93 protein-coding genes (1 of these 93 running past the window's edge) are annotated in these 115,343 nt (G+C 41.8%); 42 read left to right on the top strand and 51 right to left on the bottom strand.

The annotated features are described in order from the left end of the window. Nucleotides 1-840: 840 nt before the first annotated feature. On the top strand, nucleotides 841-2,214 hold the full coding sequence (locus tag BW976_RS12970) for a methyltransferase RsmF C-terminal domain-like protein (RefSeq protein ID WP_076373736.1): 1,374 nt from the start codon (nucleotides 841-843) through the stop codon (nucleotides 2,212-2,214). Nucleotides 2,215-2,321: 107 nt separating this feature from the next. Here BW976_RS12970 and BW976_RS12975 read toward each other — a convergent pair whose 3' ends face one another. The 3 genes from BW976_RS12975 to BW976_RS12985 form a co-directional block, all read right to left on the bottom strand. Further along, nucleotides 2,322-2,687 carry a CoA-binding protein gene (locus BW976_RS12975; protein WP_076373737.1) on the bottom strand — a complete coding sequence of 122 codons (366 nt, stop codon included), beginning with the start codon at nucleotides 2,685-2,687 and terminating at the stop codon, nucleotides 2,322-2,324. Nucleotides 2,688-2,769: 82 nt separating this feature from the next. After that, complete coding sequence (locus BW976_RS12980) at nucleotides 2,770-3,255, bottom strand: DinB family protein (protein ID WP_076373738.1); 486 nt, start codon at nucleotides 3,253-3,255, stop codon at nucleotides 2,770-2,772. Then, nucleotides 3,252-4,802 carry an NAD(P)/FAD-dependent oxidoreductase gene (locus BW976_RS12985; protein WP_076373739.1) on the bottom strand — a complete coding sequence of 517 codons (1,551 nt, stop codon included), beginning with the start codon at nucleotides 4,800-4,802 and terminating at the stop codon, nucleotides 3,252-3,254. The genes BW976_RS12980 and BW976_RS12985 overlap by 4 nt, the downstream gene beginning before the upstream one ends. A 391-nt stretch (nucleotides 4,803-5,193) precedes the next feature. Here BW976_RS12985 and BW976_RS12990 point away from each other — a divergent pair, with 391 nt between their 5' ends. The 6 genes from BW976_RS12990 (at nucleotide 5,194) to BW976_RS13015 (ending at nucleotide 9,282) form a co-directional block, all read left to right on the top strand. After that, nucleotides 5,194-5,763, top strand: a complete 570-nt coding sequence (locus BW976_RS12990; RefSeq protein ID WP_076373989.1) for an RNA polymerase sigma factor — start codon at nucleotides 5,194-5,196, stop codon at nucleotides 5,761-5,763. Between the two features lie 551 nt (nucleotides 5,764-6,314). Continuing rightward, the gene (locus tag BW976_RS12995; protein ID WP_076373740.1) at nucleotides 6,315-6,893 is read left to right on the top strand and encodes a LemA family protein; all 579 of its coding nucleotides are present in this window, start codon (nucleotides 6,315-6,317) and stop codon (nucleotides 6,891-6,893) included. Between the two features lie 123 nt (nucleotides 6,894-7,016). Then, nucleotides 7,017-7,451 carry a TPM domain-containing protein gene (locus tag BW976_RS13000; RefSeq protein WP_076373741.1) on the top strand — a complete coding sequence of 145 codons (435 nt, stop codon included), beginning with the start codon at nucleotides 7,017-7,019 and terminating at the stop codon, nucleotides 7,449-7,451. Between the two features lie 11 nt (nucleotides 7,452-7,462). Next, the gene (locus tag BW976_RS13005; protein WP_076373742.1) at nucleotides 7,463-8,266 is read left to right on the top strand and encodes a TPM domain-containing protein; all 804 of its coding nucleotides are present in this window, start codon (nucleotides 7,463-7,465) and stop codon (nucleotides 8,264-8,266) included. Between the two features lie 67 nt (nucleotides 8,267-8,333). Beyond that, a complete protein-coding gene (locus BW976_RS13010; RefSeq protein WP_076373743.1) occupies nucleotides 8,334-8,738 on the top strand; it encodes a hypothetical protein in 405 nt (134 codons plus the stop codon). Further along, the gene (locus BW976_RS13015; protein WP_076373744.1) at nucleotides 8,731-9,282 is read left to right on the top strand and encodes an NUDIX hydrolase; all 552 of its coding nucleotides are present in this window, start codon (nucleotides 8,731-8,733) and stop codon (nucleotides 9,280-9,282) included. Before BW976_RS13010 ends, BW976_RS13015 begins: the two co-directional genes overlap by 8 nt. A gap of 87 nt (nucleotides 9,283-9,369) precedes the next feature. Here the strand turns inward: BW976_RS13015 and BW976_RS13020 are convergent, their stop codons facing one another. Together BW976_RS13020 and folP are read right to left on the bottom strand one after the other, a co-directional pair. Beyond that, the gene (locus BW976_RS13020; RefSeq protein WP_076373745.1) at nucleotides 9,370-9,825 is read right to left on the bottom strand and encodes a nuclear transport factor 2 family protein; all 456 of its coding nucleotides are present in this window, start codon (nucleotides 9,823-9,825) and stop codon (nucleotides 9,370-9,372) included. Between the two features lie 317 nt (nucleotides 9,826-10,142). Further along, a complete protein-coding gene (gene folP, locus BW976_RS13025) occupies nucleotides 10,143-11,009 on the bottom strand; it encodes a dihydropteroate synthase (protein WP_076373746.1) in 867 nt (288 codons plus the stop codon). A 156-nt stretch (nucleotides 11,010-11,165) separates the two neighbouring features. On the opposite strand from folP, the gene BW976_RS13030 reads away from it, so the two are divergent. The 4 genes from BW976_RS13030 (at nucleotide 11,166) to BW976_RS13045 (ending at nucleotide 14,492) form a co-directional block, all read left to right on the top strand. Beyond that, nucleotides 11,166-11,645 carry a DUF1599 domain-containing protein gene (locus BW976_RS13030; protein ID WP_076373990.1) on the top strand — a complete coding sequence of 160 codons (480 nt, stop codon included), beginning with the start codon at nucleotides 11,166-11,168 and terminating at the stop codon, nucleotides 11,643-11,645. Nucleotides 11,646-11,765: 120 nt separating this feature from the next. After that, nucleotides 11,766-12,917, top strand: a complete 1,152-nt coding sequence (locus tag BW976_RS13035; RefSeq protein WP_076373747.1) for a BT_3928 family protein — start codon at nucleotides 11,766-11,768, stop codon at nucleotides 12,915-12,917. Nucleotides 12,918-12,919: 2 nt separating this feature from the next. Further along, on the top strand, nucleotides 12,920-13,978 hold the full coding sequence (locus BW976_RS13040) for an ABC transporter permease (protein ID WP_076373748.1): 1,059 nt from the start codon (nucleotides 12,920-12,922) through the stop codon (nucleotides 13,976-13,978). Nucleotides 13,979-13,985: 7 nt separating this feature from the next. Beyond that, nucleotides 13,986-14,492 (top strand): shikimate kinase, encoded by a 507-nt coding sequence (locus BW976_RS13045; RefSeq protein WP_076373749.1) that lies wholly within the window; start codon nucleotides 13,986-13,988, stop codon nucleotides 14,490-14,492. Nucleotides 14,493-14,498: 6 nt separating this feature from the next. On the opposite strand, the gene BW976_RS13050 is transcribed toward BW976_RS13045, so the two are convergent. The 12 genes from BW976_RS13050 to BW976_RS13105 all read right to left on the bottom strand — a co-directional run bounded on the left by BW976_RS13050 (nucleotide 14,499) and on the right by BW976_RS13105 (nucleotide 29,927). Beyond that, nucleotides 14,499-15,008, bottom strand: coding sequence for a phosphoribosyltransferase family protein (locus BW976_RS13050; RefSeq protein ID WP_076373750.1), 510 nt, complete (start codon nucleotides 15,006-15,008; stop codon nucleotides 14,499-14,501). Nucleotides 15,009-15,073: 65 nt separating this feature from the next. Continuing rightward, the gene (locus BW976_RS13055; RefSeq protein ID WP_076373751.1) at nucleotides 15,074-15,469 is read right to left on the bottom strand and encodes a hypothetical protein; all 396 of its coding nucleotides are present in this window, start codon (nucleotides 15,467-15,469) and stop codon (nucleotides 15,074-15,076) included. Nucleotides 15,470-15,596: 127 nt separating this feature from the next. Then, the gene (rlmD, locus tag BW976_RS13060) at nucleotides 15,597-17,006 is read right to left on the bottom strand and encodes a 23S rRNA (uracil(1939)-C(5))-methyltransferase RlmD (RefSeq protein WP_076373752.1); all 1,410 of its coding nucleotides are present in this window, start codon (nucleotides 17,004-17,006) and stop codon (nucleotides 15,597-15,599) included. A gap of 556 nt (nucleotides 17,007-17,562) precedes the next feature. Next, nucleotides 17,563-18,915, bottom strand: a complete 1,353-nt coding sequence (creD, locus tag BW976_RS13065) for a cell envelope integrity protein CreD (RefSeq protein WP_084192182.1) — start codon at nucleotides 18,913-18,915, stop codon at nucleotides 17,563-17,565. Between the two features lie 275 nt (nucleotides 18,916-19,190). Continuing rightward, nucleotides 19,191-19,847, bottom strand: coding sequence for a DUF4276 family protein (locus tag BW976_RS13070; protein ID WP_076373753.1), 657 nt, complete (start codon nucleotides 19,845-19,847; stop codon nucleotides 19,191-19,193). A gap of 7 nt (nucleotides 19,848-19,854) precedes the next feature. Then, entirely contained in the window at nucleotides 19,855-20,922 is a 1,068-nt protein-coding gene (locus BW976_RS13075; RefSeq protein ID WP_076373754.1) for an AAA family ATPase, read from the bottom strand. Nucleotides 20,923-21,014: 92 nt separating this feature from the next. After that, nucleotides 21,015-21,596, bottom strand: a complete 582-nt coding sequence (locus BW976_RS13080; RefSeq protein ID WP_076373755.1) for a TetR/AcrR family transcriptional regulator — start codon at nucleotides 21,594-21,596, stop codon at nucleotides 21,015-21,017. 3 nt (nucleotides 21,597-21,599) lie between these two features. Then, entirely contained in the window at nucleotides 21,600-22,007 is a 408-nt protein-coding gene (locus tag BW976_RS13085; protein WP_076373756.1) for a Rieske (2Fe-2S) protein, read from the bottom strand. Next, a complete protein-coding gene (gene pheS, locus BW976_RS13090; RefSeq protein ID WP_076373757.1) occupies nucleotides 22,004-23,038 on the bottom strand; it encodes a phenylalanine--tRNA ligase subunit alpha in 1,035 nt (344 codons plus the stop codon). Before pheS ends, BW976_RS13085 begins: the two co-directional genes overlap by 4 nt. Before the next feature lie 309 nt (nucleotides 23,039-23,347). Further along, a complete protein-coding gene (locus BW976_RS13095; RefSeq protein WP_076373758.1) occupies nucleotides 23,348-25,912 on the bottom strand; it encodes a cytochrome c-type biogenesis protein in 2,565 nt (854 codons plus the stop codon). 465 nt (nucleotides 25,913-26,377) lie between these two features. After that, nucleotides 26,378-27,760 carry a GDSL-type esterase/lipase family protein gene (locus tag BW976_RS13100; protein ID WP_076373759.1) on the bottom strand — a complete coding sequence of 461 codons (1,383 nt, stop codon included), beginning with the start codon at nucleotides 27,758-27,760 and terminating at the stop codon, nucleotides 26,378-26,380. 7 nt (nucleotides 27,761-27,767) lie between these two features. Next, nucleotides 27,768-29,927: a DUF5703 domain-containing protein gene (locus tag BW976_RS13105; protein WP_139332293.1), complete on the bottom strand. Its 2,160-nt coding sequence runs from the start codon at nucleotides 29,925-29,927 to the stop codon at nucleotides 27,768-27,770. 502 nt (nucleotides 29,928-30,429) lie between these two features. Between BW976_RS13105 and BW976_RS13110 the strand changes: the two genes are divergently transcribed. The 3 genes from BW976_RS13110 (at nucleotide 30,430) to BW976_RS13125 (ending at nucleotide 32,785) form a co-directional block, all read left to right on the top strand. Further along, on the top strand, nucleotides 30,430-31,311 hold the full coding sequence (locus tag BW976_RS13110; protein ID WP_076373761.1) for an oxidoreductase: 882 nt from the start codon (nucleotides 30,430-30,432) through the stop codon (nucleotides 31,309-31,311). A gap of 78 nt (nucleotides 31,312-31,389) precedes the next feature. Beyond that, the gene (locus BW976_RS13115; protein WP_076373762.1) at nucleotides 31,390-32,196 is read left to right on the top strand and encodes a helix-turn-helix domain-containing protein; all 807 of its coding nucleotides are present in this window, start codon (nucleotides 31,390-31,392) and stop codon (nucleotides 32,194-32,196) included. 178 nt (nucleotides 32,197-32,374) lie between these two features. Then, complete coding sequence (locus tag BW976_RS13125) at nucleotides 32,375-32,785, top strand: nuclear transport factor 2 family protein (protein ID WP_076373764.1); 411 nt, start codon at nucleotides 32,375-32,377, stop codon at nucleotides 32,783-32,785. An 8-nt stretch (nucleotides 32,786-32,793) separates the two neighbouring features. On the opposite strand, the gene BW976_RS13130 is transcribed toward BW976_RS13125, so the two are convergent. Together BW976_RS13130 and BW976_RS29385 are read right to left on the bottom strand one after the other, a co-directional pair. Then, the gene (locus BW976_RS13130; protein ID WP_076373765.1) at nucleotides 32,794-33,069 is read right to left on the bottom strand and encodes a hypothetical protein; all 276 of its coding nucleotides are present in this window, start codon (nucleotides 33,067-33,069) and stop codon (nucleotides 32,794-32,796) included. Nucleotides 33,070-33,087: 18 nt separating this feature from the next. After that, a complete protein-coding gene (locus BW976_RS29385) occupies nucleotides 33,088-33,258 on the bottom strand; it encodes a hypothetical protein (RefSeq protein ID WP_175614102.1) in 171 nt (56 codons plus the stop codon). A 151-nt stretch (nucleotides 33,259-33,409) separates the two neighbouring features. On the opposite strand from BW976_RS29385, the gene BW976_RS13135 reads away from it, so the two are divergent. After that, nucleotides 33,410-34,810 (top strand): serine hydrolase, encoded by a 1,401-nt coding sequence (locus BW976_RS13135; protein ID WP_076373766.1) that lies wholly within the window; start codon nucleotides 33,410-33,412, stop codon nucleotides 34,808-34,810. Here the strand turns inward: BW976_RS13135 and BW976_RS13140 are convergent. Continuing rightward, entirely contained in the window at nucleotides 34,799-35,488 is a 690-nt protein-coding gene (locus tag BW976_RS13140) for an ArsR/SmtB family transcription factor (protein WP_076373767.1), read from the bottom strand. The genes BW976_RS13135 and BW976_RS13140 overlap by 12 nt on opposite strands. Before the next feature lie 10 nt (nucleotides 35,489-35,498). Further along, nucleotides 35,499-35,969 (bottom strand): DinB family protein, encoded by a 471-nt coding sequence (locus BW976_RS13145; protein WP_076373768.1) that lies wholly within the window; start codon nucleotides 35,967-35,969, stop codon nucleotides 35,499-35,501. Between the two features lie 417 nt (nucleotides 35,970-36,386). On the opposite strand from BW976_RS13145, the gene BW976_RS13155 reads away from it, so the two are divergent. Both BW976_RS13155 and BW976_RS13160 read left to right on the top strand, forming a co-directional pair. After that, nucleotides 36,387-37,280, top strand: a complete 894-nt coding sequence (locus BW976_RS13155; RefSeq protein ID WP_076373770.1) for a helix-turn-helix domain-containing protein — start codon at nucleotides 36,387-36,389, stop codon at nucleotides 37,278-37,280. A 68-nt stretch (nucleotides 37,281-37,348) separates the two neighbouring features. Further along, nucleotides 37,349-37,759 carry an ester cyclase gene (locus BW976_RS13160; protein WP_076373771.1) on the top strand — a complete coding sequence of 137 codons (411 nt, stop codon included), beginning with the start codon at nucleotides 37,349-37,351 and terminating at the stop codon, nucleotides 37,757-37,759. 166 nt (nucleotides 37,760-37,925) lie between these two features. Here BW976_RS13160 and BW976_RS13165 read toward each other — a convergent pair whose 3' ends face one another. The 8 genes from BW976_RS13165 to treA form a co-directional block, all read right to left on the bottom strand. Continuing rightward, the gene (locus tag BW976_RS13165; RefSeq protein WP_076373772.1) at nucleotides 37,926-38,411 is read right to left on the bottom strand and encodes a peptide deformylase; all 486 of its coding nucleotides are present in this window, start codon (nucleotides 38,409-38,411) and stop codon (nucleotides 37,926-37,928) included. A 1-nt stretch (nucleotide 38,412) separates the two neighbouring features. After that, nucleotides 38,413-39,585, bottom strand: a complete 1,173-nt coding sequence (locus BW976_RS13170; RefSeq protein ID WP_076373773.1) for a glycoside hydrolase family 130 protein — start codon at nucleotides 39,583-39,585, stop codon at nucleotides 38,413-38,415. 166 nt (nucleotides 39,586-39,751) lie between these two features. Then, complete coding sequence (locus BW976_RS13175; RefSeq protein ID WP_076373992.1) at nucleotides 39,752-41,785, bottom strand: kojibiose hydrolase; 2,034 nt, start codon at nucleotides 41,783-41,785, stop codon at nucleotides 39,752-39,754. Nucleotides 41,786-41,852: 67 nt separating this feature from the next. Next, a complete protein-coding gene (locus tag BW976_RS13180; protein ID WP_076373774.1) occupies nucleotides 41,853-42,782 on the bottom strand; it encodes a GyrI-like domain-containing protein in 930 nt (309 codons plus the stop codon). Between the two features lie 107 nt (nucleotides 42,783-42,889). After that, on the bottom strand, nucleotides 42,890-44,416 hold the full coding sequence (locus tag BW976_RS13185) for a RagB/SusD family nutrient uptake outer membrane protein (RefSeq protein WP_076373775.1): 1,527 nt from the start codon (nucleotides 44,414-44,416) through the stop codon (nucleotides 42,890-42,892). A 29-nt stretch (nucleotides 44,417-44,445) separates the two neighbouring features. Further along, entirely contained in the window at nucleotides 44,446-47,439 is a 2,994-nt protein-coding gene (locus BW976_RS13190) for a SusC/RagA family TonB-linked outer membrane protein (protein ID WP_076373776.1), read from the bottom strand. Between the two features lie 604 nt (nucleotides 47,440-48,043). Continuing rightward, a complete protein-coding gene (locus BW976_RS13195) occupies nucleotides 48,044-49,669 on the bottom strand; it encodes a DUF6377 domain-containing protein (protein WP_076373777.1) in 1,626 nt (541 codons plus the stop codon). Between the two features lie 114 nt (nucleotides 49,670-49,783). Further along, nucleotides 49,784-51,349, bottom strand: a complete 1,566-nt coding sequence (gene treA / locus BW976_RS13200; RefSeq protein WP_076373778.1) for an alpha,alpha-trehalase TreA — start codon at nucleotides 51,347-51,349, stop codon at nucleotides 49,784-49,786. A gap of 233 nt (nucleotides 51,350-51,582) precedes the next feature. Here treA and BW976_RS13205 point away from each other — a divergent pair, with 233 nt between their 5' ends. Next, complete coding sequence (locus tag BW976_RS13205) at nucleotides 51,583-51,801, top strand: hypothetical protein (RefSeq protein WP_076373779.1); 219 nt, start codon at nucleotides 51,583-51,585, stop codon at nucleotides 51,799-51,801. Between the two features lie 234 nt (nucleotides 51,802-52,035). On the opposite strand, the gene BW976_RS13210 is transcribed toward BW976_RS13205, so the two are convergent. The 5 genes from BW976_RS13210 to BW976_RS13230 all read right to left on the bottom strand — a co-directional run bounded on the left by BW976_RS13210 (nucleotide 52,036) and on the right by BW976_RS13230 (nucleotide 61,128). Further along, on the bottom strand, nucleotides 52,036-52,509 hold the full coding sequence (locus BW976_RS13210; protein ID WP_076373780.1) for a carboxymuconolactone decarboxylase family protein: 474 nt from the start codon (nucleotides 52,507-52,509) through the stop codon (nucleotides 52,036-52,038). A 109-nt stretch (nucleotides 52,510-52,618) separates the two neighbouring features. Beyond that, nucleotides 52,619-54,649, bottom strand: coding sequence for a PAS domain S-box protein (locus BW976_RS13215; protein WP_076373781.1), 2,031 nt, complete (start codon nucleotides 54,647-54,649; stop codon nucleotides 52,619-52,621). A gap of 212 nt (nucleotides 54,650-54,861) precedes the next feature. Further along, nucleotides 54,862-56,388 (bottom strand): RagB/SusD family nutrient uptake outer membrane protein, encoded by a 1,527-nt coding sequence (locus tag BW976_RS13220; protein ID WP_076373782.1) that lies wholly within the window; start codon nucleotides 56,386-56,388, stop codon nucleotides 54,862-54,864. Nucleotides 56,389-56,398: 10 nt separating this feature from the next. Continuing rightward, nucleotides 56,399-59,752, bottom strand: a complete 3,354-nt coding sequence (locus tag BW976_RS13225) for a TonB-dependent receptor (protein ID WP_084192195.1) — start codon at nucleotides 59,750-59,752, stop codon at nucleotides 56,399-56,401. Between the two features lie 206 nt (nucleotides 59,753-59,958). Beyond that, the gene (locus tag BW976_RS13230) at nucleotides 59,959-61,128 is read right to left on the bottom strand and encodes a FecR family protein (RefSeq protein WP_076373783.1); all 1,170 of its coding nucleotides are present in this window, start codon (nucleotides 61,126-61,128) and stop codon (nucleotides 59,959-59,961) included. Nucleotides 61,129-61,267: 139 nt separating this feature from the next. On the opposite strand from BW976_RS13230, the gene BW976_RS13235 reads away from it, so the two are divergent. The 15 genes from BW976_RS13235 to BW976_RS13305 all read left to right on the top strand — a co-directional run bounded on the left by BW976_RS13235 (nucleotide 61,268) and on the right by BW976_RS13305 (nucleotide 83,080). After that, on the top strand, nucleotides 61,268-61,849 hold the full coding sequence (locus BW976_RS13235) for an RNA polymerase sigma factor (RefSeq protein WP_076373784.1): 582 nt from the start codon (nucleotides 61,268-61,270) through the stop codon (nucleotides 61,847-61,849). A gap of 391 nt (nucleotides 61,850-62,240) precedes the next feature. Next, nucleotides 62,241-63,245, top strand: a complete 1,005-nt coding sequence (locus tag BW976_RS13240) for a YncE family protein (protein ID WP_076373994.1) — start codon at nucleotides 62,241-62,243, stop codon at nucleotides 63,243-63,245. A gap of 130 nt (nucleotides 63,246-63,375) precedes the next feature. Further along, a complete protein-coding gene (locus tag BW976_RS13245) occupies nucleotides 63,376-64,053 on the top strand; it encodes a response regulator transcription factor (RefSeq protein ID WP_076373995.1) in 678 nt (225 codons plus the stop codon). Next, the gene (locus BW976_RS13250) at nucleotides 64,050-65,309 is read left to right on the top strand and encodes a sensor histidine kinase (RefSeq protein WP_076373785.1); all 1,260 of its coding nucleotides are present in this window, start codon (nucleotides 64,050-64,052) and stop codon (nucleotides 65,307-65,309) included. The genes BW976_RS13245 and BW976_RS13250 overlap by 4 nt, the downstream gene beginning before the upstream one ends. 146 nt (nucleotides 65,310-65,455) lie before the next feature. Further along, nucleotides 65,456-66,691: a TolC family protein gene (locus BW976_RS13255; protein ID WP_076373786.1), complete on the top strand. Its 1,236-nt coding sequence runs from the start codon at nucleotides 65,456-65,458 to the stop codon at nucleotides 66,689-66,691. 1 nt (nucleotide 66,692) lies between these two features. After that, nucleotides 66,693-67,637, top strand: a complete 945-nt coding sequence (locus tag BW976_RS13260; RefSeq protein WP_076373787.1) for an efflux RND transporter periplasmic adaptor subunit — start codon at nucleotides 66,693-66,695, stop codon at nucleotides 67,635-67,637. Beyond that, entirely contained in the window at nucleotides 67,634-70,690 is a 3,057-nt protein-coding gene (locus tag BW976_RS13265; RefSeq protein ID WP_076373788.1) for an efflux RND transporter permease subunit, read from the top strand. Before BW976_RS13260 ends, BW976_RS13265 begins: the two co-directional genes overlap by 4 nt. A gap of 248 nt (nucleotides 70,691-70,938) precedes the next feature. Then, complete coding sequence (locus BW976_RS13270; RefSeq protein ID WP_076373789.1) at nucleotides 70,939-71,619, top strand: response regulator transcription factor; 681 nt, start codon at nucleotides 70,939-70,941, stop codon at nucleotides 71,617-71,619. After that, the gene (locus BW976_RS13275) at nucleotides 71,616-72,983 is read left to right on the top strand and encodes a HAMP domain-containing sensor histidine kinase (protein ID WP_076373790.1); all 1,368 of its coding nucleotides are present in this window, start codon (nucleotides 71,616-71,618) and stop codon (nucleotides 72,981-72,983) included. The genes BW976_RS13270 and BW976_RS13275 overlap by 4 nt, the downstream gene beginning before the upstream one ends. 387 nt (nucleotides 72,984-73,370) lie before the next feature. Continuing rightward, a complete protein-coding gene (locus tag BW976_RS13280; RefSeq protein ID WP_076373791.1) occupies nucleotides 73,371-74,078 on the top strand; it encodes an MgtC/SapB family protein in 708 nt (235 codons plus the stop codon). An 8-nt stretch (nucleotides 74,079-74,086) separates the two neighbouring features. Continuing rightward, nucleotides 74,087-74,632, top strand: a complete 546-nt coding sequence (locus BW976_RS13285; protein ID WP_076373792.1) for a hypothetical protein — start codon at nucleotides 74,087-74,089, stop codon at nucleotides 74,630-74,632. Between the two features lie 10 nt (nucleotides 74,633-74,642). Further along, nucleotides 74,643-77,354, top strand: coding sequence for a magnesium-translocating P-type ATPase (gene mgtA / locus BW976_RS13290; protein WP_084192184.1), 2,712 nt, complete (start codon nucleotides 74,643-74,645; stop codon nucleotides 77,352-77,354). A gap of 94 nt (nucleotides 77,355-77,448) precedes the next feature. Next, nucleotides 77,449-78,570 carry an efflux RND transporter periplasmic adaptor subunit gene (locus BW976_RS13295; RefSeq protein ID WP_084192185.1) on the top strand — a complete coding sequence of 374 codons (1,122 nt, stop codon included), beginning with the start codon at nucleotides 77,449-77,451 and terminating at the stop codon, nucleotides 78,568-78,570. A 106-nt stretch (nucleotides 78,571-78,676) separates the two neighbouring features. After that, nucleotides 78,677-81,778 carry an efflux RND transporter permease subunit gene (locus BW976_RS13300; protein ID WP_076373997.1) on the top strand — a complete coding sequence of 1,034 codons (3,102 nt, stop codon included), beginning with the start codon at nucleotides 78,677-78,679 and terminating at the stop codon, nucleotides 81,776-81,778. A 12-nt stretch (nucleotides 81,779-81,790) separates the two neighbouring features. Then, nucleotides 81,791-83,080: a TolC family protein gene (locus tag BW976_RS13305; protein WP_076373794.1), complete on the top strand. Its 1,290-nt coding sequence runs from the start codon at nucleotides 81,791-81,793 to the stop codon at nucleotides 83,078-83,080. Nucleotides 83,081-83,873: 793 nt separating this feature from the next. On the opposite strand, the gene BW976_RS13310 is transcribed toward BW976_RS13305, so the two are convergent. The 3 genes from BW976_RS13310 to BW976_RS30040 all read right to left on the bottom strand — a co-directional run bounded on the left by BW976_RS13310 (nucleotide 83,874) and on the right by BW976_RS30040 (nucleotide 85,710). Continuing rightward, on the bottom strand, nucleotides 83,874-84,416 hold the full coding sequence (locus BW976_RS13310; RefSeq protein ID WP_139332294.1) for a hypothetical protein: 543 nt from the start codon (nucleotides 84,414-84,416) through the stop codon (nucleotides 83,874-83,876). A gap of 145 nt (nucleotides 84,417-84,561) precedes the next feature. Further along, nucleotides 84,562-85,149 (bottom strand): hypothetical protein, encoded by a 588-nt coding sequence (locus BW976_RS13315; protein WP_076373796.1) that lies wholly within the window; start codon nucleotides 85,147-85,149, stop codon nucleotides 84,562-84,564. A 210-nt stretch (nucleotides 85,150-85,359) separates the two neighbouring features. Further along, nucleotides 85,360-85,710: a potassium-transporting ATPase subunit KdpA gene (locus BW976_RS30040; protein WP_394333017.1), complete on the bottom strand. Its 351-nt coding sequence runs from the start codon at nucleotides 85,708-85,710 to the stop codon at nucleotides 85,360-85,362. A gap of 95 nt (nucleotides 85,711-85,805) precedes the next feature. Between BW976_RS30040 and BW976_RS13325 the strand changes: the two genes are divergently transcribed. Both BW976_RS13325 and BW976_RS13330 read left to right on the top strand, forming a co-directional pair. Next, nucleotides 85,806-86,768: a hypothetical protein gene (locus tag BW976_RS13325; protein WP_076373798.1), complete on the top strand. Its 963-nt coding sequence runs from the start codon at nucleotides 85,806-85,808 to the stop codon at nucleotides 86,766-86,768. Nucleotides 86,769-86,800: 32 nt separating this feature from the next. Further along, the gene (locus BW976_RS13330; RefSeq protein ID WP_076373799.1) at nucleotides 86,801-87,364 is read left to right on the top strand and encodes a hypothetical protein; all 564 of its coding nucleotides are present in this window, start codon (nucleotides 86,801-86,803) and stop codon (nucleotides 87,362-87,364) included. Nucleotides 87,365-87,444: 80 nt separating this feature from the next. Here the strand turns inward: BW976_RS13330 and BW976_RS13335 are convergent, their stop codons facing one another. Then, nucleotides 87,445-88,110 carry a class I SAM-dependent methyltransferase gene (locus BW976_RS13335; RefSeq protein WP_076373800.1) on the bottom strand — a complete coding sequence of 222 codons (666 nt, stop codon included), beginning with the start codon at nucleotides 88,108-88,110 and terminating at the stop codon, nucleotides 87,445-87,447. Nucleotides 88,111-88,381: 271 nt separating this feature from the next. Between BW976_RS13335 and BW976_RS13340 the strand changes: the two genes are divergently transcribed. Next, the gene (locus BW976_RS13340; protein WP_175614103.1) at nucleotides 88,382-89,374 is read left to right on the top strand and encodes a helix-turn-helix domain-containing protein; all 993 of its coding nucleotides are present in this window, start codon (nucleotides 88,382-88,384) and stop codon (nucleotides 89,372-89,374) included. 290 nt (nucleotides 89,375-89,664) lie between these two features. Beyond that, nucleotides 89,665-89,991 carry a hypothetical protein gene (locus BW976_RS13345; protein ID WP_076373802.1) on the top strand — a complete coding sequence of 109 codons (327 nt, stop codon included), beginning with the start codon at nucleotides 89,665-89,667 and terminating at the stop codon, nucleotides 89,989-89,991. Between the two features lie 666 nt (nucleotides 89,992-90,657). On the opposite strand, the gene BW976_RS13350 is transcribed toward BW976_RS13345, so the two are convergent. From BW976_RS13350 to BW976_RS13360, 3 genes are read right to left on the bottom strand one after another with little or no spacing between them, the layout of a single operon-like run. Next, nucleotides 90,658-91,974 (bottom strand): HlyD family secretion protein, encoded by a 1,317-nt coding sequence (locus BW976_RS13350; RefSeq protein ID WP_076373803.1) that lies wholly within the window; start codon nucleotides 91,972-91,974, stop codon nucleotides 90,658-90,660. Nucleotides 91,975-91,984: 10 nt separating this feature from the next. After that, nucleotides 91,985-94,180, bottom strand: coding sequence for a peptidase domain-containing ABC transporter (locus tag BW976_RS13355; RefSeq protein ID WP_076373804.1), 2,196 nt, complete (start codon nucleotides 94,178-94,180; stop codon nucleotides 91,985-91,987). Beyond that, nucleotides 94,155-95,792 (bottom strand): nucleotidyltransferase domain-containing protein, encoded by a 1,638-nt coding sequence (locus tag BW976_RS13360; RefSeq protein WP_076373805.1) that lies wholly within the window; start codon nucleotides 95,790-95,792, stop codon nucleotides 94,155-94,157. The genes BW976_RS13355 and BW976_RS13360 overlap by 26 nt, the downstream gene beginning before the upstream one ends. Nucleotides 95,793-95,863: 71 nt before the next feature. Between BW976_RS13360 and BW976_RS13365 the strand changes: the two genes are divergently transcribed. From BW976_RS13365 to BW976_RS13380, 4 genes are all read left to right on the top strand, one after another. Further along, nucleotides 95,864-96,547: a hypothetical protein gene (locus tag BW976_RS13365; RefSeq protein ID WP_076373806.1), complete on the top strand. Its 684-nt coding sequence runs from the start codon at nucleotides 95,864-95,866 to the stop codon at nucleotides 96,545-96,547. Nucleotides 96,548-96,554: 7 nt separating this feature from the next. Further along, nucleotides 96,555-97,208, top strand: a complete 654-nt coding sequence (locus tag BW976_RS29075; RefSeq protein WP_139332295.1) for a hypothetical protein — start codon at nucleotides 96,555-96,557, stop codon at nucleotides 97,206-97,208. Between the two features lie 138 nt (nucleotides 97,209-97,346). After that, nucleotides 97,347-98,315, top strand: a complete 969-nt coding sequence (locus BW976_RS13375) for a hypothetical protein (protein WP_076373808.1) — start codon at nucleotides 97,347-97,349, stop codon at nucleotides 98,313-98,315. 26 nt (nucleotides 98,316-98,341) lie between these two features. Further along, complete coding sequence (locus tag BW976_RS13380) at nucleotides 98,342-98,713, top strand: hypothetical protein (RefSeq protein ID WP_139332296.1); 372 nt, start codon at nucleotides 98,342-98,344, stop codon at nucleotides 98,711-98,713. A gap of 717 nt (nucleotides 98,714-99,430) precedes the next feature. Here the strand turns inward: BW976_RS13380 and BW976_RS13390 are convergent. From BW976_RS13390 to BW976_RS13440, 9 genes are all read right to left on the bottom strand, one after another. Next, nucleotides 99,431-100,960 carry a HEPN domain-containing protein gene (locus BW976_RS13390; protein ID WP_076373811.1) on the bottom strand — a complete coding sequence of 510 codons (1,530 nt, stop codon included), beginning with the start codon at nucleotides 100,958-100,960 and terminating at the stop codon, nucleotides 99,431-99,433. A 704-nt stretch (nucleotides 100,961-101,664) separates the two neighbouring features. Further along, nucleotides 101,665-104,157, bottom strand: coding sequence for a glycosyltransferase family protein (locus BW976_RS13400; RefSeq protein ID WP_076373812.1), 2,493 nt, complete (start codon nucleotides 104,155-104,157; stop codon nucleotides 101,665-101,667). Between the two features lie 583 nt (nucleotides 104,158-104,740). After that, entirely contained in the window at nucleotides 104,741-105,667 is a 927-nt protein-coding gene (locus BW976_RS13410; protein WP_076373814.1) for a DUF5712 family protein, read from the bottom strand. A 12-nt stretch (nucleotides 105,668-105,679) separates the two neighbouring features. Further along, complete coding sequence (locus tag BW976_RS13415) at nucleotides 105,680-106,234, bottom strand: BfmA/BtgA family mobilization protein (RefSeq protein ID WP_076373815.1); 555 nt, start codon at nucleotides 106,232-106,234, stop codon at nucleotides 105,680-105,682. 352 nt (nucleotides 106,235-106,586) lie between these two features. Then, nucleotides 106,587-106,904, bottom strand: a complete 318-nt coding sequence (locus BW976_RS13420; RefSeq protein WP_076373816.1) for a hypothetical protein — start codon at nucleotides 106,902-106,904, stop codon at nucleotides 106,587-106,589. Then, nucleotides 106,901-107,170 carry a helix-turn-helix domain-containing protein gene (locus BW976_RS13425; RefSeq protein ID WP_076373817.1) on the bottom strand — a complete coding sequence of 90 codons (270 nt, stop codon included), beginning with the start codon at nucleotides 107,168-107,170 and terminating at the stop codon, nucleotides 106,901-106,903. The genes BW976_RS13420 and BW976_RS13425 overlap by 4 nt, the downstream gene beginning before the upstream one ends. Nucleotides 107,171-107,381: 211 nt before the next feature. After that, nucleotides 107,382-108,143, bottom strand: a complete 762-nt coding sequence (locus BW976_RS13430; protein ID WP_076373818.1) for a hypothetical protein — start codon at nucleotides 108,141-108,143, stop codon at nucleotides 107,382-107,384. 452 nt (nucleotides 108,144-108,595) lie between these two features. Then, the gene (locus tag BW976_RS13435; protein WP_175614104.1) at nucleotides 108,596-109,597 is read right to left on the bottom strand and encodes a DUF2971 domain-containing protein; all 1,002 of its coding nucleotides are present in this window, start codon (nucleotides 109,595-109,597) and stop codon (nucleotides 108,596-108,598) included. Nucleotides 109,598-109,691: 94 nt separating this feature from the next. After that, the gene (locus tag BW976_RS13440; protein ID WP_076373820.1) at nucleotides 109,692-110,360 is read right to left on the bottom strand and encodes a DUF6904 family protein; all 669 of its coding nucleotides are present in this window, start codon (nucleotides 110,358-110,360) and stop codon (nucleotides 109,692-109,694) included. Between the two features lie 91 nt (nucleotides 110,361-110,451). Between BW976_RS13440 and BW976_RS13445 the strand changes: the two genes are divergently transcribed. Next, entirely contained in the window at nucleotides 110,452-110,655 is a 204-nt protein-coding gene (locus BW976_RS13445; RefSeq protein WP_076373821.1) for a hypothetical protein, read from the top strand. Between the two features lies 1 nt (nucleotide 110,656). Here the strand turns inward: BW976_RS13445 and BW976_RS13450 are convergent, their stop codons facing one another. Then, nucleotides 110,657-115,343: the 3' portion of an NACHT domain-containing protein gene (locus tag BW976_RS13450; protein WP_076373822.1), read on the bottom strand. Its footprint extends 950 nt past the window's final position; 4,687 of the gene's 5,637 nt are visible here — the last part of the coding sequence; the start codon falls outside the window, past its right edge — the gene reads right to left on this strand; its stop codon occupies nucleotides 110,657-110,659.

Here is a 115,343-nt window from a genome sequence, read left to right on the forward strand (position 1 = left end):
CCTGCCGCTAGCGTTCATCCTGAGCCAGGATCAAACTCTCCATTGTAAAATGTTTTGTTTGTCTCTGACCCTATTATTAATAATAGAATCTGTATTGTGAGCTGGCAGTTGGCAGTTGTCAGTTTGCACTAACCTCTATCTTCTCTCCACTCACACTGTTATCTTTATACAGCTTCCCGCTTTCTTATAACTCATCGGAAGGGTTTAGTTTCCGATCGTTACACTACATGATTTTCTATTTCTTAAAAGAACTTTTCAGCTTCACTATCTCAGATCCGCTTTATAATCTTGGAGTTTTAACACTCCTTAACTTTTCATTTCCTGTCCGCCAGAATCGCTCTGACTTCTTCTTTGATTAATCGCTTTCTTTCGTTAGCTTTCTCTTCTGTTTTTATCAGAATCGCTCTGAATTGTTTTCCCTTTTCATCCCTCAGCGTTTCCGCCTTCTTTCTTTCCTTCGTTTCGGGAGTGCAAAGGTAGAAACCTTTTTCTATTTTCCAAAACTTTTTTTTTCTTTTTTTATTCTAAGTTTTGAACCCCTTTTCCTCTCTTCTCTATTCCCCCTCAGCGGGCTGCAAAGGTGCGAATCTTATTTCAATTTATCAAGTGACATTTTCACTTTTTTAAACTTTTTTTATTCGCTAGATCTTCAAAAAACAACGCCCTTTTTCCTTGGGCGGCCACAAATGTACAGAGAAAAACGCTTCCCTTCCAAGAGAAATTTTGAAATAATTAAAACTATTTTACAACTACCTGTAAACTAATCCTAAATTCATTCACAACACTCCTACTTTAGCATATAATAATAGCATTTACCTAATTTGTATATTTGAAAAGTATATGAACAAGTACCCATTTCCCGAAAACTTCCTGACCTCGTTAAGCGCAGAAAACGGATTTGATGAGCAAAATTTTATCAAAGCCCATGAAAATTCTGATGCACCTACCTCTATAAGGTTAAATCCATTTAAGCATTCGGTCTTAAAAACGGGCGCGCAAATGCCCTGGTGTGCCGATGGTTTTTATTTAGATGCCCGTCCGTCCTTCACTTTTGATCCCCTTTTTCATGCCGGATGTTATTATGTACAAGAGGCATCATCGATGTTTATTGATCATATCATCAAATACATCAGGCAAAATAAGGAGCAACCGGTAAAAGTGCTCGACCTTTGCGCGGCGCCAGGCGGTAAAAGTACCCTGCTTAATTCGGCTATCGGGGCCGATGATCTGCTGGTGGCTAACGAGATCATTAAAACGCGCGTACCTATACTAACAGACAACCTGAGCCGCTGGGGCCAAAGCAATGTTATTGTTAGTAATAACGACCCGAAAGACATCGGCCGGCTGAAAAGCTTTTTTGATATTATACTGGTTGATGCGCCCTGCTCCGGCTCGGGTATGTTCCGGAAAGATCCGCAGGCGATGAATGAATGGTCTGAGGCCAACGTCAATCTTTGTCATCAGCGGCAGGAGCGTATACTGGCAGATATATTACCCGCCTTAAATGAGGATGGATACCTTATATATAGTACCTGCTCCTACTCGCATCAGGAAAACGAAGATATACTGGATTGGCTTTGCCAGGAGTTTGACCTCGAAAGCATCCGTATACCTATATATAAGGAGTGGGGTATTGTGGAAACCGAATCGGCATTGCAAAAAGCATGGGGTTACCGCTTTTATCCGGGACAGGTAAAAGGCGAAGGTTTATTTGCCTCCTGCCTTAAAAAGAAAACCAATACCGGCGAACTGGGCAACTTTAAAAACAATATGCAGCAAAAAATAAGCAGCAAGGAAATTGACCAGGTAAAGGCTTATCTCCATAACCCCGAAAGTTTCTATTATTTTAAAGTGACCGATGACTGGCTGGCTATTAACCGTACCCATAAAGAAAGTCTGAATATTTTGCAGCGTCACTTGTATCTTAAAAAGTCGGGCGTGCGTGTGGGCAAACTGATGGGGAAAGATCTGATACCCGATCATGAACTGGCGCTGAGTACTATTATTAATAGAGATGTTGTTTTACAAACAGAGCTCAGCCACGATCAGGCCATACAATATCTGCGCCGGGATAACATCGATCTTAATCCTACAGAAAAAGGCTGGAGCCTGATGACCTTTGAGGGCCACTCCCTGGGCTGGGCCAAACTATTGCCTAATCGCATTAACAATTATTATCCTAAGGAAATCAGAATATTAGCCTCTTTTAAATGATGTGCAGATGTGCAGATGTGCAAATTTCAGATTTGCAAATAATTTTTTAATTGGTGTAATCGATTTCATCTGCACATCTGAAATTTGCACATCTGCACATCCTCAACTCAATAATCCCCTATCGATAACAACACCAGCGTACAGGCGTTTTCTGTTTGGATGCCTTTTTCATTAGCCAGGCGGCGTAGCTCGGAGTTTTCAGTACCTGGGTTAAAAATGATACGCTTAGGGTTGGTGTTTAATATATAATTATATAGCTCCGGTTGATGCTGTGGCCCCACATATAAAGTTACCGTATCAATATCGTGGTGTATGGTTTCGGGCTTTTCAATGGACACTCCAGCCACCTCACCTGATTTTATCCCTACATTTACTATAGTATGTCCTTTACTCACCAGCCTGTTCGCGGCCAGGTAGGCATATCTGCTGGCATCGGGTGTGGCACCCAATACCAATGTTTTTTTATCAGCCATATTATTGAGATGATTTCATCTGATTATTTTTTTTATTACACCGATGATCGGTGAAATCTTTCCAAAATCGGTGAAATCTTATTTAATTAGTAATTATCCTTTTTAATAGCGCTATCTGACCCGAGTGATATATATGATGCTGTATTAATCCGTTGATCAATTCTTCATAGGTAACACCCGCTCCCTGTTCGCGGTTTCTTTCGTCATTTGTTGGCTCATTCCATTGATCCGGAGGGAAGTTTTGAATAATGCCAATCAAATTTACGTTAACAAGCTTCAAATCTTCAACATAATTCTGCCATTTTTGCTCATCAGGAGCACCTGTCTCTGGCCAGTCGCCGCTGGTGGGTACGCCCGATGGTAAACCATTCATCCTGTCCATCACCTCTTCTGTCCAGGCAATCATATGCAGTACTATTTCGGCTACGTTATGTATCGATCCCGGCGGCTTTTCGTACGCGGTTTCAAAACTGATACTTTTTAGTATAGTATAAACCGGCGAACCGTACCAGGGATTGCCCGATAATACATTTTGCAATTCGTGTGAAAGATTTTCTGAGGTACTCATCTCAATATTTTTAAAGTTGCCAAAGCGCAGTTGATACCATCAATAGCAGCAGAAATAATGCCACCCGCATAACCGGCCCCCTCGCCGCAGGGAAATAAACCCTGAACCCGCGGGTGCTGCAGCGTTTCTTTATCGCGCGGAACTTTTACCGGCGATGATGTGCGCGACTCTACTCCTACTAATATAGCTTCATTGGTATAATAACCTTTCATTTTTTTGCCAAAGGCCGGCAAGGCTTTTTGTAAGCGTTTATGTATCCATAAAGGTAATACTTCTTTCAATTCGGTGCTTTTAGTTCCGGGCAGATAGGAGTTTTCTGGTAGATCATTTGACAATCGTCCCTCCACAAAATCAACCATGCGTTGTCCTGGAGCTACCAGGTTACCGCCACCTGCCACAAAAGCGGCTTTCTCAATTTCCTGCTGAAAGCGCAGCATCTTAAACGGATCGGTATCGTCACCGGGCACGTCTTCCATATTAATCTGCACAACCGTGCCCGAGTTAGCAAAAGGATTGTTCCGTTTAGACGGGCTCCAGCCGTTCACTACAATTTCACCAGCTTCGGTGGCGCAAGGGGCTATAATACCACCGGGACACATACAAAAAGAGAACACGCCCCGATCCTCCACCTGCTCCACCAGGTTATAATAAGATGGCGGCAGATCCGCTCCGCGGTATTCGCAATGATATTGTGCTCGATCGATAATTTCCTGCGGATGTTCTATCCTCACCCCTAAGGCAAAAGGTTTGGCTTCAATAAGTATATTTTGGTGATGCAGCATTTCAAAAACATCCCGTGCGGAATGTCCTGTGGCCAGTATCACTGCATCAGCCGTCAGCTTTTCGCCATTGGCCAGTTTTACACCTTTTATTTTGCCAAACTCCACCAACAGCGAAGTCACTTTAGTATCGAACAATATTTCGCCACCGGCATTCAGTATAGTTTCGCGCATTGCGGTAATAATCTGCGGCAGCTTATTGGTGCCGATGTGCGGCCGGGCATCTATTAATATATTCTCCTCGGCGCCATGCGCTACAAACATTTTCAGCACCTGGTTCACATCACCGCGCTTGGTAGAGCGAGTATATAATTTACCATCCGAGTAGGTACCTGCCCCACCTTCGCCAAAGCAATAGTTCGATTCGGGGTTTACCAACCCTTGTTTGTTGATATTAGCCAAATCGCGACGACGTTGTTTTACATCTTTACCGCGCTCCACAATAATAGGCTTTAGTCCCGATTGGATACATTGCAGCGCTGCGAATATCCCCGCCGGGCCAGCACCAACAATAATAACAGGTCGGCCAAACTGCACATCGGGATAATTGACAGTGAATATTTCGGTCTGATAAGGCTGATCTAAAAACACCTGCACCTGCATGCGGTAAACCACCTTACGGCCACGCGCATCGATAGACCGTTTTAAAACTTTTACCGCCGAAATTTTTTGAGGTTGTATATTTAAGGAAGCCGCCGCTAAACGGGTTATTACAGCTTCGTCTTCCTGTTGCCCTGGAGGGCATACTATTTCTACTTCTTTGATCATGATAATTGCCTGGTTTTTATCCAGGAGCTATGCAAAGGTAAGAAGCCCCCTCTAAATCTCCCCCGGTAGGGGAGACTTTTATTTTTAAACGCTGAGTTCCAGAGTTAACTCACCCCATCTTCTCTTCGCTAAAAACCCTATCATAACTGTAAGGTGCAAAGCAAGAGGCTTCCCTCCTCCAGAAAGAAAAGCTTTAACGCATTTAAAAAAGTCTCCCCTACCGGGGGAGATTTAGAGGGGGCTTCATCTTAGCAAACTGTCCGCCCGTGCACAATGACCGTCCGCTATCGAACAGTTTTAAATGGCCTATAAAATTTATCTAATTGAAAATCAATTATTTACGATATGGCATCCATATTGGCATAGGCTCGATATAAAAATAACACAAAAAATGAATATCGCCGAAGACCGCTTGATGACCCTATGGGAAGGATGTTTGAAAAACGACCGCAAGCAACAGGAACAATTATACCGGATATTAGCACCACGCATGTTGGCAGTTTGTATGCGTTATGCAACTGATAAAGACGAAGCGCAGGATATACTACAAGAGGGCTTTATAAAAATGTTCAAAAACATGAACAACTATCGTGGTGATGGCAGTCTGGAAGGGTGGATCCGCCGTATCATGGTACATTGCGCTATATCACGTTACCGCAAATTGAAACCTATGGTTTTGGTAGAAGACTTTGCTGCCGAAAACAACATGCCGATGAGCAAATCATATAACGATAACGGCCTGGAAGCAAAAGATTTGATGAAACTGATCCAAAAACTGCCCAAAACTTACCGTTCTGTATTCAGCATGTATGCTATTGAGGGCTATTCGCACCAGGAAATTGGTAATTCTCTTGGCATGACAGAATTATTATCACGCACCACTTTGTACCGTGCACGTAATATTTTAAAAGATATGATAGGCCAGCTTACCATGCGTGAGCAACATTGCCTGGCGGGGTAATTTCCCTTTACCCTGTCCTTATTAAACTCCCTTATCATCCGCAGAGGGGTTAATTTAACTTCTCTTCTATATATACTTATCACCGCCGCAGTTCAGGCATCCCGCCTGAACTTATCCTCAATAAGCGATAAGAACTTATTTCATAATCAAATGCCAATTTAACGATAAAACAAGGATGTCATGGTGAGCTTCGTCGAACCATGGTGGGCCGGCCTCTACACCCGAGTCTTCGACAGGCTCAGACTGACAGCCCTTTTTATAAACTCCCCCCTAAAACATGTCATCCTGAACGAAGGATCTTCTTCAGCAAACATGTAGCACAATAGATGCTTCACTCCGTTCAGCATGACAAATCTATTTTTCTACCAGCGAAAGCGTAGACGGGGTGAGTCATCTGCATCCTAAAAATCATATCAATCCTTTAATCGTGTTCAGACAAATGTTTTGATTATCTTTAGCGATGCGTATCTTGTCATGTTGTCATAACCATTAGTTGTTGTAACAACGGTACGCCTTTTGTAATCTAAATTCCAAAACATCAAAAAAAGCATATGAAAAAGTTATTCTCGGTAATATTAATTATAGCGGCGGCTATGTCATTAAGCTCATGCAGTTACAACAGCATGGTTAAAATGGACGAAAATGTAAAAACCAAATGGGCGGCTGTTCAAAGCCAGTATCAGCGCCGCAGCGATTTGATCCCTAACCTGGTTAATACCGTTAAAGGGGCTGCCAATTTTGAAAAAGGCACCTTAACCGCTGTTGTTGAAGCGCGTGCCAAAGCAACATCTGTACAGGTTGACCCTACCAAGCTTACCCCGGAATCGATCAAAGCATTCCAGGCTGCACAAGGTGAATTAAGCACCGCTTTGGGTCGTTTACTGTCGGTAACTGAAAACTATCCGAACTTAAAAACCAACGAAAACTTCCTGGGTTTACAGGCTCAGATAGAAGGCACCGAAAACCGCATACAGGTGGCCCGCCAGGATTTTAACGCTTCTGTGCAGGAATTTAACACCAAGATCCGTTCGTTCCCGGCTAATATAACCGCCAAAATGTTTGGTTTTAGCGAAAAAGGCTATTTCACCGCCGAGCCCGGAGCTGATAAAGCACCCAAGGTTCAGTTTTAATTAATTATTGAATTACTGAGTTATTGAATTAGTGATTTGAGCTTCAGCAATGCGTCTCAGTCACTAATTAACTGCCTCATTAATTCAATAACTCAGTAATTCGATAATTCAGTAATTAAAAAGATGGCAGTATTTACCGAAGAAGAGCAGCAGCGGATACGCAAAGCTATACAGGAAGCCGAGAACCGCAGTTCGGGCGAGATTAGGGTATGCATCGAAAAAAAATGCAGCGAGGATGTGCTCGACCGTTCCGCTAAATATTTTTATCAGCTTAATATGCATAAAACCAAACTGCGTCATGGCATATTGATATATGTAGCCACTGTCGACCGTAAATTTGCTATTATTGGCGATGCAGGTATCAACTCGGTTGTTCCTGCTGATTTCTGGGACGCAACCAAGGAAGATATGCTGCAGCATTTTAAGTACGGTGATATTGTAGAGGGTATAGTTACCGGTTTAAAAATTGCCGGTGAACAGCTGCAAAAATATTTCCCGCATACACAGGACAATATCAATGAATTGCCCGATGACATTGCCTTTATGGATGGCGATTAACCTTTAAACTCATGTTCAAAAAAATCATATTGTTCTTTAGCCTGGTGTTGTGCGCTTTTGTAGCCTTCGCGCAGGATTTTCCGGAACGATCAAACACGCTGGTTACCGATTATACCAATACCCTATCTGCCGATGATAAACAGCAGTTGGAGAGTAAATTGAAAGCTTTTAACGATTCTACTTCTACCCAGATCGCCATTGTGATGATAAGGTCCATAGGGAGTTACGATGTCAATGAATACGGCGCCGCACTGGGCCGCAAATGGGGCATCGGGCAAAAAGGAAAAAACAATGGCGTGCTGATACTGGTGGCCATCAATGATCGTAAGCTTACCATACAAACCGGCTTTGGCGCTGAAGGTGCATTGCCTGATATTGTGACCCAGGAGATCAGGGTGAATGATATCAACCCACGCTTTAAAGAGGGCGACTATTACGGCGGACTAAATGCCGGGGTAGATCAGATTATTAAATACACCAAAGGCGAGTACAAAGCCGACAAAAAACCACAGGCCAAACAAAGTGCTGGTGGCGGCAGTGTGCTTATCGTCATTATCATTGTAATCGTAATAATTATACTCATCTTCCGTAATCGCGGCGGTGGCGGCGGTCGTCAAATTATTGGCAGCCGTGGCGGCGCCAGTCCGTTCTGGTGGTTTTTAGCTGGCAGCATGTTGGGTCGTGGAAGCGGCGGTGGCGGCGGCTGGGGCGGTTTCAGCGGAGGCGGTGATAGTGGCGGAGGTGGCGACAGCGGAGGCTTCGGTGGTTTTGGTGGCGGCGATTTCGGTGGCGGCGGCTCCGGCGGTAGCTGGTAAGCTGTGCAATTAGTGAGTTATTGATTTAGTGAATTAGCGATTTCCTGCAACATTCTGATTTATCCTCATGTTTAAAGACTATATACTAAACGAGCTGGAAAAACTTACAGCTATCCTGGCTCGTTTAGCAGGTTTTAAGGAAGAAGCCAAGCCTGACGAATTTATTCAGCTGGCGGATACCACACTGCAAAACGAATATAATATTAAACTACAGGAACTGCTGGAGCTAACCAACCCCGACTTTGAGTTGCTGCTCGAAAAGCAAAATTACCACCCCGATAAGCTGGATGCTTTGGCGCAATTGCTATACATGTATCAGCAGCCGTTTACTCCCGGGCACGAAACACTGGACACCTTAAAAAAGATCCTGGTCATTTTTGACCGTTTAGAGCAAAAACATCACCGCTCCTCTTTCGAAAATATCCATAAACGAAATTCCATCTATCAATTTCTACAAAACAACTATGAGTAAAGAGCTGACCTGGAAATTACTTTCATCACATTATATACATAAAGGCCCCTGGGCCACTCTACGAATTGACAAATGCGAAATGCCCGATGGCCGCATCGTTGAGGATTACTACGTGTTGGAATACAGCAACTGGGTTAATGGCGTAGCCATAACCGAAGACAACAAAGTGCTCATGGTAAAACAATACCGCCATGCAGCCGGAATTATTTCCCTGGAGATACCCGGCGGCGTTATTGACGGCGACGAAAAACCGGTGGAAGCCCTTCGTCGCGAACTGTTGGAAGAAACCGGCTACCAATTTGATGATTTCGAACTGCTATGTACCGTATACGGCAATCCGGCAACGGCGAATAATCAAACTTTTACTTACCTGGCCAAAGGCGGCAAAAAAGTTCAGGGTCAGTCATTAGATGCTCATGAAGAACTGATTGTAGAAGAATATACCATCGCCGAAGTAAAACAACTCCTGCTGGAAAATAAGGTAGTACAGGCTATGCACTGCACCGGTTTGTTTTTTGGTATGATGAAACTGGGAGCGTTGTAAAGAAGTCTTGAGTCCGGAGTCTTGAGTTCAAAGTCTGTAGTCAAAAACAGCTTTTTCTCTTAGGACTTCCGACTCAAGACTTCGGACTTAAATGCAATTATCTTTCCGGCGAGTATCTACAATATAAATGATCTTCCAGCCATCTTTGTTTTTCAGCAGCTGAAAAACATCCACACCGCAATGGCTGAATTTCTCGCCGACGTAAAATTTATAAGGCGCCCATACACTGGCCAGCGGGCCGTCGATCTTGATGCTGTTAAAAACAATCCGTTCGTCATATATCTCTTTATGCGGTGTACCCACAGATTTCAGAAAGCCATCAGGGTTCTCATTAACCAATATCGGAGCACCAGCCTTATTATCATTGATACTCTGAAAAACGATATGCTTATCAAATGTCGATCGCAACAGGGTGCTATCTCCTTTACGCATGGCATCAAACAGGGTATTAATAGTTTGCTTTATACCTTCCTGATCCGTTTGCTGGGCAAAGGTTTTGAATGACAGGAATAAGATAAATAACAGGAGTAGTAAATTTTTCATGACAAGCTTATTGAATATTAAAACCTAAATATAGCCATTTAACAACATCCTTAAATTTCGTATCTTTGTATAGACAGCAGCCCGGCTCCTCTTCAAAAAGGAGAACCGGGCTGTTTGGTTAAGGGAAAAAGCAAGCCAAAAATCGCCAATTTTCCAAATAGTTATTTGACAATCAATTATTTAATACTTTTTAAACTTTAAAAAACGCATCAAAATCGAGCTAAAATTTGTTAAAAAGTGTTAAAATCGATGTTTTTTGAATGCTTTTTGATGAAAAACAGGCCCTTTTTGGACAGAAATTTGTTAAAATTTGAGGTTTAAAAAGTTTTTGAGCTGTTAACCGTCTCCCATATCTTCACCGCTTCTACCGCTTCTTTCACATCATGAACCCTTAGAATATTGGCGCCCTTCATCAAACCTATGGTGTTCAAAACCGTGGTACCATTCAGGGCTTCAGCGGCGGTTGTTTCAAGTAGCCCGTAGATCATTCGTTTGCGGGAAATGCCTGCTAAAGTAGGTAGACCTAAAATATCAAAGTCCTGCAGGCGGTTCATCAGGGTGTAGTTATGTTCGTTCTTTTTGGCAAAACCAAAACCCGGATCAATGATCACGTCATGTACGCCCAATTGCTTTAATTGCTGATACCGGGACACAAAATAGTCGAGCACCTCGGTAAAAACATCGTCGTACTGTGCCAGTTGGTTCATCGTCTGCGGAGTACCTTTCATGTGCATCAAAATATAGGGAACCTGTAAACGGGCAGCAGTGGCAAACATATTCTCATCCAGGCTTCCGCCCGATATATCATTGATGATATGGGCTCCAGCTCTAATGGCAGCTTCTGCAACCTGCGTCCGGAAAGTATCTATAGATAACACAGCATCCGGAAATGCGGCAACAATAGCCTCCACAACAGGCAACAGGCGATCTATCTCCTCGGCAATAGAGATATCCTCGGCATTGGGCCTTGAAGAATATGCGCCAATATCTAAAAAAGCAGCACCGCCCAACAGCATCTTTTCGGCTTGTTGCAGGGCCTCGTCAACACCAGGCTTACGGCTGCCGGCGTAGAAGGAATCGGGCGTAATATTAATGATCCCCATAACTTTTGGGGTAGATAGGTCTATCAGTTTACCACCCGCGTTTAGGGTAGTTTTTTTATGAAAAAATGTATCTTGGGTCATGTGTTTTACAAAGTTTAAATATTGTAATTTAGTTTAACTTTGCAGCATTGGCGCAAGCACGCTATATTCAAACGTTTCAACATTCAAATATTTCAACTTTTGGCTAATACATCAGCAGAGTACGACGCAGTAATTAACACATGTAAGGGCCTTTTCATGAAAAAGACCCGCGACTACGGAACCGCATGGCGCATACTGCGCCCGCAGTCTATCACCGACCAGATATTTATAAAAGCCCAGCGCATACGCACCCTGGAAGAAAAAAAAGTATCCAAAGTGGGTGAGGACATTACCGGCGAATATATTGGAATAGTAAACTACTGCGTTATAGCCATGATGCAGCTGGAAAGTACAGCCGAAACCGCCATGGAGCTTGCCCCCGATCATGTGGAACATTTGTTTGACGAGCGCGTAAACGAAACTAAAGAGCTCATGTTTGCCAAGAACCATGACTATGGTGAGGCCTGGCGCGATATGCGGATCAGCTCACTAACCGATCTGATATTGATGAAGTTGCTGCGTGTTAAACAAATTGAAGATAACCAGGGCCTTACCGAAGCATCAGAAGGTGTAAAAGCTAATTATCAGGATATGCTCAATTATTCGGTGTTTGCTTTAATAAAATTAGGCGTATAGACTTTGGGGAACAAGTAGCAAGGATTTTGGGATTAAGGATAAAAGAAACAAAGAGCAAATATTTTGGAGCAAAGAAAAAGTCCTTACTCCAAAAATCCTTGCTCCAGTAATCAATAATATATGAAAAACAGCTTTATTTGGTTTTGCAGGATAGCGGTCGGCTTATTATTTATTTTTTCGGGACTGATCAAAGCTAATGACCCGCTGGGTTTTTCGTATAAGCTGGAAGAATATTTTGAGGTTTTCCACATCATGTTCCTTAACAGTTTTGCCCTTACCATGGCTATATTGCTGTGCACGCTTGAAATGGTGCTGGGCTTTGCCCTGCTTATAGGCGTTCGTGCGGTAAAAGTAGCCTGGGGGTTATTGCTGCTCATTATATTTTTTGGCTTTTTAACTTTCTACTCAGCCTTTTTTAAGGTGGTACAAACCTGCGGTTGTTTTGGTGATGCTATTCCGCTAACGCCATGGCAATCCTTCAGTAAGGATATGATCCTGCTTCTGCTGGTATTGGTACCTTTTATCAACCGCAAAAAAATACAACCTATATTTAAACCTAAAACAGCCGATAAGTGGCTTATCGGGGCGGCCGTTGTTGCATTGGGTTTTGGCATATATACCTATAACTTTATGCCCATCATAGACTTTTTACCTTATAAAATAGGTGCTAACATCCCCGATGAAATGAAAACTCCACCGGGGGTACAGTTGGATGAGTTTGAGGTAACTTACAACCTTAAAAATAAAAAGACCGGCGAAACCAAAACCATGAGCGATAAGGAGTACTTGAAAACCAACATCTGGAAGGATGCCAACTGGGAAGTTGTAGGTACTCCGGAAAGTCGCCTGGTAAAAAAAGGATTTGAACCTAAAATCCGCGACCTGTCTATACAAGATGGCCAGGGTAATGATTATACTAAAGAATTACTATCCAATCCGTTTTACAGTCTGGTTATCGTTGCTCATGATCTGGATAAAACCAATGCTGAAGCCATCAACCGTTTAAATGCTTTAGCTATAAACGCCACCGAAAATTATAATATCCGTACCATATTACTTACATCCAATTCGGCACAAAGCGCGGAGGCATTTGCCAAGGCTCATAAACTGGTTACCGAAATTTTTTATGCCGACGGCGTTCCGCTGAAAGAAATGGTGCGGGCCAACCCGGGCGTGCTGCTGCTTAAAAACGGTACTATCATTAACAAATGGCATTACCATACAGTGCCTACTTATGATGGTTTAGTAAAAAAATACTTTCAGCAACAATAACCATGATTCGTTACCTCATCCGCAAATTATTTTATGGACTGGCGGTAATGCTGGGCGTGGTGCTGGTGGTTTTTTTCCTGTTCAATATTTTACCCGTCGACCCGGCACGGATGACGCAAGGCCAGCGTGCCGACGTACAATCGTTACAAGCTGTACGCAAGGAATTCGGACTGGATAAACCTATACCCATACAATTTGCCTATTATCTGAATGATCTTTCGCCGGTAGGCATCCATTTAAATAATACCGAAGAACAGCAGCGCTATCATTACGCCAAATTGTTTGCTGTAAGCGATACCAAAGTATTGGCCCTGAAATGGCCTTATCTTCGTCGCTCCTACCAAACCCGCAAGGATGTAGCGAGTTTGTTGATGGATGTGATACCGAATACATTGGTACTAGCTACCACGGCCATGATCTTCGCCATTATTATCGGCGTATTTTTGGGTGTACTAAGCGCGGTAAACAAAGATACCTGGATAGATAAACTGGCTATCAGTTTTTCCACGTTAGGCATATCGGCACCATCCTTTTTTGCCGGGATTATTATTGCCTGGATATTTGGATTTGAGCTCAGTAAGTATACAGGCCTTAATATGTCGGGCAGTTTATACAGCTATGACCCATTCAGGGGCGAGGTGATTAGCATCCGTAATTTAATATTACCCATGATCACCTTGGGCTTGCGTCCCCTGGCTATTATAGTACAGTTAACACGTAACGCCATGCTGGATGTATTGGGGCAGGATTATATCCGCACCGCAAAAGCGAAGGGCCTTAGTAACCGGGCTATTATTTACCGCCATGCTTTAAAAAACGCGTTGAACCCTGTGATCACAGCAATCGCCAATTGGTTTGCATCCTTATTGGCAGGTTCGTTTTTTGTAGAATATATTTTTGGCTATAATGGACTGGGCAAAGCTACCGTTGACGCCCTGGAGATGTCGGACTTCCCGGTGGTGATGGGATCTATCCTTTTTATCGCCTTTATTTTTGTGGTGATCAGTATTTTGATCGATATTATTTATGTTTGGATAGATCCGCGGGTAAAATTAAGCTGATATTATAATGAAGTACTTTTTAGTTGGTTTTATGGGCTGTGGCAAAACCACCTGGAGCCGTAAACTGGCAGCCAAATTAGGCTATGAATTTATTGACCTTGACCACGTGCTGGAAGAAAAGGCAGGCATGAGTATAGCCGAATATTTTTCGAGCTTTGGCGAGGATGCCTTCCGCAAGTTAGAATCAGAGGTATTGAAACAAACCGAATATCCTGAAAATGTAGTGGTATCAACAGGAGGCGGTTTACCTTGCTTTTTTGATCACATGCAATGGATGAATGCCAATGGCAAAACCCTGTACATCAAACTATCGCCCAAAACATTGGCCGACAGGCTCGCCAGCAGTAAAACCGTACGCCCGGTACTGCAGGGAAAACAAGGCGACGAACTGGTAGAGTTTATAACCGGCAAACTGGCCGAGCGTGAAAGCTATTATTTACAGGCCAGCAACTTGGTGGAAGGCATTGACATGTCTGTAGAAAAGCTGGAAGCGGCATTGGCAATCGAGGGCTAATTTTCCCTATCGCAAATAAACCGCGTCTTCTTGTCCATCTTCATCCAGCACCACATCAACATGTTCTTTGATTACGGTGGAAAGGGCTACCCCGGCAAAATCGGTAGTAACAGGAAAGCTTTTATGATTACGATCGATCAGTACCGCTGTACGCAATTTTTTGAGGGGCACATCTAAAAATACGGCTAAACCATAAGCCAGCGTTTTACCACTGTTCAGTACATCATCAACCAGTATCACTACTTTGTTGCTGCATTCCTGAACATCAAAATTAATCTTAGCCTGCAGCGTACTGCTTTGTTTTTCCAGCTCGATGCTGAGCAATCTGCTGGAGAAGGGTGCAATGCCATCTAAAATGGTTTTAAGTCTTTGAGCAATATGATTGCCACGAGGTAATATGCCCGCTATCAGTATTTCCTGCTCGTCAAAGTTATCTTCCAGTATCTGGTAAGCAATACGGTCGAGCTTTTGCTCTATCTGGTGCTGATTTAATATCAGGAGTTTCTTTTCAGACATCGGGCCGATTATATAAGTTACTGATGTAAATATAGAAAATTAACTATCCAACAAAAGCCTAATTACTACTTCCCATACGGGAAATAAACAAAATTTGCACCCTCTGGTACCACCACAAAAACGCACATAAAATCGTTTGGATTTTTGTAGCTATTGATAAAACGGTCTTTCAGTTCGGGTTTGATAACACCCCGCTCCTCAAACTCTTCAAGAGTTGAAGCGTGGATGCTCCAATCAGTATTCAGGTCGTTTCTGTCCAGGATAACCTCGCCCAGTTTCAGCTCATGCTGGTGCGCTATAAAAATGGGATAAGAAGATAAGCCCTCCATCATAATTTCGATGGCTACTTCACGGATCGATTCTTTAAAAATTTTCAGTTCACGTTCCAGACCCAGCAGTGGGCTGTCAGGAGCTGCTTTTGGGCTTTCATTGCCTTCGTTTAACAGATCTTCGGGTTGCATATCTTATTGACCGTTGATTTATTTGATTACCTTGTTTTCGTTGATACTTCTTATGTCTGGATTTGGATCTTTTGGGTTAAAGGATTATCCCAATTTTTCTCTTTCGACTTTTACTATGATCTATGAACTAATTACTCCTCAATACCAGCAGTACCACATTCTCTACGTGCTGCGTATGGGGAAACATATCAACGGGTTGTATTTTCACCGTATCATATTTTTCTTTCAATACCAGCAAATCACGGGCTTGAGTGGCGGCATTACAACTTACATAAACAATCTTTTCAGCTTCAATTTCCATCAGGCGGTTTACCACATCGGGATGCATGCCTGCGCGCGGCGGGTCGGTGATGATCACATCGGGTTTACCGTGCTCGGCTACAAAATCGGCAACCAGTACATCTTTCATATCACCAGCGTAAAATTTGGTATTGGTGATGTTGTTGATAGCTGAGTTTACTTTAGCATCCTCGATAGCGGTAGGGACATACTCCACCCCCACTACTTCTTTTACATGACCTGCAATAAAATTAGCGATAGTGCCGGCACCGGTGTATAAGTCATACACGAGTTCATCACCCGTAAAACCAGCGAAATCGCGGGTTATTTCATACAGGCGCAGGGCCTGGATGCTGTTGGTTTGATAGAAAGATTTTGGCCCGATACGGAATTTGATACCATTCATTTCCTCATGGATATATTCTGGCCCTTTAAAGGCAATCACCTCCTGGTCAAAAATGGTATCGTTCTTTTTCTGGTTGATGATGTACAACAGCGAAGTAATCTCCGGGAAACCGGCATCAATAAAGTTCATCAGTTTGCTTACTTCATCTTCACTCACGTAGGCAAACACCACAATAACCATAACCTCGCCGGTTGATGAGGTACGTACAATGAGATTACGCAAGGCTCCTTCGTGGTTACGCAGGTTATAAAAAGAGTAACCCTGTGCTATCACAAAATCACGGATGCTGTTACGCAGCGTGTTGGAGGGTTCGGCCTGCAGATAGCAATGCTTCACATCCAATATTTTATCAAAACGACCTGGGATATGGAAACCCAACGCGTTCATATTCAGGGTCTCATCTTCCTTGTTTTCACCGTCATACAACCAGCGTTTATCAGAAAAGGTATACTCTAACTTATTACGATAATAACGATCGGCGGGTGACGGAACAATATCCATGATACCATCCACATCAATTTTGGCTATACGCCCCAAGGCGTCGGCTACAGATTTTTGTTTGAATTTAAGCTGTCCGGTGTAATCCATATGTTGCCATTTGCAACCTCCACAGGTACCAAAATGTTCACAAAAAGGCTCAACACGATATTCGGATGGTTGTTTAAGTGTAATTATACGGCCCTCGCCAAAATTCTTTTTGCTTTTGTAAACCTGCACATCGGCTACATCGCCGGGAATGGCTTTATCTACAAAAAGTACAAAATCGTCGGTTTTACCTACACCTTTACCCTCTTCGGCAATATCAATAATCCGGACATCTTCAAAAAACTTCTGTTTGGCAACTTTATTCATCAGGCTGCAAAGTTAACCGTATTTATTTAGGATAAAAATAGGAGGCTGGAGATAAGCACAAACTGGGTTTACATGGTTTACACTTTTTAGGGTTAACATTAATATATTTAATTGACAATCAATATATTAAATTAATTTCTATACAATAAAGTGGGTTTACATGTAAACCCAGGGTAAACGCATCTGGCTAAGGAGATAAGAGCCGGGAAACAATAAAATGGCTATTTCCCCGAATCGCTTTTTGATTAAGGTTTAGGTATTATATGTTTGAATTCATGAATTACCAGACAAAGGAATATCCGTTCCGCTTAAAAGCGAACCATCAAAAACACAAGAGGCAATCAAGCGAACAAGCTCAATATATAGGATACAAAATCATCGGTATCCATATCGGCTATATCAAATTGCTCATCAATCAGGTCTGAAAATTCTGTTAGTTCGGGACTCATGATAAAAAATTTATTATGCTAACATAGTAAATATTATACTAAAAACCAAATCGGTATACGGTATTAATTAAAAAGAGGATAGATTTTTTACCATCCCCTTTTTTTGCCTAATGCCTGTCCCAGTTTATTCTGCGCGAGAAGTACATCAATACGGCCACTACCATAAATAAAGCAACACTGCCAATGATAAGTGCGAAATCCTCCAGTTGGATGATCACAAAGATGAACGCGTAAAAAACAGACAGGATAAAGGCGAACAACCAGGTGGCCATTTTATTTTTTAACAAGGATGCTATAAACACCGACACCAATGCAATAGTTGACACCGAAGCAATGAGGTAAGCATAATTATAACCTACCTGTTCAGAAAAAGAAAGCAGCAAGGAATAATAAATGATCATGGCTAGGCCAATGAGGATATAATTAAATATATGGATCCTTTGTTTACGGATCACTTCGGTTAAAAACAGGGAGATGAATGTTAATGCGATAATAAGCAGCGCGTACTTGCTGGTTCGCATCGTTTTTTGATACTGATCAACCGGCAAACGTAATTTTATACCAAATACCGCATCGCCAAGTTTTTTATCATTACTTAGCAAAGTATCATTATTAACCCATTGCTGCGGAAAAGGGCGGTTATAATACAACATACGCCAGTGGGCTTTAAACCCATTTTTGTTTATTGTGTAATCGTCGGGCAGGTAGCGGCCATCAAAGCTCGGGCTGCTCCAGGTTCCACTTGCTTCCACATCGGTAGTTTTACCCAGATGCAAAAAGCTTAGGTTCTGACTTCCTTTCAGATCCAGGGCGTATTCAAAAGGCACATTCCCGTCTTTAGCCCCTGAAATATCAACAGCTACCTGTAATCCTCCACCAAATACCGATGCGCTTTCAAATAAGGGTTCGGCAGTCAAAGTTTGATCATTGGCTTTGATCACTGGGTTATTTTTTAGTCCTTTTAAATCACTGATACTAAATACGATCCGGGCTTTATTCAGCAAAAGCTGATCGGGAGTCAGGGATAGGCTACCCAGATCGGCTTTGGCGAAGTTACCAGATACCTTTATCAGGGAATTGTAAACCGCCACATCAAATATTCCCCGGTGCCGAATTTGGGTAGTTAACCCTGCTTTAATATGCAGATTATCAGGCAAAATGTATAAATTTTCGATGATCTCCCTGGTAACTTCCTTGTTTGATGCATCCCTATCCTTAACCTGTTGTTTGTAAGGTATAACCAATACTGGCCCCTTGATCACCTGACTACCCGACCATTTATCAGATACATCGCGCATCATTTCGTCCTGCCTGCTGGTCCGCTCATCTATCAGGTTATTGACCAGTGATGAAGGTATAAGCAACAACAGGATCAGTGTAGCAATAAAAAGCAATTTAACGGTTATCGACTCCTTGAGCCCGTCCATTATTCCATGTTTTGGTGATTCGTTTTCGGTCATGTTATTTTTTATAAAGTACTTTGAATTACAAAGTTTAAAGATCAAAAAGAAGGCTCTGAGAGCCTTGCTGCATTTTTTCAATTACTATAAAGTACTTTGCAATTCAAAGTAACAAAGAAGATTTAAACAATCCAAATATTTTCTTTTAAAAATTTAAACTGAAATAGCTGCCTTCACCAGGTAAGGAAGGATCTCCTTTTGAAAAGAAAATTGTAGCTTCATCTCAGATTAGCAAAGTGGCATTTTAAATTAGAATGGAATTTAGTTAAAATAGCCTAAATATTTTCTAACATAGTTATCCATTCATTAAACCGAGGGCTTTTTGATCTTATTTTTTTCAGCCCAATCTCCTGAGCCAAAATACTTCCGTAAACGATCTTATTGTATCCTTTAATTAATCTCTTTAATCTATACGAGGGTGCATTATTAGGGGTATTGTTTATAAGTTCGGGATTAGGATAACCGACGAGTACTTGTTCTAACTCTGCTTTATTTACAAAATCCTCCACAGGGATGTGGTTTACAAATGCATCAATATTGTTAAACAATAACCCTTCAAATTCATGCAATTGAATATATGGCATGAATCTATGTGCTACAGACTTATCCACGGCCTCTTTCATCCCACTTTCAAGAATAGACATACGATGATTTTTATCTATTTCTTTATGAGCATTTTCCCATTTAGGAAATTCAAATTTTGCCTTTATTCCATAATAATCTATTAGAGTAGACACAATGCTATCTTTTTCTTGTAATAAGTGATTCTCAATTTGTTTTTTTAAATTATTCCAGGGAACAATTCCCCCTCCTGATTTTTTGATTAAAGGCGTTTGTATTATGATTTTTTTCTTCAAAAAATGAGAGTATAACACATCTTTACAAAATTCTGTTTCTGTTGGGCCTTCGCAAATGATAATAATTCTTTTCATCAATTCTTTAGCTTGGTTGCCCCCCTTGTATTATATTTTTCTGCCAAAGGTCTCCGATATTATACTCATCCAACCATTGCGATAAATCTGCATCATCAAGCCTGTTAAAAGAACTTTCCCCTTTTTTTTGATCCACCGTTATAATATCTTTAGCTTCAAAATGATTTACCAGATCAGCAGATTGTGTAGCTGCAATTACCTGGGTATCTCTTGAGGCGGCACTTTGTATCATACCCGCAAGTTTTGATATTGCAAATGGGTGCAAACCCAATTCTGGTTCATCAATAATTATGGTTGTGGGTAAATTTGGTTGAAGAAAAAGAGTTGCCAAGGCAATAAATCTTATGGTACCATCAGACAAGTCAGTAACCCCATAAACATTTGAGGTAAATTTATCCTGCCATTGCAATCGTATAAACCCTTCATTATTGGGCTGAAGATAAAAGTCTGAAAAGTATGGTGCTATACTCTGTACAGTATTTACTATCCGGTTATAAACAAGCCTGTCCTTTTGTTGAATATTAAATAAAAAGGCTGCTAGATTATCACCCTTTTCATATAAAAAGTATATATCATTATCGATATGACTTAATTTATTAAAGGGCGAATTTCTACCAGTATCGTGAAAGTGATATTTCTGAAATGAATTTAAATACTTTCGTATGTACTCGGCTCTTGCCATAGAATAAACTTTTATTCTAGCTTCGTTCGAATAACTTGCAATGTCTGTAGGATTATTGTAATATGGGTTATTGTCATACCATAATCCCTCAGAAACAAAAATAAATGAGCTTTCCCCTTTTTCAATTTCAAAAGAATAACCATTTTTCCCAAACTTTATCTTTGAATAAATGCTCGCAGTATTTTTACTGCCTTTGTGGAGCATCTTCTCTTCCCCTCCTGCCAAAGCAACATACTCAGTAAGATTTTGATTATATAAGCGGTTTAAAAATTCAAAAAAAGACAGAAAATTACTTTTACCGGCACCATTTGCTCCTATGAGTATATTTATAGGGGCAAATTCTACTTTGGTAGAATTAATTGACTTATATCCTTTTATTTCTATATAATCCATATTAAGGGAAGAATATCCTTTTTAAACGATAATCAATATTACCAAATACTATGCAATAATGATTTATTATGCAGAAAGTTTTTATAGATTATTTAAACCGAAATTGCCGCCTTTACCAGGTAAGGAAGGATCTCCTTCTGAAAAGAAACAAAATTCTTACGCACATCAGAATCACTTACCGAGGTGAAAGCAAAACTAAACACGATGCTTTTACTGCATTTAATTAAAAAACGCAACCGTTGCTGGTAGGTTTCGTGTTTACGGATACCGGGTAATTGTATAAATGAAGCCATCAGCAACTCTTCCAGCTCGTTCGACAGATTTTTTAGAAAATCTTGCGAATTGGTTGATTCCCTGATAAAATCCCAACCGATGAACTCGTTACATATGGTGTATGAGAGGCGGCAGGTTTTCATGATCAGGTTGTTCAGATATTCTTCTTCGTCAATATCCGGGGCATTGTGTTCCACCAGATCGTCAACACTGGCCTTAATATAATCCATCAGCAGTATATGTAAAACTGCTTCTTTACTATCAAAATATTTGTAAATGGTAGCCTTGGCAATTTTAGCCTTTTTGGCTATTTCGTTAACACTGGTTTTATGGTAACCGAACTTGCGGAACAGGTCCTGTGCCGCCCTTTTTATACTATCTTTTATTTTATCGGCTTCCATTTATTAATTGACAACTTGAATAGTGAACTGGGTGGTGATAACCTGATATGACCTCAGCGACTTTGTAGCAGGGGCCTTTACCGGTGTACCATCCTCCAGTGAAAATTTCGATCCGCTGCAGGGATCGGTAGCTGTAAGGCCGGTATCATCAATAGTAACAGCGCATTTTTTTTCGGGCTGATAGCTGCTGCACCGGTCAAAAGCAACAATTCCACGGGTTTGCGAATGATAAAGAATCAACCCCGAAACTCCATAACCGTTAACTATAGCGTAGCCACCCGGGCTATTCAGCGCGCTGTACGTAGGATTTATAGGCGCTTGAAAGTTTACCGGCACACTCGGAACTGGGTCTCCCTTTCCGCATGAAAGTAAACAAATTCCTGTTAGTATGACCAGTATGAACTTTTTCATAGTATTTCTGTTTGAAACTGTTTTAAAAAGCGTACATCGTTCTCAGAAAATAAGCGCAGATCACGGATAACATATTTCAGGTTCGCGATCCTTTCCATACCCATGCCAAAGGCAAAACCGGTATATTTTTTACTATCGATACCGCAATTTTCCAATACGTTAGGGTCAACCATGCCGCAGCCCAATATTTCAACCCACCCACTGTATTTACACATATTACAACCCGATCCGCCGCAAATGGTACAGGAAACATCCATCTCTGCCGAAGGCTCGGTGAACGGGAAATACGATGGGCGGAAACGAACCTTAGTACCTTCGCCGTATAATTCCTGCACAAAGTGATATAACGTTTGTTTCAGATCGGCAAAGGATACGTTCTCATCTACATATAAACCCTCAACCTGGTGAAAAAAGCAATGTGCACGGGCCGATATAGCCTCGTTACGGTAAACCCTGCCTGGCATAATAGCCCGGAACGGTGGTTTACCATGCTCCATCATCCGCACCTGAACCGATGAGGTATGGGTACGCAATGCGATATCATCTTTACCGTTATTCTTTTTGATAAAGAAGGTATCCTGCATATCACGCGCGGGATGCTCTTCCGGGAAGTTCAGGGCCGAGAAGTTATGCCAATCGTCCTCAATTTCCGGTCCTTCGGCAACCACAAAGCCCAGGCGCTTAAATATATCTATGATCTCATTACGCACCAGCGACAGCGGATGGCGCGAGCCAACAGCAAAATCTTCGCCGGGTAAAGTGAGATCGATTTCGGATTTCGGAGTTCCGATTTCGGATGTCTGATTCTCTTTCAGCTCATTATATTTGGTCTCGGCCAGTTGTTTAAACTGGTTAAGTACTTTACCAAAGGTGCGTTTCTCTTCGGCGCCAACGGTTTTAAACTGCTCAAAAAGGTCTTTTATAATTCCTTTAGTACCTAAAAATTTGATGCGAAATGTTTCCAGTTCATCGGCATTAGCTGGCGAAAAAGCATTTATTTCGGCTGTATATTGGTCAATTTGAGCTTGCATTGTTCTGGTGTTATTAAAAAATTATGGCGGTAAAGCCAACTAACTGATATCGTCTGCGGTGTAAACTGGTTGGACGTTTGATGCAGCAAGTGTGCAAATATAAAAAAACGGCTCTAAATGTGTTTAGGATTGCATGAATATATAGTATCAGAAGCATACGAGTAACGCCATTATTACCCAATTTTAACAAAGACACCTACTGTACAAAAACTTTTTAAAGCTTTATTTTAACACTTTTTTGCTCAAAACAGGGCAAAAATGAATGAAAAATGTCCGAAAACGCATTTCGGCGAAGCCGGAGAAATACAATTATTCCAGTATCGAATGAAAATCGCGTTCAAAACCTTCGCCGTAGATCACTTTGTACTCTTTACTAAAATTCTCGAACGTGTTTTTGGCCAGCGAATGTTTACCCAGGAACGAGAGCGCCTTGCATTTGAGTATCATGGCGTCTTCATTTACGGGGTCGAAGTAAAAAATATCATTGGCCAATTTGATCAGGAATTCCGCATCGTCGGCTATTTGAACTGATCCGGCAAATTGTATATAGGAGTCAATGATCTCGTTGGATACCTCTGATTTAAAGGCATCCAGCCACTCGTACTCAATGTTTGATAAAAAATTACCGCGTTGGGTAATGTGGGTGAGCTGGATGATCTTTTGCTTGTTGAGCTTGTTTTTGTTGGATACAATGTTGAGATAATTATGATAATCTACCATGATCTGGTTATAGTCGATCTCTATTTTCCAATAGCCGGTATCTTTGGATAGATGACAATGCCCCATCTTGTCCAGCAGCGATTTGAGCTTGGCAATATTTACTGAACGGTTGTTACGGGCGCTTTTTTCCGATTTATCAAACCATAATATCTCGTTCAGCTTTTCGGAGCTTACCCCCCTGCCCAGTTTTACCGAATACAGCAAAATAACCAGGAACAGCTCTTTAAGCAGTGGCGTAAAGTATTTGGTGATCTCATGCCCTTCGGGTGTAAACAACTGCAGATCTCCAAATAAAAATATAGCATTCTTATTGTTGTTTACCTGGTTGTCATGATCGAGTTCAATAAGAGGTTCCACCTGTTCGGGATGATGTTGAACAGCCACTTCGGTTACAGGAAGTGGTAATGGCGGCTGTTGCCGGGCTTTGTTTTTACGACGATAAACAACTACCGCTGCTGTTATACCCAAGCCCACCACCAATAAACCGCCGATCCATAAAATATAGTTAATGCCCGCCTCGCTCAATATGGGGGTGTCCAATGGTTCCGGCGGACTTAAAAGCGAGTATACCTTAACCCGGGTTTGCTCTTTATCCTTAAACAGAGTAACCGTTAAAAATTTATTGCTATGCGGGCAGTAGTAAACATCGGCATAGGCACGGGCATCATGAAACAAATATGGGATGGTATCGCCCACCAGCTGGTAAGCAGGTTTATCTAACGAACCTTTAATCAATTGCAGGTTGGAATTAAACTTATGCTGTGGAAAAATGAGCCCGTAATAGGCTTTGGTTTTACTGTTGATAATGAGCGAATTGGCAAATACAAAATCCTCGCTTTTAATACTGATATTAAATAATTTCTTAAAAGTTTTAGTTTTCACGGTAAACTGCATCATGTCATACAGGTTACGCGGGTTCACAATCTGCTGACCCGAAGCGCTGCCGTATCCGCCTATTACATACGCGGTATCACCTGCTGCATTGGCTCCTAAACCGGCCATGTAGCGCGGGGTAAAAACATCGCCTTTGGTTTTTACTTGCTGCCAGGTACCTGTGCTTACCTTATATTGCTGTACACTGTCTTTATAAATCAGCTGCCCATAACCGCCAATGGTGTACACCGATGAATCGGCTGTACAGAAAAATTTATTGAGGTGCCCGGTATTGGTTTCCTGGGGCATATTTTTAAAGGTTTTATCCCAGTGCTGATCCCGGATACTATAAGTAGCAATAGCCTTTTGGTCGATAAAAAGGTAATACAGTTTATCATGATGAAACAGGGCCTGATCACCCGGAATGAGTTGCTGCCTACCGGTTTTATATGCCTCGCTTTTTAAAGGCGTTAATTTATTCACGGAGTAGGAAATCAACGAATCGGCAGCGATCACATAAACCGTTTCGGTAGCCGGGTCAAAAGCTAAACTGGCATCGCCCTTCACACTAAATTCTTTTTCTATTTGCCAGTTGCGGTGTCGCGCTTTGATCCATAGCGGATTGGTAACTGTACCGTTATTTTGGTTAACGATTTCGTGCACCACATCGCCCTGCCACTCGTTCAGCGGCCACCAGGATAGTAGCTTATCCTGTTGTGCAATCTTTACATCGCGCAGTTTAAAGGGCGGCAGGTCGGTTGTTTGGTATTGCCGGTAGGCATTGGCGCCAAACAACAGTTTATAGTTTGCACTTTGCTTTAAGTGTATACCCGCTTCACTGTAAGATGCCTTACCGGCAGATACGGTGAGCCTGTCATTCTTAAAATCAATAAATATTTTGAGCTTGCTCCAGTTATCAAACAGCTCTTTATCGTCGATATTAAATGATATTTTGGAGAGTTTTTCGCCAATGATGATCTTAAAATGTTTGGTATTGTACTGGTTATCATAAACCAGGTCGATGTTTTGCTTATCATCGCCTACCAACCGGAGCATATAGCCAAAGTATATTTGCTGATTGGGAATGAACGACAGATCAAAAGATACCTCGAGATTGTCTTTAGCAGAAACGTTGCTGATGCCCAGGTTTAAGGTGGTGCGTTTATCCTGTACTACTTCGTGGCTATAAAAACCAAGCCCGTATGATTGCGCATGAACAGGCGGTATCCATAGTATATTTAAAAAAATAACCGCGATTATTCCCGAAACAAAAAATCTCATGTTGATCAGTACTTACTATTAGGACTTAAGTACCCGTGTTGCATTTATAATTTAGCCAGCTAAATATTAACCTGTTTAGCTGGCGGCAATGGCTAAATTACAATAAAAACAGTTTACATTCAAGGGTAATATGATTATATAGGGAATGATACGGGACTTGGGTTGTTCGGTTATCGCTGCGTCTTTCAATGAGCCCAACCCTCCCCGGAAGGGAGGGCTTTAAAATATTTTCCAAAAGTCTCCCCTTCTGGGGGAGATTTAGCGACTGCTCAGAAGGCGGGCTATTTTGCTACAAAAGTGGGTTTACATGGTTTACACAATTTACGGTTTACATATTTATATATAATTGATAATCAATAAATTATATATAAATATGCGTGATATAGCAGGTTTATATGTAAACCCACTTTTTTCCATTAGCTCTACTTGCGCTCGTTTGCAAGCACACAAAAAATCAACAATTCACTAATTACTCCCCTCCGTAGCCTTCAAAATAAAATCAACAATAGGCTGCGGGTTGGGCAGGCTGTGCGGGTGATGTTTAAAGCCGGGCTTATGAATCACGGTGATGGAACCGCCCAGCGTTTTTACCTTTTGCTCAAATAGGAGCGTATTTTTTGATGGATCGAGGGCTTCGTCTTCATCGGCGGAGAGGTGCAACATGGGATAGCCACCCGCAACGATCTGCGAAACTTTATCCAGCGGACTTGCTTTTAACGCACCCAGGTCTTTTACCCGCATGAGGTTAAAATCTTTTTTGAGCAAAGTAGAATCGGACCAGAATTGCAGATCGAGCAGGGCATTATCGGCATAGGTACAGGCCACTTTGGTTGGGTTAACAGCCGCCCAGTTATACATATAGATACCGCCACGACTCATGCCCTCCAGTACCGCTTTTTGGCCCAGGCCACCGTCATGTAGCATCTTGTAAAAATTGTTCCATCGGGTGATGGCTTCGTCATTACCTAATAGTTCGGCTACATCACTGTATACTACATGAAAACCATGTTCCAGCAGGGCAATATCGGTTTGCGGTTCGTGGCCCCAGAAACGTGCCCGCCAGATCCAGGGATGGCCCTTGGCTGCCCGTTTGGGTTTTACCACTTTGCATTCGCGGCCGTTGAGGATAAATGTAGCGCAGGGATAGCCGTAAAAAGAGTCGGTTTTATAAGGCTCTTTGATAGCTTTAAAAATATCAAACCCGGCATCGCGTGGCAACAGCACAGCATCATACAGCTTTTTGGCGGCAATGGCTGAGCCCTGTATATTAGGATGAATCTTATCGGGCATCAGCTCTTCATGATTTACCAGCGGCGAGTGCATGTCCAACACTTCCAGCTTTTCGTCATAAGCCACCTGCCTAATGTGCGGGTTAACCTGGTTCATAATAACAGGATCATAAATACCTATACTATCTTTTTCAAATGATGGCATGGCCAGCAGTAAAATGATCCGTGGATGCGATGGCAGTTGTCTGAAGGAGCTGATGAGCGCATGATAGTCATCCTCAAACTCATTGTAATGTGAGCGGTTAATGGCTTTGGCGTCGTTACCCCCCAGATCGATGAATACCATATCCGGATTGCTTTTGAGTGCCTGCTGATAAGCAGGTGTGCTCACATAAGGAAAATTGCCTTTGCGCAGCAAGGTGGTGCCGCTTACACCAAAATTACTCACCTGGTAATCCTTACCCAACAATGCCCCCAACTGTGCCGGGAACGACTGTGTTGCCGGGTCGGGCAAGGTTGCACCATAAGTAATGCTGGCACCAATGCAGGTGATGCGGGTGACGCCCCCTGCCGGTACTACCAGGCATAAGGCGATGAGTACGATGAAAATGTTTTTCATGGTGATTTTATTTCTTGCTCATATCTATCACATCGGCCATGCGACTGGCCGGCGTAACTTTCAAATTCTGTAATTTACCGTTCAGCACCTTACCTTCAATTGTAGTATTATAAGGCGCGTTTAGCTTAAAATCGGCATCCCACCCGGCAGACCAGGCAGGCAGCAGGATAATCTTTTTGCCATCGTTTTGCAGTAGCATTTGCTGCAGACCGTTTTCACCATTGCCGCCATTATCTTCGTCGGGATGATAATCATTTCCTGAAGCCCAGAACGCCGGAAATTTCAGATCGGGAGCTTTACGGGTAAGCGCGAAACTTACATAATCTTTAGCCACGTCGGCTTCGCCCAACATGGCAGCCTGTATGGGATCCTGCACCCAGCAACCTTTGGAGCGCTGCTTACGGGCATCAAAAGTGTTACGCGCCAGCTCCAGATCGGGCTTGCCGACGCCATATAGCCTGAATGGGTAGATGGAATACAGTTCCGGATTTTCGCTATTGAATGATTTGGCCGTTTGCGGACCGGTATAGGGCAACAGTAATTTCCTATCCTCACTTACCGGCAGCGGCGGCAGTATGCTGTACAGTTTTTGCCATTGTGCCCGGGTTTTGTCATCAACCAGGGTAGCAGGCAATTGCAGCATCCGGCTGATCACCGCGTGCAAGGCTGCGATATCCGGCGCGGGGTTATGCACCTTCCAGAACATCTCGATAGAATTGTCCGGATCAAGCAGAAGCTTACCTGTACTATCGCGACCAAAATGCTGATCGAAAAATTGTAACCCGGCAGTAGCTATGGGCAACAGGGTTTGTTTGGCAAATTTAGCATCGCCGGTGTACTCGTAATAGTCGAGCATCATCATGCTCAGTTCCAGTATCGGTGTAAAATAATGGTTGGTGTATAATGGTTTTACATCGGGCCCCATATACTGCAAGCCGCCCCAAAAAGGCGAGGTTTCGGCAAAATAAGCACCATCATGTTTATAAAATTGTTTTACCTGCGCGGCGTTGGCAGGCAGTATTTTGGCGTACATATGAAACAGAGGCAGCATCATGTCAAAGTCGCCGGCCATCAATCTGGGCCAGTACATGGCACGGGTATTCTGAAACCAGTACTGCCCGCCCCATGCCCTGAAATCGGCATTCTGTGGGTCGGGTTTACCGTCGTGTTTCCAATTAGGATTATCCACCACAAATATCGACCCGTTAAACTTAATCGGACCGGTTCCACGGCCTGCACAAGCGGTAACAAAACGCTGCAATACGTAGCCTTGTGTAACCTGCTTAGCTTGCTCATCGCCCTGTAAAAATACCCAGCTGCGGTTCCAGAACTGCCGCCACCATTGCTGATGCGCCGCGCGGGTTTGTTCCAGGCTAAGTTTTTCCATCCCGGTTACCTGTTGTTTTAATTTGGATAACCATTGTTCACCGCTACCGGTAACAGCGGTTAATGGATAAATAGAGATCAACTGCGAAGTAATTTTGCCCGATTGCAGTGTCGAAGCATCTTTGCTCACCAGTCCTTTGCCTTTTATCACAGCTCCGAAGGTTAAGTTGGCCAGGTGCGGATCGGCATTTGGCGAGTTATGATGATACCAGGCTATCTGGTTTTGTTGATTGTTCAATACGGTATCGGTAATACCCTCGCGCCAGTTATCCAGTTTTACATTTACGCTTATCGGACTACCGCTGAGCGTCTCTACCCTGATCACGGGATGATTGGCATCCACCCAAACCCGCAGCTTTACCGCCGATTTGCCTTCGCCTTCCTGTACTAATATCTCGCTGTTTTTAAGTTTTAGTATTTGTTTAAAGGTTGTGCTTTTGGCCAATGGATTGGGGCTTACTGATACATGAATAGCACCTAGCTTCATCAATACCCCCCCCTGCTGCATCCAGGGATCTTTTTGCTCCTTGAGTTCGCCGCCCCAGGCATCGGTTTTACTGATGTAGAATACCAGGTCGCCGCTCTTCTCCACCCATACATTAAGGCCGATATCGCCATTACCCAAAGGCATGGATTGTGCCGATGTTGGTCCGGGCATATCCCAGGTTACGTTGTATTGGTTAAGCAGGGTATCCTGTTGAATAGGCTTAGCGAACGCGGTTGAGGTCAGCGCAAGCGATAACAAGCCAAAGCTTAATTGCCTGAAATACTTTTTATACATAGTTTTTAATTGCGGAGTAATGTTAGTAATTGGTTTGGTATAACAATAATAGGTTAATTGGTGATACAAATAAACCAGCCGGGCTTAATAAAATATTAAAAAAGGATTAACCAGACCTCACCCTGCCCTCTCCAAAGGAGAGGGTTCTAAAATTTTCTTTTTAACTCCCTCTCCAAAGGAGAGTAATAGCCCATGAAAAGACAGCCTGATTATTAGCAGCTTAAATTCCCTCCCTCGGGAGGGGTGCGATGGATTGCGCGGTAGCAGGGAGGGGTTTATTCGTGATGCAGGCAGTATAAAACCCCTCCCTACCCTCCCAAGGGAGGGAATCGCACATATCCCCATGCTTTTAAATTTAATCCTGTCATATGATGGGCTATTACTCAAAGGAGAGGGTTGGGGTGAGGCCCTGAACTTTTCAACAAAGTAACTTGAACGTTTCAACAAAGCGGCATCCTCAAATACTACCGACCTTTGTTATACAAAATTAAAACAGAAGATAATGACAAAGATTTGGTTTATAACAGGCAGCTCCCGCGGATTGGGACGCAGCTTAACAGAAGTAGTACTGGCAAAAGGCGATAAAGTAGCCGCCACAGCCCGCAAACCCGAACAATTAAAAGACCTGGCAGATAAATATCCCGGGCAGTTATTTCCGCTACAATTGGATGTGACCAACAAAACGCAGATCATAGCAGCAGTTGAAAGCACCATAGCTCATTTTGGCCGCATTGATGTGCTGGTGAACAATGCCGGTTTTGGCATCATTGGCGCTGCCGAAGCTTTTACGGATGAGCAGGTACGCAGCCAATTGGCAACCAATCTGTATGCCCCTATCGAAATCACCCGCGTAGTATTGCCTTATATGCGTAAACAACGTTCGGGCAGGATTTTGCAGATCAGCTCCGTTGGCGGGCGTGTAGGTAGTATGGGACTGACTATATACCAGGCTGCCAAATTTGGTCTGGGTGGTTTCAGTGAAGCGCTGGCCAAAGAGGTAGCAGGCCTGGGCATCCATGTAACCAGCGTAGAACCAGGCGGCTTCCGTACCGACTGGGCCGGCGACTCCATGACCTACGCCCCATCTGTTGAAGGCTATGAATCAACCGTAGATGCACGGGTTGGATTTTTCAAAAGCGGTAAGTTTGTACCCGTAGGCGATCCGGATAAAGCGGCTAAAGCAATGGTGGAATTGGTTGATCATCCTGAACCTCCGACACACCTGATATTAGGCAGCGAAGCTATCGGCTTGTTAAAAAATGCTGATAACTTACGCTCCGCCGAAATGGAAAAATGGATGCCGGTAAGTCTTTCCACAGACCATGATGAGGCAGAGAATTTCCTGGAATCAGAAGCAGGTAAACTGCTGATGAAATCGAAATAATCCTGTATTGAACATTAACCACACAGCATTGTTGCTCTGTTTGAGTAGCAATGCTGTTTAATTTTTTAAATTTGATATATGCTTAAAGAGAATCAGCTTAGTCAGCAATCAGAGATCCATTACTCCTGCTATTATACCAGGAGCCGTGGCGGCGAACAGTTTATTCCAGAGCATGCTTTCAGCTTCCAGATCTCGGGCGATCTTACGCTTACCGATGCGGATAAGGTATATCATTCCGGTCCTGGCGATTTCAGGCTGAGCCGCAGGAACCAGCTGGTTAAATTCCTGAAACAACCACCTCCCGGCGGTGAGTTTAAATCGGTATCGATATTTCTGGATCAGCAAACGCTTCGCAATTTTAGTATGGAATATGGATACAAAGCACAAAAGCAATATGAGGGAGACAGCATCATCATACTAAAACCCAACCTGCTTTATAAAAGCTTCATGGATTCATTGCAGCCGTATGAACATATCCAGCAACCTGCGGATAAAAACCTGCTATCGCTCAAATTACGGGAGGCTATCCTGATATTATTACAGGGCAACCCCGAGCTTAAAGATGTGCTGTTTGATTTTAGCGAACCCGGCAAAATTGATCTGGAAGGTTTTATGAACAAAAATTTTCATTTCAATGTGCAGCTCAAACGATTCGCTTATTTAACCGGCCGTAGCCTGGCCACCTTTAAGCGCGATTTTGAAAAGATCTTCCATATTACACCCAGCAGGTGGCTGCAGCAAAAAAGACTGCAGGAGGCACACTACCAGATCAAAGAACAAGGAAAGGCCCCATCCGATGTTTACCTGGAGCTGGGATTTGAAGATCTCTCTCATTTCTCCTATGCATTTAAAAAAACGTTTGGGATAGCGCCATCAAGGGTTTGATGTGATTTTAATGGGTGTCACCCAGAGATCCGTCGAAGGGTAGGGCGCAGAGGCCTCTCCCACCATGCTTCGACGGAGCTCAGCATGACATCCCCGAATCTTTTCAACAATATATACCACACAATCATTAACCAATACCATAAACACCAATACAAACCCACCTATATTTGTTACTATCATGGAACAAAAACACCCTCTCCCACCATTCACCTTCGAAACGGCTACCCAAAAAGTGCAATTGGCAGAAGACGCCTGGAATAGCCAGGACCCAGAACGGGTATCCTTAGCTTACACTATCGACAGCGAATGGCGCAACCGCTCGCAGTTTATCAATGGCCGGGCCGAGATTGTACAGTTTCTCAGTGGTAAATGGCAAAAGGAACTCGACTATAAACTAAAAAAGGAGCTTTGGGCCTTCACCGGGAACCGGATAGCCGTGCGCTTTGAATATGAATACCATGATGCCGCCGGACAATGGTACCGCGCCTATGGCAACGAGAACTGGGAATTTAATGAACACGGCCTGATGCAAAAGAGATACGCCAGCATTAATGATGTACTCATAAATGAAGCAGACCGCAGGTTGTAACCTACCTGTTAGTTAATCAGCGTTGGGGCTTTCACGATCTGGCATATCATATTAATGATCGCGGCGGGGCCTTTGCCTCTTTTGGCCATTTTCTTAAACTTTTGCCATGCCTCTTCTATATCGATATTACTTTCGGGTTTTAGCAGTTCGCATATTTCCCATACCAGTTTAAACTGTGTAAAATATCTCAGATTATGCTTACTGGCAACTATCCATTTGTCAATCGCATCTATTTCGGCAAGCTTGGCTTCGCCCAGCATATATTTTGTTAGTAACCTATCCATCGTGTTCATACTGGTAAACTATAAGCTACTGGTTACATACCAAATGATCATGTGCAAATCGTCAACCAGCTTAAAATGAAGCGCTTTTAGGGCTCTATCTATATGGTTTTCCATTATTTTCACGGGGTTATTGCTTTCGTGCTTTAATGCGTTAAAATTGTTTGGCTGGCACAGGTTTGTATTGTTCATGGTTTTATTGATGCTTATTTCCACTAAAACACGCCCCCGGGCTTTTACCCCTACCTGTACATAAAATTTATTTGGCTCACACCAGATTACTTGTAACGAATTTGAGATTGCGACGTCTTTTAGTTAGTTCCCCCATACTAACCCTCATTACATGAAAAAGATAAGCTGCGCTGTTATTTTACTCCTGGCTTTCATCCATGCATTTTCACAGGAGAAAAAAGTAAAATCCTTTGCTGATGAATATGGCATCCAGGGTTTACAACTGGTTTATGTTAAAGGCAACAAGACCCAGGCCTACAACATCGGCACAGTGAATAAAGGCTCTGATAAAAAAGTAAGTTCCAATACCATTTTTGAGGCTGCCTCATTAAGTAAATGTGTTTTCGCCTACACGGTAATGCGTTTGTATGACAGGGGCGTCATTAGCCTGGATACACCACTATTGCATTATACAGGTAGTTATGAACGGTTTGACCCTAAAGATGCCCGGTACGCTAAAATAACCGCAAGGATGGTATTAAGGCATACAACGGGTTTACCCAACTGGGGCGATGATAAAGGTGCCCGGCTATTATTTACACCCGATAGCTGTTTCTCTTATTCGGGCGAAGGGTATGTGTTTTTACAAAAGGCCGTTGAAAAACTAACGCATAAATCACTGAATGACCTGGCACAGGAAGAGGTGTTCACCCCTTTTAAAATGACCAGCAGCAGCTATGTGTGGGAAAATAAATTTGATACCCTGGCTGCATTTGGCAATAGCCCCGAAGCCATCAACCGGCATAAAAACGCCAACGCGGCTTATAGTTTGCTCACCACTGCCCATGATTATGCTCTTTTTTTACAGGCTCTATTAGCAGGCCATGGATTAAAACCAGCTACCCGGCAGCTGATGTTTGAAAAATCAAGTTCAGGAACCCGCTTCGGTCAACCCGTCATAGAGGCTAACCAGCATATTGACTGGGGACTTGGTGTAGGTTTGCAACAAAATGAACTGGGCAAAGCAATCTGGCATTGGGGCGATAACGGTAATTTTAAAGGATTCTTTATCGCTTTTCCAGATCGGCAGGAGATCCTGGTGTATTTTACCCATAACCCATACGGCTTAAATATTACCGCCGATATATTGAACACGTTTTTTGGCAAGCAAACCTGGTGGCCGACCCAATGGAACGATTATGGATTTAAATCGCCAAAAGCAATGAAAAACTTGCGCGCAAAACTGGTCAAACATGGCTACAGCCATGCTATGGAAATAGTAGCAAAAGAAAAGAAAAAAGACCCCACTTATCAACTGCCCGAGGATGATCTAAACAGCCTGGGATATATGCTGATGTCTGATAACAAAAAAAAGGATGCAGCAGAGGTATTTAAACTGAATACCAACTTATATCCAAACAGTGCCAATACTTATGACAGCCTGGCCGAGGCATATGAGGCCTTAGACGAAAGAGAGCTCGCCATTAAAAACTACAAACGTTCATTGGAATTAAATCCCCAAAATAATAATGCCGCGGAGCATATTAAGAAATTGGAACTACTACCCCTTTAAGTCGATGTTGAGACGTTGCTTTAGTTCAAACTCACCTTTGGAGGTGATGAGCAGGTTCCTTTTTTGATAAACCTTTCTGAACCAACCTTCCTTCAGGAAATATTGCAGCATAGCTGCCCCAAGACCACCCGCCAGGTGTGGGGTTTTCTCGGTCCAGTCGATACATTTCAGAGCAAGCGGTCTTTTGGCGATAGTTAACTGCGGAACATCTATTTCCAACCCTTTAAACCAGCTAAGGCCCTGCGGAGTAACGCTAAATTCCTTGAGATGATCCGGATGATCGGCGATCAACCCTTTTCTGAGTAGCGCTTCGGTTACCTGTACCCCGGCCTGCCCCGCCAGGTGATCATAACAGCTACGAGCCGCCCGCACTTCCCTTTGTGCATGGTTAAGACCTTTCGGTGCCGAAAAAACATTGCTCAGCGTTTCAACCGCCACTGCTATTTCGGGGTTGGCGTATACAAAATATTTGTGTTTCCCCTGTTTCTGCACCTGAAGTATCCCGGCCTCTACCAGCTTTTTAAGATGGCTACTGGCCGACTGCGGTGTAATATTTGCCGCAATGGCCAGGTCGCCGGCAGATACAGGTTTGCCATCAAACAGCTCCCAGATCATAGCGGCGCGGGCCGGTTCGCCAAATAAAGCCGCCGCTTGTTTAAAACTACTCAGGTTAGTCATTTTTTATCAGTTAATCCCATATTTCGGGACGGTCTACATTCATTGTTCTTAGGTACGATAGCAGTTGGCCGGTGTGTATAGCTTCGTGATAAGCTATTCTCAATAAATAATCGCCCAGTTTACGCCGCTGATTTAAGGCAGGCCTCACAATCTCTATTTCGTCCAGATCCTGATCAGACAGTTTATTGATCCAGTCCATAAACGCCGACACATAAAGCTTGCTAAATTCTATTTCCTGCTCAATGCTCATCAAAGGTTTATCCTGCCATGGTGTGATCAATTCTCCGGGGTCGCCGCGATGAATAGCTATCTGCTGATAAATATACTGGCTTTCTATCATATGCCGTACCATTGCTATACAGCTCATCGCATCAGCATCGGGTTTCCAATCATATTTATCTTCGGGTATGCCCAGCCACACTTTAGTGCTGCGGCGTCTTACTTCTGCAAAATTTAAACAGATTAATTCTCTTGTATCCACGTTGTGTATTATTTAAAATACAATGATACAGCTAATAAATGGCTAACACTTCGGTTTGGATTGAACTGTTCCCTTAAAAAGCAACAGCCCAACCTTGTTAGGGGCCGGGCTGTTTGCTACACACAAATTAAAAAATTAAACCTTATCAAATATGTAACACGCGTAGATGCTTTTACCCTTACGGTGGAGTGAAAATTAATTTAATTGGTGATGAAAGAACCGGATGTTATGCTGAGCGCCATCGAAGCATGGTGGGCAGGCCTCTCCGCGCGAGTCTTCGACAGGCTCAGACTGACAGCCCTTTTTGTTGTTATCTATTCAGGAAACGCATATGATGCGTCTCTACATTTATTTTATTGTAATAGAGACACATCACATGTGTCTCCCAAATCTCCCAAGTATTGTTTAATTTGCATCATGGCACTATCCGCAAAAGATCAGATCATACCGCAATACTCCTTCCAGGAAATGTTTCCTACAGGCAATGGCATGTTTGAACTGGTTGAAGCCAAAGGGCAGTTCAACAAGCATAAAGCAATGTTCCTGGTACCGCACCGGCGGGATTATTACCAGCTGGGACTGGTTGATGAAGGCGATGGGCGGCATTGGGTCGATTCTACCTTATACCAGCTTGATCCGGATTCTTTTTACTTTTCTACACCGCAGCAGGTGCATATCAAGGAGCAGGCCGAGCCATTCATGGGTGTAAATATTTGCTTTACCCGGGAATTTATTGAACTGGAAAATAACCGGCTGTTCCGGAACCTGCCCATCATTACTAATCCCCAAAACGGTCATGAGCTTAAACTGCAAACTGCCGACCGCGATTTTATACGCCACATTATCGGCCTAATGCTGGAAGAGAAACATCAGCACCAAAGCTGGAAAAATGCGGCTTTACAGGCTTATCTACATAGTCTGCTCATCTATCTTAGTCGCCTTTATGAGCAGCAGTTTATCGCTACCGAGCAAAATACCGACCGGCAATTGCTCCACCGGTTTACCACCTTGATAGCGGAGCACTACCTGCAGTTGCACGAAGTAGCCGCTTATGCGCAGCTGCTGCATATTTCCACAGGGCATTTAACAGCCATTGTGAAGGCTCAAAGCGGCAAAACGCCTATTCGGCATATCCATGAACGGTTAATGGTTGAAGCTAAGCGCCTGCTTTTTCATACCGAACACTCCGTAAAAGAAATTGCCTTTGAGCTGGGTTTTGAAGATGATGCCTACTTTAACCGTTTCTTTAAACGGCTGGAAAATTCAACACCAACGGAGTATCGCAAATCCATCCTCGAAATTTACCGTTAATGCACCGTTTTGTACCATACCCTTTAAACCTTGCGGGATAATTTTGCCGCTACATAAAATATAGAAACATGACAGAACAGGAATTAAATAAAGCGGTAGTAACCCGTTTTCAGCACGAGGTTTTAGAACAAGGCGATTTTAACGCATACCGGGAAATTGTAAGTCCGGATTTTATAAACCATTCCGTCCCGGCAGGTACAGATAACGGTTTCCAGTCTACTTTTGATTTTATAGATCAGGTGGTAAAAAAGGCGTTCCCGGATCTTCGGATAGAGATTAAAACCATGGTAGCCGAAGGCAATAAAGTATTTACCCACAAACTAATGCATGGCACGCATACCGGTGAATTTATGGGAATAAAAGGTAGCGGCAAACAAGTGGTGATACCTATTATGGATATTATTTATTTAAAAGACGGCATCTATACCGATCACTGGGGTATCAGGGATATACAGGATGTGGTAAAAAAGGCGAATTAGGTTTTAACAAGATGCCATGCCGAGTGTTAAAATAGAGCTGTCATGGTGAGCTCCGTCGAACCATGGTGGGCAGGCCTCTGCGCGCGAGTCTTCGACAAGCTCAGACTGACAGGCCTTTTTTTATATCCCTTTGACAAGCTTAAGGTGGCAGACCGATTAATTATCCTCAGAGCCGCCATTTGAATGCCTTGGGATCAACGGCCCGGCTGATGCACAGGATGCCTTCCAGGTGATCGTATTCGTGCTGCAGCAGTTCGGCCAGATCATCTTCCATATGCCATTCCTGCGGCTGCCAGTCTTCATCAAGATATTTGATAGTTAGTTTTTGATGGCGCGCTACTTTCACCAGCAGATTAGGAAAACTCATGCAGTCGTCCCAAAGTTCAAACTTTTCGTCGCTCAATTCAATAAATTCAGGATTAATGAAAACGGTTGGCTGGTCGATATTCATATAGATCAGCCTTTTCATGATCCCTAATTGGGGTGCTGCTATCGCCCTGCCAAAATTGTATTTAGCACGAATCCCCTGCATCACATTTTCCATATCGGCTACCCAGCCAGGCACTAATGGAAGATCGGTTTGCAAAACAGGTTCGCACTTTTCATATAACCTGGGGTCGCCCAGGAGTAACAGGTCGGCTAATGTTTTCATATTATTTAACGGGGCTCACGGCCACGGCTATTTTTGAATCGGCGGTGCCATAATATAGATACCACTTATTGTCAAATATAGCCAAACCCTCCACAAAACAAACCTGGTTTACCTGTCCAGAACGCTCGTATGGTTTTTCGGGCTTCATAAAATAATGATCCAGGCGTTTGATCAGTTTAGTAGGATCATTCTTGTCAAACAAAGCTTGCGATGCAGTATAAGTACCCTCGGCCAGTAATAAGTCACCGAAGGATGGCACATTGCGGCTGTTATAGATCAGCACAATACCCCTATCGGTCAGGATAGCCGGCGGACCAGATTCCACCAGGTCGCTATCGAATTTACCTTCTCGGGTAGGCAGGGCTATTTTGAGTTCGGGCATGTTGAGCGCCTGCGACCGTAATTTTACAGGAGGCTTTTCGCCTGCCTGCATTTTTACAGGCGTCCAGTTAATCAGGTCAGTTGAAGTGGCTGTCCATATCTGGGTATCGCCCCAATACATCCAGTACTTGCCGTTAATTTTGGTGGCGATCACTTTGCCATTTTTCTTATAAGTAGATACGATAGAGCCCGATTTACTCCATTTACCGGCATACTTACCGCTATCAGCTTTGGCAAACACGCTGCCATGCTTTTTCCAGTTGATCAAATCGGTTGAGGTAGCTATCAGCAAACGAGCTGTAGTACCATCAAAAGCGGTGTAGGTCATGTAATAAGTACCATGACCATCCTCTACAACCCGCGGATCTTCGCAGCCACCCTGCCATTCCAGTTTTTGGTAATCGTCCTTATCGGGATATAATACCGGCGTTGGTTTACGCACAAAATGCGTGGCATCTGTACTCACGGCCAGTCCTATACGTGATGTACCCGCGGGTTTGCCGGTACTATCCTGCGCCCGGTAAAGCATCCAGATTTTGCCGCCACGGTTTACGATAGCCGGGTTAAACACATCCTTAACCTCCCACAAAACTTTGGTTTTTAATATAGGGTCGATAAAGCTCCCCCTCCCCGGCCCTAAAACCGGGTTAACACTATCCAACTTGGTGAAAGGTAAAATAGCCCAGTTATCGGCCGTATCCACCTTAACCACGGCTTTCTTTTGGTTACTCTGGCACCCCCCAAGGGTTATGGCAGCAGCAATACATGAAATGACAATAAAATTCAGTTTCATAGATGGTAAGAATCAAGATATTAAAACTAAGAGTCAAGATAGCAAACAAAAAGACTAACCATAAAGTTCTTTGTTTTAATATTAATTACGAAGTCGTTGTGCCTTTGCGTAATTAATATTTGTTTGTCCTGATTCTTGATTCTAATATCTTGTCTCTTTTACAAGGTCACTTTACCACATATGTTTTTTTATCGATGCCGACACCGGTTATCGTTAACGATTTCCAGTTTTTGGGTAGCTTGCTTTTGATTTGCACGATGCCTTCGGGGGTAATATCCAACCCGCCAAAACCCATCAGTAAACTTTGAATAATACCTCCGGCACCAGTCGCGAAATAAGGATTGGTACCACCCTTGGTTTCGGCAATAACCCGGAATGGCGGCAACAGGTTGGGCTCATAAGCATCCTTAAAAAAATGATACGCTTTATCACCATTACCTAAGCGGGCATACAGCAAAGTAAATATACCTTGCGTCATGGCAGGAGTACCTTCGTTAGGCACCCGGGTTTCGTAATATTCCAGGTCTTTTTTAATCTGTGCCGGGTCAGTGATAGTTTTGAGCGGATAAGCCAGCAGGTTTACATCGGCCTGTTTAATGCCTTCACCTTTATAGCTGGCAAATTCTTTGGTAACACCATCGGGAAATTTCAGGATCGGGATATTTTGCTCTACCTGTTGCCAATCGGGGTCGGCAGTGATACCCAATATTTTGGCAGCGGCCGCAGCGGCTTGCAGATTGGCTTTGGCAGCAGCATTGGTATAGGCGTTGTTATCCACATTTTCGGCCCACTCATCGGCAGCTACTACGTCCTTAATATCGTAGTGACCGTCGCCGTTACGTTCTACACGGCTTGCCCAAAAGTCGGCTGTTGCCGATAGTATCGGCCAGCCTTTTTCCTGCAGCCATTGTTTATCCTGGGTAACACAATAGTAGTTCCAGGCGGCCAGGGCTACATCGGCGGTAATATGATGTTCAAACGGCCCGCTCAAGGCCCATACCGGGGTTTCCTCCACGCCGCTATCGGCACTTTCCCAGGGATACATGGCACCTTTGTATCCATGCGAAAAAGCGTTTTGCTTTGCGGCCACTAATCGCTGAAAACGGTATTCGACCAATGACTTGGCAATATCCGGATGCATCACCAACAAAGCCGGGTACATCCACAAATCGGCATCCCAAAAAACGTGACCATTATAACCTAAACCCGACAAACCCATGGGCGATGGCGAATAAGCAGTACCGGCACGCGAAAAGGAATACAGGTGATATAACATGCTGTGTACATCTTGCTGGGCCTGCGCGTCTCCTTCAATTTTGATGTCGCTTTTCCAAAGCTCATCCCAGGCTTGTTCATGGTATTTGATCAGACGGTCTCTGCCTTCCAGTTTGGCAAACATGGTGAGGCGCTCGGCCTGGTTCAGCGGATCGGCATCATGTGCCGAGGTAATAGACGAACCAGCCAAGGCGTATTGATACATTTGCCCTGCGGCGATGGATTTGCTAAACTTCATCAGGTGCATGTTATTATCCCACATCTCGTGAATCACCCTGGGCTCCTGACCATGTTGCTCGTTAAACAAAAACGTGTTAGACGCACAAAGCTGCAGTTTACCCGTCGGGCTTTTAGCGGTTGATGTTAATAGGCTAATGGTTACATGCGGCCTGTCAATTTCGTTATAGTAGTTCTGTACTTCTTTTAATGCATCCGGCGCTTCCATGACACTGGCCGCTGTAATTTTGATGGCTTTTTTTGCCGTGATGCTGATATCCATCAACACCGTAAAAGGCAGCTGCCTTAACGAATAGTAAGTGTATTTAACGGAGGCCACATCACCATAATCAAAAGTGGTGGTGAAAGCGGCATGCTGCATATCCAGCTCCTGTTTAAAGTTGTTAATATTTTTAGCATCAATACGTTTGTCGTTTATCTCCAGGTACATGCTGAGCAGATTAAAACTGTTCAGAAAGTTGCTCACCCGGCCACGACCATACAAATCATACGCCCCTGCAAGCACTACATTTTTCACCTTAAATGGCTCGGGCGACGATACAATGCCGATCATGCCATTGGCCACTGTAATACCATAATAGTTGGCTGGGTCTATCTTATCGGCTTTTATTTTCCAGGCATCCTGAGCTTTTGATATGGTTGTACCTAAACAACAAAAGCCGATCAATAATATGTATATTTTGTTCATATCAATTATTCTATTTAAAACCAAAGTGGTTTGCAAACTGAGCAGGGGCCCCATTGTTTTAACCGTGTTAAAGCACCGGGTAATTAACCTGCATGTTTATAACATCATCGTCGCTGGCAGGAGGCTTATTATCCAAATATCTTTCAAATGGCGCTATTTGTTTTAATAAAGCATGATCTTGCATGTATTTTTCCATGGCTTTATATAATTGTTGCCTGCCGCTGTATTTACCTTTATAATCGCCAACCAGCCATTTCCCTCCTGGCATATGCATAAAGGTAATGTCGCCAGTTGAGTTTAGCTGTTTATTTACGGGGATTCCAACCATTATTTGTAGTGAATCACTCCTCTGCGGATAATAGGCACCAGATAATGCCTGTATCGGTTTAATATTATTTTGGTTAATATAGCTATGCAGCTCCCTGACGGCTTTAACAATTGCCTGGTATTTGTCTTGGGTTGAAATAATTTCTTTTTTAACAACCAGGTAACTTTCAGCAACACTTTTTTCGCTGATGTTGAACCCATAATACTGTTTGGCATCTTCCATAAAACTTTTCAATTGCCGGGGTACATCCAAAATACTTCCCGACGAATCGAATTTTGAAAAAAGCCATTTACCCACATTATTTTTAGTATCAATAATTACGGTGGAGGTATTACTAGCATCTCCGGGAACTACTGTATAAAAACATTCATGATCAAGATAATTTACGGTTCTTATAACTTTAAAAGTATTAGCACTTATACTTTCAACCTTAAAAGTTTGCCCTGGAATATTGATCAAAAAACCAGAGCTATTTGTAGTTGGTTTATATTGTTTAGTAAGGTCAAATCCTTTACGAATATCGGGTTGCCACCGTTTCCAGTTATCCGCTGATGCTAACTGCTGACATACCTCAAAATAATTCGCCCTGATATTAATACTGGCATGTTGTTGAAAAGGTATAAAGGCTGCAAGGATGAGTAAAACGATTACAATAAGTGTTATTTTCATGTTTTAGGAACCACACTGAAATTACAATCTTCAGCGTTTTTTTATAAAAACAATGGAACAGTGTTAAGCTGTTCCATTGTTGTATTAGCATAAATCAAATGTATTAATTAATAACCTGGGTTTTGTTTTAGCAACGGGTTAGTATTAATTTGTGGTTGAGGTATCGGGAACAGGAATGTATGGTTATCAGCTGCGTCCTGGGCTTTTCCCGGAACACGTGCACCTGTAAAATAGGTTTTACCGGTAGCTACTTCAAACCTGATCAGGTCATTCCTTCGCCAGCCTTCCCAGGCAAACTCGCGGCCACGTTCGGCCAGCAGATCGTCAAAAGACAGGCTGGTTAAATTGGCCACACCGGCCCTCGTCCTGATCTTATTTACGTTGGTCAGGGCCCCGTTAAGGTCGCCCAGGTGCAACTGCGCTTCGGCTGCCATCATATAGGCATCAGCTAAACGAAAACGCACACCATCATTACTTGTACCATCACTACCTGTACCTGGTTGTGGTTGATATTTTACACTGCGTGCACCTGCATATTTAAAGCTATCTGCAGGGTTGCTTAATTCATTAACATAAGGGCTTAATACTACCCCAGCTATAGCCGCGCCTGTCGCTGTATATTGCTGACCAACCAACCACATTTTTTTCCGTTTATCAGCATCTGTAAACGTACGGTAAAACGCTGTAGGCGCGCAAAAACCATTATAAGGCTGGGCAGTTAAACCAAATGTTAAATTGTTATTATAATTCAGTGTATACATTTGAATCACGTTACCCTTAATAAGCGGGTAGTTAAATGGGATACAAAATATATTTTCTACTGAACCACGGTTGCTGTAAGTAAAGTTGTCCAGAAAGTTGGGTTGCAAACTATATTTATTGGAGTTGATAACCATATTGGCATAGGTTAAAGCTTTATCCCATTGTGGCGTACCTGTATATACCTGTGCATTTAAATATAATTTGGTAAGCAACATATAACCGGCCCATTGATTAAAGTGGCCATATATAGCTGTATTGCCGGTAGAATTATCCGCTGATAATAAAGGTATGTTCTTCAACAGATCAGCTTCTATGTAGGCATATACAGTGGCCCTTGAAACCGGGGCCAAACTTGCATTGGCATCGTATGATGTGATCAATGGTATATTGCCATAAAGATCGGTCATTAAAAACAGGTAGTAATCACGCAAAACACTTATTTCTGCAGCAATGGCAGCCGCGTTAGACGGTTTATTTTTAAGGCTGTTTAAAATGCTTATGCTAAAATTACATTTAGTTATACCGGCGCTCAGGTCGGTCCAGCCGCCATTATCATTGGAGTTATCTACGGCAACATTGTGTGTCCATAGCTGGGTATGTACACCGCCATCATACCAGTCGTTACCACGTATTGGGATAATCATTTCATCAGTTGAAGCTTCATTCAGCTGAAACACATTTTCTGTTTGCAGCGGTGTTAAAGCAGTATAAGGCGGGGCAACTATACCCGCATTTATTTGCTGGGGGGTTTGATAAAATTGATCAACCGGAACAACGGTATACGTATTTTGAGGAAGTTTTTTACACGATAGCGTTAGCAAACTGCCTGCTGCCAAAAGTAAGGTCAGACTTAATATTTTCTTATTTTTCATCTCTTTAAAATTTGATTTACAAACAGTTATTATTTAAACGAAACTGAGGTACCGAATGTAAAAGTTCTTGTTTTTGGATAATAAGCATAACCGCCATAATCAGCATCAATATAGGATTGATTTCCAGTAGTAACCGACTGACTTCCGGTGCCATTGGAAGCACCTGATGTTGAAACTTCCGGATCAAGACCTCTATATTTGGTTATAACAAACAGGTTGTTTACGGCTACAAATACTCTAAGCGTATTTAACCCTTTAATTTGTTTAAAGGTATAACCCACCGAAGCATTATCCAGTCTTAAATACGATGCGTTTTCCAACCACCTGTCTGATTGGGTTGGAGCGCTTGTAACGCCGTTGGTTAATGCCGTACGGGTAGTGTTTGTTGTAGGTAAGCGTGTAACGGTTTCATAATCTAACAGGGTGTTGTTAAATATCTTTTGCCCGTAAACACCACGCAGGAAGAAACTAAGGCTCCAGTTTTTGTAATTGAAACTGTTATTAATACCATAGTTAAACTTAGGGCTTGGGTCTATATAATGCTTGGGTGGCGACTGACCAGGGTAATCAGCTAACGTTTTACCATCAAACATCTCTACACCTTGCGCATTAACACCGGTGTAATGCGGCAGATAAAATACATAAGGAGCATATCCCGGAACAAAACGAGTTATAGCCGTTGAGCTTAAACCCTGGCCTTGTGCATATCCTACTTCGATAAAGCTTGTTTTTACAGACGTACCATCGGCCAGCGTACCTGATAAATTGGCAATCCTGGTTTTAACAAAGTTAATATTACCTGAGGCTGTCCAGTTAAGGCCATCACCTTTTATGATTTGACCTGTAAGGGCAACTTCCAAACCTTTATTGGTTAAAGCACCTACGTTTGATAAGGTTGTGGAAACAAAGTTTGGAGGTGTAGGTACGCTATTGGCAAATAACAGGTTATTCGTTCTGTCATTATAGTAGTTGATATCGCCTGATAAACGATCATTAAATAACGAAAAATCAAGACCTACATTTCTACCAGTCCTGGTTTCCCACTTTAAGAAAGGGTTAGCATTTTGATTGGGCGAATAACTACCCGGATAAGAGCCGGATCCAGAACCATCATAATACTTTTTACCCGGGGCTACCAGGGCTAAGCTACTGTAATCGCCAATACCATTAGCGTTACCTACCTGGCCATAACCTAACCGTAATTTCAAATCATTTATCCATTCAACATTATTAACCAGATCGCGTTTTAAACGATAAGCTAAATCAAAGGACGGAAAATAACCAGATTGATAATTGGCACCAAACTTACTTGACTGGTCACGGCGTACCGAAGCTGTTGCGTAAAAACGATTATCGTAATTATAATTTACACGACCTAAAAGTGAACTAAGCTGATATTGTTCTTTATAGGAATCAGGTGTAGGGAATATTAATCCTGAACCCAGTGCATTATCTAAGCTTTGCGGAACAAGCAACTGCTGTGCGGCTGCAAAGAAGTAATCATAGTTAAATACGCTATGCTCACCAACCAATGTTACCGATACATTGTGCTTTCCAAAGGCTTTATCATAATTAATGTGTATATCGCCCTTATATGAATTATTGTTATAATTACTATCGGCAGCCATGCTATTACTATTCTGAGCCTTAAAGCTTGGAATAAAGTAATGGGTTTGGACATTGTTACGAGATGTTGATCCTGTAACACCAATTTTTAATTCAGGAAGTATACTGTAATTAATATTGGCATTGATGTTGGTTAAATATTCATTGTGCCTGTTGTAGGTACTTGTTAAATACAGTACGGGATTGTAGGCGTTGTAACCGGCGCCATAATCATTGTATGAACCATCGGCATTTTTGATAGGTATGGTTGGCAATGCATTAAATACATACCCAATAGCGCTGTAGTTTGTTAAACTACGGTTGGTATTCACATTTGATATCCCTAGCTGAATGTCTAACTTATTATCCAGCGCTTTTTGCTCGGCATAAAAACGTAAGCCAAGCTGTTGTTTATTACTATTCAGAATTACACCTTCCTGGTTTTGAAAGTTTAGGGAAGCACGATAATTAAACCCATTGGCCCCACCGGATATTGCCAGGTTATTACTATGTGTTAAGGCAGTACGGGTAATAGCCCGCTGCCAATCGGTATTAACATCATCAGATTCACCCTGTCCTTTTTGTGGATTAGCCTGTGCCTGCGGCGTGGCCAGGTATTCGGCTGTATTTAATAAATCCCAGTATTTGCTTTGTTTGGAAAAGCCCACGTAGCCGTTATAATCAACCTGGGTTTTACCTGCAGTACCTCTTTTAGTGTTAACAATAATAACACCGTTTGCACCACGCGAACCATAAATGGCAGTGGCAGATGCATCTTTCAACACATCATAAGAAGCAATATCCGCCGGTGCAATGTTTTGAAACTGGGTAGGATCGTCAAGCGGAATACCATCTACCACAAATAATGGCGATTGGTTACCAGAGATGGATGTTTGTCCCCTTAAGCGGATAGAGGCCGACTGGTTAGGGTCGCCACCACCCTGGGTAATTACCAAACCAGCCACCTTACCCTGAACCTGGTCAAGCGGATTGATAATGGCTCCCTGGTTAAAATCCTTAGCCGAAATGTTTGACACTGCTCCGGTAAGATCCTTTTTACGTGTTGAACCGTAACCCACACTGATCACTTGTACCTCACTTAAGGCTGTTGCACTGCCTACCAATGCAATGCTTACGTTGGTTTTTCCGGCTATATCAACTTCCTGCTTAGCATAGCCAATAAATGATACTACCAATGTATTATTTGAGGCAGGTAAGGAGAGTTTAAATTCGCCGTTGGCGCTGGTATTTGTACCAATGGTTGAGCCTTTGGCTACGATGGATACACCAGGCATCGGTGTACCATCATGAGAGTCTGTAACCTTGCCGGTTATTACCCTATTTTGTGCCAGTGCAGGCACAGCAAAGAAGCAAAAAATGGCAAGACAGCTTACTTTAAGTAAATTTTTTAGCTGCATAAATTTAGATTTAGTGTTTAATTGGTTTGTTATAAATGTAAACTATTAATTTATCAAATAAAATAACCATAAATGTTATTTTGTATTAATAAATATTAAGTAACTGGCAATTAATTTATTGCGCCAATTACAGTTTCATCATTACGGGGAACTAGAGGTTTTAGTAAGTTTTATATTCATATTCAGGTTAGTTTTAAATTAAAATTACGTCAAAGCCAGATACCCAAAAGCAGGCAAAAGCGCTTCATCCGGTTTATTGCAAAAGATTAATATCCTTTGCTACGTTGGCGGCTTAAAATAAAGCCACACACATGAAAATTTAATTTATTACGGGTTTATATTTATTAATTGGGAGGGGATCATTTATCATGAAAATATTCTAATTATTTTACAGGATATAAGATCACCTCATACAAAGTAATATGCAGATGGGGGTATTACCTATTTTTTTTGTTAAAATATAAATATATATAGCTTTTATTAAATTCAATTAATTGATAATAAGATACTTAAAAAAAAACAACTCTCAAAAAGTATAAATAAAATTTAAGCATTTTTAAGTTCATTTTATGCTCATATTATACTTAAAGCAGCTATTTATGGGTTATATCTTGTTTAATACCTCAATTGCTTTAATAGCCATTATTTTTTGATCAAACTGTTCGCCAGGAAGTATGGATTTTGCCTTGATACGCATTTTATACACGTATATAGTGTTTACAGAATACTCCAAAATATTAGCAATAGTTTCATTATCACTTATGCCCATGCGTATCAGCGCAAATATCCGGAGATCGGTATTCAGCACTTCATGATCACGGGGCCATATCTGGTCTTCCTGTTTAAACAAAGAGTTAAAAACCGTAATAAAATTGGGAAATATTTTCAGGAAGATATGATCGAAAGTATAGAATAATAATTCACGCTCTTTTTTAATATTTATTTCATTAACTGCCAGCTGTATATCGTCATATTTTCTGGCCAGCAGCTTTCTGTCAATATTTCTTTTTAATTTCTCGAGCTTGAGGATATAGCCCGATATCACATTAAAAAAATAGCCGATGTATTCTTCTTTAATGTGTGTATCCTCAATGAGCTTGTCGTTGATGCTTTCCAGCTGCAGATTCTTTTCTTCGATGATCTTTTCTTTTGCTTTTAAGCGCTTGAGCTGATTAAATATGATAAATGCCACCATGAGCACTAACAGAGAAACTGCAGTAATGGATAAGAGATATACCAGGAATTTATTTTTCTCCTTTTCCATTAAAACCAACTTTTGGGCGGCTACTACGGGTAACACCGCGCCTATCTTTATTTTCCGGAGCCGGGCGCCATAATATTCTGCATCATTCATTGCCTGATCAACAAAAGTATAGCCATCTATGATATTACCTGTCCGGTATAGCAAATTGCCCAATTCAAAACTGGCCAGGGTTTCTTTGGTTGACGACCGGATATCATTTATAGCCCCAATGATCAGCAAGTTGGTACGTTCTTGTGTTTGCGAAGTATCACGGTAAAATTGTGAAAGGCCAGTAGCTATCATCGCCCGCTGATGCGTAGTTAATGGGTACTGGTAAAATAAGCGTGTATAATATACCGATGGTTTTTTAATATCGCCTAACCTCACCTGTTTATCGCCCTGATGCCTTAACCACTCGTAGGAGTTTGGTTTACAGAGGGCAATGGTAGAGTCGAGATATTTGAGGGACAAGGAATTATTATACTGACTGTAAAAAACATTATCGTCATAATCGGCAAGATCTGAATGAGCCCGGGCTTTTAGTGAATAGTATTCAATTTTACCATCATTACTTAATAATTGAGTGTTGATACCATTAAAGCAGTCAAATGCTTCTTTGAACATACCCGCTGAGAGCAATATAAAACCCAGTTTAATTTTGCAGTCATTTTGTTTCGGAGCGTCCTTTAGCAAATCACCTATATCCTGCATTTTATGGATGTAAACAAAGGCCGAATCGAACTGGTAAACTTTATACTCTTCGTATATATTGCTGCATAGCCTGTACCGTGTGTTTTGATCAGTTAACGGCGTAGTTGATAATGCAGTTTTGAGTTTTTGTATGCCGGCTTCTTTTTCATCGTCATAATTTTTTTTCCTTGCAAGTTCCCGTTTCAACACGGTCAGCAGGCTATCTGTTTTTGATGACGCGAAGGTGGCCGTATATCCAAAAAGTGCAAGAAATAAAATTAGTATGTAAACTCTCATAGTAAATCGATTAACTGATATGGTGTACTGCAATAGCTTAAAATTTGTCTTAAAAAAACTGGTGTTGTAGTTTACTTACAACACCATTAAAAAGGGGTAATGGTTTAAAAACTGTTATAACTGATCAACCTGGTAGTGATTTAACAGATTAAGCAGTACGCCGTTAGTCCACCCGAAACCATCCTGCAGCGGGTATTCGCCCCCTCCTGCTTTTGATCCTGTATCCAGTACATTATACTTTTCCATTAGCTTTCCGGTAGCATCAAAAACACGAATATTGGTACGGATCCAGGCTTCGGCAATGGAGCGGGCCAGATCATCCTGGCCATAATTCCTTAAACCATCAATAGCCATATATTCTAATGGCGCCCAGGCATTGGGGCTATCCCATTGTTGGCCCGACCGGTTAAATGTGGTTACCAAACCACCCGATTTAAAGAATTTTATCCGCAAGGCTTTAGCCACTATTTTTGCCTGCCGCTCGTCGGCTATCTTAAATTCAAGTGGAAATACCCCCGCCAGGGTCTGATGAGGGGTGATCTTATTCAGTTGCCAGTTATAGTCCATAAACCAGCCGGTGCTTTCGCTCCAGCTATATTTTTGGATAGCTTTTTTGCGTTGCTGAGCTTTGGTCAAATAAACCCGGTAATGACTACCGTCTCCAGCTAATTGATAGGATTGGGCGATGGATAGCTCCAGATGATAAAGCAAACAATTCAGATCAACCGGGATGATACTGGTAGTTTGAATGGTTGCCAGGCTGGCCGTGTTATCAAACCATCGTGTACTGAAATCCCAGCCAGATTCGGCCGCGGCACGTATATTACGGTAAAAATCGCCTGGTTTCTGTTTGGTAGTTTTTGCAGCATCCACGTCTTTTTTATATGATTCCTCACGCGGCTGATCGGAGTCGTCCCAGTAACGGTTCAGTATTTCACCACCTGGCATACGCACCACCATACGGTGAGCCTGGCCTGTTTTCAATTTTTCGGCTCCTTCCATCCAAAAAGCGTATTCTTTTAAAAGTTGTGGCTGATATTTTACCAACACCTTTTCGCCTTTGTCCTTTGCCAGTATATTAAGCATCAGCGAAAAAAACGGCGGTTGGGAGCGTGTCAAGTAATAAGTACGGGTTCCGTTTGGAATGAAGCCATATTTATCAATCATGTAAGCAAAATTGTCGATCATGTTTTCAATGATCTGCGTTTTATGGCTCTCCTGCAAACCAAGCATGGTAAAGTAGGAGTCCCAATAATAAGTTTCGCGAAAACGGCCGCCGGGAACTATAAAATCATGCGGTAAGGGTAATAACGAAGAGTATTTAGAAACCGTATCATGCTTGCGGTAAAGCACCTCCCAAAGGGTATCAATATGTTTGCGTATACCTGCGGTGACATCGCTTTTAAAAACATCATTATGCGTGCCGGGGATAAAAAAATTATCGTTTACAAATTGCTTCAGATCAAAACCCGGTTTACTTTTTTGCGCCTCATAATCTTTCATGATCAAATCGGGATTACGTTTGGGTGTGGCATCAACAAATATCTTGTTATCCGGAAATATGTTGGTAAGCTGCACCGCCTCAAACAAGCCCGGATACAATTGCCGGGGAGTAAGGCTTTGGGAATATGTTAGTAAAAAAACAAATAACAGTACTAATGTTAAAAGTGCTTTTCTCATGCTTCAGTTAATATAAAATGGAAATATGAAGGTAAATAAAAAGCTCAAATTATGTTAAGAGGCGTAAATAATTAACATTTTGGCAGACGAGGGGTCAATTAACAACCCGCTTGTTTAAAAAGCGAAGGTGATTGCTGCAATTACGCTAAGGATTAAAATATTTAACTCCAACCTCACCGGTTCCGTTTTGTACAATTTATTGATTCTGCGGGTCATTACACCGGTTTTTCAAAATGGAGTATGAGCAGTTCGGATTACGTGATGGCCGGTTTATCCCCACTGCCGTTTATGGCGACGGAGGGATATTTGTTATTGAAGAAGGGATATGGCAATCATTTGATGTGCAATGCCGGCTTTTTGATCATGGGAAATTCCTGGTGCTTTGGAAAAAAACATCCAAAGGCTTGAAAATGTTCAGGGGCTCCTTTAGCAGCAATCGCCCCTGGAAATAATGGGAAGCGCTTGTTTGTGACCACAGGTATTGGAAAGTTCAAAATTTTATAAAAAGATGTCATTTCGATAGAGCAGGGGAGGGAAAAGCCCTGGGGCGAAAGAGAAATCTTCTGCAGTATAATATGCTACGAAAGCTTGTCGCAGAAGATTTCTCCTCGTGCCTCGTTCGAAATGACAACTGGTTTAACTCTTCTCAACGTTAGTCACAGCAGAACTCGAGTCAAGTGACTACCTTATGAAACCTGTACTTTATAAGCTCCGGGCTGATAGGTACCAACCTGTGCCGGAAACGCAATATTAAGGCGATTATAACTATTGATAGTAATGATCGCCATAGTAAGGTCTATCAATTCCTGTTCTGAAAAATGCTTACTAGCCTGTTGATACAGCTCGTCAGACACGGGGCCTTCTGCCACTTTGGTTAAGGCCTCGGCCCAGGCCAGCGCGGCACGTTCGCGTTCGGTGTAAAAAGGAGCTTCGCGCCAGGCGCTCAGCAGATACAGGCGTTGTTCGCTTTCGCCTTCGGCTCGCAGGTCTTTGGAGTGCATATCCAAACAAAAAGCGCATCCGTTAATTTGTGATACCCGGAATTCAATTAAATGTAAAGGGGATTTCTCAATCGGTGATTTAGCCAGGTAAATAGCCAAACCATATATAGCTTTCATTGCAACCTGGCCTTTTTGATGTACATTAAGTCGTTTTTCCATTTTTTTTTGATCTCTAATGATTATTGAATATTTGATTTATATTCCAATGATGAATGAGATCTTAGAAATTGGACATTATTCGAAAAAATAAATAAATTTATTTTAACAGCTATGTATTCAGCGGTATCTCGAAGAAAAATGTTGATCCCTTTTCTGGCTCACTATCCAGCCAGAGCTTACCATGATGGCGGGTAATGATCTCTTTACTGATGTACAAACCTATGCCAAGCCCCGATATGTGGGAGGCCAGTTCCTCCACCCGGTAAAAACGGGAGAATATGCGTTCCTGATGCTCCTTCAGGATGCCCATGCCATAATCCTGCACCGCAACCCTAACTTCATTATGCACCACGGAAATGGCCACATTAACCAGCTTCTCATAGGGCGAATATTTAATGGCGTTGGAAAGCAGGTTCACAATAACCTGTTCTATCCGCTGCTTATCGGCCGAAATGATGATCTCCTGCTCCGGTTGTTGCAATACGATCTGGTGGGTTTTGGTCGAATACTGGATCAGTTCAATAGTTTCCTGAACGATCTGTGTGATGTTGAAGTTGCTGAAAGAAAGGGGCAATTGGCCGGTCTCTATTTTAGAAACATCCAACAGATCAGATATCAGTTCCGATAGTTTTTTAACCTGTAGCAGTGCTTTCTGCAAAAAAGGTTTATTACGGTCTGTATCCGGAAGGGAACGGTTCAATATCTGTAAATAACCGCTCAAACTGGTAACCGGCGTTTTTAACTCATGACTGGCCAGACCGATAAATTCTTCTTTTTTATCGTTAAGCTTCCTTATTTCTTCGTATAGCTTGGTGTTATCCAGGGCAATGGCTGCCTGTGTTGCCACCCCCGACACCAGCTGTTCGTGCTCCCTGGTGAATTTAGCCGGCTCGGGATGCCCATAAAACAATCCGCCTATTACCAAGCCCGATTTGGAAATTACCGGCACAGCCAGATAACTAACTACCTGCAAATGACCTTCGGGCATTCCAAAAAACGGACTATTCTGCCCATATCTGGGGTCTTTGGTTATATCGTCTGCGCGTACAATCCTTTCTCCTGTAAATGTAGGGTGGAAGAGGTCCGTGTTCTTGGGTATCCCAAACCGCTCAAAGGCTTCTCTTGGTGCGCCAGACAGGGCAAACAACATATAAGATTCTCCTGCCTCAGTCACGTTATTATAAAAAAATGCTCCAAATGCCGCACCGATCAAACGGGTGGTAGCATCGGTTACTTTTTGCAGGATATCACTCACGTCCATCCGCTCTGAAATAACTTTTCCCAGTGCGTTCAATACCTCCAGATTTTCCGCGTAGCGTAATAACCTGGCTTCAGTTTCTTTTTGATGGGCGTTATTGCGAATGATCTTGGCGGCCCCAATCACCACACCATTAACATCCCTTATAGGAGAAACGGATATAGAAACCGGGATTTCTAAACCAGCTTTTGTTACCCGGAACGTTACATAATGTTCAACCTTTTTGTTACTCCGGATCCTTTCTAAAATAAGATCCTCTTCCTCCAGGCGGTCCTCTGGGATAAGCATGGTAATATGTTTTCCGATAACATCTTTTTCGGTATAACCCAGCAAACGTTCTGCTGCCGGGTTCCAGCTGGTAATAACGCCATCCAGGTTTTTACCGATGATGGCATCATCCGATGACTCAACGATGGCAGCCAGTTTGGCGCTTTTTTCTTCGGCCAGTTTAGCCTGGGTTTGGTCGACAATAGTACCGATAAAGCGTTCAGGCTCTTGTAATTTATTAAAGTAAACTTTTCCTTGTGCCCTTAACCACCTCACCTCCGGACTATCAAAACGAATGATACGATAGGTGATATCATAAATATGATCGCCAAGTGGATCCATGGCCCGCTTCATAGCCAGCTCCAGGACATCCCTGTCGGCCGGGTAAATATGCTCTGTAAACAGTTCAAAGTTTATTTCGGCCTCTGGCGCCATACCGTACAAATGTTTACATTCGTCAGACCAGGTGAGTTCGCCGGTTAGTGGTTTGTAATCCCATGTTCCTAAATTAGCAGAAGCAATAGCCATGCGTAACCTGGCCTCACTCCTTTCGAGTTCGGCCTCACGCTGTTTATACTGTGCAAGCAGCTGTTGTAAATCGGTAAGGTTTTCCATGGTATAGATACAAAACTAAGTTATTGAATTTTGATTCTTGCCAATAAAAACTATAAAAATTGATTATTTTATCATTTTCTGATAAGCTATTTACTTAATATGAAAAGAATTTAGCAAATTACTTAATCAATAAGAAATAATTTCACTTTTCATGAAAAAAGCCGGAAGGACAATTTTCCCGCCGGCTTTCGATCGTTAATAGTTAATTTTTATTATTTGTAATCCGGATTTTGGATCAATACCCCTCCGCTCTTGTCAATTTCTGTTTGAGGCAATGGCCAGTGATAAAACTTATCTTCAAAGTGATAATTGATGAGGCTGGTTTTTACCGCGTTAAGCACCGGCCCCGCAATGTGCCATCTTAACAGATCATAATGACGTAAGCCTTCAAAAGCAAGCTCTATGCGGCGCTCATGCCTTATTCTTTCACGCATCTGGTCTTTAGTATAACCTGCCGGGTATGGCGGCATACTTACACGTGCACGCAGATCGGCCATCGCCTTATAAACGGTAGCATCCGGACCAACAATCTCATTTTGGGCTTCGGCATACATCAGCATCACTTCGCCCAAACGTAATATAACAGCGTCCTGCTGACTCAGCGTAGAGAAGCCATAAGGCATATTGTTAGGCTCCAGGAATTTGATGGTACCATAACCGGTAGGCCTTAAATTTGAGGGATGATAAACTTTTCCCGGACCAAAATTAACGGAATCTGAATACACAGTTTTCGCCAGCCTTGGGTCACGGTTATGAAAAACTCCTTTTTTGGTGGTATCTGTAAGCGGCGATTGCCCGTAAGGTAAGCCATCGGTACATTCAAAAGCATCTACCATGTTTTGCAGTGGGGCGCAGGCATCATAGTCGCCATAGTACAGATCCCAGGGAGTAGTATTGTTTGGCGCCAGGAAGTTAATAGAGAAGATGATCTCTGTGTTATTTTTCTGCGTAGCATCGCGGAATATATCCTCAAAATTGGTACTCAGCTTGTATTGGCCCATTAGGTCAAGGCACAGATCCCTTACCTGCGTAAGTATAGTTGGATCAGGTGTACCGGTGTTGCCAAAGGCGGCAAATAATAATACCCTTGCTTTTAAGGCTTTTGCCGAAGATGCTGCTGCATGGCCCCCATTGGCATAGTAAGCGGCAGTATTCAAATTGGCAATACTGTAATCCAGATCGGTAGTGATCTGGGTCAGAACTTGCGCGGCCGGTACTTTAGGTTGTTTTTGGTTGCTCAGGTTAAGTGGCTGCAACACCATGGGTACATCGCCGTAAATGCTGTATAACTGGAAATAGAAAAAAGCCCTGATGAACCTTATTTCCCCTTCGTACACTTTTCTTTGCGCATCAGAGATGTCCCCTCCCTTGTAATTAGCCAGATTTTGGAGGAATAGATTCCCCCTCGCAATGCCGGTATAACTATCATCATAAATACCGGTTTCGTAACCACCGGTAGTAGGGTTAAAATTACCCTGAACAAAATCTTTAGAACTGCCGGAGTTAAATTGGTTATAGCCGTTATCGGTAAAGCAATCTCTAAAACCTATGCCTACGGCAAACTCCTCCTGTTGTAAAGAGGCATAAACAGAAGCAAGGGCCTCGTCAAAATCGGCTTTTGATTTGTAGAAGGTCGATGTGGCAATCTGATCCGAAGGATTCAGATCAAGTGCCTTTTTACACGCGCCTAAAAACAGCGATGTAATGAGTATGATGGTTATTATAATTCGATTTTTCATGTAGGGCTAATTAAAAAGAAACATTTAAACCAAAGGAATAGATCTTATTTTGCGGGTATTGAACCAGGTCTCCGCTTCCATAACGTTCCGGATCAAGACCTTTGAACTTGGTTATGGTTAATAAATTATCGCCGGCAAAATAAAGCCTCAGCCTGTTAATACCCACTTTTTTAGTAAGCTGTGCAGGAAATGTATATCCAAATACCAGGTTTTTGAGCCTTAAATATGATGCATCCTGCAGGAAGAAAGTAGATGGCCGACTGATCTTATCTGGGGCACCTTGTCCAAAGTAAATTTGCGGCATAGTGGTTGACGGATGTTGAGGGGTCCAGGCATTTAACCAATCGGTAGTTGGCGAAGCGCCTTGTACAAACGGAATAGTCCCCCAGCCAGATACGAATGATTTAACGCCGTAAACGCCCTGCATCATGGCCGATAGGTCAAAGCCTTTGAAACTTGCCCCCAGGTTAAATGAATAATTCAGTTTAGGATAAACACCACCAACTAGCGTACGATCATTCTGGTCAATTTTACCGTCGCCGTTAACGTCCTTATATTTCAGGTCACCCGGCACGGTTGAGTCAGAGAACTGCTTGGGTGAATTGGCCACCTCGGCGGCCGATTGAAATATCCCAACCACCTGCAACATATAAAAGGAGTTCCAGGGCTGCCCGTTTTGATTAATGGTATAGCCGCCAATTTCCGGCTGACCAAATTGCACCAGCTTATTAACATTATGATCAGCATTAACCCCCAAATTATAGGCAAAGCCTGCTAAGGCACCGTCACGTATAACGTTGTTGTAGGTTAAACCAAGCTCAATACCACGGTTGTTCACCACACCATCATTAATAGTAGGGGCGCTTAAGCCCACAGCTGCGGTAACCTGGGCTTGCCTTAAGATATCCGATGTAGTTTTATTGTACCAATCGGCAGTTAAATTAAAGTTTTTGAAAATGGTTATGTCTAGCCCAATATCGGTCATGGTGGTAGTTTCCCATTTAATAGCCGGATTATTCAGATTTTGCTGGGCTACACCCGTAGTAAGGGTAGAGTTATCAAAAGAGTAATTTCCGGTAAAGTTCAATAGGGCCTGGTATGGATAATTAGCACCATACCCATTAATTACAATATTTTGGTTACCCAACTTTCCCCATGAACCTCTTAATTTAAAATTATCCAACCAGGTCAAATTCATGGCTTTTACAAATGGCTCCTCGGTGGCACGCCAGCCTCCTGAAAACGATGGAAATACTCCCCACTTGTTACTACCTGCAAATTTCGAACTTCCGTCATCACGAATATTGCCTTCAAGCAAATAGCGACCTTTATAATCATAATCCACACGGCCAAAGTATGACATTAAAGCCCATTGATTGGAGGTACCAGAAGCATTTTGTATGTCTGAACCACCGGCATTCAGTTCCTGTAAATCCAGATCGGCAAAGTTCTTTCGATAGCCTTGTAAGTATTGATATTTACTTTGCTCAATACTATAGCCAAATTGCGCCTTAATATTATTACCGTGAAAATTATGCGCGTAATTCAAGTAGCTATATAAGTTGGTATATACCGTTTGCTCATCCTGGTCGGTTAAACCTTTGCCCAGGTCCAAATTGGTTTCCAGCTGATTGGTCTTGAAATTGTACTCATCCAGGGTGGCTTTAAAATCCTTGTATTTATCCATGTTAAAGTTCACAGCCCCTTTGGTATACCAGGAAAAATCCTTATTGAATTGCACCTCAAACCATCCCTGTGCATTTACAGCGTAATCATTAGTAACTCTGGTAAAGTTTTGATCCAGTTCGGCTATCGGGTTCTTATTGTTGTATTCAAAATCATAAGCTTTGTAGGTGTAATGCCCGCTGCCATCTGTCAGGTACGGACCATAAGTAGGCGCCTGTGACATGGCCGAAAGAAAAAGATCCATGGACGAACCGTCGCCCTGGCTGGGTGATGAAGGACTGCCTGCTACAGCATCTCTTGTACCCGATTTTAACAATACGTTGGTACCGAATTTAATATGATCATTAATCTTGGAGGTTAAGTTAATACGGGCACTGTATCTTTTATAATCAAAACCCCTTTCAATACCATTTTGATCAACGTAACCTAAGGATACATTGTAGGTGGTTTTGTCAGTACCTCCGCTAAAGGTAAGGTTGTGGTTTTGGGTGGGAGCCGTTCTGAATATCAGGCTCAACCAATCTGTATTAGGGTAATGCAGCTTGTCGGTGCTGTTACGGTACAGATCGATCTGATCCTGCGGGTAAAGCGAGTTAGGGTCAGTAGTGCCGCTGTTGATGCGGGCCTGGTTAAACAACTCCATGTACTGCGCAGAGTTGGTTACCAATTTAAACATTTTGGTTGGACTCGCAAAACCAACATTGCCATCATAGCTAACCGACATTTGCCCGGCTTTACCTTGCTTGGTGGTTATCAATATTACACCATTGGCCGCTCTTGAACCATATATAGATGCCGAAGCCGCATCTTTCAGTACAGACACGTTATCTATATCCGTTGGATTAAGATCGCTAAAATTGCCGGGAACACCATCGATCAATATCAATGGATCGGAACCCGCACCGCTAAAGGTACCATTACCGCGAATACGGATAGATACACTCTCGTTACCGGGTTCACCGGAGCTGGTATTTACCGCTACACCGGGTGCCAGGCCTTCCAGCATAGATGCAGGATTTACCACAGGGCGCTTGTTAAGATCATTACCGCTTACGGTTGACACAGCCCCTGTCAGGTTTACCTTTTTTTGCGTACCGTAGCCTACCACCACAATTTCATTAAGGGCTGATGTTTGTTCCCTTAACACTACATCGATACGGGTTTGGTTGCCCACCACTATCTCCTGCGAAACAAAGCCAACAAAACTGAATACCAGAACGGCATTATTATCATTTACCTCTACCTTATAATTACCATCCAGCCCGGTTTGTGCTCCTGTATTTGTCCCTTTTATTTTTATAGTAACACCAGGCAAGGGTAGCCCTTTTTCGTCTTTTACCTGGCCGGTTATGGTAATAGCCTGCACCGGTTTTCCAGCTACCGGCTTGGGGGTAACCACAATAGTATTGTTATTAACCACGTAGCTAAACGGCTGATCCTGGAAGCACTGCTTTAAAACGTCGCTCAGATCCGCGTTTTGCAGGTGCACATTTACCGGTACCGCTTTTTTAAGCAGTTTAGCATTATAAAACACGCTGAACCCGCTTTGCAGGTGAATTTCCTGCAGGGTTTCGGCCAGCGAGGCGTTATTTTTATCAAGGCTGATCTTTTGTGCAAATGACGTTGCAGCGCTCACTTGCAGTATAGAAACCAGGCACAAAAAAAACGACAATTTCATAATCAGAAATAATTTAGATTTAAGGCAGGGCCATTCCCTGCATCTTATTGCAGCAGATTTTTTATACATTTGAATGTTAGGTTAAATAATTGGTTATGAGAAATATGATCATTAATTGCTACCTGACAGCTATTCAAAGCTTTATACCAGGGGCGCTGCGAACGCTCCTGGTTATAAACAGGTAAAACATTATGGGTAAGGAAAATTTACTTCATAATGATTACCCTCCTTCCCTCTATTTTGTAATGAATGGAGCGGGTAAGCACCATTACATCCAGCAACTCATTTATATTTTTGTATTTGGATATAGTACCGCCAAATTCATTGTTTTTCACGTCCTCATCACGGTATTCCACATCAACATCGTACCAGCGGCCTACTTGCTTCATCACCTCGGTGATATTCAGATCGTGAAATATAAAAAGGCCATTTTTCCAGGCCATGGTTTGCTGTATATCGGCCGGGCTAACTTTAATAGCTGAACCGTTTGTTGCAACATCACCCTGTTGACCAGGCGCCAGCATTACTGCCGAACTGCCGCTGCTCATCCTTACCGATCCTTCCAGCAGTGTAGTAGTTACGTTATTATTATCGGTATAAGCGTTTATATTAAAATGGGTACCCAGCACCTGCACCTTTGTGCCATTGGCTTGTACAATAAAAGGCTTGGCTTTATTTTTTGCCACCTCGAAGTAGGCTTCACCGCTTAGTTCAACCTCACGGCTTACACCGGTAAACGCCTGCGGAAACCTGATGGACGAAGCCGCATTGAGCCAAACCCGTGTACCATCTTCCAGTACTACCTGGTACTGCCCGCCCCTTGGTGTGGTAATGGTATTAAACTCCGGCGTTGCGGCAGGTGCAGCAGCATCGTTTGATTTTGAAAAATGATATACCAGCATACCATTCCCGGTTTTACTTACGGTAACACCGGGTCTGGTTGCCAGCTTGCCGTTTTGGGCATCATCAAGCACAATGCGCGAGCCATTGGCCAAAGTTAAATAGGCTTTGTTGCCGCCGGGTAATATGGGCGGCTGAACTTTATTTGTCAGTTTTACAGTATCAGTTTCGTGATTTTTTTTACGCTGGATAAAAAATACGCCAGCAAACAACACCGCCGCAAGAACCGCGGCCACCTGCAACCAACGATATTTGACAACCTTTCGTTGTGGCAGCTGAACCACTTTGCGGCTATCGCTTAATCGCTGCCATATACGGGCCCTTACATCGTCTTCCTTAAGCACATCATCATCCCAGCCATCTTCGGCCAATATCATTTCATCGCGGTATGCGTCCAGCAGCTTTTTTTCGTCGGCTGTGCATTGTCCGCTCATGTACTTTTCGTACAAAGCAAGGAATTCTTCTTTGGTTATCATTAGGTTGTAATTGCAGGTTTATACCCTGTTAGTGTAAATTTTATATAGACACACACATCAATTTTTAATTTTTTTTTCTTCAGGCTGTTAATTGTGGATTTATTTGGCTGGCTTTTCCTAATTTTATCCAACCAGTTGTATGTACAATCCCCCGATTAATGACCCTGAGCTGTGGCTTGCCATCCGTAATGATGACGAACAAGCTTTTGCTGCGCTTTTTGATCGCTACTGGCTGCGATTGTATAAAACAGCTTTACGTTACCTGAAAGATCGCGAGGCCAGCGAGGAAGCTGTACATGATGTGTTCCTGAATATTTGGAGCCGGAGGCATGGGCTCGAGATCGGATCATTTCCTAATTTTTTATTGACGGCTATCCGCTACCAGGTTTACAACCGGATGCGGGCAGTAAAATCGCCGGTTGTTTTAACCATTTCCGATGCGGAGATCAGCGAGCTGCTGGATCATAACGATGGCGAAAGCCGGATCAAGGATCAGGAGCTGCTGTATGAATTAGGGCGGTACCTGGAACAATTACCCAAACGCTGCCAGGAAATTTTCCAGATGAGCCGTATCGATAACCTTTCTAATCAGGAGATAGCCGGCCGCCTGGGTATTTCTAAGCGTACGGTCGAAAACCAGATCACCATGGCGCTTAAACATCTACGGGGTTGCTTTAAACATGCGTCGGCTATTATTTCATTGTGGTATATTCTTAAATAGGGTTGCCAGCAAAACTCCCCACTTAAATGCGTATATTTGTATATACAGCGGCCCGGTTTTCTTTCCCGAAAAAGAAAACCGGGCTGTTTGCTTAAAGAAATAAAGGGACAAAACCGGCCAATTTTCATACAGTTACCTGAATATCAAATATTTAATACTTTTTAAAGTTTCAAAAGCTGCTCAAAATCGTGTTAAAATTTGTTAAAAAGTGTTAAAATCGATGTTTTTCGAGCGTTTTTGAGTCGTTTTTATGCCGTTTTCCACTAGAAAAGTGTTAAAATAAAAGGTTTAAAAAGTTTTTTGAACAGCGCATAACACCAGCCGGAATTTTTACAAGTTTTCTACAGAATCAAAGTGGAACTTCAACTCCAAATCAACAAAACAAATGACCATGAAAAAATTTGTATCGGGCTTAGCGTTCATTATGTCCCTTGGCCTGTTCCCTCAATTATTGCATGCACAAACCTATGAGTTGGATAAAACAATTACCCTGCCTGGCGATGGAGGCTATGATTATCTATCTATCGACAAGGTAAACAACCGTTTATACGTATCGCACGGTACAGCCGTAAACGTGATCGATCTGAAAACAGAAAAGCCAGCAGGCCTAATCGGCGATCTGAAAGGTATACATGGTATCGCTATTGATAATAAAGCCAACCGGGGTTTTATCAGCGATGGTAAAGCCACTGCTGTAGTAGCATTTGACCTGAAAACCCTGAAAGTTATAGCAACCATAGCCTTAACAGAGGCTAACGGCCCGGATGCCATTATGTATGATCCTTATGCCGATCGCGTTTTCAGCTTTAATGGCGAGAGTAATAATTCGTCAGTAATTGATCCCAATACATTGAAACAAGTTGGTACAGTTGCATTGGGCGGCGCTCCGGAGTTTGCTGTAGCCGATGGCAAAGGCAAAATTTATAACAATCTGGAAGACAAAAGCAGCCTGAACGTTATAGATAGCAAAACCCTCAAGGTGATCAAAAACTATCCGCTTGCCCCATGTGGCGGCCCTACAGGTTTAGCTTTGGATGTTGCCAATCAGCGTGTATTTACCGTTTGCCGTGAAAACAAAGGCGTTAGTGTGGTAAACATTAATACAGGCAAGGTAGTGGCCACCCTACCTATAGGCGCCGGTGTTGATGCAGTAGCTTATGACCCAGAAACCAAGCTGATCTTCTGCTCATGCGGTGATGGCGTTACTACTATTATCAAACAACAATCGGCTGATGAGTATAAAGTGATCCAGACATTACAGACCGCCTATCGTGCCAAAACAATGGCTCTTGATACTAAAACGCATAAAATTTATTTAAGCGTAGCTGAATTTGTAAAAGGGACACGGACTGCATTACCAAACACCTTTAAAGTACTGGTTTACAAGTTGAAATAAAATATCAAAAAAGATAAACAGGCGAATCACAGGCTTCTCTTTTAGGGGGCTACGGGGGGACTTAATTGATTTGTCCTGTTTATTTTACAAAGTTTCTATTAAATTAAGTCCTAATTTTAAAGAAAAAAGCTTGAAATTATTAATCATAGAAGATGAAGCGGGGCTGAGGGAAAGTATTGAAGCATACTTTACCGAGGAGGGTAATATCTGCGAAACGGCATACGATTTTTCTTCGGCCATGTCTAAGGTTAATCTTTACCGGTATGATTGCATTGTGCTGGATATTACGCTCCCTAATGGTAATGGCCTGGATATATTAAAACACCTGAAAGCCGGGCAACAGGCCGATGGTGTCTTGATCATTTCGGCCAAAAACTCGCTGGACGACCGCCTCACGGGACTTGATCTGGGTGCAGATGATTATCTCACCAAACCCTTCCACCTCTCGGAATTGAGAGCCCGCGTTGCGGCTATTGTTCGTCGTAAAGCGTTTAATGGCAACAACATCCTTACCCTGCATGAGATTTTTATTGACCTCACTGCAAAAGAGGTGAAGATCAACCAGGTCTTGGTTAAATTTACCCGTAAAGAGTACAGTTTACTTTTATACTTTATAGCCAATAAAGGCAAAGTGGTCTCAAAAAGTGCCATCGCAGAACACCTTTGGGGCGATAGTATAGATATTGCCGATAATTTTGATTTTATTTATTCGCACATCAAAAACATCCGCAAAAAAATGGTGGAAGCAGGCGGCAAGGATTATATACAAGCCGCCTACGGCATGGGTTACAAGTTTACCGAAGCATGAAGCTTCTGGACAAATACAACCGCATCAACATCAGCGTAACAGTAGTCATTATGCTGGTTACAGGCGTTATTTATTATTTCACTATCCATGCCATTCTTACCCACCAGGTTGATAAGGCCCTGGTGGTAGAGGAACGCGAGGTATTTGATTATGTGCAGCTTAATCATCATCTGCCACAGGTATTCCGGACCAATCACCAGGAAATCATTTTCACACCTGCTGATAGCCGGGTTAAAAGAAAATTTATTGACACCTCCTACCGGGATACCAAGGAGCAAGACCTGGAACCTGCCCGTGCCATTATCACATCAGTGATGGTGGGCTCCCAACTATATAAAATAACCGTTATACAATCTACCGTAGAAACCGAGGATCTTATAGGGGATGTTTTCCTGATCACCATTGTACTTATTTTTATTTTGGTAATCGCGCTGTTTTTATCAAACCGATTGATATTAAGGCGCATGTGGCAACCTTTTTATACCATACTTAATCAGCTCAAAGTATTCAATCTGGCCGAAGACAAAACCGTGGCTTCTGTACCTTCCACCATTGATGAATTTACCGAACTCGATCAAGCCGTAGGCATCATGGCCACCAAGGCTAAGGACGATTATCTTAACCTGAAAGCTTTTACCGAGAATGCCGCGCATGAATTAATGACCCCCATATCTGTCATCAATTCCAAGCTGGATACCTTAGTGCAAACCGGACAATTTTCTGATCCGCAAAGCAAACTGCTTAATGATATTTACAATACGGTTGCCCGCTTAACCAGGCTAAACAAATCGATGCTGTTACTCACCAAAATTGAGAACGGATTGATACATGACCAGCAAATCGTTAACCTGAAAGAATTACTCAGCGCAAGCTTCTACCAATATGAGGAACTCCTGGGCAGTTTAAATATCAAACTGGTTACTCAGCTTACCGATTGTGAGGTTAACGCCAGCCTCCTATTAATGGAAGTGCTGGTAAACAACCTGCTCAGCAATGCCATCAGGCATAACTTGCCGGGTGGTTCTATCAGCGTTACGCTTGATCAGCAGCAACTCCGCATCAGCAATACCGGCAAAGACGGGGAGATAGATATTGAGCGGGTTTTTAAACGCTTTCAAAAATCTTCTGCTTCTGAAGGTATTGGATTAGGTCTTACCATTTGCAGGCAGATCTGTAATAATTATGGTTTTGCTCTGCAATATCAGTTTAATAAAAACTCCCACCAATTTACAGTAAACTTTACTGTTTCAGAATAATTACAGAATTGACATTTAGCTTAGCAACGTTGAAGAAATGGAATTATATTCAAACTGTTAAAGATTAATATTATAAAGCTTAGATTTAAACTATTGGTCGCTGAGCTTAACCCCTATCTGAATAACCGGTATGGGTATCTTAAATTATGAAACATCTAATCGTATCACTACTATGCTTAATGATGAGTTCTTTTTGCTTTGCACAGCAAAAAACACTGGACGATTACTTACAGGTAGCTGTAAAGAATAGCCCGCTGTTGAAGGACCTCAACAATCAAATATTATCGGCGCAACTGGATAGCGTTCGCATAAAAGCGGGATTAAAACCACAGGTTACTGCCGGGAGTGCAGGTTTGTATGCACCCGTTATTCATGGTTATGGCTATTCACAGCCTATTACCAATGGACAAACCCTTAATGCTTTATTATCTGTAAATAAATCCTTCATCAGTAATAATTATCTGAATGCCCAGTATGCAGGTATCGGTTTTCAGCGCGATTCCTTACGCAATAACATTAAACTCTCTGAGCAGGACTTGCGCCGTACTATTGCCGCGCAATATATAGCCGCTTACGGAAGTTTACAACAGGTAAAATTTAATAAAGAAGTGGTAACCCTGCTGAGCAGCGAAGAAGACCTGCTTAAAAAGCTCACCCGCAACAATGTTTATCACCAGAGTGATTACCTTACTTTCCTGGTTACCTTAAAACAGGCACAGTTGCAGCTTTCGCAGGCCACACTCCAATATAAAACAGATCACGCGACGCTCAATTACCTGGCAGGTGTTACAGATACCACGGTTACCGAAATACAAAAACCGACACTGCAAAGGGCTATCACTGCCGACAAAACTAACAGTATATTTTTCAGACAATATGCCCTTGACAGTCTGCGCTTGCTCAATACCCGTAAACTGATCGACTACAGCTACAAACCCCAGATAAAAGCCTTTGCCGATGGTGGTTATAATTCCGACCTCACCGCCCTCTATTATAAACATTTTGGAACCAGTGTTGGTTTTAGCCTTACCGTACCTATTTACGATGGCGGACAGCGTAAGCTATCTTACAAAAAACTTTCGCTGCAAGAAGAATCGCGCAAAAACTATAAGAGCTTTTTTGCTCAGCAATACAGCCAGCAGATCATCCAGCTGAACCAGCAGATAGATGGTTACGACAACCTGATAGCCGACATTAATACCCAGTTCAAATACTCAGAAACTTTAATAAAGGTGGATACCAAACTACTGCAAACCGGCGATCTCCGGATGGCTGATCTGATATTGGCCATCAATAATTATCTCACTATCCGTAACCTGCTTACCCAAAATACCATTAGCAGATTGCTGCTCATTAACCAACTCAACTACTGGAACCGATAATATGAAGAATTTATCATCAACATATTTTAAACTTTTAGCGCTTTCATGTGCATGCCTGGTATTAACGGTATCGGCATGCAATCATGACACCGCTGCCGCTGATGATGCCCCCGTACAATCACAAACACCAGTTACGGTAACCTCCATCAGCAATGGGACAATGGCCGATTCTATAAGCCTGAACGCCACTTCATCATTTATGCAAAAAAGTTATGTAAAGGCCAATGCGATAGGTTACATACAAAAAGTATATATAAAACCAGGGCAGTATGTAAACGCCGGGCAGCTGTTGTTCACCATTAAAACAAAAGAGGCGCAAAGCATTGGCAACACCATCAATGTGCTGGATACCACCTTTAAGTTTTCGGGGGTAAACCGTATTAAGGCGGCAAGTAGCGGCTATATTACTCAACTACTGCACCAGGTTGGAGATTATGTACAGGACGGCGAACAATTAGCCGCCATAAGCGATAAAGAAAGCTTCGCTTTTGTGATGCAGCTACCTTATGAGCTTCAAAGCACCTTACGTAACAACCAGGATATTATGCTCACATTACCGGGTGGCCGCACGCTCAGCGGTCGTGTAGCGTCGGTTTTGCCTTCGGTTGATACGCTATCGCAAACACAGGGGGTTGTAATCAAGGTTAACAGCGCCGATCCGATTCCGGAAAATCTGGTAGCCCGGGCGCATATCATTAAATCGGCAAAAAGCAATGTACCCTCACTACCAAAATCGGCCGTATTAACCAATGAAACGCAAACCGATTTTTGGGTGATGAAACTCATTAGTGATACTACCGCTATCAAGGTACCGGTACAAAAGGGTATCGAAACTAAGAGCCAGGTAGAAATACTTTCGCCAAAGTTTGGGCCAGCTGATAGAATCGTGATTACAGGTAATTATGGATTGGCAGATACCGCCAAAGTGAAAATTGTGAAGCCATGAAGAACCTGAACAACTTTTTCATCACCCATAAAAAGCCTATCAGTCTGATGCTGTTCATCATATTGCTGGGTGGTGGCTTTGCTTATTCACGCTTACAAACCTCCCTGTTCCCGGAAATCACTTTCCCCAAGATCAAGATCATAGCCGATGCCGGTTTACAGCCGGTAAATAAAATGATGATCACGGTGACCAAACCGCTGGAGAATGCCGTTAAGCAGGTACCTAACCTGCAATATGTACGCAGTACTACCAGCCGCGGAAGCTGTGAAATTTCGGCCTTTATGAACTGGGACGCGGATATTGACCTAAGCCAGCAACAGATCCAATCGCGTATAGACCAGATCAAAAATGATCTGCCGCCTGAGGTGAACATCAGTGTCGAAAAAATGAACCCCTCTATCCTGCCGGTAAGTGGTTACACGCTGGAGAGTCATAGCAAATCGCCCATTGAGTTAAAACAACTGGCTACCTATACCGTAAAACCCTTTCTTTCGCAGGTAGATGGTGTATCCGAGATAAGGGTTATCGGCGGTAAAACTAAAGAGTATTGGCTGGTGCTTAATACCCAAAAGATGGGTTCCCTGGGCCTTACCCCAGATATTATCACCAATACCCTGGCCCAAACAGGTTTTATCAAGTCAGAAGGCTATCTGTCCGACTATAAAATGCTGTATCTTACTGTTACGGATGCTTCTGTAAATACCAGTCAACAGTTGGAAAACCTGGTGATCAGTAATAACCGTAAACGGGTAATACAACTCAAAGACATCGGCAGTATACAGATCAATCCAGGCATTGAGTACACCAAAGTAAACGCCAACGGCCACGAGGGTGTCTTGATCGCGGTGATCAAACAACCCAACGCTAATTTGATCGACTTGTCTGATGCGATGACCCAAAAGGTTGCTGACCTCCAAAAGATACTCCCCGCGGGTGTAACTATAAAGCCGTATTATGTTCAGGCCGATTTTGTAAACGCTTCCGTAAAAAGCGTAAGCGATAGTTTATGGATTGGGCTGGCGCTTGCTATTATTGTGGCCATTATTTTTTTAAGATCGGTAAAGGCCAGCACCACTATACTGATCACCATACCGGTTACACTTTGTTTAACCCTGATTGTTCTGTACGCGCTGGGTTATACATTTAACATCATGACCCTGGGTGCCATAGCAGCAGCCATAGGCCTCATTATTGATGATGCCATAGTTGTGGTGGAGCAGATTCACCGTACGCATGAGGAACACCCCGAAGAACCCACGCTAACACTGCTTCAGCGGGCTGTCGATTACCTCTTTCCGGCCATGGTGGGCTCGTCCATTAGCACCATTGTTATTTTCATCCCATTCGTTATGATGACGGGCGTTGCCGGGGCCTACTTTAAGGTAATGACCAACACCATGATCATTACCTTGGTTTGCTCCTTTTTTGTAACCTGGATAGGCTTACCGGTCATATACCTGTTGCTAACCCGCAACCAACAAACCAATAGTGTGCAGGTTAAAGAAGCGCACGGTGTAAAAAGACAGCGTTGGGTATCGTTTTTTATATTACGCCCTTATTTGAGTATCATCATGATGCTGGCACTTGCCGCCATCATTATTTTCATACCGGCGGGATTAAAAACGGGCTTTTTACCGGACATGGATGAAGGCAGTATCGTATTGGATTATACTTCGCCTCCCGGCACCTCACTCGAAGAAACCGATCGTATGCTGCGCGACATCGAAAAGATCATCATTAAAGATCCCGAAGTTGCCGCCTATTCTCGCAGAACGGGCACACAAATGGGTTTTTTTATAACCGAGCCCAACACCGGCGATTACCTCATTCAGCTCAAAAAAGGTCACGATAAAACTACCGAAGAAGTGATCGGCGATCTGCGGCAGAAAATTGAATCGACCCAACCAGCTCTGAGGGTAGATTTTGGACAAGTGATAGGTGATATGCTGGGTGACCTGATGACATCTACACAACCCATCGAGATTAAAGTTTTTGGGGACGACCAAATTAAATTACAACAGCTATCCAAACAAATAGCAGCCACTGTAAGCAGCGTAAAAGGTACCGCCGATGTATTTGATGGCATCGTGATTGCCGGTCCTTCGGTAAATATTGTACCTGATTATACCAGACTGGCACAATACAACCTTACACCCGCCAATCTGCAAACACAGGTACAATCGGCATTACAAGGCAATGTGATAGGTAGTTTGTTTGAGAAAGAACAGCAATCACCTATTCGCATGGTGTATCCAGGCAACCGCTCTTTAGATGTAGCCAGTCTTAAAAAACTAACCGTCTTTTTACCCAATGGCAAACCTTTGCCTATCAGTCAGTTGGCCAATGTAGAACTAAGACAAGGTGATGCGGAGGTACAACGCGAAAACCTGCAGGCCATGGGCGTTATCAGCGCCCGGCTGGATAATGTGGATCTGGGCTCGGTTATGCCTGCCATCAAAAAAAACATTAGCGCCATCAATCTTCCACCCGGATACCACGTAGAATATGGAGGCGCTTATGCCGAACAGCAACAATCATTTAAAGAACTGTTGATCATCCTCATTACCTCAAGCCTGCTGGTTTTTGGTGTGATCCTTTTCCTGTTCAAACAATTCCGCATTGCGTTGCTTATCCTGGTAGTAGCCGTATTAGGTATTGGCGGCAGCTTCCTGGCTTTGTGGTTAACTAAAACCCCGTTAAACGTGGGCAGTTACACCGGCTTAATCATGATTGTAGGTATCATTGGCGAAAATGCCATTTTTACCTTTTGGCAGTTTAGGGAAAGCACCAAACATAATAATATCAACGAGGCTATTATTTATTCTATCTCCACCCGTTTACGCCCCAAACTAATGACGGCCCTTGGAGCTATTATTGCACTGATGCCATTGGCCCTGGGCATAGGCGCGGGTGCCCAGTTACACCAACCCCTGGCCATTGCAGTTATTGGTGGTTTCCTGGCGGCATTGCCATTATTGTTGATTGTATTACCTAGCATGTTATGGCTGCTTTACCGTAATTATACATTTGTTCATCCGCCGACAACTACATAGTTTAACGTAGCAGTCACTTGCAAGGGTAATAGCATATGAAAAAACAGAGAGGTAAACATGTTCGAAAAAGAGGGACTGTCACCCTGAGCCCGTTGAAGGGTCGAGCGCAAAGGCCTGCCCACCATGCTTCGACGGGCTCAGCATGACACCCTTTTTTAGTTTTGCTACCGCTTCATAAGTTATCACCCTAAACAGATGCTGAGCTTTTTCAAATATTATACAGAGATTTGCAGGTAAATTATACCCCTATGCATATACTCGTTATTGAAGATGAACAAAGAGTAGCCGAGCTGATCAAAAAAGGTCTTGAAGAGCATGGCTTCCAGATAACGCTTGCATACGACGGGGAGATGGGGAAAAAAATATCCTTATCAAAAGAGTTTGATCTCATTCTGATGGATATCATTCTTCCCAAAATCAATGGGATAGATCTGTGTAAGGAAATACGAAGCTCAAGGCCAGACATTCCCATCATTATGCTGACAGCCTTAGGTACTACCGATGATAAAGTGGAAGGTTTTGACGCCGGAGCCAATGACTACCTCGTAAAACCTTTTGATTTCCGGGAACTTCATGCCCGCATCCGCGCGTTAACCAACCGGAGTCAAAATAACAATACTTTTAATCAGGGCTTCATTTTGCGCTTTGCCGATCTGGAAATGAATTTGCAAACCAAGATCGTGAGCAGAAACAGCGAGGTGATTGACCTAACCCCCAAAGAATTTCGCTTATTGGAATATATGATGAAGAACGCCCAGCGTGTTTTATCGAGAACTGAGATAGCTGAAAAAGTTTGGGACACTTTTGATTCAGGCACCAATTTTATTGATGTATATATCAATTATCTCCGAAAAAAGATCGATAAAAACTTCGCCACTAAACTCATACACACTAAGCCCGGCATGGGTTTTATTTTCAAAGAAGGATGAAGATCAGGAATCAACTTTTATTGTTGTTTTTAGTACTGTTCGGGGTACTCCTGCTCGCGTTTTCTATATTCATATACCTTTCTTCGGCACAAACCCGTAAGGACGAATATTACAAACAACTTAAAAGAGAGGCGATAACCAAAGCTAACCTACTCTTTGATGCTAAAGTTGCCCCCTCGGTATTGCAATTGATCTATAAAAATTCCGCTAACTCCTTGTTTGAGGAAGAAGTGGCCGTTTACGATACCTCCTTTAATTTATTATATCATGATGCGGTGCAAATTGATAAAGTAAAAGAAACCAGGAAAATGATCGATCAGATTGTTCAGCAAAAAGAGATCACATTTGACCAGGGTAGTTTGCAGGTAGTTGGGCTTTTATATATACATCATGGTAAAAACTACGTCCTTACAGCCGCCGCTAATGACGAATACGGGATTAAACGCCTGGGAGAGCTAAAAAACACGCTGATCCTGTCCTTTATCATCATTATCTGTTTTACCGTAATTGCCGGCTATTACTTTGCCGGCAGGGCCTTGAAACCTGTTGCCGAGATCATCGATAATGTAAAGGAAATTACGGCTACCCGCCTGGATATGCGTGTGCCTGTTAAGAGTGAAAAAGATGAAATTGGTGAACTGGCCATCACCTTTAACCAAATGCTCGACCGGTTGGAGAACTCTTTTAACGCGCAGAAAAGCTTTGTCAACAACATTTCTCATGAACTCCGGACACCGCTGGCTACAGTGGTTGGGGAATTACAACTAGCCCTGATAAAAGACCGTTCCATAACGGAATATAAAGAGGTGATCCGCTTATCGCTGCATGATGCCAAAAGATTAGTAAAACTATCCAACGGATTGCTTGATCTGGCCAAAGCTAACTTCGATCAAAGGGAGATCAGGATGAAAGAGCTGCGGGTTGATGAATTATTAATGGATGCCCGGGAAACCGTTATCAAAACAATGGATGGTTTTAATGTGGATGTGTTATTTGAGCAGGAAATAGAAAATGATGACAATATTTCTGTGATGGGGAATGAATATCTTTTAAAAGTGGCATTTATCAACCTCATGGAAAACGCCTGCAAATTCTCGCCCGACCATCTGTGCACCGTAACTATCACTTATTTGCATGACAAGGTGATCCTGGCCTTTAAGGACAAAGGCATAGGTATTAAGCCACAGGACCTACCACATATTTTCTCGGAATTTTATCGGGGAACCAATAAGGATTTTACCTGGGGAAATGGTATAGGCTTATCCTTAACCGATAAAATAATCTCCATGCATGGAGGCAGTATTACTGTTGCCTCTACAGAAAATAAAGGCAGCACTTTTAGCATAACGCTCCTCCACGTTTAGCCTTTATTTTTCTAATAAATTTCTAATAAATTTCTGTTTCTCCTCTAACGGCCTTTTTCAAAAAGTCGCCTTACTTTTGCTGCACAATAAAAAAACAACAGATGGACTCAGGCCCCGAATCGTATTTAGTATTTAATAGTTAACCGCCCGCCTATTACATAACCCTGTTATGCTGATGAGGCCGGCACAACAACAGCGTTATGTTCAAATTTCTGACTTTCAGCAAATTGAACCACCACTATCTGGGAGATGGTGGAAGTTCAAACCATATGCCCGCTACAAATAACGGTGCAGAACAAGAGGTATTTTCTAACCAGATCTTTTTCAGCAGCCCTGCGGGCGAACTCTTCGATTACCAAAAACTAAAGAAAAGAAGGAGGATTCGCCATGCTCACAATTTATGATTTCACCTTAAGGCTAACCATCGCCTTTATACTCGGCGCCGTGATCGGTACCGAGCGTCAGTGGCGGCAACGGATGGCAGGTCTGCGCACCAATATGCTGGTAGCCCTGGGGGCAAGTATGTTTGTGGCCTTAGCGGCAAAGATAGGGGGTGATGCCACCGGGCGCGTAACCTCTTACGTGGTGAGTGGTATAGGCTTCCTGGGGGCAGGTGTAATCATGAAAGATGGTGTTAACATCAGGGGTTTAAATACTGCTGCTACCCTGTGGTGTTCGGCTGCCGTTGGCGCGTTCTGTGGTACAGGTTTTATTGCAGAAGCCTGTATCGGGTCGGCATTTATTATCCTCACTCATATAGTAATGCGCCCGCTTGGTGCCCGGCTTAGCCGCCTGCCTATCCATAAGGATACTTCGGTTCCGGTGCACTACCTCATCATTATTAAATGCAGACAGGAAGTCGAAAATCATCTCCGGGTATTGCTGCTACAGTTTACCAATCATGATGAAAAGATCCTGCTTCGTTCGCTGAAAAGTACCGACGATAATGATAGCAGCATAGCTTTTATCACCGCCGAGATCCTGGCCAATGGCAATGAAGATGCAACCATGGAAAAAATAGCGGGCCGGCTTACCATAGAGCACCAGGTTTATGAAGTAAGCTGGAATAAAGCCGGCCATGAAAACGATCTGTAAAAACTAAAATGATACTATACGCCATTATATTGATAGCCATAGGCATAGCTGCTGATAACCTGATGATAGCCGGATTAACCCTGAGCAAAACAGCTTCTATATCCAACAGGAAATGGGTTATCATCTTGTTGCTGCTTTTTATAGTCCAGTATCAAATGCTATGGCTGGGTAACTTCGTTGGAGCCTGGGCGCATTACTCAACCGGTAACTATTTACTGGGCACGGGTCTACTGCTATCTGTAGCTATTAATATCTGCCGGGAGCTTTTTCAGCAAAAGATCACTCATCCGGTGATCAGCTATACACCGGACAACCTTTTACTACTTGCTTTCAGCACCTCTATGTATGTTTTCATATTTAGCGTAGCTGTGCAATGGTTAAATATTCATGATCAGCGACTAAACTACTGGTTGGTCGGTGCTATTCTGATCTTTCTGAATACAGGCGTTATACTAGGCCGCTTGCAGCTCTATAAACCCCTCCGCTTCATTCGCTTTACCTGTACCGGAATGTTACTGGCCGGGACATTAATACTCATTTTAAAGACTCTATAAATATTAAAGAATGCTGACTATAAATAAACCCTCACTAAAAAAAGTGGCAGCTGACGGAAAAAAGATACTGTTGAACGGCAATGAAGAAGCCGCTGCAACCAAACTCAAGAATGCTTCATCCCATGACCTGGATTTTTCCCTGGCCATGCTAGATAGCAGTCTGAATGGTTTGTCATTGGCCCAGGCTAAGGATCGTTTGGAAAGGTTTGGCTTGAATGAAGTGCATCATGAAAAAGCACCGTCCTGGTTCAAACAACTGGTTGAGGCTTTTATCAACCCCTTTATCGGTATCCTGCTCATTATTGCTGCCATATCATTTATACTGGATGTTTGGCTGGCCAAACCCGGGGAGGCTGATTATAAAACCGTGCTCATGGTGGGCATTATGGTGATGACAAGCGCCCTATTACGCTTTGTTCAGGAGTACCGGAGTAATCGGGCGGCCGAACAGCTTAAAAGCATGGTTACCACCACGGCAACCGTTTTACGGAAACCGGTTGGTAAAAAGGAATTCGATATTAAAAAACTGGTACCGGGCGATATTGTATTTCTTTCGGCCGGGGATATGATCCCGGCAGATTGCCGCATCATGCAATCCAAAGATCTTTTTGTAAGCCAGGCCATGTTAACGGGAGAATCTTTACCTGTTGAAAAACGGAGCTTATCAGTGCGCGATGCCGAAAGTAAACCCTTGGTTGAGCTGGATAATATATGCTTTATGGGTACCAATGTAGTGAGCGGATCTGCTATGGCCATTAGCGTAAACACTGGTAATCAAACCTATTTTGGTTCGCTTAGCAAAGACATCGTTGGCAAACGCGCAGAAACAAGTTTTGACAAAGGGGTAAATAAGGTAAGCTATTTACTTATCCGGTTCATGATTGTTATGGTTCCCCTCATATTCCTGATTAACGGGTTTGTTAAAGGCGACTGGTGGGAAGCGCTGTTGTTTGCCATTGCGGTTGCAGTAGGGTTAACACCCGAAATGCTGCCCATGATTGTAACAGCGAACCTGGCTAAGGGCGCCGTTAACATGAGCAAAAGAAAAGTGATCATCAAAAGGCTTAGCGCCATTCAAAATATAGGAGCCATGGACATTTTGTGCACCGACAAAACCGGCACACTAACCATGGATAAAATTGTGCTGGAAAAACACCTGAACATTTTTGGCGATGAGGATGAAGAAGTATTAAAGTGGGCCTACCTGAATAGTTTTCATCAAACCGGTTTGAAAAACTTATTGGATGTGGCTGTTCTGGAGCATATAGAAATTCATGAATACCTAAAAGTAGAAGAGTACTATTTAAAAGTTGATGAGATCCCTTTTGATTTTCAGCGCCGGCGGATGTCGGTTATTTTAAAACAACGGAATGGCAAACATTTGCTCATCTGTAAAGGCGCTGTAGAAGAAATGCTGGGTTTGTGTAATTACGCTTTTGATCCAGGCGAGGATAAACAATTACACATAGAATCGGACAAGATTATGCCGATGGATGAAAACAGACGAGACATGATCCTCAATACTTCTAAAAAGTTAAATGCCGAAGGTCTGAGGGTTCTGCTGGTGGCTATTAAAGAGTTTGATGATCGCGCCCTTACTTATTCTGTAGATGACGAAAAGGACATGATCCTTACCGGTTTTATCGGCTTCCTTGATCCCGCAAAACCATCGGCAAAAACATCTATTGAGGCATTACAGAAACTTGGCGTTAATGTAAAAGTACTTACCGGCGACAACGAGATCGTCACCAAAAAGATTTGCCGCGATGTAGGTATCCCCTACAGTAGGATCTTGCTTGGTGGAGAAGTGGAGCATATGAGCGATGAGGAACTAAAACAACAGATCGATGATGTTTCTATCCTGGCCAAACTTAGTCCCATACAAAAATCACGGGTGGTTAAAATATTGCAATCCAAAGGGCATACCGTTGGTTTCATGGGCGATGGCATCAACGATGCAGCCGCTTTACGGGATGCCGATGTTGGTATCTCTGTAGATACCGCTGTGGATATCGCCAAAGAAAGTGCCGACATCATTTTGCTCGAAAAAGATCTGATGGTTTTGCGCAAAGGGGTGATCTATGGCCGGAGGACATTTGGCAACATCATCAAATATATTAAAATGACGGCCAGCAGTAATTTTGGCAACATGTTCAGCATGTTGGGTGCAAGTGCCTTCCTGCCTTTCCTGCCCATGCTCCCGGTTCAGATCCTCATTCAGAATTTACTGTATGATGTATCGCAGATATCTATTCCCTGGGATACGATGGATGAGGAATTTATTGAGCAACCCAAAAAATGGGATGCCTCGGGCATCACCCGGTTTATGCTGTACATCGGCCCCATCAGCTCCATTTTTGATTATGCCACTTTTGCGGTCATGTTCTTTGTATTCAAAGCCAATAGTCCGGCTCATCAGCAGCTATTTCAAAGCGGATGGTTTATCGAAGGTTTATTGTCCCAAACCCTCATCGTACACATGATCCGGACAAGGAAAATACCATTCATACAAAGCTGGGCAACCACACCCATCATTGCATTAACCTCATTGATTATGGTGATAGGTATCCTGATCCCGTTTTCGCCATTTGCCGAAAGTTTAAAGATGCAGCCCTTGCCCCTGATCTATTTCCCCTGGTTAATTGGTATACTGACAGCCTACTGTATACTCACCCAATTGGTCAAAACCTGGTACATTAAAAAATTCGATCAATGGCTTTGATGGAATAAGGATTTCAGGAACAAAGAACAATGATCCGGGGAGGACCGTTCGGCAATACAACACTCATAACATATTTAAACCCCTATAATTCAACATGATGAAAAACAATTTTTATGTAGCCCTGTGCGCTATAGGCACAGGGCTGGTGGCAGCCTCATGCCATGAACATAACACAGAACAGGCCGCTAACTTATTTGCTGTAAAGGGCGATACCATTACTATCCCCCCGCACTCCCATCTAAAAGACAGGCTTAAAACAATTACGTTAAAAGACGAGCCTTATCGTTTACAGATCATCACAACAGGTGTTATCAAAGCCATCCCAACACAGTATGCCGAAATAGCGCCCCCTTTTCAGGGGAGAGTTACCAAAACGTATTTGCACTTAGGCATGAAAACCACGCCTTCAACTCCTTTATTTGAGATCAGCTCGCCGGATTTTATAACCGCACAAAAGATCTTTTTTCAGGAAAAATCACAGATGCTGCAAACTCAAAAAACCTTAAAACGGCAGCAGGATCTGATGGCCAATGGTGTAGGTGCGCAAAAAGATATGGAAGAAGCCCAAACTGCTTATGAGGTTGAAAAGAAAGAGTACGAAAATGCCGTTATCGGTATTAAAATATTCAAAGCCGATCCTGAAAAACTCTCCCTGGGTCAGCCATTGATTGTACACGCTCCCATTACCGGCGAAGTGGTGGATAACAAAGTAGTACTGGGCCAATTTATAAAAGATGATGCCGCCAGCGTGGCTACCGTTGCTGATTTATCAAAAGTGTGGATAGCCGGACAGGTTAAAGAAAAAGACATCCGGTATGTACACCAACAGGATGAGTGCGATATCCAGGTATCAGCCCTGCCGGGGAAACACCTTAAAGGCAAGGTATATCACGTAAATGATATGGTTGATGATGATACCCGAAGTGTACAAGTACTCATGGAGTGCAACAACAATGATCATGCGCTTAAACCCGGTATGTACGCTACCGTAGATTTTATTGACGCCCCTACATCTGCCATACTGATACCCCAAACTGCCCTGTTACAAATGAGCGGTACCAACTTCGTTTTTGTGATTACACCAGACGGAAAATATATTAAACGAAAAGTAGTAACCGGCGGAAACGACAATGACCGCGTAGTTATCACATCCGGCTTAAAAAGCGGCGAAGAGATTCTGTCAGAAGGTGGTTTTTATTTACTGGAAGCCCGGTAAACCTATAATTCATACAACATGAAACCATCATGAGCTAAAGTTCAGCAACCGAATGGGTAAACCGGCTCATGATCGCTTCATTGCCTTAAAAAAACAAATTGCTCTAATGAAAACATTAATATTTACCGCAATAAAAAAGCGCTGGCTTTTCGTGGCCTTATTTGTACTGCTGGCTTTCTTTGGTTACTACTCCTGGAAACAATTATCCATTGAAGCCTATCCCGATATTGCCGATGTAACTTCGCAGGTAGTAACACAGGTTCCGGGTCTGGCTGCCGAAGAAGTGGAACAGCAGATCACCATCCCCATCGAGCGTTCATTGAATGGTTTACCGGGTATGCACGTGATGCGCAGCCGCAGCCTCTTTGGTCTTTCCCTCATTACACTGGTATTTGACGATGGAGTAGATGATTACTGGGCCCGGCAAAGGATCCAGGAGCGCTTAACCGGCGTTCAGTTACCCTTTAGTGCCGTTCCCGGTCTTGACCCTTTAACCTCACCAACCGGCGAAGTATACCGGTATATTATTGAGAGCACCAATCATGATTTAAGGGCCCTTACAGATCTGCAGCAATGGGTGATCATACCCCGCATCAAACAAATTACCGGAGTGGCCGATGTAGCAAACTTTGGCGGCATTACCACACAGTTCCAGGTAGAGATTGACCCAGACAAATTGGCCCAATACCATCTTTCGCTGACAGACGTGCAAACCGCCATCAATAACAATAATACCAACGCTGGTGGTAGTGTTTTAAACAGGGGCGAACAGGGATATGTAGTGCGCGGCATAGGATTGGTAAAAGATCTTCAGGGGCTGGGAGATGTTGTAGTTAAATCGGTTAATGGCGTACCCATACTGATCAAAGATATAGGCGAGCTCAAATTCGGAACACTGGAACGTAAAGGGGTGCTGGGTTATACCGATAGAAAGGTTGACCATAACGATGGCATTGAAGGGATCGTGGTGATGCTGAAAGGACAAAACCCCTCCGTTGTGTTGGAAGGTATTCATCAGGCCGTTGATAACCTCAATAAGAATATACTTCCTGAAGGTGTTACCATCAGGCCTTATCTCGACCGCACAAACCTCATCAATAAAACTCTTGATACCGTTTCTCACACGCTTTTAGAAGGGATGGCCCTGGTAATCATTGTGCTCATTGTATTTTTGGGTAACTGGCGCGGTGCGCTCATTGTTGCTATCACCATTCCCCTGGCTTTATTGGTCGCTTTTATTTTGATGAAGTTTACCAATATCCCGGCCAACCTTCTTTCCCTGGGAGCCATTGATTTTGGGATCATTGTAGATGGGGCCATCGTGATGATGGAAACCATTCTCAAGAAAAGAGAAAATAATCCCGACCAAGTATTGGAAGAGGCGACCATAAGCGCAAGAGCGTTGGAAGTAGCGAAACCCATCTTGTTTTCTACCATTATCATCATTACGGCCTATCTGCCCCTATTCTCCTTTGAACGCGTAGAGAAGAAACTTTTTACCCCGATGGCCTTCACCGTAGGCTACGCACTTTTGGGTGCATTAGCCGTGGCCTTATTGCTTATCCCGGGTTTGGCCTACGCGGTTTACCGCAAACCCAGGAAACTTTATCATAACAAGTGGCTGGAGCATCTGTCGGCCAAATATGAAAGCCGGATCACTAAGATCATGAACAAGCCCAAACGCGTTTTTATTCCTTTGGCGTTGGCTTTCGCGGGTGCGCTTATTTTGTCGGTAACTGTAGGTAAAGATTTTTTACCTACATTGGATGAGGGTTCCATCTGGTTACAGGTTTCTTTGCCACCGGGCATAACGCTTCAAAAATCCCAACAAATGAGCGATGCTTTGAGGGCTGCCACACTTAAACATCCTGAAATTACTTATGTAACCGTTCAGGCGGGACGCAATGACGATGGTACCGATTACTTTACCCCATCGCACTTTGAAGTTTCGGTAGGTTTAAAACCTTATAACGAATGGGAAGGCGGCAAAACCAAATATGATCTCATTGATGAATTATCAAAGGAATATGCTGCTATGCCAGGTTATTCAGTCGCTTTTACACAGCCTATGATTGATGGGGTAATGGACAAAATTGCCGGTGCCCATAGCGAATTGGTATTAAAAGTATTTGGTAATGATTTCAAAGAGACCCGGCGCATTGCCGAAGCAGCTGTATCTACGCTACAAACCGTGAAAGGAGCGGTTGATATTGCGATAGACCAGGAGCCGCCGCTCCCTCAACTGCAGATCAAAGTAAACCGCGATGCTGTGGCAAGGTACGGGCTAAACATGAGCGATGTAGCCGAGTTAATTGAAGTGGCTATTGGCGGTAAAGCTGTATCTCAGGTTTTTATATCAGATAAGGTTTATGATGTGATCTGCCGTTATAAAGAAGAGAGCCGCAATACTCCCGAGAAAATTGCCAACCTGATGCTAACCTCCCAAACAGGAGCCAAAATACCTTTATCACAGGTGGCCGAAATAAAAACGGATATAGGAGAAAGCTCTATTTCCAGGGAAATGAACCGTCGCCAGCTTACCGTTCGTCTTAATTTAAGAGGTACAGACCTGTCAACCTTTTTAGCAGAAGCCCAGGCAAAAATAAATCAGCAGGTTAAATACAATAAAGAAAAATATCAGATAGCATGGGGTGGTCAGTTTGAAAATCAAAACAGGGCTTATGCAAAATTGGCGGTTATTGTGCCTTTGGCTTTAGCTATCATGTTCCTGTTGCTTTATGGTGCCTTCGGCAAATTCAGGCAGGCTGGGCTTATCTTAAGCATAGTCCCTTTAGCTTTATTTGGTGGAATGTTAGCCCTTAATATACGCGGGATGACGTTGAACGTATCTTCTGCCGTAGGCTTTATCGCCTTGTTTGGTGTAGCTATACAAAATGGGGTTATTCTTATTTCGCACATTAATGATCTACGCAAAAAAGGTTCTAATATACTCCAGGCGGTGATACAGGGGACAAGGCACCGTTTCCGCCCGGTATTGATGACAGCCACTGTTGCAGCTTTAGGCTTGCTTCCAGCCTCATTAGCCACAGGCATCGGGTCTGATGTGCAACGACCATTGGCAACAGTAATTGTTTACGGTCTTTTTGTTGCTACAGCTATTACCCTGTTTGTTTTGCCGGCTCTATATTATCTCATCGAAAGCAAATGGGGCAACCATGATTTTCAATCTTCAACCATAGAAGCTTAACCATAAATATTTATGAAATTCATTTTCAAATACATTTTAACGTTTGCATTTGCCCTTGGTATTGCCGTTAATGTTGATGCACAAATAGATACTAATTTAACTTATTCCAAAAAACTGTCGCTGGTGCCGTATCTTAATTTGGTTGGCAAACAAAACCTGGGCTTGCTGGCACAGCAATATAATGTAAGTATTGCCGAGGCAGGTATAGAAAGCGCTAAAGTTTTTCCGGATCCTCAGCTAACTGTAGGAGCCTACAATAACCAGGAGTCAAAACTACATTTAGGTCAGGGTGTAAATTTTAGTTTGGGAGCTACGCTTGAATTAGGCGGAAAGCGTAGCGCCAGGATCAACCTGGCCAAAAGTCAGACTGAGTTGAGCAAGGCATTACTAACCGATTATCTCCGGAACCTGAGGGCAGATGCCGCTATGGCTTATTATAATGCTATTCAGCAAAAGGATCTGCTTCTGGTACAGGAAAACTCCTATCAAACCATGAAACACTTGGCCGATGCCGATTCTGTCCGTTTTAAGCTTGGCGCCATTGCCCAGATAGATGCCAGGCAGTCTAAATTGGAGGCCAGTAGTTTTCTTAATTCCGTTATTCAAAATGAATCCGACTGGAAATCTTCCCTGGTGCAGCTGAGTGTATTTACCGGAAAAAAGGACATCGATACTTTATTTGTTCCGACTAAAAGTGCCGATAACCTGGAAAGAACATTTGTGCTGGCACAGTTAATTAATAATGCTCAAAATAACAGGGCCGATGCTGTAGCGGCTCAAAATAGTAAAACCGTCGCCGAAAAAAATCTATCGCTGGTAAAAGCAAACCGAACAATTGATCTAGGTATCAACACAGGGATGCAATTCAGCGGAGCATCTACCAATGATATTGCTCCAACTCCAGCCTATCACTCTGTTAATGCGGGGCTCAGCGTTCCGTTAAAATTTTCCAATCATTATAAAGGCGATCTGAAAGCAGCTCATTTTACCATCCAACAGGTAGCTGTTCAGTATGATCAGGTTTTACAACAGATCCAGGCAGATGTGATTCAGTCGTATTTTAATTATAAATCGGCTCAAAAACAGGTTCAGCAGTATAAAAGTGGTTTGATAGCCGACGCCGAGAAAGTGCTGAATGGTAAAATATATAGCTATAAACGGGGTGAAACTTCCTTGCTCGAAGTTTTGAATGCCCAGCGAACCTACAACGATGTACAAGAAGGCTATTATCAGACTTTATACAATTACGCAGCCGCATTGATCACGCTAGAACGTTCGGCAGGCATTTGGGATCTTCAATAATTCCTTCCTACCTTATTCCTCTATATGCTATTTTAAAGTAGCATATAGCTTAAAACAAAAAACCCTTCAAATGATATCATTTGAAGGGTTTTGCTATTGATGATGCGGAATGGACGGGACTCGAACCTCTGTTAAAATCAAGTGGTTTTCAGCCCTTTATATATCTTTAACAAAAGACGCCACGAATGACGCTTTATTAAAAATTGATTGTCTATCTATCTAAAACACTCTAAAAATGAAAGCCTTTTAAAGCAACTGAATTCAGCTACATTTCTTAACTCAAAAATAAGTATTTTGGATTATATATAAGAATATATGTTTATCTTAAATTTATTACCGCAGGGAATAAAAACTGACTTACAATATTTTATATGAGATTCACTTTACTACACACCAAATTGCTAAACATTTCTTAATACAAATTAATTACAAATCTTACTTATGAGAATGGACATAATTTTTTGCTTTACATAAAGATATTATTTGGGAGCTCACTAATTCAATAACATAGATAGCCAGATGATCTGACAATTTAGATCTATTATAATATTCAACATGTTATATCAAAAAGTAGGAACGAACATAAAGTAGAGCACATATAATTCGTTGCCGTTCGAAGTCTATATATAAAAGATGGATCGCTTATAAAAGCAAAGACCTAATAATAATTATTTGATCTCTACTCTATTTTTGGCTGCATAACCGTCCGAAATTGGGGATACCCCGACAACGGGTAATCAAGGCATCATTAATCAATAATTATTGCTCAAACGCGTGCGACGGTAAGAATACCTTACAATTTTAAGTCAACCAATTGTGTCCGATTTACGTACCAGTTGTCTTTATAGTAAATATAATCTCCTGATATTTTTGATATTTCTAAGCTCGGTGTTTTACTTATTCTTAAAAAAATGGCTGGATTACCCGGATAAAATGGATTTATGAAAACATTCCCTTGAGCATCGACACTCAACAGGCAAAATTTATAGTATCTGAATTTCTTTATAAAAGAAGTAATTTGATTACTTGTAAAATAATCATCTACTTTTTTTGCTCTTAATCTCGAATTGTTTACCTCCACTATTTCATTTGTATTTTCGTTATAGGTTACTACATATACAGGTAAATTGCCTGCATTTTTCTGAAGTATATATGAACTGCTTGATCCATTCGTTTCTCTAATAGAAATAAATACGTTTTTAAACTCCGAAAATGATTCGGCGTGATATTTCTTTATAAAATTATCGACTACATCCTTTGTAACCCTCTTTTTTTGATGCTCACTAGAACAACTCATTGCCATAATCATGCTACACAAAAAAATTAATCTTTTCATATGTTATTTATTAATTAATTATTTTCCACAATTCCATCGACGTTGTTGTGCATACTGAACACCTAGCGCTATCGAAAGTTGGCCATCTGCCGAATCCGGCTGCGAAGCATAACCATTTGTTCAAGAATCATGCAAGCTATTATAATTAGCGCCACATTGATTTTCCCCAATTCCACCGATGTTGTTGTGCATACTGAACACCTCGCGCTATCAAAAGTTGGTCATCTGCCGAATCCGGCTGCGGATCATAACCATTTGTCCAAGAATTATGCAAGCTATTATAATTAGCCCCCCATTGCAATACAGGCAAACTCAGCCCCTCAGAAGCACCGGCCGCGCCCCAAAGAGAATTACCAAAATTCATATGATTATGAACGTATTTATCTCCCGCAGGTAAAAATAATACAGGAGAGGGGGTTAACGGATTCTGAGGGCTTTCACTTGCGCCATATTGAGCGAATTCTGTTGGTATTACACTGAGCGAAAAGTCCAATTTCCCGGCTCCTTTACTTTGAGTATAGAAGTGAGTCAAAGCAAAAAAATCAAATACTCCCTGGCCTTCAAGCATTGATCTAATTTTATCTGCGCTTACGAACACTAACGTATTTATAATCCCTTTACGTATGTCCGCTGGGTCATTGACAGGATCTGCAAAGCTATAATATTGCTTTACTTTTGTGGCTGAGTTTTCAACAACTAACCTATCAGGAAGTTCATTTTTGTCTATTCTCACAAATTTCCCTTTTTCATCAAATACAATATCATCCGGATCGTTAGGTCAATGATTATAGAAAATTATTTTTTTATCACTTGCTAAAGTCTTAGAATACCTGTATTACAAACACCTGTTTGAATATGATTTTCCCCTGCCAGTTAAAGTTGATGAGGTATTTACGTATGACAAAAAGTACATCGGATTAAGGACAGGGCGTTTGGTGAAATTCTATTCATTAAACGAAGAGAAAAAAAAATGGGAATACGACAAAGATCTTGACTTTTTGATCCCATTAAAGAGTTGACAGTTCAATTTACAATCTCCAAGATGATTCAAACACCTTATTGGATGATTAAGGCCCAGGCTACCGAAATTTGAACAATTGCCTGCTACCGAAAATACATATTCATATAACATAGTGGTAAAACCATGCGGGCCTTTATTGCTAAACCATACCTGGGAATCGGGACCGCCGCTATGGTTTACATAGACAAAGCAGATTATGACCGTTAAAGCCACCGGAACAAATAGCTGGATAACATTGACGACGAGGGCAGCCTGCATTTTCTGGACACCTATTTTTTACCAAAAAACTCCGGGTAAGCCCGATCAGGAGGATTATTTGCTGAGCTGCAGTAGACGAAATATTCTTAGTTTTGCATTTATCTACTACTATGAAATCATTATTACTGTTATTGCTTTTGAGTGCGGGTTTTTCAGCTTCGGTTTTTGCTCAATCACAGGATGAGATCCTAAAAAAGAAAACCATAAATGATACCCTGTTAAAAACAGACAGAAGCCTTATTGTGCCCGAGCCATTTAATGCACAGAAAGTTTTGCTCCAGCTTTTTCCTGGTAAATATTATAACCTGTCAAAGGGTAAATACAATAATGAGCTTATAAATTGGGAGTGTAATACTTGCAAAACCCAAACTTATACAGATGTGAACGAAGATGGTATTCCGCAGTTTCCGTATCAGAATGGTGTGGCTACACGTTTACTTAATGTGATGGATTACCAGGACTCAACGGGGGTAAAATACAAGGTGATCAGTTTTAACCATTCAGAATTTGATGAGGATGGCGCAATGACATCCCGCTTTACAGGAGGCTTGCTTGGGCTGGCAAAGTTTGTTTTTACAAATGGAGCCTGGAAATTAAGAATCTTTCAGCCTGCTATAGGCGCATATGGTGCATTTTCTCATTGCCCTGATCCTAAGCTGGTTTTGATAGGGCAAAATCAATATGCGTTTATGATCAAACACAGCAATGGAGGTGCAGGCGGTCCATTTGATGGTAGCTATTTTCTAATTGCAGGAACGGGTGGTGCTTATCGACAGGTACTGGCGACCTATGGCGTGGAACGTACCGAGGTAAGTGAGGAAGAAGGGTTAAGTTCATGGACAAGTGAATACAGTGTTCCGGCGAGCAGCAAAAAGTTTTTCAGGGATGTTTTGATCACTATAAAAGGTACATATAAAGCCAATGACAAAGAGGTTATTCCACCCGGAATTAAGGATCAGGTAAAAGGGATGAAGGTGGCAAGTTTTAAAGTAATACAGCGTTATGTATATAAAGGAAGCAAGGGTTATGAGTTGGAGCAGCCTGTTAAAGCCACATTTACCAAACTTAAATAATTTGTTAAGCGGAGTAATATCAACCTCACCATATGAACGGTAATAAACTTGTAAAATACCTGGGCTATGTCTCCAATCACCCCGAACTGTTGATATTTTTAGAGGAGCAGGGAGTTGATATAACGAGGTTACCGGATTTAAGTTTACCAGATAAAAAACTAGACAAAAAGAAGCAGGTAACTTTTAAAAACCACGGCTTTACCTTACAGTTTGAGAGAGATTATCCCGAGCAGGCCGAAAAACAACGCCAGAGTGATCCCGAAGGCCGCTTTGTTGTTACTGCTGCGGATTACCGTATTAAAAATCCGGTAGGTGATGGCTCCCTTTACCTGGATCATATTGTATTTTATAAACCAGAGGTGGGAATAGATCCCCAAAAGCCACTTCAGTTGCCATTTGGGTTACAGTTTATGGATAATCGTCATAAACTACAACTGCAATTTGGCCATAAAAATACCCACGGCGATCCCCGGAAACCATATTACGAAGAGGATGAATCAGATTACTATCACCACAATTATAAGCTGGTTACCTATTTCGAACGTTTTGATCTGGAAGAAAAACTGCTACAACTTTTGGTGTCGCTGAAAAAATAGTCTTACTCAAGTAATGATCTTGTTACCAACAGCAAACAAGCGTCTAATTGAAGAGATCAGTAAAAATTAAATTCCTGTATTTACCCCTCCTTTTGGCCAATCATTATAACAAAAGGCTCCGTTATTTCCTGTTCGCCTTTACCTGTGATTTGCGCAGTCATTTGTTTTACCTCAATATTTATGAACCCTGTATTCTGAAATATTTTTTTTATTTCATTTACTTCATAAAGTGTGAAATCGAGCTGGGTCCAAGGAAGCCTCCCTGCAAATTTTTTTTCAATAAAAGCAATGGCAAATTTTCCTCCCGGCCTCATAACACGATGGATTTCCATGAAATATGGTATCGGATTTTTCCAGAAATAAAGGGCGTTTGCCGAGAAGCAACAATCAAAGAAATCATTTTGGAAATTCAATATTCCATCTCCTTCTACTTTGATAAATCGAGCACGGCCTTCTTTTGCTTTCAATGTGTTGTTTGAGAACGCTTTCTTAACAAATGCCTCCGAAGTATCAATACCGTAATAGCAGATTCCGCTGGCCTTTTGGAAAAGAAAAGGGAGATGCTTCGCATTGCCGAAGCCGATTTCCAGTACTTTTACATTAGTTATCAGCTCTAAACTATCTACGGTTTTGAAAATCATCATGTTGCCAGCCTGAAAGATATAATTCTCGATTTCTTTGGCCGGTACTCCATTAGAACAATGCATTTGTTCACCCAATTCCCTAACATCTAACTGCTTATTCATGGTTTACGCTATTGAATTTCTTTCCTGGTGCATTTCTATTATTGTTTCAAACCTTTCTTAAAGTAAATTCTAAGGTTAGCAGTGTAAAATGAATTGAATAGAAACAATAGTTTGACACTACCTCTGTCCTGGGAAATCACTTAGTAAGTCTGACAAAAGTGGAGCAATAGTTATGGAGTGTTTTTACATCAAACGGATTTTCTTTTACATAAAAACGAATTTTTTAAAAGTCACTTCAGAATTGTTCCAATTTTTTATCATAATTGCCACTATGGGAATCAATGTTAGTAAGAATTATGGGACCTGGAAAAAAGTAGGTGGTAGCTTCGAACATTTTCCTATGCGGGAACATTTGGTAATTGAAAGAAAAGAGAAGTACAGTTTTTCCTTTAGCGATGCAGAACTAGTGCAGATCACTACCCCGGATATTTATATCGTGTACGGCGACGTTATGTTCAAACAGCATCAACTGTATTTTCGACCCACCAACGATGTACCGGATATGATTAAGTTGCGCTTCACTTTATCCGGTAATGGAACAATATATAATTATGTCAATAACCAGAAATATCTTTTTAATTCCAACCAACAAAATATCATTTATATGCCTCAATTGGATGGTATAGGTGAATACGATACTAGACGTAACTACCGTTTCTTTGAGGTGCATTTTGCTAAAGAAAAGTTTCTGCAATTATCCGAAAATTCTTGTAGGGCGCTCCAGGTGTTAGCTGATCATGTGGATGGGGGGCGTTATGCACAAATAGCAGAACAAGAACTTCCTATCTCGTCGGCGATGCATGACTGCATTCATGGTATTCTCAACTGTAATTACATAGAAGGATTAAAAGTCTTGTTTCTTCAGTCAAAATGTATAGAATTGCTTGTTCTTCAGGCCGATGCCTTTGAGATGGCAGTTACAAAAAAACAAAATTTTCCTTTAAAATCTACATACGATAAGGACTGTATTTATTATGCCAGGGACTACCTGATTCAGAACATTCACCAACCGCCTTCGGTCGCGCAGCTATCAAAAGTGTGCGGCATTAACGAGTTTAAACTTAAGCAGGGTTTTAAAGCACTGTTTGATAGTAGCGTATTTGGTTATTTAAGTGATTACAAATTAAATTATGCGAAAGAGTTGCTTTTGGACGGCAAGTCTATAAAATCTGTTGCATTCGAACTTGGTTATTCCTCTGTTCAGCATTTCAGCACTGCCTTCCGGAAGAAATTCGCAGTGTCACCCGGAAAAGTGAAAACTTGAAGGATCCCCTATGGCAATAAGGCATTTAGAACATCTGGGGAATGATCGGGCAGGATAACTTTACCCGATAAGTTTTTGAGATTCGTTGTTAAAACGTCATTCCAAGCTATATAAATGGGGTAATCAGCATCCAGCATTGGCGGATATATAATCGTAAACTCATCACCAAGGTTAATCCTTAACTCATCCACAATTACTTGCTCCTGCTCTGTTTTTTCGTCCCTGTGCCTTGAATGAATAATATTTCGTAGCTCATCGTCTCTTAAGTTTGTTTATTAATTTAAACAGTATTGGGTGCTGTAATCAACCCGAATAATTATAAAGAGCACAACCTGGGTACTGCGGATGGCGTTGCCGGTTTTGGCGGGCTGATGCAACAATTGCCCCAAGCCACTGCTAAAGTCAACACAGTTCGGGTATTCCAGGATGGGAACTACATGTTTACCCACACAGACTATAACTTTTTTGCCCGAAAACCGACTTTGGCTGACATCAACAGCAGTGAGCATAAATTCTCTTTTAACGGGATTAGGCTGGATGAGCTGATATTCAACGTCGTGGCCGATCTGTCAAAAGTTTTCCCGGATTTTAAATTAAAATTTGAAATGGCATGTTAGAATCAGCCTATGCATGTTCGGTTACTTTTTAAAACTCAATGGTTGAGTTTTCCGGTGGAATTGAAATTTCGCATGAAACCAAAACCTGCAAATTATGATGGTCTAAAGTGTGGTCAATTATGTTTTCATCTTTTGGCTTTCAGGGATAATGACGTTACCGTTTCTCCGTTATTATATAGCGATCAATAATGACTTTTTTACGGCAATAAAAGCAAAGCAAGCCATGTTTTGGTCGGACCCAAACGACTTGACAGGATAGCCAGAACCCGTATACTTCACTTGTTCAGCATTTAATTTAAGGAGAGACTATTGGTTTTATAAAAGTGACCGTGATTCTAATTCTGGGCAAAACTACCCCAATAATTAGATGATTTCTGATTTCAGCAATGCAGAAAGTCTTTAAAGATTAGCGAGAATTGCCACGTGTAATTAATCGCGATTAGCTCGCATCATTACCAGTCCGATTACAGGCCGAGGACCAATGCCAGGATGTATTACACCAATTAATATAAACGGTTATTTTTTTTATAAGTCATTATAAATCAAACGCTATCAAATTATTTGTAAAAGCTTCGGGATTTGTTGTGAATCAGGATTTATAAGTTAAAATGAGGATAATACTGATCCATTCAAGTCCTGTCCCTAATGCTAGTGTTTAAATCGGTATTATCTTTGATAAGAGTTCTTTAAGTTATCAAATAACCTACCAACGAATCTTCTATCTTCTGTAATTATATCTGCGCTACCCCTTAATTCAGATTTAAAATCCAAAGCAGAACCAAAATTAGTTTTAAGCGAATTAGGTAAGCTGACCGTGATCAGATAATTATTGACAAACCCATTATTCTTATCCCTGGATTGATTGGTCGTTAATGACATGCTTTCCACCTTTCCCTTAATGCTACCATACTGCTGATAAGGATAGTTCTCCAGTTTGACAATCACTTCCTGGCCTATCTTTACTTTTCCAGCTCCGCTTGAAGGTAGAATGAGTTCACCAGATGGCTTATTCTCTTTGGAAATGACGCTAAAAATTTCCTGACCCTGCGAAACAAATTGATTTTCACGCCAGAAGTCAAGAAACTGTACATTACCATTGGCTGGACTTATAAATTCGAATTTCTGTTGCCAGGCTGCAATTTCTTCTAACAGGTCATTATAAGCGGATGCCAGGGCAGTTCTTACTTGCTGCTCTTTATCATTTTTCTGCATTCCGATTTGCTGGATCTTATTAGCGTTATCGGCTAATTGTTGTTTTTGAGAGTAAATAGTATTAAGCGCGTCATGATAGCTTTTTTTGATGTTGTAAAAATTCATCCTTGATTTTTCAAACTCAGCCTCTGATTCCACTTTTCCTTTAAAAAGGGTAGAGTCCCGTTGAAAGGATTTAAAGGTTAATGCAACATTGCTTTTAATCAGCTCGAGTTGCTGCTGCAATTGTTGCAAGCTTTGCCTTCCCTGGGCGATGGATAGTTCCAGGTCTTCTGCTTGTTTGGCAAAGATATTAGCGGAATAAAAAGTCCGGTAATTTTGGATGGCACTGATCAACTGGTAATATTTAGGTGTCAGTTCGCCAAGTACCCAATCGGTATGTAAAAGACTGTCGGATGGTTGAAGGATCTTAAAAGATTTCAGTGCAGCTTTCAGGGAGTTTACATCGTTATAATCCGCTGGGTTATCCAAGTACCCGATCAATTCACCAGCTTTGACCACTTGCTGTGACTTTTTTAGTAACCGAATTTTGCCGGCACCGAAGGCAATCATTTTGATAGGGGGATGTTCAGCGTTAATGGTAATGTTTCCTGTAACTATATCTGGGTACTTCACTGTAAAACCAAAAATTACCAGCATCGCAAATAGGCTTATGGTTAGAATACTCACCACCAGACCAAACCTTGTAGGCATCCGTTCCAGGATATGCTGTACCTCTTCGCTTCTTTCGGATCGCTTTACAGTATCTTTAAACTCTGTAATGTTTTTCATTGCTTGCAGATTAATTAGCCCTTAAAATTTCTGATTGCGTACTTATCAGTTCGTAATACCGGCCTTCCTGTTTGACTAGGCTTTCATGATTCCCCACTTCAATAATCTGTCCGTCCCGAAGTACAATAATTTGATCTGCTTTGCGGATTGTACTTAACCTGTGTGCTATGATGATCACTGTCTTACCTTTAAAAACATGTTCCAATGCGTTTACAATTTTCTGCTCATTTATCGCATCCAAAGAATTCGTTGCCTCATCAAAGAAGAGATAATCAGGATTCTTATATAAAGCCCTTGCAATTAAAATTCTTTGTTTTTGGCCGCCACTCAGACCTCTTCCAAGTTCGCCCATCACCGTTTGATAACCGGAGGGTAATGACTCAATTTCATAGGCAATATTGGCGGTTTCCACCGCGTGACGGAGCAATTCATAGTTGATATTCTCATCTCCAAGAATGATATTATTAAGTATAGTGTCATTAAAGATTTTTCCATCTTGCATTACAGCGCCGCATCGCTCGCGCCATTGCTTCAGACTGATATTATTAATGTTCATACCACCAACGGAAACTTCACCATAGGAAGGTTCATAGAGCCTTAACAGTAATTTCAATAAAGTCGTTTTTCCGCTTCCGCTATCCCCAACAATAGCAGTGATCTTTCCTTCAGGTATGATCATCGTCAGGCCTTTTATGGTTAGCGGACTGTTAGGAGAATATTGAAAGGAAACATTCTTAAGAATAATGGTTTTGTTGGAAGGTAATTCGATTGAATTATTCACCGTTTCTTCCTCTTCTTCCTTCAATTGGTGAATCTCATTTAAACGGAGAAAACTGATTTGGGCGAATTGCGCCGATATAATGAACTGGATAAATTGAATCACCGGTCCGTTCAGCATACCAATAATAAATTGGGTTGAAATCATAACCCCAAAAGTTATCTCTCCGGTGATCACGGCCTTTGCACAATAAAATGTGATACAAAGATTTTTCAGAGTGTCGATAAATTGAGCGCCTAAATTCTGTGTGTCTGTTACTGACAGCACACGGGTATTGACGCGGTGGAGTTTAACCTGATTCTTTTCCCACTTCCATCTTTTCGCGGTTTCATAATTGTTGATCTTGATATCCTGCATGCCGCTGATCGTTTCTACCCAATAACTCTGGTCTTTAGATACCAAATCAAAGTATTCCCAGTCCAGTTTTTTGCGGATACGGATAAATGCCAACGTCCATAGTACATACAGGATACTCCCAAAAAGAAATATCAAGAAGATCACCGTATTATAAATGGACAAGATGATTCCAAACACCACAAAAGTTAGGGTGGAAAAAATCATATTTAGCCCATTGTTCATAATAAAGCTCCTGATACGCTCGTGATCATTGGCCCTTTGTAAAATATCGCCAACCAGCTTATTTTCAAAAAAAGTGATAGGCAGTTTCATGAGCTTGATCAGGTAATCAGAAATAATAGCGATGTTAATCCTGGAGGTAACATGTAATAGTATCCAGTTCCTGACAGCATTGGATAACATAATACTGACGACAATGCAGATATTGGCAACCAATACCACATTGATGAACTTAAGGTCCTTTGTTTGTATGCCAACATCGATAACTGCTTTGGCGATAAAAGGAAGGATGCCTTGAAGGATAGTGACCAGGAGCATGACCACTCCAAGATTAATGAAGTTCTTTTTGTAAGGCTTGAAGTAGCCGAAAATATTGGACATTGTTCGTTTTCTGTCCCTTTTTTGCCCTTCATCCCTTTGCTCAAAATCAGCCATTGGCTCCAGGGCTAATACTGCGCCTTTAGGTTCATCCCTTAGATACCAATGTTTTTGGAATACATCCAAAGGATAACTTACCAGACCTTTTGCGGGATCGGAGGTATAAACCTTATCCTTGTTGATCTTATAAACAACAACGAAGTGCGTATTTTTCCAATGAACAATACAAGGCAATGGTACTTTCTCTTCCAGTTCGGTTAATGTGCAATGTAAAGCCAATGTCCTTAATCCTATGGATTCGGCAGTATAACTCAGGTCAGCGATAGAAACGCCTTCGCGCCTTGTGCCTGCCTTATCCCGCAGGTATTGCAGGGAATAGAATTTTCCGTAGTGCTTTGCGATTATTTTAATGCAGGTGGCACCGCAATCTTTACTATCTAATTGCCTCTCAGTTGGGAACGGCCAGATTTTCATGTGGAGCTTGGTTTTTATCTTGAATGATGGCCATAATGGAAAAGGATAGATAACTCATTTTATTGTCCTGTATAAAAAGGCTGGCTAAGGCAATTTTTAATACATTTTGATAGACAATCCAACTGGCTTTGGGGATTAGTGAACCTTCTTCCGTTTCTACAGCGGGATTTATAGATCCCGGATGAAGTTTATTGGTATTCAGAAAAGGTATTAAATCATGAAAGGTTCTCCGGCTTGGCTCCGGTATCATCCGGAATTCGTTATCACCGAATAGGGACTTCAATGTATTTGCCTGTTGTGCATATTGCTTGGCAAACACGGATGCCATGTTATTCTTTTCCTGCATTAACTGATCCGTCCTGAAAAACCTGCCCTTGTCATAGGCACAAGTGAACCAAAGCGTGTGCACGTAGGTCAGGAAATCAAGGAACTCGTTATTGTCGCCGTTAAACAAAACAGCATGGAACAATTTAAAAAGTTCTAATCCCGCCACAAAGGATTTTGTTTCTGCCAAATCCTCAAACGCCTGACTTTTCTTTAAGCTGGAAAGCCACCTCACTAATGGTCTGATCATTTCCTGCTGACTAAAGACCAGAGAAAGGTCGAGGTTAACTGGGAAATTGGCTGAAATACTTCCGTTTTTTATAACAAAATCATTCAGCAAGGGAATGATTTCCAGGTTTAGCACGGTCACAGAAGAGGCGAATAAAAGGAGGTACAGGCTGTCTTCGTTGATCTGGGAATCACCAATAGCCCGGGTCCTGAAAACCAGGTGGTCTTCTATTTTGTCGCCAATTAAATCAATTATTAAAGGGAACTTTTTTATGGCGAAGTCATAACAATCCGCCACACCGAAAATCTGTATAACAAGATATGGCTGTTTAACTTCCAACATAACTTCAGAGACGCTATAGCCATTGTCTAATCCTTCAAAATCTTCAAGTTTATTATTTAGATATTCGATAAAAGGTTTTTTATCGTGATCCGTAAAGTAGCCTTCATACAAGGAAAAGATATTATCATACAGTTGAGCATCATACCTGCGAAGATTGCGAATCATGTGTCTGCCACCGCCATGAGTCCATCCATTGTTATAATGCATATAAAACATGATAAAATGAGAAAATAGTTCATTAAGTGTCACATAACTTTCTTGTTTTGATTTAGCACCTTTGAAGTCTGAGAGCAGATTGAGTATTAACGCTTTTTTCTGCTGTAACTCTAAGATTGACATTTTCCTGGGTCCATCGGCATAAATGGTACGGCACCTGGAAATGAGGTTGGTCAAGTAGCCGTTATTATCCTGAATGATTTGGGATTTAGCAAATGCTCCCAAGTAAGTTCCTATTCTAGAAAAATAATCGTTCCAGAGTATTTCATCAATTTTTGTAAATGGGATATGGGTGACCTGAATTTTTAATCCTTCGTAAATAAATGTTTCATGAAACACGTAATCCCGCTGATAGCTCAATACCCAAAGATCAATATCCGACTCTTCATTAAAATTCTGGTCCACGTAGCTACCGGTTAAACAGGCTGCATAAACGTCGGGTAAATAATAATTTAAAAAAGATATTATTTTAACATTTAAATCGTTTATTACAATATTCATTATTATATTGTGGTCAATTATATACAAAACAATAATAACTTTAAATATTTAATTTAGCGACTAAACCTTAAATGAAAAATTTAGATGAATTAACATTACTGTTCCCGGAAATGGAACAAAAGCGGCAGCAGTCAACGTTAGGTGGTGATGTTTACGATGGTGGTGACCATGGCATTGCATACTCTATGACAGGAGATCCTGGAGTAACTATTTATGGCACCCCAATTACACCTCCCGATCAATATTCAGGCCCAGGATTCAATAATGGCGGCCCAGGTGATAACGGGGGCGGGGGCGGCAATGGAGGTAGCGACGGTGGTTACACTGGGGTGAACACAGCCTTGCCAAATGGATACTGCTTTTTTAATGCACTGGCATATGAATCGAAACAATACCATTGTAACACTACCGATCAGCAGTATTTGGATATGTTTAAGCAAGAGTTCGGAGCGGACAGTGTTAATAGCGCTGGAAATATAGATCCAAGACTTGCATCAAACTTTGCTACTGAGCATTTTCAGGGCCAGGTTATTCTTTCCACTGATAGCTTCCAATCCTTTCTTAAAAATGGTTATCAAATTATTACCGACATCAAGACAGGACCAAATACGTATCATGAAATTGTAATTACTGGTTATGATAGTACACTGAATATGTATAAAACAACAGACCCAACAAATAATGATAATTTGAGTTATGCAGATCCATCATCGGTAAATCAGACCAATGCTTTTGCCGTCGGTGGGTGCAAGTAACATTAGGATGCTAACCACCTCTGAAAGAAAATCATGTAAGCAGCAACTGAGTACCAAAATTGGTTGTTGCTTACTTATTATTTGCGCGTGTTTTTTTGGAACGACAAGTTGGGCTCAAAATAATAGAGCATTAAATTACTTTGTTGATAATATTGGCTTTGAATATCATTTACCTTCAAAGTACATTAAATCAGACTCGACAGAACACTATTTACCTGGTCGAAATAGCACAGGAAAGTATGTTATGCCGATAAGTTTTTTTTGCCAACTCGAATCAATTGACAAAAATATTTTGATTGCCGTTTCTTTTATCAATTACAATGGCTGGGACGAAAAAAAGATCAGGCAATTAAATCCCAATTTCAATGTTAATAATGGCTATAAGGGTGATATAGCAAATCAAAAAGACACAAGTAGGGTAAACTATTATTCTGCATCAATGGCAAAGCAATTATATAATGCTGATGTGGCTGGTTACTATGATTTTTTTCCTGAAAACCCATACAGAAACAGATATCATTCATGCCAAATCGTCTTTCTACACAAGCAAGATAAGGGGCAGATCCAACTCTTTTACTTTTATAATAGTAAAAAGGCGCTTGAAAAGGCCTTAAAGAATACCAAAGATATGATCCGATTTTTGGATAAAAAAACATCCTGATGCTGGCCGTTTTTTAGGCAGAGAGACTTGTATGTCAAGCTTTCTTGTTAATTGTATTGATCATTAATTAAACTAGAAATAATATACCTAATATTTATTTCAAACCCTTGCTTTAGTGCAGTATAATTTTGAATTAAAATGAAAAATTTAGATGAATTAACATTACTGTTCCCGGAGATGGAACAAAAGCGCCAACAGTCAACGTTAGGCGGTGATGTTTATAATGGTGGTGACCATGGCGTTGCATACTCGATGACAGGAGATCCTGGTGTAGTCATTTACGGAACACCAATTACGCCTCCAGGCAATTATTCTGGACCTGGCTTCGATAATGGTGGTTCCGGTGAAAATGGAGGAGGAGGAAGCATTCAAACTGACGGTGATACATCCAATCCATACGGGCCTCAGGCCATTATGACGCCCCTGCATATTGACATTGTTAACGATTTGTACAATAAGTTTCGGTATTCTGCCGATTTAACACAAACCCAAAAAGACAATTTCAAAAATATCCTCCTTAACATAGACGGCACAAAGTCTGGGGATAAAATGCTTACAGCGCTGGATGCTTACTATAATAAACCGGAGAACGCAAATTTGACGAAACCAATGGTCACCAATAAGCCATCAAGCAATGGCGGTACAGCAGCATTTGATCATCAAAATAATGAATTTGATTTACAAGGTTTCTTAGACGGGGGAAATACTAATTCGTGGGGAATTTATAACGTGGGTCATGAATTAGATCATACGCTGCAATGGGCCCAAAACCAAAACCCTAACAAAGTAAATTTTGAATTGGATGCTTATATGTTGGCAGCTGAAATGGTTAAAGAGGCACCTGCCGACTACACATCGCAGGCGTTGGAAATTAATGTGCAATCACAATTAGACTTCGATCACCAAAACGCTCAACAGTCACAATTTACAGTAGCTTGGGCAAACTTCCTTAATGGGGATTACTCAGCATCTAATTATTCAAATTTGGTTTATGGTTTTCAGCAGGGATCGACTGTAGGTCAGAATTATCTAACTTATAATAAAGCACCTGTGACAACAGATCCCAATGCTGTACCACAATGGTTAACAGATTTGCAGAACCAATAATCCTTATTAACTATATACCAAACTAAATGAAAGTAGTAATAATTAGCTTCCTGTCATTTTTACTTTGTCAGGCTGCTTTGGGCCAGTCCCACATGATATCAGCAAAAGACGCCTATAAATATATTAATCAGGTGGTCATTGTCAAGGATGATATCTATGCTTCAAAAGTGTATAAAGACTCAATAGCGGTGTTAAAGCTAGGAAAAAGTGGCAATGATCATCCTTTAACGGTTGTTTTATTAAAAAAGCCGAATGGCCCAGCTTTGGATGAAAAAGTAATAAATACCTTGCAAAAAGGTAAGGCTTCATTTAAAGGATTGGTCTTACAAAACGAAAGTGGTATACTTATGATAATTGATAATTCTGATAAAATCAGATTTAATTTCAAGGTTGATTAAAACCATTATAGCATACGAGGAAATTAATATTTCCTCGTATGCTTCTTATCGATCTTTTGCTTCTTAAAAAAATTAAATAAAGAGACTGTAAAGACTACTCAATAATCTGACGTAAAGTACTCCAATAACTGATGTTGATTAGTTTTGTATTCGGTTCTTGAGGTGGATATTCTGGAGCCGTTGATCAACGCGTTCTGCAAAAGAGTTCAGGGCGTTCCGTTACACTTTGACCATGCTATCTTCCTGAATTAGATATTTGAAATTTGATATTCATCAACACAACTAATTGGTCTAATGGGCACGGAACAGCATGGTCAAGTGTGCCGGAATGTCCATGTTTATTTTCCTATGAGTAGGAAAGTGCTTATAAAGCACTTCTTTATATAATAACAGGTCCTTATTGCATAATAGTAGGGTATAAAAAAACAGCTCTTTATATTTGACTTTTTCGCTGTTATTGACCTTTGTCATCATGGCATTCCGGTTAATGTGTTAATTAAAAAAGGCAGCAAGTCGAATGACTTAGAAAACTCGGAAGTCGCCCGTTGCTGCCAGAGTGTCAGAACTATTAATGATATGATGAGCACAAATAAATGATGCTTTCCTCCTGATACTTCTTCGCTAATAATCTCGCCGTATTGTTAATGCGTTTAGGTATAAAGGCATCGTTTCTCTCTTCTGACGTACATTTAATGCTTAATTTTTACAGGAGTCTTTTTATATCGATTCCTCTGCCGATAAACTTTGCTGCTCCAGCTGCCCACGGTAAAGTGCCTCGGCTTTGGCTAATAATATCCCGACTAAACGTGTCGCAGTTTTTACTGGATCTTCGTCCGCTATAAAATTTTCATCATAACGTGCCTTGGAATAGCCGTTCTGTAGTAAATTGAAGATCTCTTTACCTTGCTCGGTGTCCAGACTGAAGATCACTATCAGGTCCTCGGTAAAAAGCAGGGTTAGCGACAGTAGTTTTGACAAGCTGTGAACAGATTGCCGGTAGCCGAACAGTATTTGCAGCACACCTATTAAGGTATGTTCTGCGGCTTGGTGCAGCAGGAATAAGGCTAACCTGTTATTACCTTCCTCTAAATAGCGTTTAGCGCCCTGAAAGAACTCTTTTCCATTGGTGCACCATCGTTTCCAACAGGCATTTATAGCTGCTTTTTGTTGCTTTGGAGAGAGCACATGCGGTGTAGGCAGGTAAAGACCTTCAGAGGTATAGACATTGATCCCTTTTTCAAATACAACGGACCAGAACCGGCCCTTGCTGTTAATTCCATCAGCCGCGCTTTGCACTTTATGAACGATTGGGTAAATGTTCGTGAGTGCTTTGGTATTATCGATCAGCTTATTGACAATGCTATGCTCCGGCATTTTCTCTTCATCATCTACCAATATTAGAAGGTAATAAGTAAATGGTTTAGGGTAACTGCCCAGATAAGTAATAGAGCGTATTGTCGGTATAACTTTTAAGAGGTGCTCGGTAACCGTATCGATCCCCAACTTTTCCGCTGTTGTCATCTTTGGTTCAAATGGTTTTATCGTGATCGCTTTTGGGTCAATAAACAGATTTTCTTCGGCTATTTCCGGCACTTTATCGCTCAATATTTTATCTGACCTTTTGATGGCTATTTCTTTTTCATCTTGAAGCTTATCATATTTATGTTTTATTAATGTCCGGATACCCTCAGTTTGCTGAATAACCCAGGCTGCGTCATATAGCTGACTAAGATTACGGTAAATCGTCTTCATTTGGGTTATGACCTCGTCGTCATGAATGGGGCGATTATACATAGCACCATATAACCAGTATTTCAGATGATCACGGTATCGTTGCACACTGAAGTGTTTGTATGTTTTTTTGAGTATTTTATAAGGATGGAGTAGTTCCTGTTCCGAAAGATCGTCCGGAAAATAGATCCATTCTTGCTTTGCCTTTTCCAGCAGTATCGGTGTGAGTTGGTTTTCCTGTCGATGACCGCCTTTATAGGAAACCCATAATAAATAACAGGCCTCGACTAAGCGAATGACCTGTTCATTGATAAATAAAAGTTCACCGGGACCGTGTGGCTTTCCCTTGAAATAGGTGTCAGCGGTGACTGCCTTTCGCCACTGTTTGAGATCTTTTTTGTGAGTGTCCGGCCAGCTGCCGAAAAACTCATTTAACACAACGTATGGATTCTGTACTTCTTCGAAGGACAGGTTCTTGGGATAATGTTCCCATGGTGCATGATATCCGAGACGCATACTGACTCAATTAGTGCCGGGCTACATTGACCGGTAATACAAAGAACCGGAGCAGGAAATTTCTAACCTATTCCTTAGCCGTCTAACGAAGAACGCTAAGTAGATAATTTATCCCCTGCAAATGCCTAAACCAGCTTTTAACACCTGAGTATATTTTTTTATTACATTTGTTAAAATCATACTTGTAATACTGCTGACCAATGAATACATCTACTGAAACACCGAAAAACATCCATCAGGGCCGTAATGTTAAACGTTTTAGAGAAATGCTAGGATGGAAACAAGAGGCATTGGCGTTGGCACTTGGGAATGACTGAAGCCAAAAAAGGGTTTCTCTTTTAGAACAAAAGGAATTAATAGAAGACGATATTATAGAACAGGTTGCAAAAATTTTAAAAGTACCTTCAGAGGCTATCAAAAACTTTAATGAAGAAAGTGCTTTAAATATTATCTCAAATACATTTACAAGTAATGACACATCAACTTTAAATGCCATTAATTATCAGCCGACATTCAATCCATTAGATAAGGTAATCGAGCTATTTGAAGAGAATAAAAAATTATACGAGCAATTGTTGGCAAGTGAACGTGAAAAAGTAGAAATACTAAAAAATAAATAGATAGACCTTAATATTAGTCGCGTTCGCGTCGGTAACATCAGGCTCAAAGTTTCCTTTTATTTTACTTTGTAATTGTTAGCTATTCTATCCTTTGTCGGGGATATATTTACGAATCTTATCACCAAATACGGCACCAGCTAAAAGTAATACCAATAATATGGAACCAGCCAGAGAAATATTCTCGCCCATATAATAAGATGATGGGTGAAATACAAATTCTACTTTGTGTATACCTGCTGGAATAAGCGCCGCCCTCAAAAGGTAATCTGCTCTAAAATAAGGCTTCTCTACCCCATCAATAAACATCTTCCATCCTTTAGCGTAATAAATCTCCGAGAAAACTGCTACTCCCCCGACCTTTGACGACGATTTGTAAACCAAGTTATCGGGATTATAACTCACCAGTTTTATTGTGGCACTGCTATCCCGCCCTGCCGGCTCATTGCCAACCTCATTTTGGTACTGTTTATTGGCCACAGCCTCGTCTTTAGGAGCAAATTGATTAAGCGCCTGCATTTCCGCATTGGCGTTAGCTACATATTTTATGTTCTTAATAAACCAGGCATTGCCGCAGGCATCAGGATTAGGATACAAAACTTCACCCCGTTTTAATGAATCCGGTACAATAATATATTTTGTATTCAGCATGTTTAACACGGCCGGATTGGCTCCTCTTAAAAATTGATTATCTATCAATTCATCGTATCGCTTCATTCTTGCTGCCGAGTATCCGCCTATCGATTTATGGAAAAATGGATTCCGTACGTCCTGCTTTATGGAAGCGGTAGCGTCATATACTCTAAAATCAGGGTCCGTGTCTTTAGCTATATCTACGTCAACAACTCTTTGTGGTATAGCTGCATCCTGCTTTTCGGTAAAATTAGCGTCCTTTAAATAACGCTTATCAACCTGCCAAAGATCAACCAATATGACTGCGAATAACAAGATGGAAATGGTGGTTAGCGTTAGTTTCTGTTTTATATACATCCAAACAATACCAAACGTGATCAATACAAAAAAGAGTGACCTGATTGCATCGGCACGTTCAATATTAATTCTGTCTTTTACCACCCCATTTGCCAAAACATTAGCCGTCGCTGCATCTCCTTTTAAGGCCTGGGTTAAATTGGCGATACTGCTTAATTGATCGCTCGGTCTGAAACTTAACAACAGTTCCGGCCAAATGACCAATATCAAAACAAGTCCACCTGTAATGTATAAAGCCAGCAATAGTTTTTTAACCAGCTCTCTTTTATTCGGGGTTGCAATAATTTCCTGTATTGCCAAAAAAGCCAGCATAGGGACACATAGGCCTGCCACTGCAAGAATGGATTCAACTGCGCGAAATTTATTATACAGCGGGAAGTACTTTAAAAAGACATCGGACAAATATGGCCAGTTGCCCCCGAATGACAATAGCATAGTTAACACCACTGTACCCAGTAACCACCATTTAAGCCGGTTTTTAACTACGATCAAGCCAAATACAAATAGTAAACAAATACTTGCGCCAAAATAGAATGGGCCACTGGTGCCTGGTCGTTTTTCGCCCCAGTAAAGTGACAGCCCATCCATACCTGACGTAGATGATATTTGCTGAACAATGCCCAATGCTTGCTCTTTAGACTCACCTTTATCGATAAGAACTTTAACCATTTCAGAGTTTTCATCAAATAATTCGGGACCGGAGGCACCCCCAGAAGCATTCGGTACTAAAAACGTAAGGCATTCAGCCACACCTTGACTATATTGATAAATATAATTCTTAGCGAGACCGTTTTGCGGCTCATTGGTGTTATTGGTTAAATTTGATTTGCCCCTGTAGCTGTCTTTACCGTATTCATACGTACTCCATAAAGTAGATGCATTTACCGCAAAAGCCAGCAATGACGCCACCAACAGATAACCCAGAGATTTAATAAATGAATTAACCGTTTTATTTTTGATAGCGTGAAAAAGCTCTATTCCTATTAAAATTAATATGGCCAGCATTAAATAATAGGTCATTTGCAGGTGGTTAACCTTAATTTCAATAGACAGGAATAGGGCCATTAATGATGTACCTAACAAATATCTCCCCCTTAAAGTTAACAGAATACTAGCCAGTATAGGCGCAAAAAAAGCGATGGCAAAAGCCTGATTGGTATGCCCGGCAGCGAGCAATATCATATTGTAAGAGGTAAAGGTAAAAGCTACGGCACCCGCCGCAGCCAGCCAGGGACTAAGCTTTAATACATTAAACAAAAAGTAAGTACCAAATAAAAACACCAATACCATGCCCACAGGGTTGGGTACTGCATACCCAATTACATTTATAATATGTGTGGCGATATTGGCTTTATATGGTGCCCAGATCTGGTAAGCAGGCATCCCTCCAAATATTTGGTTCGTCCACAAAACAGTGGTATCACGGGAGCGATAATCCATGATTTCTTTTTGGGTCGACTGCGCGCCAAGGACATCTCCCTGACCCAACGTTTTCCCTTGGAAAGCCGGTGAAAAATATAGAAAACACAAGACAAAGAAAACACCCGCGATAGCAAAATGTATCGTATTACGCTTTAGCCAATTCATCATATGTTGCTATAATTATTATTTTTTTAAAAATACAATTATGGGCCGTATAATTTCAATTGATTTTGGATGCCAGTGGAATTACTAGACATCTTCCCCTAAGAAGGCCATAAGATGATTGTACAGATGCCGGAGATTATTCTTGTGTTTTTTACTGAGATCGGCACTGAGTTTCTTTTCCAGCGCTCGTTGAAAAGTGAGCCGATGGATTCATGGTTAGCTATATTATTCATAATGCAAAACTCGTCTTGTACCGGAAATAGTAAACACGATTATTCTTATTGTACACACCAGCTCATTGCACCGCTTAAACAACCGGAGCTTAAAGCAGGAAAACGGTCAAGGGCCCCGATCCTATTATCGGGGTTCATACACCCTTGACCGTTTTCCTGCGCGGCTAATTTTGTGACCGCGGTGCTGTGACGATCTCGTCTTACCCAGCTATCCGGATAAGGCAGGTGTGCAGAGGTAACGAAAGCACGCCTGTAGTGCGACGGCGAGGCTGGCGGTGGAATGCAGCCCGGAGCGAAGCGCGTGGTGGTATTCTGCCGCATGCCGCAACCATATGGCCAATGAGCATAAGCTTTCATATCGATTGGCCCTGGCTCTGATCCAGGTTACGTCCCCGCTTCTTTTTCCTCTTGCGCTTTTTATCATCATCCTGCGCAGGCGCAGCATAAACACTTTGCCCATCCAGTAAGATAGCTAAAAGTCCCTTGCCCTGATGATGGCTTTGCTGCTTTTCTATTTTAACCGCTTGTTCCTGTTTTTGCTGTTCTTTGACTTCCTGCTTTTGTTCATAAGAACCATGCTTTAAAGTATTGGCATATTTAAATGATTCTTTGATCTCCCGTTCATATCCAAACCGGCTGTCAAATAGCCTTTCCGTAGCCTGCTTAAAAGCTACCCGATCAAACTGGCCCACTTGCTGACTATGCACGGCATTGGTGCCCCTGGAATTGTTCAAAGGGCTTAACTTGATACGATTACTGGCATCCTTCCTGCTGACAATGATCTGGACATGCATTTGCTCTCCTGGCTTCCTGTCGCCTCGCTTTACCTGTCCTTTTCTTACCTCCAGGTCTTTATACGTGTAGTATCTGTGATGCTCCAGCTTCCCGTAATACACCAGGTCCTGGTTACCATCAATACCGTTACGTTTAAAATTCTTCGCATAGGCATGCATAACGTCGTTAGCATAACGTTTTAACTGCTCTTTAGCACCCTCTTCTCCCAACTGGGATTTCAAATAAAGCAGCTCTTTTTCGCTCGGGCTGATATTGATCAAAAAAAATTTGGCCTCATCTCTGGACAGCTTGGCTATATTGTTATCGATGCCCTGCCTTACTTCATAAGCCTGAATATTATCTCTTTCAGGATTGAACCAATATTCCGGCCGGTAGCTTTGTTTTAACTGTTCTGCTAACCGGTTTTCTTTTTCCAAATAAACCACCAATTGACTGCTGCTGCCTTTGTTATTCCCTGTTTCGCTTTTGGTAATATTTACAAACATGATATCAACCCCTTATAAGTTCCTCAGCATATTCCTGACATACCTGATCAGTTCATCTTTTTCTACCTGCTTGGTCAGCATACCCATTTGCTCCCTGTTTTGGATATAATGCTCCAGTATCTCTGAGAACCTGCTTTTCAGTGTCTTTTTATCATACTGCGCGGTATCCAATCCTGACAGGTATTTGGCGATCTGGTTAATGTTCTTAGTCTGTTCGGCATAAGCAGCTTTCTGTGCATCATTATACTTCAGGATATGATGATTAAAGAAATCTACAATCTTACCCTGTACGGTAATGATCCTCTCCGAATCTTTCTTCATGGGGATCAATAACTCTTGTTCCTGTGTTTTGATAAAAGCTACGATATTATCGGTCTTGCGATTGATCGCATTCTTTAGCAGTTCATCATTCAAATCCCTGGGATCTTTCTTGCTCTTATAAAAGTAATCCACCATATAGATAAACAGATCAAGCTTGGTCAGACCGTTTTTATTGGCTATGGTTTGCAGCTTTTCATCTGTTTTAACCGGAAACCTGATGGTTTTTATATTTTCATCTTTGGTCATATTGCCTGTTATTTCTTTAAAATCAGTATACTGCCGAGTATACTAAAACCATTATCTATAGTATTAAGGGGGGGGTAAAGTATACCGCAGGTATACGCGAATCGGCTCTGCCCCGCAGGGCGAGCGGAAAAAGTCGGGTGTGCCCGACTTCCGCTCGCTCCCCCCGCTTTCGCGAAGCGACCGCCGCTTCGCTTCCTGATTTGCAAAGCAAATCATTACCGGTGCAGCCTTTGGTTGCACCGGATTTATATAGCTGAATATCTGTCTATACTTATATCGGAATAACCAGTTATTCCGATATGCAGTTATCCGTATAGCCCGAGATACGGATATACCGATATAAAATATCGGGCTACAATTCCCAACCAGCAGACCAGTAAACCTGGCTGCCGAGTTTAGGATGGTATGAGGGTTGATAACGGATGTAACCATATTCATTGAGTTCTTTGATACACTTGTGATACGTTGCAATAGATGCTATCCGGCTGAAAGCCATCAGCGTTTTTCTGGTAACAGAAAACGGGCTTTTAAAACCAGCGCGTTGCCATTGGACGAATAATGCACTGAACAAGCTGACATGTGTAGTATTCAGTCGTCCGTCCATGCTCATGCATTTGAGCAGCTTACTATAACCAGCAAGTTCACTCACCGCAATTTTATGAATACTCATTGCAGACCTCCTTCCAGTAGCTTGTTGATGTCGTCGAGCTTGTAATACATGATACTGCCGACACGGGTAAAACTCAATGTACCGTTGATACGCAGGTTCTGTAAGGTGCCTGGTGATATTTTGAGCAGCTTTCTTACCTCGTTACTTTTGAGCCATTTTTTGGACTGGCCCTGGCCGTCCAGTTGAACGAGTTTCTTAATTTCTGTTAATAGTTCGCTTTTAAATTCATTCAGATCTCCTTTAGTGATCAGTTCACTTGCTTGCACAATCGCCTCCTTCGTTAAATCGTTACTTAATACTTATCCCGTCGGTGCCGGATACGAAGCAAAGATGTGTGCATGGCGATATTGTTCATTACCATAAGCCAAGCTATGGTAACGACAGGCAAAGCATAGTGCTGAAAAAGAGTGTGCTGAATAGTTTAGAAGCAATTGTTAACGTTTGCCTGCAAAAGAAAAGTGAACCTAAAATCCGGTCTTAACTTGCCCTGCGTTTTGCCGAAATGATATTGAAATGCTGGTTTTCGGAAGGAATAGCAGATGACCTGCCACTCGGATTACTCGCGTCACGTGGATAGTAGCGCCGCACACGGTCTAATTTTATCGGTTCACCGTCTTCCTGAAAGTACCGGCAGATCAGTTTGGCCCAGGTGATGGGCATCTGCGAAAATACCAGTTCCTTATCGCCTACTTTTAGTGCCTCAATCTTCTTGAAAAGGTCAACCACAGTGAGGAAATGACCGCCGGCAATATTGATCGGGTAGTCGGTATCCAATTTCTCAGCCTCCCTACGCTCGTCCATCAGGCGTTGCAACTGTTCTTTGAGTATCTTGATCTGGCCTTCCTTCTCCGCAATAATTTCAGCCTGGGTACGGCCAAGATTCCATTCATCGATACTTTGAAGATATTCTGCAAACCGGTTAAGGTGAAATTTATTCCGGAAGTTGAGGGCATGGCCGGACGTATACCTGTCCTTCTGTCTTAATTGTGCGATGGCATCCTGTATGACTTCCCACACATACCTGAAGAACTCCTGCTCGGTTGTATCATCGTAGTTAGCTAAAAAGAATTGCAGATGGTATTTATACAGTTCATCGAATTCTTGTTCCCTCTTTCGATAAAGCAAATTGAGAAAGTGATTGTCCTCAACTTTTTTATTCCAAAAAAATGGGCGGCCAATATCATTAGAGTCCTTGTTGAAATCGAACGGCGCTCGGTGTTTAAAGTATTGTTCACGCATAGGTTGAATTTTAACCTAAAGTTAATATTCTAATTAAACATTCGCTTTCAATTCAAAACCTTTATCTTTAATTTTTTTTATTGTTAAGCAGTTTTTTGTACAAAACCTTTGCTTTAGTTAATTCTTTTTCAAATACTCTTAAAAAGATAGCTGTTATATTTGGCGCTACGAATCGACTTCCACTTTACCTATTTTATAAATTTCGATTTGTTGAATTACGACATCCCATTGAATGTTTTCAACGGCTTAAATCTTTGGCTTTTATCGAAAATTGGATGATCATTTACTACCCTTTTACTATTATTATTTTAACCGCGCTTTAATTTAAACGGATAATGACAGATGATATTCAATAAGCTAAAGTTAGTTATTGACACCGCATTCAATTAACTGGGCCCTATTTAGATAATCTCCAAAGTCTTTTTTATTATAATAATGCTGATTAAAGAAATTTACTTCAGTCCAAACCTATTTTTTGAAACACTAATGGAGTGACTTCCCAAATCAATAGCGCTGTCCATAAACTCTACCTGGTATTTCTTTAACTGGCTGAGCAAATTCCTAATCGTTTCTTTATCTTTCGAGTTTGTTTTGGGACCGAAAATAATGCCTGTTAAGCATTTGGGATCAAATGAAATGGTTCTATTAGCATTCCCCAATTCAAAAGAGCTTAGTTCACGGATTTCATGCTCATATTTCCAGTTTTTGTATTTTGAGTAGATGATTTCCGTTGTATCCATATATGGTGAACCATCGTAAAATTTTTTAATGATTGCATTTCGATATTTAACTTTTGAGCCGGAAAAAACGTAAAAATTGGGTTCTGGGATGATCTTTATATCAAATACCAGGCACACGCCTTTGGTATTATCAGCATAATGGCTCCACATAAGATGATCGCCATGCTTTTCCGAAAAGCAACATATTCCATATTGGCTAGCAATGGTATTTATGTAGTGATGATATTCGAGGTCATCAAGAAACTGTTGCTTGTCCGGCATGTGAAATGTTTTTATAAAATCTGATAACACCAGTCCTTCATTGCCAGTCAACTTTTGTGCTTCTTTGTAATAAAAACTCAGGATTTCCTCATCCTTTGGGTCGGCATCAATTGAGTAACGCGTATCGAAAGGGTCGTTGAAATATCTCGGGTCACTGAACCAAAGCTCATTATTGACGAGCAGCTTAATAAGGTTTAAGTTTACCGGTACATATTTGAAAACATATCTATTTTTGGTTTTTTCAGGGCGGAAATAATAAAAAGTCAATCTTTTGACCAATTCTGCTGAAAACTTTTGACTTTTAATATCAACATTAAAAATAATACCATTAGCCGTTAACTCGGTTTTGGCAGTATTAAAAGAGTTGAAAATATCATTTAGGCCTTTTTCGGCGTTCCCAAAGTTGGCTTCTTCAGTTCGCAATGTTATAAAGACCTCTTTTTCTTTAACCAATAATCCAATTTCGATTATATAACGGTAATGGATACTAAGATTAAGGATGAGATAGTTACAAAAGCGTTTAAGTTGGTAGTTAAGTGTCTGCATATTACCATTTAATCTCCGGAAAATCTTGGAATTCAAGATCGGTCACCTCGCATTTTTGCTCCCTTGCAGACTGCTCGAAAGAAGCGATCAGCCCTTTAAACTCGGGAGCGCAGGTATTAAAATAATTAGTTAAAAGCTTGGGGATTTTTCTGAACCGCGTTTTGCCTGCTCTATCCGCTACGTATTCCAAATGAATAGCCTGGTAGATAATGAACGCATATTCCGTGCTTACAGCGATACCCCTGGCAATAAAATTCTTGATCTCAGCCGCTCCCGTCTGATCATACTCGTGCAAAGCCCGTTCAACGACATACTCCAGCAGGTACATACCAGCCTGGTGAAGTCTTTCGGTTTGAATATAACCGGCATTATGTCTAAGTGCAGAAATAAAGATAAGTATATCTGTCCAGACCAGTTGGAAACCGTAGTAATGCAATGTGTAATTTTCTCCAGGGAAACTCACTTCATCAGTTAATCGCTGGCCGCTGTAGCCTTTTCTTATCTCGTAGGCGAAATTCATTAACAGCAGATGCTGTCCTTTCTGCGACTTATTGTTTTCGTCCAGTGCGCTGGCAATGTCGTGCACAGTTTCATAAAGACTTTTTAGATCGCCGTAATCACCGAATATGGATACTCCGGTACCGTTTTTAGTTGGATAAGCTTGTAACATGTATTTGTTTTTTTGTAGTAGGAATTTAGGGATAAAGGTTTAAGAGGCTGGTCAAAACTATAAAAATTTATATCTTTATAAAAAAACAACTATGGGTTTTACTGTTACCGAAACAATTACCGTCTCCACTGCGAGTGGTCCCGTTATAATTGAAACGGACAAGATTGAAAAGATCGAAAAAGCTTCGGATGGCGGCGCAAATGTTAGTTACAAAAAGGGCAATCAAGTTGTAACAGTACTGACAGTGGAATCCTTTTTGAGGGTGATCTGGTATTTCACCAGAGAAAAATATTGACCTATTTCCGGTATACCGCATAGTTATTTTCCTTTCCATAAATAGCCAATAACCGGGTATAACATGATACTTCCATCATTAAAGCTGCACCATCAAGCTTAGGAATTTCAGTGTTCAGATCTGCATGAAGTTCAGAACCAAGATAATCAGCCTTCCAATTGACATAATAAAGCAAGACCTTTCCGTCAGCGTCTTTGGCTTTTAGACCAATTGAATCTTTTTCGACTGTCAAGCCTAGTTCCTGTAACAGCCAGTCGGGCAACCACAATAATTTCAGATTTTCGAGCGGATCATATTCCCTGATATTAGAAATAATAGGATAATCCGATTTAGGAACCACAGCATTGGAAATTTTGTCAAAAACATCATAGCTTATAACATGGTGAGATATCGGGAATTTTGGCTTACGAGTAAAGACAAGTCCGCCAAAACTGATGGTTTCCTTCAGTGCGAATGTGTCAACTGAAAAGAGTTCGCGTTCATAGTGCGCAATGCTAACCCAGCCATTTTGCCGGTTGGGAGCCGAGTTGGAGTGTCCGTAGATATAGGAAGTGGGTTTAGGTAGCAATGTCGGCCGGTGGTTTCGGCTGAATGTTTGCAATTCAATGAGCTTATTTTCGATCGCCAGTTCGTAAAGTATTTCCCCAGAGTCATAAAATGTATTTAATTCAGTATAGAGTTCACGGTTGACAAGCCCCATTAAATAATCCGATGGATAGAGATTTTTAGCCATTTGTTTGTACATCCTGTTGCCGTATATTTCGAGCTTGTCGGTTTGGCTTTCTGCATAAGTCGCAGCATATTTAGTCAAAACAGGGTCTAACGGCAGGCCCATGTTTTCCAAACGCCAAATACTCTTATTTAAACCAGAAATAATCGAATGATCCTCTTCATCTATTGGTGGATAATCTGGTAAGGGCTCGGGATCGGGAAGCGGGCGAAATGGCTTTTCAAGTATGATTTCAATCATCGCATCAATATGGTAATATTTAGTCGGATAGATCTCATTCAATGTATCTGCTAAAGGGGTTATATCAAGTGATTCGTTCAGGTAGGCGAAATAAACGAGTTGCAAAACACTGACTACGATACAATCTAAAAAGAACTCCCGGTTCTTGAAAAACCATTTTAAGGGCGATATCAACTTTGGCCAGTGATCCTTTGAAAGGTATTCCAACGCAGTGATGGCCGGTTGATAACGCTCCACAGAAAAAGACCTGAACCTGGCTAATAAAATAGCAAATAGTACTTCTTCTTCACTCATCTGGTAAGGGTCAGCGGTGTATTCATCCCAGTTCTCCTTTTCCTGATAGGGTAGCCGAAAGCTTATTGCATCAAACATTTGGTCATACATCGCGGTAATCGTCTCCGGATTTTCCTTGGCGAGAACTAATGCATTTACAAGATTCCCGGACATACCTATCCGGAATGATATTCCCATGATATCTTTTAATAACTCGAACAAATAAGTTTTTGCAAGTTCCGCATCCAAATCACATGCGTTTTTGAAGGCCTGTGTATTGACCAACTGATTATACCAGCCGTCACGATCATACAAAAAGCGGCAGACCCAATAATAGATGTAAACTTCGTTGTTAGCGCAAAACATTTCGGACAATTCATCCCTATCAGTTTCCTGAAAACTATTTTTCCGGACAATTTCCCTGATAACCTCTTTATTTTCATCGGTTATTCCTTTTGACGTATCAAAATAATAGATAAAAGACTGAATTTCTGATTCACGGAGCGTGTATGTCTTCACATAATTGACGAGGTCAGCATGGGAAATATCGGCTAAGTTCTGCCGCTCAGCATATTGTTTATCGAGTGTTTTTGTCCATTCAGTAGGTGAATTATAGGTTTTTCTCGATGAGATATGGACTTGCTCAGCGCCTTCACAGGTATCGAACAGCAATGCTAATCGGTCGTAATAATCTATTATATCTTTGGAATATCCATTATCCGTCCTTCGTGACATCCTCTCAGATAGGCAAATAAATCCATAATAGGCCAATGGTTTATTTACATCAATGGTTAAAGCAATAAGCTTCAGGCAATAAGTTACGAAGACATGGTCCGATGTAATAAGAAATGTCGTAGTCAACAGCAGCTCCAGTTCAAGATTAATTTTGCCATCCGCTATGACCAAAAGGTTCCATAAACAATCTTCCAGTCTCCAATAGGAACGATAATTTTTCAGGTCATTCAATAAATAATTAGCGGAACTCAGCCAATTGACCTGGCTGAATTTTTTGAACCATTCCACAAAAAAGTGCCGGGTGTCTTTTCCATCCGTATGGTTGTCAATAGCATCAATCAATGATTTTATTTGAGGAATATAAACTAAGGCTTTATCATAATTTACAGTAGAAAAGGGAACAAGGGATTCCAACAGGTCTTCCAATGTCTGGTCACGCCTTTGCGTATAGCCTGTGAAGGTCTTGATAGCTTCACGGAATAGGTTCTGGGCTTTTTCTAGATTGCCCGAATCAAAATAAAGGCCGGATAAACGGAACAAATAGCCAGATATGTAGTGATGCAGATCGAAGAATTTCCTTTCACCAATAATATCTTCTAATGCGCGAATTACCAATGTTCGATTGGTATCATTGGCTGAAGATGTCAGCAGTTCAACGAGCAGGTATACGGGAATAGGGCCACCCTGATCCTTTTGTATGGAAACGCTGGTCTCCGTACTGGCCTTAACAATAATGCCGATGACCGCCTCCCAATCATCATGCGTGACAATTGTAGATAATCCGGCTTTCAATGATTCGAGTATTAAATCCTGTATAGAATGCAAATCGGAAGAACGCGGTTTTCCTTTAAAGGGTTCTGTGTCTTTAGTCAGGTAGGCAAAAGCATTGATGACCTCCTGGGAATCAAAATGATCAGCCAATAAAATTAACTTGATTTTTAAGGCGTAGGTTATCCAGTTGTAGAACCAGTTAATATCAAGAAGCGGTGTGATGATTTGTTCCAGTTCTATTCCGCATGGTGCCTGTAATTCAATCTGTTCAAAGAAGGTAGTCAGTATCTCATGTTGATTATACAGGCTATCTATAGCGATCAAACGCGTAACCAGATCATTTAAATCAACAAAGGAAACCGGTGTAGGATCGGCGGCTTCAAGCAGCTGGGCAATAACAGGGTTCAATTCCAATTGTATAACAAAATCTCTGTCCTGGAACCTCGTCAACTCATTTACAAATATTGCCAGGAAATCAGAACGAATTTCTGATACCTGGGCACGGCTTGCAATCGCTGCAAGCCGATCTTCATTTCTTTCGGACAACAAAAAACGGATATAGAGGCTAAGGTCCTCATGTTGGATCAACTCCTGCCCGATAAAATATTGCCCGTAAATTGTCCAGGGTGCGGTGACACCTTTTTCTGAGAGCATGTAGCATAGCGTCAGCCCTTGCCTTAAAGGTTGGGTGGCATCCTCTTCAAAGAGCAAATAGTCTTTTACCACGTCAAAACCTTGGGTATTGCCTAATTGCTCAGCGTATAAGACCATTTGACTTTCAAATATGTTTTCAGTTGAGCTCAGGACTTTACTGAATTCGTTAATCAATACCGTGCCTATCAGGTCGTTAGATAGCAAAATCGCATCCTTAAGATAGTAGTAGTTGTATTTGATCAGATCCCAGGGTTGGCCATAATACAAACTATCTACAATAAAATCTTTATTAGCATATGGAACGATGCGTTGATTGGCACCATAATCCGCCAAAAAGTTAAAAAAATAGCGGTAAGCTTTAGGGTATTGTATTACACCTTTTTTTTCAAACCAGTCAGCAACGGGCTGAATAATAACCTTTTCCAGCGCAATTTTTTTCTCTTTTAATTTATCGAATACAAAGCGTTTAAAACTTTCATGGTAGATTTTATATCCGCTTTGAGCTACACTTTGCTTTAGTACCGGGGCAATTACATATAAACTGTCATCGACAAGATCACCAAGCCCGGTTATCTCATTGATCTCGTTTTTTGTTAAAGCGAAACTTACACCCGATAATATTTGCGGCACATTTTCATTTAACTTGATGTTGGTGAACAGGTATTCATAATACTGCGATAAGTTATACGAGTAACCGGGCAACCGGTTAAAATTCTCAATAGTCAAATTCTCGGTACGTAAACATTCCGCAATTAGGTAATTGGTATATAATGGGTTGCCCTTAGCCTTATCCTGTATTAAATCGACCAGTTCATTTTCGAGCAATTGAAGATTTTCGAGATGCTTTTTACCCATTAGCAGCAGCGTTTCTTTCTTAGTCCAGCCCGGTAGTTTGACTTCTTTGAAGTTGAGCACACTTTTCAGCACAGATATAGGTTGGGAAGCCACCAGTATTTTGACATGGGACGATATCACCAAATCATTCAGCCGTAATATGATCTCAACCTGACTTTCTGCAATGTCATGATAACGATAGTAATTTCTTACCCTTTCAATATGATCCAATCCGTCAACAATCAAAATAGTAGGTTGGTCAATACGCTCCAGTAAATGATTCAATTCCAGTAGAGTACTTGCAAATTTTTGTGGTTTTATAACCTTCAGATCCGGGAAACGCTGTAATATTTCGGCAATGAGATTACCATAAAAGACATTGGTCTGTATGCGGTCTTTCTGCATGGCATCGTTCAAATCCGTATAACATAGATGATGGATGACATTGATA

Source organism: Mucilaginibacter lappiensis (assembly GCF_900155965.1).
In the GTDB taxonomy this organism is placed as follows: Bacteria; Bacteroidota; Bacteroidia; order Sphingobacteriales; family Sphingobacteriaceae; genus Mucilaginibacter; species Mucilaginibacter lappiensis.

Excerpts from the sequence above, each read along its gene's own strand:
- BW976_RS12970 (WP_076373736.1), top strand. The coding sequence starts at position 841 with ATGAACAAGTACCCATTTCCCGAAAACTTCCTGACCTCGTTAAGCGCA.
- BW976_RS12975 (WP_076373737.1), bottom strand. The coding sequence starts at position 2,687 with ATGGCTGATAAAAAAACATTGGTATTGGGTGCCACACCCGATGCCAGC.
- BW976_RS12980 (WP_076373738.1), bottom strand. The coding sequence starts at position 3,255 with ATGAGTACCTCAGAAAATCTTTCACACGAATTGCAAAATGTATTATCG.
- BW976_RS12985 (WP_076373739.1), bottom strand. The coding sequence starts at position 4,802 with ATGATCAAAGAAGTAGAAATAGTATGCCCTCCAGGGCAACAGGAAGAC.
- BW976_RS12990 (WP_076373989.1), top strand. The coding sequence starts at position 5,194 with ATGAATATCGCCGAAGACCGCTTGATGACCCTATGGGAAGGATGTTTG.
- BW976_RS12995 (WP_076373740.1), top strand. The coding sequence starts at position 6,315 with ATGAAAAAGTTATTCTCGGTAATATTAATTATAGCGGCGGCTATGTCA.
- BW976_RS13000 (WP_076373741.1), top strand. The coding sequence starts at position 7,017 with ATGGCAGTATTTACCGAAGAAGAGCAGCAGCGGATACGCAAAGCTATA.
- BW976_RS13005 (WP_076373742.1), top strand. The coding sequence starts at position 7,463 with ATGTTCAAAAAAATCATATTGTTCTTTAGCCTGGTGTTGTGCGCTTTT.
- BW976_RS13010 (WP_076373743.1), top strand. The coding sequence starts at position 8,334 with ATGTTTAAAGACTATATACTAAACGAGCTGGAAAAACTTACAGCTATC.
- BW976_RS13015 (WP_076373744.1), top strand. The coding sequence starts at position 8,731 with ATGAGTAAAGAGCTGACCTGGAAATTACTTTCATCACATTATATACAT.
- BW976_RS13020 (WP_076373745.1), bottom strand. The coding sequence starts at position 9,825 with ATGAAAAATTTACTACTCCTGTTATTTATCTTATTCCTGTCATTCAAA.
- folP (WP_076373746.1), bottom strand. The coding sequence starts at position 11,009 with ATGACCCAAGATACATTTTTTCATAAAAAAACTACCCTAAACGCGGGT.
- BW976_RS13030 (WP_076373990.1), top strand. The coding sequence starts at position 11,166 with ATGAAAAAGACCCGCGACTACGGAACCGCATGGCGCATACTGCGCCCG.
- BW976_RS13035 (WP_076373747.1), top strand. The coding sequence starts at position 11,766 with ATGAAAAACAGCTTTATTTGGTTTTGCAGGATAGCGGTCGGCTTATTA.
- BW976_RS13040 (WP_076373748.1), top strand. The coding sequence starts at position 12,920 with ATGATTCGTTACCTCATCCGCAAATTATTTTATGGACTGGCGGTAATG.
- BW976_RS13045 (WP_076373749.1), top strand. The coding sequence starts at position 13,986 with ATGAAGTACTTTTTAGTTGGTTTTATGGGCTGTGGCAAAACCACCTGG.
- BW976_RS13050 (WP_076373750.1), bottom strand. The coding sequence starts at position 15,008 with ATGTCTGAAAAGAAACTCCTGATATTAAATCAGCACCAGATAGAGCAA.
- BW976_RS13055 (WP_076373751.1), bottom strand. The coding sequence starts at position 15,469 with ATGCAACCCGAAGATCTGTTAAACGAAGGCAATGAAAGCCCAAAAGCA.
- rlmD (WP_076373752.1), bottom strand. The coding sequence starts at position 17,006 with ATGAATAAAGTTGCCAAACAGAAGTTTTTTGAAGATGTCCGGATTATT.
- creD (WP_084192182.1), bottom strand. The coding sequence starts at position 18,915 with ATGACCGAAAACGAATCACCAAAACATGGAATAATGGACGGGCTCAAG.
- BW976_RS13070 (WP_076373753.1), bottom strand. The coding sequence starts at position 19,847 with ATGAAAAGAATTATTATCATTTGCGAAGGCCCAACAGAAACAGAATTT.
- BW976_RS13075 (WP_076373754.1), bottom strand. The coding sequence starts at position 20,922 with ATGGATTATATAGAAATAAAAGGATATAAGTCAATTAATTCTACCAAA.
- BW976_RS13080 (WP_076373755.1), bottom strand. The coding sequence starts at position 21,596 with ATGGAAGCCGATAAAATAAAAGATAGTATAAAAAGGGCGGCACAGGAC.
- BW976_RS13085 (WP_076373756.1), bottom strand. The coding sequence starts at position 22,007 with ATGAAAAAGTTCATACTGGTCATACTAACAGGAATTTGTTTACTTTCA.
- pheS (WP_076373757.1), bottom strand. The coding sequence starts at position 23,038 with ATGCAAGCTCAAATTGACCAATATACAGCCGAAATAAATGCTTTTTCG.
- BW976_RS13095 (WP_076373758.1), bottom strand. The coding sequence starts at position 25,912 with ATGAGATTTTTTGTTTCGGGAATAATCGCGGTTATTTTTTTAAATATA.
- BW976_RS13100 (WP_076373759.1), bottom strand. The coding sequence starts at position 27,760 with ATGAAAAACATTTTCATCGTACTCATCGCCTTATGCCTGGTAGTACCG.
- BW976_RS13105 (WP_139332293.1), bottom strand. The coding sequence starts at position 29,927 with ATGTATAAAAAGTATTTCAGGCAATTAAGCTTTGGCTTGTTATCGCTT.
- BW976_RS13110 (WP_076373761.1), top strand. The coding sequence starts at position 30,430 with ATGACAAAGATTTGGTTTATAACAGGCAGCTCCCGCGGATTGGGACGC.
- BW976_RS13115 (WP_076373762.1), top strand. The coding sequence starts at position 31,390 with ATGCTTAAAGAGAATCAGCTTAGTCAGCAATCAGAGATCCATTACTCC.
- BW976_RS13125 (WP_076373764.1), top strand. The coding sequence starts at position 32,375 with ATGGAACAAAAACACCCTCTCCCACCATTCACCTTCGAAACGGCTACC.
- BW976_RS13130 (WP_076373765.1), bottom strand. The coding sequence starts at position 33,069 with ATGGATAGGTTACTAACAAAATATATGCTGGGCGAAGCCAAGCTTGCC.
- BW976_RS29385 (WP_175614102.1), bottom strand. The coding sequence starts at position 33,258 with ATGAACAATACAAACCTGTGCCAGCCAAACAATTTTAACGCATTAAAG.
- BW976_RS13135 (WP_076373766.1), top strand. The coding sequence starts at position 33,410 with ATGAAAAAGATAAGCTGCGCTGTTATTTTACTCCTGGCTTTCATCCAT.
- BW976_RS13140 (WP_076373767.1), bottom strand. The coding sequence starts at position 35,488 with ATGACTAACCTGAGTAGTTTTAAACAAGCGGCGGCTTTATTTGGCGAA.
- BW976_RS13155 (WP_076373770.1), top strand. The coding sequence starts at position 36,387 with ATGGCACTATCCGCAAAAGATCAGATCATACCGCAATACTCCTTCCAG.
- BW976_RS13160 (WP_076373771.1), top strand. The coding sequence starts at position 37,349 with ATGACAGAACAGGAATTAAATAAAGCGGTAGTAACCCGTTTTCAGCAC.
- BW976_RS13165 (WP_076373772.1), bottom strand. The coding sequence starts at position 38,411 with ATGAAAACATTAGCCGACCTGTTACTCCTGGGCGACCCCAGGTTATAT.
- BW976_RS13170 (WP_076373773.1), bottom strand. The coding sequence starts at position 39,585 with ATGAAACTGAATTTTATTGTCATTTCATGTATTGCTGCTGCCATAACC.
- BW976_RS13175 (WP_076373992.1), bottom strand. The coding sequence starts at position 41,785 with ATGAACAAAATATACATATTATTGATCGGCTTTTGTTGTTTAGGTACA.
- BW976_RS13180 (WP_076373774.1), bottom strand. The coding sequence starts at position 42,782 with ATGAAAATAACACTTATTGTAATCGTTTTACTCATCCTTGCAGCCTTT.
- BW976_RS13185 (WP_076373775.1), bottom strand. The coding sequence starts at position 44,416 with ATGAAAAATAAGAAAATATTAAGTCTGACCTTACTTTTGGCAGCAGGC.
- BW976_RS13190 (WP_076373776.1), bottom strand. The coding sequence starts at position 47,439 with ATGCAGCTAAAAAATTTACTTAAAGTAAGCTGTCTTGCCATTTTTTGC.
- BW976_RS13195 (WP_076373777.1), bottom strand. The coding sequence starts at position 49,669 with ATGAGAGTTTACATACTAATTTTATTTCTTGCACTTTTTGGATATACG.
- treA (WP_076373778.1), bottom strand. The coding sequence starts at position 51,349 with ATGAGAAAAGCACTTTTAACATTAGTACTGTTATTTGTTTTTTTACTA.
- BW976_RS13205 (WP_076373779.1), top strand. The coding sequence starts at position 51,583 with ATGGAGTATGAGCAGTTCGGATTACGTGATGGCCGGTTTATCCCCACT.
- BW976_RS13210 (WP_076373780.1), bottom strand. The coding sequence starts at position 52,509 with ATGGAAAAACGACTTAATGTACATCAAAAAGGCCAGGTTGCAATGAAA.
- BW976_RS13215 (WP_076373781.1), bottom strand. The coding sequence starts at position 54,649 with ATGGAAAACCTTACCGATTTACAACAGCTGCTTGCACAGTATAAACAG.
- BW976_RS13220 (WP_076373782.1), bottom strand. The coding sequence starts at position 56,388 with ATGAAAAATCGAATTATAATAACCATCATACTCATTACATCGCTGTTT.
- BW976_RS13225 (WP_084192195.1), bottom strand. The coding sequence starts at position 59,752 with ATGAAATTGTCGTTTTTTTTGTGCCTGGTTTCTATACTGCAAGTGAGC.
- BW976_RS13230 (WP_076373783.1), bottom strand. The coding sequence starts at position 61,128 with ATGATAACCAAAGAAGAATTCCTTGCTTTGTACGAAAAGTACATGAGC.
- BW976_RS13235 (WP_076373784.1), top strand. The coding sequence starts at position 61,268 with ATGTACAATCCCCCGATTAATGACCCTGAGCTGTGGCTTGCCATCCGT.
- BW976_RS13240 (WP_076373994.1), top strand. The coding sequence starts at position 62,241 with ATGAAAAAATTTGTATCGGGCTTAGCGTTCATTATGTCCCTTGGCCTG.
- BW976_RS13250 (WP_076373785.1), top strand. The coding sequence starts at position 64,050 with ATGAAGCTTCTGGACAAATACAACCGCATCAACATCAGCGTAACAGTA.
- BW976_RS13255 (WP_076373786.1), top strand. The coding sequence starts at position 65,456 with ATGAAACATCTAATCGTATCACTACTATGCTTAATGATGAGTTCTTTT.
- BW976_RS13260 (WP_076373787.1), top strand. The coding sequence starts at position 66,693 with ATGAAGAATTTATCATCAACATATTTTAAACTTTTAGCGCTTTCATGT.
- BW976_RS13265 (WP_076373788.1), top strand. The coding sequence starts at position 67,634 with ATGAAGAACCTGAACAACTTTTTCATCACCCATAAAAAGCCTATCAGT.
- BW976_RS13270 (WP_076373789.1), top strand. The coding sequence starts at position 70,939 with ATGCATATACTCGTTATTGAAGATGAACAAAGAGTAGCCGAGCTGATC.
- BW976_RS13275 (WP_076373790.1), top strand. The coding sequence starts at position 71,616 with ATGAAGATCAGGAATCAACTTTTATTGTTGTTTTTAGTACTGTTCGGG.
- BW976_RS13280 (WP_076373791.1), top strand. The coding sequence starts at position 73,371 with ATGCTCACAATTTATGATTTCACCTTAAGGCTAACCATCGCCTTTATA.
- BW976_RS13285 (WP_076373792.1), top strand. The coding sequence starts at position 74,087 with ATGATACTATACGCCATTATATTGATAGCCATAGGCATAGCTGCTGAT.
- mgtA (WP_084192184.1), top strand. The coding sequence starts at position 74,643 with ATGCTGACTATAAATAAACCCTCACTAAAAAAAGTGGCAGCTGACGGA.
- BW976_RS13295 (WP_084192185.1), top strand. The coding sequence starts at position 77,449 with ATGATGAAAAACAATTTTTATGTAGCCCTGTGCGCTATAGGCACAGGG.
- BW976_RS13300 (WP_076373997.1), top strand. The coding sequence starts at position 78,677 with ATGAAAACATTAATATTTACCGCAATAAAAAAGCGCTGGCTTTTCGTG.
- BW976_RS13305 (WP_076373794.1), top strand. The coding sequence starts at position 81,791 with ATGAAATTCATTTTCAAATACATTTTAACGTTTGCATTTGCCCTTGGT.
- BW976_RS13310 (WP_139332294.1), bottom strand. The coding sequence starts at position 84,416 with ATGAAAAGATTAATTTTTTTGTGTAGCATGATTATGGCAATGAGTTGT.
- BW976_RS13325 (WP_076373798.1), top strand. The coding sequence starts at position 85,806 with ATGAAATCATTATTACTGTTATTGCTTTTGAGTGCGGGTTTTTCAGCT.
- BW976_RS13330 (WP_076373799.1), top strand. The coding sequence starts at position 86,801 with ATGAACGGTAATAAACTTGTAAAATACCTGGGCTATGTCTCCAATCAC.
- BW976_RS13335 (WP_076373800.1), bottom strand. The coding sequence starts at position 88,110 with ATGAATAAGCAGTTAGATGTTAGGGAATTGGGTGAACAAATGCATTGT.
- BW976_RS13340 (WP_175614103.1), top strand. The coding sequence starts at position 88,382 with ATGGGAATCAATGTTAGTAAGAATTATGGGACCTGGAAAAAAGTAGGT.
- BW976_RS13350 (WP_076373803.1), bottom strand. The coding sequence starts at position 91,974 with ATGAAAAACATTACAGAGTTTAAAGATACTGTAAAGCGATCCGAAAGA.
- BW976_RS13355 (WP_076373804.1), bottom strand. The coding sequence starts at position 94,180 with ATGAAAATCTGGCCGTTCCCAACTGAGAGGCAATTAGATAGTAAAGAT.
- BW976_RS13360 (WP_076373805.1), bottom strand. The coding sequence starts at position 95,792 with ATGAATATTGTAATAAACGATTTAAATGTTAAAATAATATCTTTTTTA.
- BW976_RS13365 (WP_076373806.1), top strand. The coding sequence starts at position 95,864 with ATGAAAAATTTAGATGAATTAACATTACTGTTCCCGGAAATGGAACAA.
- BW976_RS29075 (WP_139332295.1), top strand. The coding sequence starts at position 96,555 with ATGCTAACCACCTCTGAAAGAAAATCATGTAAGCAGCAACTGAGTACC.
- BW976_RS13375 (WP_076373808.1), top strand. The coding sequence starts at position 97,347 with ATGAAAAATTTAGATGAATTAACATTACTGTTCCCGGAGATGGAACAA.
- BW976_RS13380 (WP_139332296.1), top strand. The coding sequence starts at position 98,342 with ATGAAAGTAGTAATAATTAGCTTCCTGTCATTTTTACTTTGTCAGGCT.
- BW976_RS13390 (WP_076373811.1), bottom strand. The coding sequence starts at position 100,960 with ATGCGTCTCGGATATCATGCACCATGGGAACATTATCCCAAGAACCTG.
- BW976_RS13400 (WP_076373812.1), bottom strand. The coding sequence starts at position 104,157 with ATGATGAATTGGCTAAAGCGTAATACGATACATTTTGCTATCGCGGGT.
- BW976_RS13410 (WP_076373814.1), bottom strand. The coding sequence starts at position 105,667 with ATGTTTGTAAATATTACCAAAAGCGAAACAGGGAATAACAAAGGCAGC.
- BW976_RS13415 (WP_076373815.1), bottom strand. The coding sequence starts at position 106,234 with ATGACCAAAGATGAAAATATAAAAACCATCAGGTTTCCGGTTAAAACA.
- BW976_RS13420 (WP_076373816.1), bottom strand. The coding sequence starts at position 106,904 with ATGAGTATTCATAAAATTGCGGTGAGTGAACTTGCTGGTTATAGTAAG.
- BW976_RS13430 (WP_076373818.1), bottom strand. The coding sequence starts at position 108,143 with ATGCGTGAACAATACTTTAAACACCGAGCGCCGTTCGATTTCAACAAG.
- BW976_RS13440 (WP_076373820.1), bottom strand. The coding sequence starts at position 110,360 with ATGTTACAAGCTTATCCAACTAAAAACGGTACCGGAGTATCCATATTC.
- BW976_RS13445 (WP_076373821.1), top strand. The coding sequence starts at position 110,452 with ATGGGTTTTACTGTTACCGAAACAATTACCGTCTCCACTGCGAGTGGT.